The sequence below is a fragment of the Pantoea sp. ACRSC genome, assembly GCF_022346785.1.
GTDB classification, from domain to species: domain Bacteria; phylum Pseudomonadota; class Gammaproteobacteria; order Enterobacterales; family Enterobacteriaceae; genus Pantoea; species Pantoea alvi.
In genome coordinates this window covers 1-94,838 of record NZ_JAKRNN010000017.1, presented here as the reverse complement: position 1 = coordinate 94,838, position 94,838 = coordinate 1, and the positions used below count along the sequence as shown (strand labels likewise).

Annotated in this window: 84 protein-coding genes and 3 pseudogenes; 48 read left to right on the top strand and 39 right to left on the bottom strand. The window is 58.1% G+C overall.

The genetic code is table 11. The features are described 5' to 3' along the window. The coding region (locus MHZ97_RS16350; protein ID WP_239313698.1) for a hypothetical protein at nt 1-88 on the bottom strand (88 nt) is incomplete at its 3' end. A gap of 218 nt (nt 89-306) precedes the next feature. Then, entirely contained in the window at nt 307-1,155 is an 849-nt protein-coding gene (locus MHZ97_RS16345) for a LysR family transcriptional regulator (protein WP_239315046.1), read from the bottom strand. 118 nt (nt 1,156-1,273) lie between these two features. On the opposite strand from MHZ97_RS16345, the gene MHZ97_RS16340 reads away from it, so the two are divergent. The 7 genes from MHZ97_RS16340 to MHZ97_RS16310 all read left to right on the top strand — a co-directional run bounded on the left by MHZ97_RS16340 (nt 1,274) and on the right by MHZ97_RS16310 (nt 8,713). Then, nucleotides 1,274-2,020, top strand: a complete 747-nt coding sequence (locus MHZ97_RS16340) for an SDR family NAD(P)-dependent oxidoreductase (protein WP_239315045.1) — start codon at nt 1,274-1,276, stop codon at nt 2,018-2,020. A gap of 89 nt (nt 2,021-2,109) precedes the next feature. Next, a complete protein-coding gene (locus MHZ97_RS16335; protein ID WP_239315044.1) occupies nt 2,110-3,567 on the top strand; it encodes an MFS transporter in 1,458 nt (485 codons plus the stop codon). Between the two features lie 438 nt (nt 3,568-4,005). Then, a complete protein-coding gene (locus MHZ97_RS16330) occupies nt 4,006-4,545 on the top strand; it encodes a GNAT family N-acetyltransferase (protein ID WP_239315043.1) in 540 nt (179 codons plus the stop codon). Between the two features lie 269 nt (nt 4,546-4,814). Beyond that, complete coding sequence (locus tag MHZ97_RS16325; RefSeq protein ID WP_103796650.1) at nt 4,815-5,387, top strand: DUF4142 domain-containing protein; 573 nt, start codon at nt 4,815-4,817, stop codon at nt 5,385-5,387. A 346-nt stretch (nt 5,388-5,733) separates the two neighbouring features. Beyond that, entirely contained in the window at nt 5,734-7,062 is a 1,329-nt protein-coding gene (locus tag MHZ97_RS16320; protein ID WP_239315054.1) for a glycoside hydrolase family 10 protein, read from the top strand. Nucleotides 7,063-7,169: 107 nt separating this feature from the next. Then, nucleotides 7,170-7,406 (top strand): type II toxin-antitoxin system antitoxin HipB, encoded by a 237-nt coding sequence (gene hipB / locus MHZ97_RS16315; protein ID WP_239315042.1) that lies wholly within the window; start codon nt 7,170-7,172, stop codon nt 7,404-7,406. Beyond that, nucleotides 7,406-8,713: a type II toxin-antitoxin system HipA family toxin gene (locus MHZ97_RS16310; RefSeq protein ID WP_239315041.1), complete on the top strand. Its 1,308-nt coding sequence runs from the start codon at nt 7,406-7,408 to the stop codon at nt 8,711-8,713. The genes hipB and MHZ97_RS16310 overlap by 1 nt, the downstream gene beginning before the upstream one ends. Before the next feature lie 9 nt (nt 8,714-8,722). Here MHZ97_RS16310 and MHZ97_RS16305 read toward each other — a convergent pair whose 3' ends face one another. Continuing rightward, a complete protein-coding gene (locus MHZ97_RS16305) occupies nt 8,723-9,499 on the bottom strand; it encodes an ABC transporter ATP-binding protein (protein ID WP_103796654.1) in 777 nt (258 codons plus the stop codon). 191 nt (nt 9,500-9,690) lie between these two features. Here MHZ97_RS16305 and MHZ97_RS16300 point away from each other — a divergent pair, with 191 nt between their 5' ends. Genes MHZ97_RS16300 through MHZ97_RS16290 form a run of 3 tightly spaced genes read left to right on the top strand, consistent with a single transcriptional unit; the run spans nt 9,691 to nt 12,825 of the window. Further along, the gene (locus tag MHZ97_RS16300; protein ID WP_239315040.1) at nt 9,691-10,740 is read left to right on the top strand and encodes an ABC transporter substrate-binding protein; all 1,050 of its coding nucleotides are present in this window, start codon (nt 9,691-9,693) and stop codon (nt 10,738-10,740) included. Between the two features lie 10 nt (nt 10,741-10,750). Beyond that, nucleotides 10,751-11,755 carry an ABC transporter permease gene (locus MHZ97_RS16295; protein WP_103796656.1) on the top strand — a complete coding sequence of 335 codons (1,005 nt, stop codon included), beginning with the start codon at nt 10,751-10,753 and terminating at the stop codon, nt 11,753-11,755. A gap of 23 nt (nt 11,756-11,778) precedes the next feature. Then, nucleotides 11,779-12,825 (top strand): PLP-dependent cysteine synthase family protein, encoded by a 1,047-nt coding sequence (locus MHZ97_RS16290; RefSeq protein WP_239315039.1) that lies wholly within the window; start codon nt 11,779-11,781, stop codon nt 12,823-12,825. A gap of 52 nt (nt 12,826-12,877) precedes the next feature. On the opposite strand, the gene MHZ97_RS16285 is transcribed toward MHZ97_RS16290, so the two are convergent. Next, nucleotides 12,878-13,939 carry an ABC transporter substrate-binding protein gene (locus MHZ97_RS16285; protein ID WP_103796658.1) on the bottom strand — a complete coding sequence of 354 codons (1,062 nt, stop codon included), beginning with the start codon at nt 13,937-13,939 and terminating at the stop codon, nt 12,878-12,880. A gap of 201 nt (nt 13,940-14,140) precedes the next feature. On the opposite strand from MHZ97_RS16285, the gene MHZ97_RS16280 reads away from it, so the two are divergent. After that, nucleotides 14,141-15,286 carry an acyl-CoA dehydrogenase family protein gene (locus MHZ97_RS16280; protein ID WP_239315038.1) on the top strand — a complete coding sequence of 382 codons (1,146 nt, stop codon included), beginning with the start codon at nt 14,141-14,143 and terminating at the stop codon, nt 15,284-15,286. Then, entirely contained in the window at nt 15,286-16,371 is a 1,086-nt protein-coding gene (locus MHZ97_RS16275) for an LLM class flavin-dependent oxidoreductase (protein ID WP_239315037.1), read from the top strand. Before MHZ97_RS16280 ends, MHZ97_RS16275 begins: the two co-directional genes overlap by 1 nt. A 192-nt stretch (nt 16,372-16,563) precedes the next feature. Here the strand turns inward: MHZ97_RS16275 and fhuE are convergent, their stop codons facing one another. Continuing rightward, complete coding sequence (gene fhuE, locus MHZ97_RS16270) at nt 16,564-18,696, bottom strand: ferric-rhodotorulic acid/ferric-coprogen receptor FhuE (RefSeq protein WP_375337771.1); 2,133 nt, start codon at nt 18,694-18,696, stop codon at nt 16,564-16,566. A gap of 1,151 nt (nt 18,697-19,847) precedes the next feature. On the opposite strand from fhuE, the gene MHZ97_RS16265 reads away from it, so the two are divergent. Next, nucleotides 19,848-20,249 carry an H-NS family nucleoid-associated regulatory protein gene (locus tag MHZ97_RS16265; RefSeq protein WP_103796662.1) on the top strand — a complete coding sequence of 134 codons (402 nt, stop codon included), beginning with the start codon at nt 19,848-19,850 and terminating at the stop codon, nt 20,247-20,249. A gap of 75 nt (nt 20,250-20,324) precedes the next feature. On the opposite strand, the gene MHZ97_RS16260 is transcribed toward MHZ97_RS16265, so the two are convergent. Then, entirely contained in the window at nt 20,325-21,626 is a 1,302-nt protein-coding gene (locus tag MHZ97_RS16260) for an LLM class flavin-dependent oxidoreductase (protein WP_239315036.1), read from the bottom strand. Between the two features lie 39 nt (nt 21,627-21,665). Further along, nucleotides 21,666-22,739 (bottom strand): iron-containing alcohol dehydrogenase family protein, encoded by a 1,074-nt coding sequence (locus MHZ97_RS16255; protein ID WP_103796664.1) that lies wholly within the window; start codon nt 22,737-22,739, stop codon nt 21,666-21,668. 268 nt (nt 22,740-23,007) lie between these two features. On the opposite strand from MHZ97_RS16255, the gene MHZ97_RS16250 reads away from it, so the two are divergent. Beyond that, on the top strand, nt 23,008-24,309 hold the full coding sequence (locus tag MHZ97_RS16250; RefSeq protein WP_239315035.1) for an MmgE/PrpD family protein: 1,302 nt from the start codon (nt 23,008-23,010) through the stop codon (nt 24,307-24,309). 10 nt (nt 24,310-24,319) lie between these two features. Here MHZ97_RS16250 and MHZ97_RS16245 read toward each other — a convergent pair whose 3' ends face one another. The 4 genes from MHZ97_RS16245 to MHZ97_RS16230 are packed head-to-tail and all read right to left on the bottom strand — an operon-like array spanning nt 24,320 to nt 29,179. After that, nucleotides 24,320-26,602, bottom strand: coding sequence for a molybdopterin-dependent oxidoreductase (locus MHZ97_RS16245; protein ID WP_239315034.1), 2,283 nt, complete (start codon nt 26,600-26,602; stop codon nt 24,320-24,322). 24 nt (nt 26,603-26,626) lie between these two features. Then, a complete protein-coding gene (locus MHZ97_RS16240; RefSeq protein ID WP_239315033.1) occupies nt 26,627-27,388 on the bottom strand; it encodes an amino acid ABC transporter ATP-binding protein in 762 nt (253 codons plus the stop codon). Continuing rightward, a complete protein-coding gene (locus MHZ97_RS16235; RefSeq protein ID WP_239315032.1) occupies nt 27,381-28,295 on the bottom strand; it encodes an amino acid ABC transporter permease in 915 nt (304 codons plus the stop codon). Before MHZ97_RS16235 ends, MHZ97_RS16240 begins: the two co-directional genes overlap by 8 nt. Continuing rightward, nucleotides 28,292-29,179, bottom strand: coding sequence for an ABC transporter substrate-binding protein (locus tag MHZ97_RS16230; RefSeq protein WP_239315052.1), 888 nt, complete (start codon nt 29,177-29,179; stop codon nt 28,292-28,294). Before MHZ97_RS16230 ends, MHZ97_RS16235 begins: the two co-directional genes overlap by 4 nt. A gap of 381 nt (nt 29,180-29,560) precedes the next feature. Between MHZ97_RS16230 and MHZ97_RS16225 the strand changes: the two genes are divergently transcribed. From MHZ97_RS16225 to MHZ97_RS16205, 5 genes are all read left to right on the top strand, one after another. Continuing rightward, entirely contained in the window at nt 29,561-31,705 is a 2,145-nt protein-coding gene (locus MHZ97_RS16225; RefSeq protein WP_293649502.1) for a TonB-dependent siderophore receptor, read from the top strand. A gap of 241 nt (nt 31,706-31,946) precedes the next feature. Then, nucleotides 31,947-32,150: a hypothetical protein gene (locus MHZ97_RS16220; RefSeq protein ID WP_033748479.1), complete on the top strand. Its 204-nt coding sequence runs from the start codon at nt 31,947-31,949 to the stop codon at nt 32,148-32,150. 186 nt (nt 32,151-32,336) lie between these two features. Then, the gene (locus tag MHZ97_RS16215; protein ID WP_103796671.1) at nt 32,337-33,593 is read left to right on the top strand and encodes a mechanosensitive ion channel family protein; all 1,257 of its coding nucleotides are present in this window, start codon (nt 32,337-32,339) and stop codon (nt 33,591-33,593) included. A gap of 202 nt (nt 33,594-33,795) precedes the next feature. Continuing rightward, nucleotides 33,796-33,981: a general stress protein gene (locus tag MHZ97_RS16210; protein WP_071997410.1), complete on the top strand. Its 186-nt coding sequence runs from the start codon at nt 33,796-33,798 to the stop codon at nt 33,979-33,981. Nucleotides 33,982-34,325: 344 nt separating this feature from the next. Continuing rightward, a complete protein-coding gene (locus MHZ97_RS16205; protein ID WP_239315031.1) occupies nt 34,326-34,583 on the top strand; it encodes a hypothetical protein in 258 nt (85 codons plus the stop codon). 16 nt (nt 34,584-34,599) lie between these two features. Here MHZ97_RS16205 and MHZ97_RS16200 read toward each other — a convergent pair whose 3' ends face one another. Further along, nucleotides 34,600-35,289 carry a B3/4 domain-containing protein gene (locus MHZ97_RS16200; protein WP_239315050.1) on the bottom strand — a complete coding sequence of 230 codons (690 nt, stop codon included), beginning with the start codon at nt 35,287-35,289 and terminating at the stop codon, nt 34,600-34,602. Between the two features lie 43 nt (nt 35,290-35,332). On the opposite strand from MHZ97_RS16200, the gene MHZ97_RS16195 reads away from it, so the two are divergent. The 4 genes from MHZ97_RS16195 to MHZ97_RS16180 all read left to right on the top strand — a co-directional run bounded on the left by MHZ97_RS16195 (nt 35,333) and on the right by MHZ97_RS16180 (nt 37,791). Next, on the top strand, nt 35,333-35,935 hold the full coding sequence (locus MHZ97_RS16195; protein ID WP_239315030.1) for a helix-turn-helix domain-containing protein: 603 nt from the start codon (nt 35,333-35,335) through the stop codon (nt 35,933-35,935). A 26-nt stretch (nt 35,936-35,961) separates the two neighbouring features. Next, complete coding sequence (locus tag MHZ97_RS16190) at nt 35,962-36,855, top strand: dihydrodipicolinate synthase family protein (protein ID WP_239315029.1); 894 nt, start codon at nt 35,962-35,964, stop codon at nt 36,853-36,855. 137 nt (nt 36,856-36,992) lie between these two features. Further along, complete coding sequence (locus tag MHZ97_RS16185) at nt 36,993-37,454, top strand: YlaC family protein (protein ID WP_103796676.1); 462 nt, start codon at nt 36,993-36,995, stop codon at nt 37,452-37,454. 79 nt (nt 37,455-37,533) lie between these two features. Further along, nucleotides 37,534-37,791, top strand: a complete 258-nt coding sequence (locus MHZ97_RS16180; protein ID WP_103796677.1) for a hypothetical protein — start codon at nt 37,534-37,536, stop codon at nt 37,789-37,791. Nucleotides 37,792-38,035: 244 nt separating this feature from the next. Here MHZ97_RS16180 and MHZ97_RS16175 read toward each other — a convergent pair whose 3' ends face one another. From MHZ97_RS16175 to MHZ97_RS16165, 3 genes are all read right to left on the bottom strand, one after another. Then, complete coding sequence (locus MHZ97_RS16175; protein WP_103796678.1) at nt 38,036-38,311, bottom strand: biofilm development regulator YmgB/AriR family protein; 276 nt, start codon at nt 38,309-38,311, stop codon at nt 38,036-38,038. A gap of 108 nt (nt 38,312-38,419) precedes the next feature. Next, nucleotides 38,420-38,647, bottom strand: a complete 228-nt coding sequence (ycgZ, locus tag MHZ97_RS16170; RefSeq protein WP_103796679.1) for a regulatory protein YcgZ — start codon at nt 38,645-38,647, stop codon at nt 38,420-38,422. Nucleotides 38,648-38,935: 288 nt separating this feature from the next. Further along, nucleotides 38,936-39,244, bottom strand: coding sequence for a hypothetical protein (locus MHZ97_RS16165; RefSeq protein WP_103796680.1), 309 nt, complete (start codon nt 39,242-39,244; stop codon nt 38,936-38,938). 419 nt (nt 39,245-39,663) lie between these two features. Here MHZ97_RS16165 and MHZ97_RS16160 point away from each other — a divergent pair, with 419 nt between their 5' ends. Continuing rightward, nucleotides 39,664-40,836, top strand: coding sequence for a diguanylate phosphodiesterase (locus tag MHZ97_RS16160; RefSeq protein ID WP_103796681.1), 1,173 nt, complete (start codon nt 39,664-39,666; stop codon nt 40,834-40,836). A gap of 356 nt (nt 40,837-41,192) precedes the next feature. On the opposite strand, the gene MHZ97_RS16155 is transcribed toward MHZ97_RS16160, so the two are convergent. Continuing rightward, entirely contained in the window at nt 41,193-42,686 is a 1,494-nt protein-coding gene (locus MHZ97_RS16155; RefSeq protein WP_239315028.1) for a carboxylesterase, read from the bottom strand. Nucleotides 42,687-43,113: 427 nt separating this feature from the next. On the opposite strand from MHZ97_RS16155, the gene MHZ97_RS16150 reads away from it, so the two are divergent. Continuing rightward, nucleotides 43,114-43,470, top strand: a complete 357-nt coding sequence (locus MHZ97_RS16150; RefSeq protein WP_239315027.1) for a hypothetical protein — start codon at nt 43,114-43,116, stop codon at nt 43,468-43,470. Between the two features lie 50 nt (nt 43,471-43,520). On the opposite strand, the gene MHZ97_RS16145 is transcribed toward MHZ97_RS16150, so the two are convergent. Beyond that, nucleotides 43,521-43,829 (bottom strand): hypothetical protein, encoded by a 309-nt coding sequence (locus MHZ97_RS16145; RefSeq protein ID WP_103796685.1) that lies wholly within the window; start codon nt 43,827-43,829, stop codon nt 43,521-43,523. 111 nt (nt 43,830-43,940) lie between these two features. On the opposite strand from MHZ97_RS16145, the gene MHZ97_RS16140 reads away from it, so the two are divergent. Then, nucleotides 43,941-44,222 (top strand): VF530 family DNA-binding protein, encoded by a 282-nt coding sequence (locus tag MHZ97_RS16140; RefSeq protein ID WP_103796686.1) that lies wholly within the window; start codon nt 43,941-43,943, stop codon nt 44,220-44,222. 39 nt (nt 44,223-44,261) lie between these two features. On the opposite strand, the gene MHZ97_RS16135 is transcribed toward MHZ97_RS16140, so the two are convergent. Next, entirely contained in the window at nt 44,262-44,579 is a 318-nt protein-coding gene (locus MHZ97_RS16135) for a YciI family protein (protein ID WP_239315026.1), read from the bottom strand. Nucleotides 44,580-44,779: 200 nt separating this feature from the next. Beyond that, nucleotides 44,780-46,231, bottom strand: coding sequence for a flagellin (locus MHZ97_RS16130; RefSeq protein ID WP_103796687.1), 1,452 nt, complete (start codon nt 46,229-46,231; stop codon nt 44,780-44,782). Nucleotides 46,232-46,421: 190 nt separating this feature from the next. Between MHZ97_RS16130 and MHZ97_RS22315 the strand changes: the two genes are divergently transcribed. Further along, nucleotides 46,422-46,658 carry an FCD domain-containing protein gene (locus MHZ97_RS22315; RefSeq protein WP_255729608.1) on the top strand — a complete coding sequence of 79 codons (237 nt, stop codon included), beginning with the start codon at nt 46,422-46,424 and terminating at the stop codon, nt 46,656-46,658. An 83-nt stretch (nt 46,659-46,741) separates the two neighbouring features. On the opposite strand, the gene MHZ97_RS16120 is transcribed toward MHZ97_RS22315, so the two are convergent. The 5 genes from MHZ97_RS16120 to MHZ97_RS16100 are packed head-to-tail and all read right to left on the bottom strand — an operon-like array spanning nt 46,742 to nt 52,896. Continuing rightward, entirely contained in the window at nt 46,742-47,749 is a 1,008-nt protein-coding gene (locus tag MHZ97_RS16120; RefSeq protein WP_239315024.1) for a substrate-binding domain-containing protein, read from the bottom strand. A gap of 36 nt (nt 47,750-47,785) precedes the next feature. Beyond that, complete coding sequence (locus tag MHZ97_RS16115) at nt 47,786-48,805, bottom strand: ABC transporter permease (protein WP_374044253.1); 1,020 nt, start codon at nt 48,803-48,805, stop codon at nt 47,786-47,788. A gap of 33 nt (nt 48,806-48,838) precedes the next feature. Beyond that, nucleotides 48,839-50,344 carry a sugar ABC transporter ATP-binding protein gene (locus tag MHZ97_RS16110; RefSeq protein ID WP_239315022.1) on the bottom strand — a complete coding sequence of 502 codons (1,506 nt, stop codon included), beginning with the start codon at nt 50,342-50,344 and terminating at the stop codon, nt 48,839-48,841. After that, a complete protein-coding gene (xylB, locus tag MHZ97_RS16105) occupies nt 50,341-51,858 on the bottom strand; it encodes a xylulokinase (protein ID WP_239315021.1) in 1,518 nt (505 codons plus the stop codon). Before xylB ends, MHZ97_RS16110 begins: the two co-directional genes overlap by 4 nt. Nucleotides 51,859-51,861: 3 nt before the next feature. Further along, entirely contained in the window at nt 51,862-52,896 is a 1,035-nt protein-coding gene (locus MHZ97_RS16100; RefSeq protein WP_239315020.1) for an NAD(P)-dependent alcohol dehydrogenase, read from the bottom strand. Between the two features lie 221 nt (nt 52,897-53,117). Here MHZ97_RS16100 and MHZ97_RS16095 point away from each other — a divergent pair, with 221 nt between their 5' ends. Further along, nucleotides 53,118-53,660 carry a D-lyxose/D-mannose family sugar isomerase gene (locus MHZ97_RS16095; protein ID WP_239315019.1) on the top strand — a complete coding sequence of 181 codons (543 nt, stop codon included), beginning with the start codon at nt 53,118-53,120 and terminating at the stop codon, nt 53,658-53,660. A gap of 83 nt (nt 53,661-53,743) precedes the next feature. Continuing rightward, nucleotides 53,744-54,745, top strand: a complete 1,002-nt coding sequence (locus MHZ97_RS16090) for a LacI family DNA-binding transcriptional regulator (protein WP_103796694.1) — start codon at nt 53,744-53,746, stop codon at nt 54,743-54,745. 134 nt (nt 54,746-54,879) lie between these two features. Here the strand turns inward: MHZ97_RS16090 and MHZ97_RS16085 are convergent, their stop codons facing one another. Further along, nucleotides 54,880-56,367 (bottom strand): PLP-dependent aminotransferase family protein, encoded by a 1,488-nt coding sequence (locus MHZ97_RS16085; protein WP_239315018.1) that lies wholly within the window; start codon nt 56,365-56,367, stop codon nt 54,880-54,882. Between the two features lie 411 nt (nt 56,368-56,778). Here MHZ97_RS16085 and gabP point away from each other — a divergent pair, with 411 nt between their 5' ends. Next, complete coding sequence (gene gabP / locus MHZ97_RS16080) at nt 56,779-58,194, top strand: GABA permease (RefSeq protein ID WP_239315017.1); 1,416 nt, start codon at nt 56,779-56,781, stop codon at nt 58,192-58,194. 105 nt (nt 58,195-58,299) lie between these two features. Here the strand turns inward: gabP and MHZ97_RS16075 are convergent, their stop codons facing one another. Both MHZ97_RS16075 and MHZ97_RS16070 read right to left on the bottom strand, forming a co-directional pair. Next, entirely contained in the window at nt 58,300-59,184 is an 885-nt protein-coding gene (locus tag MHZ97_RS16075) for a siderophore-interacting protein (RefSeq protein ID WP_239315016.1), read from the bottom strand. A gap of 15 nt (nt 59,185-59,199) precedes the next feature. After that, the gene (locus MHZ97_RS16070) at nt 59,200-60,378 is read right to left on the bottom strand and encodes an MFS transporter (RefSeq protein WP_239315015.1); all 1,179 of its coding nucleotides are present in this window, start codon (nt 60,376-60,378) and stop codon (nt 59,200-59,202) included. Between the two features lie 164 nt (nt 60,379-60,542). Between MHZ97_RS16070 and MHZ97_RS16065 the strand changes: the two genes are divergently transcribed. From MHZ97_RS16065 to MHZ97_RS16015, 10 genes and pseudogenes are all read left to right on the top strand, one after another. Next, entirely contained in the window at nt 60,543-62,285 is a 1,743-nt protein-coding gene (locus MHZ97_RS16065; protein WP_239315014.1) for an IucA/IucC family siderophore biosynthesis protein, read from the top strand. Then, nucleotides 62,285-63,232: a GNAT family N-acetyltransferase gene (locus MHZ97_RS16060; RefSeq protein ID WP_103796700.1), complete on the top strand. Its 948-nt coding sequence runs from the start codon at nt 62,285-62,287 to the stop codon at nt 63,230-63,232. Before MHZ97_RS16065 ends, MHZ97_RS16060 begins: the two co-directional genes overlap by 1 nt. After that, nucleotides 63,229-64,956, top strand: a complete 1,728-nt coding sequence (gene iucC, locus MHZ97_RS16055; protein ID WP_239315013.1) for an IucA/IucC family siderophore biosynthesis protein — start codon at nt 63,229-63,231, stop codon at nt 64,954-64,956. Before MHZ97_RS16060 ends, iucC begins: the two co-directional genes overlap by 4 nt. Further along, nucleotides 64,953-66,278 (top strand): lysine N(6)-hydroxylase/L-ornithine N(5)-oxygenase family protein, encoded by a 1,326-nt coding sequence (locus MHZ97_RS16050; RefSeq protein ID WP_239315012.1) that lies wholly within the window; start codon nt 64,953-64,955, stop codon nt 66,276-66,278. Before iucC ends, MHZ97_RS16050 begins: the two co-directional genes overlap by 4 nt. Before the next feature lie 24 nt (nt 66,279-66,302). Then, a complete protein-coding gene (locus MHZ97_RS16045; protein ID WP_239315011.1) occupies nt 66,303-68,492 on the top strand; it encodes a TonB-dependent siderophore receptor in 2,190 nt (729 codons plus the stop codon). A 176-nt stretch (nt 68,493-68,668) separates the two neighbouring features. After that, complete coding sequence (locus tag MHZ97_RS16040; RefSeq protein WP_103796704.1) at nt 68,669-68,965, top strand: hypothetical protein; 297 nt, start codon at nt 68,669-68,671, stop codon at nt 68,963-68,965. A 44-nt stretch (nt 68,966-69,009) separates the two neighbouring features. Next, nucleotides 69,010-69,288, top strand: coding sequence for a hypothetical protein (locus MHZ97_RS16035; RefSeq protein WP_239315010.1), 279 nt, complete (start codon nt 69,010-69,012; stop codon nt 69,286-69,288). A 458-nt stretch (nt 69,289-69,746) separates the two neighbouring features. Further along, the gene (locus tag MHZ97_RS16030) at nt 69,747-70,811 is read left to right on the top strand and encodes an acyltransferase (RefSeq protein ID WP_239315009.1); all 1,065 of its coding nucleotides are present in this window, start codon (nt 69,747-69,749) and stop codon (nt 70,809-70,811) included. 673 nt (nt 70,812-71,484) lie between these two features. After that, nucleotides 71,485-72,519, top strand: coding sequence for an alpha/beta hydrolase fold domain-containing protein (locus MHZ97_RS16020; RefSeq protein WP_374044265.1), 1,035 nt, complete (start codon nt 71,485-71,487; stop codon nt 72,517-72,519). A gap of 48 nt (nt 72,520-72,567) precedes the next feature. Next, nucleotides 72,568-72,753 (top strand): annotated as a pseudogene (locus tag MHZ97_RS16015) (chromate transporter); the annotation flags it as partial. Nucleotides 72,754-72,840: 87 nt separating this feature from the next. Here MHZ97_RS16015 and MHZ97_RS16010 read toward each other — a convergent pair. After that, complete coding sequence (locus tag MHZ97_RS16010) at nt 72,841-73,335, bottom strand: anti-virulence regulator CigR family protein (RefSeq protein WP_239315008.1); 495 nt, start codon at nt 73,333-73,335, stop codon at nt 72,841-72,843. Nucleotides 73,336-73,544: 209 nt separating this feature from the next. Beyond that, nucleotides 73,545-73,979, bottom strand: a complete 435-nt coding sequence (locus MHZ97_RS16005) for a rhodanese-like domain-containing protein (protein WP_103796707.1) — start codon at nt 73,977-73,979, stop codon at nt 73,545-73,547. A gap of 95 nt (nt 73,980-74,074) precedes the next feature. On the opposite strand from MHZ97_RS16005, the gene ftrA reads away from it, so the two are divergent. From ftrA to MHZ97_RS15985, 4 genes are all read left to right on the top strand, one after another. Then, nucleotides 74,075-75,073 (top strand): transcriptional regulator FtrA, encoded by a 999-nt coding sequence (gene ftrA / locus MHZ97_RS16000; RefSeq protein ID WP_239315007.1) that lies wholly within the window; start codon nt 74,075-74,077, stop codon nt 75,071-75,073. Between the two features lie 127 nt (nt 75,074-75,200). Beyond that, nucleotides 75,201-75,719, top strand: coding sequence for a DUF2569 family protein (locus MHZ97_RS15995; protein ID WP_239315006.1), 519 nt, complete (start codon nt 75,201-75,203; stop codon nt 75,717-75,719). A 34-nt stretch (nt 75,720-75,753) separates the two neighbouring features. Next, nucleotides 75,754-76,110 carry an MmcQ/YjbR family DNA-binding protein gene (locus MHZ97_RS15990; RefSeq protein WP_239315005.1) on the top strand — a complete coding sequence of 119 codons (357 nt, stop codon included), beginning with the start codon at nt 75,754-75,756 and terminating at the stop codon, nt 76,108-76,110. Nucleotides 76,111-76,468: 358 nt separating this feature from the next. Then, on the top strand, nt 76,469-77,584 hold the full coding sequence (locus MHZ97_RS15985; RefSeq protein ID WP_103796710.1) for a mechanosensitive ion channel family protein: 1,116 nt from the start codon (nt 76,469-76,471) through the stop codon (nt 77,582-77,584). A gap of 128 nt (nt 77,585-77,712) precedes the next feature. Here the strand turns inward: MHZ97_RS15985 and MHZ97_RS15980 are convergent, their stop codons facing one another. Next, nucleotides 77,713-78,441: an SDR family NAD(P)-dependent oxidoreductase gene (locus MHZ97_RS15980; protein ID WP_239315004.1), complete on the bottom strand. Its 729-nt coding sequence runs from the start codon at nt 78,439-78,441 to the stop codon at nt 77,713-77,715. 98 nt (nt 78,442-78,539) lie between these two features. Between MHZ97_RS15980 and MHZ97_RS15975 the strand changes: the two genes are divergently transcribed. Beyond that, the gene (locus tag MHZ97_RS15975) at nt 78,540-78,923 is read left to right on the top strand and encodes a helix-turn-helix domain-containing protein (RefSeq protein WP_224481392.1); all 384 of its coding nucleotides are present in this window, start codon (nt 78,540-78,542) and stop codon (nt 78,921-78,923) included. Nucleotides 78,924-79,160: 237 nt separating this feature from the next. Here the strand turns inward: MHZ97_RS15975 and MHZ97_RS15970 are convergent. Both MHZ97_RS15970 and MHZ97_RS15965 read right to left on the bottom strand, forming a co-directional pair. Continuing rightward, nucleotides 79,161-79,307, bottom strand: a pseudogene (locus tag MHZ97_RS15970) (surface-adhesin E family protein); the annotation flags it as partial. Nucleotides 79,308-79,413: 106 nt separating this feature from the next. Then, nucleotides 79,414-80,622, bottom strand: coding sequence for a transposase (locus MHZ97_RS15965; RefSeq protein WP_239315003.1), 1,209 nt, complete (start codon nt 80,620-80,622; stop codon nt 79,414-79,416). A gap of 69 nt (nt 80,623-80,691) precedes the next feature. On the opposite strand from MHZ97_RS15965, the gene tnpA reads away from it, so the two are divergent. Beyond that, nucleotides 80,692-81,060 (top strand): IS200/IS605 family transposase, encoded by a 369-nt coding sequence (gene tnpA, locus MHZ97_RS15960; protein ID WP_239315048.1) that lies wholly within the window; start codon nt 80,692-80,694, stop codon nt 81,058-81,060. A 200-nt stretch (nt 81,061-81,260) separates the two neighbouring features. Here the strand turns inward: tnpA and MHZ97_RS15955 are convergent, their stop codons facing one another. Next, on the bottom strand, nt 81,261-81,881 hold the full coding sequence (locus MHZ97_RS15955) for a hypothetical protein (protein ID WP_239315002.1): 621 nt from the start codon (nt 81,879-81,881) through the stop codon (nt 81,261-81,263). A 271-nt stretch (nt 81,882-82,152) separates the two neighbouring features. Between MHZ97_RS15955 and MHZ97_RS15950 the strand changes: the two genes are divergently transcribed. Beyond that, nucleotides 82,153-82,791, top strand: coding sequence for a LysE family translocator (locus MHZ97_RS15950; RefSeq protein WP_103796714.1), 639 nt, complete (start codon nt 82,153-82,155; stop codon nt 82,789-82,791). Here MHZ97_RS15950 and MHZ97_RS15945 read toward each other — a convergent pair. Both MHZ97_RS15945 and puuE read right to left on the bottom strand, forming a co-directional pair. Then, entirely contained in the window at nt 82,762-83,583 is an 822-nt protein-coding gene (locus MHZ97_RS15945; RefSeq protein WP_239315001.1) for an AraC family transcriptional regulator, read from the bottom strand. The two genes, MHZ97_RS15950 and MHZ97_RS15945, sit on opposite strands and share 30 nt — an antisense overlap. A 326-nt stretch (nt 83,584-83,909) precedes the next feature. Next, complete coding sequence (puuE, locus tag MHZ97_RS15940) at nt 83,910-85,175, bottom strand: 4-aminobutyrate transaminase (RefSeq protein ID WP_239315000.1); 1,266 nt, start codon at nt 85,173-85,175, stop codon at nt 83,910-83,912. A 101-nt stretch (nt 85,176-85,276) separates the two neighbouring features. On the opposite strand from puuE, the gene MHZ97_RS15935 reads away from it, so the two are divergent. Then, entirely contained in the window at nt 85,277-86,749 is a 1,473-nt protein-coding gene (locus MHZ97_RS15935) for a PLP-dependent aminotransferase family protein (protein WP_239314999.1), read from the top strand. A 139-nt stretch (nt 86,750-86,888) separates the two neighbouring features. Here MHZ97_RS15935 and MHZ97_RS15930 read toward each other — a convergent pair whose 3' ends face one another. The 4 genes and pseudogenes from MHZ97_RS15930 to MHZ97_RS15915 all read right to left on the bottom strand — a co-directional run. Beyond that, the gene (locus tag MHZ97_RS15930) at nt 86,889-88,661 is read right to left on the bottom strand and encodes a GGDEF and EAL domain-containing protein (RefSeq protein WP_239314998.1); all 1,773 of its coding nucleotides are present in this window, start codon (nt 88,659-88,661) and stop codon (nt 86,889-86,891) included. A gap of 62 nt (nt 88,662-88,723) precedes the next feature. Further along, on the bottom strand, nt 88,724-90,823 hold the full coding sequence (locus tag MHZ97_RS15925; RefSeq protein WP_239315047.1) for a bifunctional diguanylate cyclase/phosphodiesterase: 2,100 nt from the start codon (nt 90,821-90,823) through the stop codon (nt 88,724-88,726). Nucleotides 90,824-91,418: 595 nt separating this feature from the next. Beyond that, nucleotides 91,419-93,683: a catalase HPII gene (gene katE, locus MHZ97_RS15920; protein ID WP_239314997.1), complete on the bottom strand. Its 2,265-nt coding sequence runs from the start codon at nt 93,681-93,683 to the stop codon at nt 91,419-91,421. 218 nt (nt 93,684-93,901) lie between these two features. Further along, nucleotides 93,902-94,717, bottom strand: a pseudogene (locus tag MHZ97_RS15915) (methyl-accepting chemotaxis protein); the annotation flags it as partial. Nucleotides 94,718-94,838 lie beyond the last annotated feature (121 nt).

The following is a 94,838-nucleotide window of genomic DNA, read 5'->3' as shown; positions in this document are numbered from 1 at the left end:
TGTAGGTGGGCCAGTTGGTGATTTTGAATTTTTGCTTTGCCACGGAACGGTCTGTGTTGTCGGGAGGATGCGTGATCTGATCCTTCAACTCAGCAAAAGTTCGATTTATTCAACAAAGCCCTCAACAGGCTGAAAGCCATTGCGCAAAGTGCGGATTTCGACCCTGATTTTATGGAAGGCATTATGCGTTATATTATTGACGAGGTGGTCCGCCGGCACGGGGAATTAAAAGCGTAATATTTGTCAGGCCACCTTATCCGTGCAGCCTGCCTTGCCGCTTGCCCTGATGAAATCCGCTACGCTTCTTTAAGCCAGCATCGCATCAGCAATATCCAGCAGGGCGCGGAGACGATCCATATGCCGCAGGTCCTGATGGTAGCCGACCCAGATATCTCTTGAGGGAGGTAAATCAGGGGTCGCAATGCGCTGCAGCCCAGGGGTGGCATCGCCCAGGGGCTGTGGCAGCACGGCGACGCCCATGCCGCGCCGACACATTTGCGCCTGAACCGCCCGGCTGGTGCTTTTAAAGGCAAGTCTTGAGTGCGGAAACCGCTCAAGATGCCAGGAGACGTCAGGGAAGTGCGATTGCTCGGTGTTCATCAGGATCAGCCCCACCGATGAGGGATCGCGTAGTATTGCCTGTGCATTTTCAGGCGTGCCGTAAAGGGCATAGGGCATGCTCATCAGTCGGCGCTGAACAATATCGGGATCGGTAAAAGGCACGATGCGAAACGCTATGTCCGCATCGCGGCGCGACAGATCGAGCAGGCGAAAACTTGCGATGATTTCCGGCACAATCGCCGGATGGCGGCGCGTCAGTTCGCCCAGTACAGGTGCCAGAACGTAGTTAGCAAACCACTCTGCTGAGGATATTCGCAATATCCCTTCAAGGCGGTCGTGATTTCCTGCCAGGCGCCTTTCCATCGCCAGCGCGGAGTTTTCCATCGCCTCGGCCAGCTTCATCACCCCGTCACCCGCGTCCGTCAGCACCAGCCCCTCGCTTGTGCGGCGAAAGAGCGCCTGCTGCGCCTCATCCTCCAGCGCCTTTATGCGGCGTCCCACCGTGGGATGGCTTACGCCAAGGCTCTGGGCCGCCTTGCCGAAAGAGCCGTTTCGCATGACAGCAAGAAATATCTGCACGTCACTCCACTCCATGCCCTGGCCTCCCCGTTCAAAAATGAACATCCAATATACAAAAGTGTCAGTTCTCAAACAACTGTGTAAGTAGCACTCTAGCTTCCATTATCCACCCCCCCTGTCAGGAAGCTGAAAGATGAACAAATTAAGCGACAAAGTTGCCCTTGTAACCGGCGGATCCAAAGGGATCGGTGCCGGCATTGCCCGTCAGCTGGCGGCCGACGGCGCCAGGGTCGTCGTCAGTTACGCCTCAAGCCGAAGCGGTGCCGAAAAGGTGGTCGCCGATATTGAAGCCGCCGGCGGGCAGGCTGTGGCGGTCGCGGCGGATGTCACCCGCCAGCCAGAGGTCGAGGCGCTGGTCAACGCCGCCATCGACACCTTCGGGCGGCTGGACATTGTGGTAAACAACGCCGGTATTTATCAGTTCGCCAGCATTGAAGAGAGCACCGAAGCGCTCTACCGCCGGCAGTTCGACATCAATGTGCTTGGCCCGCTGTTAGTGACCGCCGCCGCCGCACCGCACCTGAGCAGCGGCGGCAGCATCATTAACATAAGTTCGTTTGTCACCCGCGTCTTTATTGCCGAGAGCGCCATCTACAGCGGTGCCAAAGGCGCGATTGACGCCATCACCGGCGTACTTTCAAAAGAGCTTGGCCCCAGGGGGATTCGCGTCAACGCGGTTAATCCCGGCCTGATAGAAACCGAAGGCAGCCACAGCGTCGGTGCAATGAACTCCGACTTCCAGCGCTGGAATGAAGAGCAGACGCCGCTCGGCCGCATCGGTCAGGTGGAGGACGTTGCGCCAGTCGTCTCTTTTCTCGCCTCAGACGAGGCGCGATGGATCAGCGGTGAGGTGATTCTGGCCTCCGGCGGTATGCGCTAAGCCCCGCGTCCTTCTGACGGCGTAACACCCTGTTTTGCTATTACCAGACGTCCCTTAAGGGGGACGCTACCCTCTATAAGGAGCCTTCTATGTCGGCACAGAGCATCACGCAAGCCGAGCCGCGTCGCTGGGCAATGTTCGTTATTCTGCTGGTCGGCGCCTTTTTGCCGCCGCTCGATTTTTTTATCGTTAACGTGGCGCTGCCCGCGATTCAGAGTGACCTGAGCACCTCTTCCTCGGCTGAGCAGCTGGTCATCTCCTCCTATGCTGCCGTCTATGCGGTGACCTTAATTACCGGTGGCCGGCTGGGGGATATTTACGGTCGCGGGAGAATGTTTTTCCTGGGGCTTATCGGATTTGCCGCCGCATCGCTGCTGTGCGGTTTAGCCTGGTCGCCCTGGGTGCTGATTACCGGGCGGATGTTACAGGGGGTCACGGCCGCCGTTATGGCGCCCCAGGCGCTGGCGTCGGTGCAGGCCATTTTTCCCGACGCGGAGAAGCCGTTAGCGATGAGTATCTACGGCGCGGTGTTTGGTCTCGCCTCTGTTATCGGGCAGATACTGGGCGGCATCCTGATTTCAGCGGATCTGTTTCACCTGGGATGGCGGGCTATTTTTCTCGTTAACCTGCCGGTGGCGCTGCTGGTTATTCTCTTTGGCCTGCCGCTGCTGAAAGAGACGCGAGCGCAATCGGCACAGCGACTCGATCCTGTCGGCATGCTGCTGGCCACCCTTACGCTGACCGCGCTGATTGTGCCGTTGATTGAAGGCCGCGAAGCGGGATGGCCCTGGTGGACGTGGCTGCTACTGGTTGCCGTCCCGCTGCTGGCCTCGTGGCTCTGGCGTTATGAACATCGTCTCAGCCGGAATGGCGGTTCGCCGCTGCTTGATCCGACCGTATTGCGCGCGCCCGGACTGGGCCAGGGACTGACGATTGTTTTGCTGTTTTACTCCATCGGCACGTTTTTTCTTTTGTTTTCCATCTATCTGCAGGGCGCGCTGCATTTAAACGCCCTGCGCGCGGGCACGCTTTTTCTGCCTTTTGGCATCGGCTTTTTGATTGGGCCGCTGCTGACGCCCGCTTTGCGGCGTTTTGTGGGAAATTACCTTAGCGCTATCGGCATGGGATTCGAGACCACAGGATTAGCGGGTCTGGCATGGCTGATCGCACATACGCACACCGGCACGCCTCCCGTTATGCTGCCGCTCGCGCTGCTCCTTTTTGCCACCGGTCTTGGCCAGGGGCTGGCGATGCCAACGCTGGTGCGGATGGTAACCGGCCAGGTTGCCCCCGCCTTTTCCGGTATGATTGCCGGCGTAACCAGCTCGACATTGCAGATCAGTACGGCGCTGAGCGTTGCTATTATCGGCGGCATTTTTTACAGCATCCTGGGCAACGGTCACAGCGCAGCCGCTATCACCCACGCCTTTATCGCCGCGCTTCTGGCGATGGCGCTATGCCTCGCGGCTGGCGCGGGGCTGAGCATCCGGCTTATCCGGCGCGCCTCCGGCCCCGCTGCCGCCCCGGCCCGCTATTCTCTTAAGTAATCTGAAAAGGTCAGCTGGCTGTGCGAATGCCCGCCTGATTCGCCAGCCAGCTAAGCCCCTCTTTTCCGCTTCGGCTCCCCTCTCGGGCCGTCAGCCGGGTTCGCCCTGATGCCGCCGCAACCCTCTCCTTGCTGAACTCATCTTGCCGGACAATGTGCAGGAACGGGGTATCACGCTCGAACAGGATGGAAGCGAAGGTCACGATGAATGGTTTACAGGGAAGCGATGGTATTATGGTCAGGTTTTATAAGAGAAAGGCGTAAATTATCTGTCTCAGTCTCAGCTTTGCGCCCAGAGTATCTGTCAGCCATCCCCTCCCCGGCTTCCTGCTAACGGAAAACGGACATCAACGCGTAAAGCGTTTATCGTGGTCATTCTCAGGCTTTGCCTGGCTGGCTAAACCTTTCAATTAATAAGCTGCAGAAAATGGAGTGATTCATGTACTGGGAGTCAGAAAGGCTGCTTTACCGACCGGTAATCATGTCCGATCTGGAAGCGCTGTTTCGCATTTACGGCGACGTCAGAACACACCGGTTTAACCCGGCAGGACCACACCGGGACATTGAGCATAGCCGTAATGTTATTCTGCTGCGTACCGCAGACCGTGAACGTTATGGTTTTGACGACTGGGCCATCTGTGAAAAGAGCGAGCCTGAAAGGGTAATTGGTTTTGGCGGCATCTTCGTCAGTGCGTTCAATGGTCGACAAACTAACAACCTCGGCTATCGGTTTGAACCTGAAGCCTGGGGTAAAGGTTATGCCACTGAACTCTCTCGCCGCGCATTGATATATGGATTTGACGAGCTGAAACTTCCCGAAATTGTCGGCGTAACGCGCGAAACTCATTTAGCTTCGCGCCGCGTGCTTGAAAAAGCCGGTTTGTTATTGATGCAAAGAGTCGATGATCCAGATGATCCGCCAGCTAACCTGGTATTTACGCTGACTCTCGAGCAATGGGAAAGGTTAAAAAGGAGATAAGCATAAACCTGCCGCCCCGCTATATTGCGCTTATGGCATCACGCCACTTTGGTTAAGCCCAGAGTGGCAGCGGCTCTGACTGCTTCCCGACATCATTATCAGCGCATGTTATTTTCATTAATATCCCTGTACCGCTTTTTAGTTTGCCCTTTTCGCCGTCTTACAGGGTTGTCCCACTATACTGACTAGTGCACCTGTAATCTCTATACGAAGCTGCGCGCGCTTAATAACCTGACGCCAGCCTTCCCTACGCTTATCTGGAGAATAAAATGCCCAATAATAAAACCCTGAAAGGTCTGCTGGCCCTGTCGGCCGTTGTCGCGATGTTCAGTGCTGTCGGCCTGCATGCCCAGACGCCAGCCAGCGCGGCACAAACCAGTGCCGCAGGAGAGTCGAGCGCCAGACTCAGCGCCGGCGACGAAAAAGCGCTGAAGGATATGGCGCAGGCCAATATCAATGAAGTCGCCGCCGCCAAAATTGCGCTGAGCAAGGCTGAAAGCAGCGACGTCAAAGCCTTTGCTCAGAAAATGGTTGATGACCATAGCGCCGCTCTGACCAAAGTACAGACGGTCGCCGAACAAAAAGGGGTGTCGCTGCCTACGGAACCGGACGCTAAACACAAAACGATGGCCGCTAAACTGGACAAGCAGAGCGGCGCCGCCTTTGACAAAATGTATATGCAAAACGCCGGCACGAAAGATCACAAGATGGTGCTGTCGACGCTGCAAAGTGACGCCAAAAAGATCAAGGATCCCGCAGTGAAGGCGCTGGCCGATGCGCATACGCCGGTTGTAGAGCAGCATCTGAAGGCCGCCCAGCAGATGCCGCAGGCCGGTATGTAAACCCTTACCGCCTCCTGTGACCCGGATTTAAAGAGTTGCAGGCGTTCACGTCGTGAGTGTCAGCCCTGCTGAACAGGCGCGGCCCCTGGATGTTAAGGTGCCGGCCGATGTTCGCCTGTATGCCGTCGCAGGCTGACGCTCACCCCAGATATCGATCGTCAGAAGCGATCCGCCGCGGCCGTTCGGCAGGCGTTATCGCTAAACCTGCGTTCCCTCACCCGCGCCTCTCTGGACAACGGCTCATCCTTTTCCTCAAGGTACACATTCCGATAAGCGGTTGACTTACGCCGTGATAACCAGAGAATGATGCTCTCCGGATAGTGAGCAATATGAAAGGGAGTTTACCATTAGCCATTCCACCTTCTCCTTCTGCGCGGCGCGCAAAAAGCTGCTGCTCGCCGCCGCGCTGCTGCTGGCCGGCTGCGCCTCTGAACCGCCTAAGTCACTGGTGACGCCCTTTCCCAGCGCTAAGCCGCAGCCGCAGCCGCAAACCAGCACGCCGGCAGCCACGCAGCAGCCGGTGCGCGGCGTCTGGCTGGCAACCGTCTCCCGCCTCGACTGGCCGCCGGTCAACTCGGTTAATCTCAGCAGCGCCGCGCAGCGCATCCAGCTACAGCAGCAGGCGCTGACCGCCAAACTCGACAGGTTGAAAAGCCTGGGCATCAACACGGTGTTCTTTCAGGTTAAGCCAGACGGCACTGCGCTCTGGCGCTCCGATATTCTGCCCTGGTCCGATATGCTGACCGGCACTCTTGGCGCCGATCCCGGCTACGATCCGCTGATGTTTATGCTGGATGAGGCGCACAAGCGCGGCATGAAAGTCCACGCGTGGTTCAATCCCTATCGCGTTGCCGTGAATACCCGCCCGTCAACTCTTGCCGAGCTAAACCGCACCCTGTCGCTGCACCCAGCCAGCGTCTATGTGCTGCATCGCGACTGGATCCGCACCGCGGGCGATCGGCTGGTGCTGGATCCCGGCATCCCGGACGCGCGCGACTGGATCACCAGCATCGTGGCGGAAGTGGTAAGACGCTACCCGGTCGACGGCGTGCAGTTCGACGATTACTTTTATGCAGAAACGGCAGAGTCGCCGCTAAACGATGCGCAGACCTGGCGCGCCTGGGGCCAGGGATTCGCCTCTAAAGCGGACTGGCGGCGACACAATACGCAACTGCTGATAGAGCAGGTATCGCGCACCATCAGGCAGATCAAACCGCAGGTCGAGTTTGGCGTCAGTCCGGCGGGCGTCTGGCGTAATCTGTCGCACGATGCGGCTGGCTCTGACACGCGCGGCGCGGCGGCCTATGACGAAGCCTTCGCCGACACCCGCCGCTGGGTGCAGCAGGGGCTGCTCGACTATATCGCACCGCAGCTCTACTGGCCTTTTGCACGCCAGGCGGCGCGCTACGACGTGCTGGCCCACTGGTGGGCGCAGGTGGTGAAGCCGACCCATACGCGCCTCTATATCGGCGTCGCGCTCTATAAAATCGGCGAACCGTCGCGTACCGAGCCGGACTGGACGGTAGAGAACGGCGTGCCGGAGCTGAAGAAGCAGCTCGACCTGAACGAAAGCACGCCGGGTATCGACGGCACTATTCTGTTCCGGGAAAACTATCTTAATCAGCCACAGACGCAGCCGGCGGTTCGCTATCTGCAGCGCCGCTGGGGCGGCTGATTTATCCCTGAGAGAGGATAAACTTTACTTTATCCTCTGGTGGGTATAACTTCTGACTTATCCCCAGGCGGGGATAGCTGCTTCCCCGCCTCTATTCAGGAGCGGCGATGATATACAGTCCCAAACAGCTGGCCCACTTAATCCGGCTTGAGCGGCAGAAGCGCGGCTGGTCGCAGAGCGATCTGGCGCGCCGTGTCGGTATCAAGCAGGCCACGGTCTCTAATTTTGAAAACAATCCTGACAAGACCACGCTGACCACCCTGTTTAAAATCCTGCAGTCGCTGGAGCAGGAGCTGGTGATTCAGGGCCAATCGGCGCAAAACGGCAAGGAGCTTGACTGGTAATGGATCGGCTTAGCGCCTGGATGAACGGCGAGCGCGTCGGCACCCTGACGCGTCAGAAAAATGGCGCGCATCTTTTTCAGTATGCGCCGGGCTGGCTGAGCAATCCGCTGGCGAGGCCGCTGTCACTCTCGCTGCCGCTGCAATATCCCGCTATCGCCTCGGTCAGCGTCATCAATTTTTTCGACAACCTGCTGCCGGACAATCCCCGCGTCAGAGAGCGCATCCTCAACCGCTATCGGGCAAAGTCGATGCAGCCGTTCGATCTGCTGCGTGAAGTGGGCCGCGACAGCGTCGGCGCGGTGATGCTGCTGCCAGAAGAGGCCGCCGCGCCCGATCTCACCATCAGCTATGAATCGCTGGATACGGCGCGGCTGGAAAAGATCCTCTCGGCCTACCAGAGCGATATTCCGCTGGGCATGATCCCGGAAGAGCGTGACTTCCGCATTTCCGTAGCGGGCGCGCAGGAGAAGACCGCGCTGCTGCTCACCCCGGAAGGCTGGGCGATCCCCCACGGCCCGACGCCGACATCACATATTATCAAGCTACCGATCGGCGAAATTAAGCAGCCCTTCGCCACCCTTGATATGCGCAACAGCGTAGAGAATGAATATGTCTGTCTGGCGCTGGCGCGCGAGCTGGGCTTTCGCGTGCCCGACGCCAGCATTATCACGGCGGGCAGGCTGCGCGCGCTGGCGGTCACGCGGTTCGACCGCCGCTGGAGCGCCGACGGCGCCCGGCTGCTGCGTCTGCCGCAGGAGGATATCTGTCAGAGTCTCGGCCTCGCCTGCGCGACGAAATATGAGTCCGACGGCGGCCCGGGCATCGCGGCGATCATGTCGCTGCTGATGGGCTCCAGCAATGCCCTGGAGGATCGCGACGATTTTATGAAGTTTCAGGTATTCCAGTGGCTGATCGGCGCGACGGACGGACATGCGAAAAACTTTTCGCTCTATATTGAGCGCGGCGGCAGCTACCGGCTGACCCCCTTTTACGACATCCTTTCCGCTTATCCGGTGCTGGGCGGCGCTGGCCTCAATATCCGCGAGCTGAAGCTGGCAATGGGGCTGGCCGCGTCGAAAGGCAAAAAAAGTGAAATCGATAAGATCTTTCCGCGCCATTTCCTCGCCACGGCAGAAAGCGTCCGCTTCTCCACGGAACGGATGGCGCAGATCCTCGCCTTCTTCGCCGAGGCGCTGCCCGCCGCCGTGGCGCGCGTCAGGCAAGGACTGCCTGCCGTTATTCCGCCGGCGATCGCCGACGCTATCTTCGACAACGCGCTGAAAATGGCATCGCGCCTGAATAAATAGCGGGGCATTTCAGGCCGCGGCCTGTTCTGCTCCCAGCAGCGCCAGCACCCGGCTGCGCAGCGCCACCAGCGCCGGATCGTCGCGGCGGCGCGGGTAGGCCTGCTCAACCTCGATCACATCCAGCACCCGCGCCGGACGCGAGCTAAACACCACTACACGATTCGCCATAACCAGCGCCTCTTCAACGTCGTGCGTTACCATCAGCGTCGTAAAGTTCTGCTCCTGCCAGAGATCGACAATCTCCTGCTGCATGCGCAGGCGCGTCAGCGAGTCGAGCTTGCCGAGCGGCTCATCGAGGATCAGCAGGCGCGGATGATTTACCAGCGCACGCGCCAGCGCGGCGCGCTGCGCCATGCCGCCAGAAAGCTGATGCGGCCAGGCGCGCGCGAACTCTTTCAGCCCGACGCGCTGCAGCATAGCGTCGATGCGGGCCTGCGCCGCCTGTTTACTCTCGCCGCGAATCTGTAGCCCCAGCCCAACATTGTCGTATATGGTGCGCCACGGATAGAGCGTCGGATCCTGAAACACCACCACGCGTGACGGATGCGGTGCGGTAATGGCGCGCCCCTCTTCCGCCAGCAGCCCGCTGGTGGGTTGCTCCAGACCGGCCAGCAGGCGCAGCAGCGTCGATTTGCCGCAGCCGGACGGTCCGAGCAGCGCGACAAATTCTCCTGGCCGCACCCGCAGGCTGATATTCTCCAGCACCGGCAAATCACTGCCCTCCAGCGTAAAGTGGTGGCTGACATTCTCAATTTCGATATTTACCCCTGCTGCTTGCATCGCCATCGAATACTCTCCTCAGTCCGCTTAATAGCTCCATAAATAGCACGCGCCTCACGAATGAAATATGCCGATAGCGATAATCGTTTTACCCGATCTTCATAATGAAATATCGCATGAGGTCATGCGGGATTGTTATTTGGCGGCCTCGAGCCCATGCGTTAATTTCCCGGTAATTCACTACAAGGAATAGCGTTATGGCAATAGATTCATCGTCGATAAGCCGCCGCGCGCTGCTGCGCGGCCTCGCCACGCTGGGCGCAGGCATCGGGTTAAGTCCGCTGTTTACCGGCTCCGCTCTGGCGGAGGAGAGACCGTTAAAAACTATCAAACTGGCCTGGGGACAAACCGCGGTTTGCCAGTCGCCGATCTCCGTGGCGCTGAAGCAGGGATTCTTTAAAAAGTATGGCCTTAACGTCGAGCCGGTGAACTTCAGCGGCCCGACCGATGCGCTGCTGCAGGCTATCGCCACCGGTCAGGCGGACGGCGGCATCGGCATGGCGCTGCGCTGGCTTAAGCCGCTGGAGCAGGGTTTCGACGTCGATCTGACCGTTGGCACGCACGGCGGCTGTATGCGTCTGCTGACGCCAGAAAACAGCAATATCCGCAGTGTGAAAGACCTGGTGGGCAAATCGGTGGCGGTAACCGACCAGGCAAGTCCGATCCGCAACTTCTTCGCGATTCAGCTGGCGAAACAGGACATCGACCCGGATAAAGCGGTGAACTGGCTGCAGTATCCCGCCGATCTGTTCGGCGAAGCGCTGCGCAAAGGGGAAGTACAGGCGCTGGCCACCGACGATCCACAAGGCTGGCTGCTGAAGCAGCAGCACAATCTGGTCGAGGTCGACAACAATCTGAACGGTGAATATGCCCACCTCACCTGCTGCGTGCTGGGACTGCGCGGCTCGCTGGTGCGCGACGATGCGAAAACCGCCCAGGCGATTACCCAGGCGATCGTTGACGCACAGCAGTGGACTGCCGACCACCCGGAGGAAACGGCGAAGATCTTCCAGCCGTTCGTGCCTGGATCGGTGCCGGTCGAGTCCATCGCTGCGATGCTGAAAGAGCATACCCATAGCCACCACTCCACCGGCGCGCAGCTGCGCGGCGAAGTCGCGACCTACGTTAACGAGCTGAAAAAGATCAACGTGATCCGCCCGGACACCGACGCGCAGCAGTTTGCCGCTCACTATGTGCCCGACCTGCTGCCCGATAACGGCCAGCATCACCATATGAAGATGAGTTAGGGAGAGCCGCATGGCCACAAATATTCTGACGTTGCGCCGCCGCGCCGAGTCGCGCCGCCTTGAACCGGCGCTGTGGGGCGCGCTGCTGGCCTGGTGGGCGCTGGTGGCGCTGATGGTGGCGCTGCCGGATAAACCGCAGGGCTTCGCCGCACCGCGCTTCGTCAACGAGACGCACGAGCTGTTTATCGCGCTGGCGACGCTGCTATCGGCGCTGGTGCTCACCGCCAGCGCCACGCCTGCGCTAAAGGCCTGGCAGCCGCTGAAGCGCAGCGGGCGCTGGCTGATTGCGCTGGCGCTATTGACTGGCGTGTGGGAATACGTCACCGCCAAGCTGGCACTGCTGCCCGCGCCCTTCTTCGCGCCGCCGCGCGCGCTGATTGAAGCCTACGCCACCGACTGGCCGCGCCTGCTCGACAGCGTGCTGAATTCGCTGCGCCTGCTGGCGTTCGGCTTTCTCTATGGCAGCGTCGTCGGCTTCGTCACCGGCGTCGCTATCGGCTGGTCGCGCGGGCTGGGCTACTGGGTACATCCCGTTTTGCGCTTTCTCGGCCCGGTTCCCTCTACCGCGCTGCTGCCCTTGTCGCTCTACTTTTTCCCCTCAAGCTTCGCCGCCGCCGTGTTTCTGATTGCGCTGGCGACCTGGTTCCCGGTTACGGTGCTTACCTGGTCGGGCGTCGCCAGCGTCGACAGCCGCTATTACGACGTGGCCCGCACCCTGGGCGCAAAGCCGCTGTTCCTGGTGCTGCGCGTCGCGGTTCCCGCCTCGCTGCCGCATCTGTTTGTGGGGCTGTTTATGGGCCTGGGCGCCTCTTTTTCGGTGCTGGTGGCGGCGGAGATGATGGGCGTCAAATCGGGGCTGGGCTGGTATTTGCAGTGGGCGCAGGGCTGGGCAGCCTACGCCAATATGTATGCCGCGCTTATCGTGATGGCGGTGCTGTTCTCGTCGCTGATCACCCTGCTGTTTATCGTTCGTGACCGCACGCTCGCCTGGCAGCGCAACGCGGTGAAATGGTAATACTTTCTCAAGAGGAGTCGCCTGTGGCTGCATCTGTCTATAACTCTGTAACCGAACTGATTGGACAAACGCCGCTGCTACGCCTGTCGCGATTCAGCGAGCGTCACGGCGTGCGCGCCGAACTGCTCGGCAAGCTGGAACTCTTTAACCCTAACCACAGCGTTAAGGATCGCATCGCGCTGGCGATGATTGAACAAGCGGAGCGCGACGGCTTGATTAAGCCAGGTGACACTCTCGCCGAAACCACCAGCGGCAATACCGGCATCGGCGTCGCCTCCATCGCCGCGGCCAAAGGCTACCGCTTTCGCGTCTATATCAACGATTTCGTCAGCATCGAGCGCAGCAAGATTATTCAGGCCTACGGCGCCGAGGTGGTGCCTTTCAGCACCGTGCCGGGCTTCGCCGACTTTTATGAGGCCAGCGAGGGTGACTTTGTCGCCGCCACGCGCTGGCTGGTAGCGCAGGTGAGCGAAGCCGAGCCGGGCGTGCATTTTCTGCAGCAGCTTCAGAATCCGGCCAACCCGCGCGCACACGAGCTAACCACCGGCCCGGAAATCTGGCGCGATACCCAGGGCAAGCTGGATATTTTTGTCGCCTCGGTGGGCACCGGCGGCACGCTTTCCGGCATCGGGCGCTATCTGAAGGCGCAGGATCCCACCATTCAGGTGATCGCTGTCGAGCCGGGCATCGGCTCGCAGCCAGGCCCGCAGCGTCCGGAACCGCTGGAGATCACCGGCGTTCACGCCTTCAGCGGCCAGCCGCCGGAGCGCATTCCGCCTAACCTTGATCCGCAGGTTTATGACGACGCGATTGCAGTGGAAACCTGGCAGGCGTATCAGGCCGCGCGTCAGTTCGCGCTGGCGGAGGGCATTCTGGTGGGGGATTCATCAGGCGCGGTGCTGTTTGCCGCCCAGCAGCTGGCGGCGCGGCCGGAGAATCAGGGCAAGCGTATCGTTCTGCTGCTGGCCGACGGCGGTGCCAACTATCTCAGCACGCGGCTGTTTAATCACGATCAGCCGGTAGAAAGCCTGAAAGAGGCAACGGCGGTGCAGACGTCGCAGCAGCTGTAAGGCGGGTGGTCAGAGACGAAGAGGTAAAACGGCAGCCTGGGGCTGCCGTTTTTTATGATGCCAGTACGTCAGAGGTAATGCCTTTCGCAAACAGCAGCGAATCCGTTTCCGGACGCAGCACATTAATTGCCTTCAGATCGCGTGCGTAAATATCAATCTCTTTCACAAAAGCGTCGCCCACCGAATAGTGGCCGTGGGTATGGGTTTTCAGTACGCTGGCAATCTCCTCGGGACGGGTATTCAGCGCCTTGCTGTTAAAGGCCTGGGCGATAACCTCAGGATGCTGTGCGGCGTAGGCGTGGGCCTGCAAAATCGCATGAGTCATCGCCGCCGCCACGTCAGGCCGATCGCGGATGAGGCTACCGCGTGTGCCGATGACGCAGCAGCTCAGCCTGGCATAGGCATCGCTGAGATTGGTGGCGACCTCCCGGTAGCCCGGCTGCTGCGTCAGACGCCACATCACCGGATCCGAGCCGCTCGCCGCCTGGATCTCCCCTTTTTGCAGCACCATCGGCAGTAAATCCTGCGGAAAGACGCGCCAGTCAACCTCGGTATTGGGATCGACGCCGTGACGCTTGAGCAGCAGCGAGAAGAAGTTCTTATCCGCACCCGCCATATCGGTAACGCCGATAGTCTTGCCTTTCAGCGCCTGCAGCGAGGTCGGCCCGTCGTCGCGCGTCAGCAGCCGCATACAGCCGCCGTGCGTACCCGCCGTCAGCTTAACGTCGAAGCCCTGCTCCAGCGCCTTAAGCCAGCGCAGCGCCATACCCACCGCCGCTTCCGCCTTGCCAGTGGCTATCGACTCCAGCAGCAGCTCGGTTGAGTTGCCGAAGTTGACGAACTCAACCTCCAGGTTGTGCGCTTTAAAGAACTGATGCTGATCCGCCACGACCACCGGCGCCAGGCAGATGGCGTTGAGGTTGACCGCCAGACGGACCGGCGTCGGCTGCGCCAGCGCCCATTTGCCCGCGCCGCCCTGCAGCAGATCGGGCGACATAGCCATACCGGGCATGGCGTCATGCGCCCAGAGCGGTGGCGAAAAGGCGCTGGCGGCAAGCGCCGCGGCGGAATAATGCAAAAATTGCCGACGTGATAAAACGCTATTTACTGGCATAGCTGTACCCCCGAATAAAATAATCTTTCCCGGAAATGAAATAACAAATAAACAGAGCAACGAAGGCAGAGTAATGGGAAACAGGCGGGGCAACCAGCCTGTAAATTATGCCGATTCCGCATGTGGTTATCCGCTTTAATGCTTTTACATCGCCGGGAGAAAAATAAAGAATCGAAACTCTCTCTAAATAACTGAGGCAAGATGATGGCGCTTAGCGAATATCTCGACGAGCTGCTGCCGGTGATTAGCCAGACGCTGGCAAGCAGCGCGGCAGAGGTGGACAGACAAGGCGCGTTTCCCACGGCAAATTTCGCCCTGCTGCGCCAGCACGGCCTGCTGAGTTTCGCACTGCCGGCGTCGGCGGGCGGCGGTGGCGCGAGCCTGGCGCAGTGCCGCGCGGTGATTGCGGCAGTGGCGCAGGGGGAACCCTCTACCGCGCTGATTTTGATTATGCAGTACCTCAACGCACGTCGGCTAGGCGACGACTCCAGCTGGCCCGCCAGCGTGCGCCTCCAGGTGGCGCAGAGCATCGTGCAGCAAGGGGCGTTAATCAACGCACTACGCGTCGAGCCGGAGCTTGGCACCCCGGCGCGCGGCGGCCTGCCCGCCACCACGGCGCGACGCGGCGCGGACGGCTGGCGCATCAGCGGCGAGAAAATCTACTCTACCGGCAGCGTCGGGCTGAGCTGGTTTCTGGTCTGGAGCCGCAGTGACGACGCAGATCCGCTGGCAGGTGCCTGGCTGGTGCCCGCTTCCGCGCCCGGCATCCGCATTGAAGAGGAGTGGGATCACCTGGGCATGCGCGCCACCTGCAGCCACCGCGTGGTGCTGGAGGAGGTCTGGGTGCCGCTGGAAGATGCGGTTAACGTCAGCCGCTGGAGCGCGCCGCGCCCCGGCCTCAGCGACGAAGAGAGCCTGTGGATGGCGGTGCTGCTGGGCAGCCTGTATGACGCGATCGCGCGCGCGGCGCAGCGTGAATTTATCCGCTTTCTACAGCAGCGCGTTCCTGCCAACCTGGGCCAGCCGCTGGCGAGCCTGCCGCGCTTCCAGGAGCTGACGGGACGCATCGAAACCCTGCTCTTTACCAGCCGTACCCTGCTCGACAGCGCGGCGGCGGGAGCGATCGCCACATCCGACGCGGCGAAAGTGAAACAGGTCACTATCGACAACGCCATTCGCAGCGTGCAGCTGATGGTCGAGCATATCGGCAATCACGCGCTCACGCGTACCAGCCCGCTCGAACGTCACCTGCGCAACGTGCTGTGCGGCCGGATTCATACGCCGCAGGACGATGCTGTTTTCACCGCCGCCGGCAAAGCGGCCCTTTTATTCGACAGGAGTAGATGATGACGCTGGAGTTTATTGGCCTGGTCGGCGCGCACGAAGCAAGCGAGTCCGATGCTGGCAACGGTCAGGTGGTGGATCTCCCCTTTATCAAAGCCTTTGCCCAGACGCAGGAGTATGCGGGTTTTGACAAAGTGCTGCTGGCGGTCAACACCCGCGCGCCGGATTCGATGATTATCGCCAGCTACGTGGCGGCGCTCACCGACAAGCTCGGCCTGCTGGTGGCACATCGGCCCGGTTTTCAGGCCCCGACCTTTGCGGCGCGCCAGTTCGCCACTCTGGATCGGCTCAGCCAGGGGCGCGCGGCGATTAATGTTATCACCGGCGGCGACAGCGGCGATCTGCAGCGCGACGGCGACTTTCTCGATAAGGAGAGCCGCTATGCGCGCAGCGGCGAATATCTGGAGATTATGAAGCGGGTCTGGGCGTCACCACAGCCGTTCAGCTTTGAAGGGGATTTTTACCAGGTACGGGATAACTTTACCGAGGTGAAGCCATATCTTAAACCGCGCGTGCCGATCTATTTTTCCGGCGCGTCGCAGGCGGCGGTAAAGATTGCCGCGCAACATGCCGACGTCTATATGATGTGGGGCGAGCCGCTTGAGCAGGTCAAAGAGCGTATCGCCGAGGTGCGGGCCGCGGCGAAGCAGTATGGTCGCGAAGATCGTATCCGCTTCAGCCTGTCGCTGCGTCCGGTGCTGGGCGCGACCGACGAAGAGGCCTGGCAGCGCGCCGATCGGCTGCTTGCGCAGGCGCAGGCAACCCTCGGCGGAAAGGCGATTCAGCCCGACAGCAATACCGGCTCGCAGCGGCTGTATCAGCTGGCGACGGCGCGCAAGGTCTATGACAGCTGTCTGTGGACCGGCATCGCTGCCCTTTCCGGCGCGGCGGGCAACTCCACCTCGCTGGTGGGCGCGCCGGAAACGGTGGCGGAGGCGGCGCTGGAATATTACAAGCTCGGCATCACCACCTTTCTGTTCCGCGGTTTCGACCAGCTGCGCGACGCGGCGGATTACGGGCGTCTGCTGCTGCCGAAGATCCGCGAACGCGTAGCGGCCTATGACGCGGCGCAGACGACAGCGGCGTAGCGCCTTGCGGGGGCCGCTTTAAGCGGCCCTTTTTATCTCCGCCCAGTTGTCACTCATATTTAAACCGCTATATTAAACGCCACGACTCATTCGCCTCTCGGCTCAAACGCTGTGGCGATGGCGCGTCTTATAAGCAAACACGGCGGGTACAGCCCAAAGCTGACCCGCCGATGTTTTATTCACACCATCCCACTAGAAACGATAGGTCGCCGATACCGAGAAGTTGCGCGGCGCACCATAGACGTTATAAGCGCCAACCCAGGTGTCGTACTCTTTATCAAACAGGTTATTCAGGTTGGCCTGCAGTGACAGATTTTTATTCACCTCATAGCGGGCGAAGAGATCCACCAGCGCATAGCTGCCCTGCGTCGCATGCCAGGTGCCGTTGCCTTCCGGCGCGCCGACATCCTGCCAGGTGTGGGTCTGCCACTTCACGCCGCCGCCCAGCGTCAGCTGATCGAGCATCGGCAGGCGATAGCTGGTGAACAGATTGAAGCTGGTGCGCGGCAGCTGCGAGTTATAGGCGTTGCCGTCGCGATCCTGCGCCAGATAGGTGGTACCGCCGAAGGTCATCTGCCAGTTGTCGGTCAGCGCCCCGTTTACCTCGAACTCCACGCCGCGGCTGACGACGCCATCTTTTGCCGCGTAGGCGGTCGACTGCGATCCCGGAATAATCTGCCCGGTGTCTTCGCCGACGTTATCCAGCTCGGTGCGGAACAGCGACAGGGTGGTAGTGAGACGGCTGTTCAGCCAGTCAGACTTTACGCCCACTTCGTAGTTTTTCCCGATCACCGGCGACAGGAAGGCGCCGCTGCTGTCGCGGTAGTCCTGCGGCTGGAACACCGAGGTATAGCTGGCGTAGGCGGACCAGTTCTCCGCGAAGTCATAAATCAGCCCGCCGTAAGGCGTGGTGTTGTTTTTCTCCAGCTCCTCACCGGTGGTCAGCGTCTGGCGATTCCAGTTGGTGTAGCGCGCGCCCAGGATCAGATGCAGCGGATCGGCCAGCGAAATGCGCGTGGCGAGATAGACCGATTTCTGGCGAACCGTGGTGCTGTCAGCCGTCAGCTCGCGCGGACCCCAGTCAGTTTCGGGGAAGTCGCCGTTGAAGTTGTTGTAGTTACCCAGCTCGTCAGCCGAAATATTGGCCCAGGCGCTGTAATATTTATTCTGCTGGCGGCTGTAGTTAACGCCGACCATCAGCTCATGCTGACGACCCAGCAGTTCGTAGGGGCCGCTGGCGAAGGCATCGACCGCATCGACCTTACGCTTGCCGGTGTTGTAGCCGGTTCCGCCCACCACCGGATAGTCGGCATACTGCGAGACGCCGAGGCCGCTGGTTTTATCGAAGTAGCCGTCGAGATAGAGCTGCTTGCTGTCCAGGAACATCTCGTTGTGGGTGCCGTTAAGCGTGATGTTCCAGCCGTTGTCGAAGTCCTGCTTCAGGTTAACGAAGACCTTCTTGTTCTCTTTATCGTTGTAGGCCCACTCCGGCGCGGTATTGTAGCCGCGACGGGAATGGATCTGCGTGCCGTCGGTGTACCAGCGCGGCGTGCCGCTCCACATCGTCGAGTCGGTATTGACTTGAGAAAACTCGTAGCCGACGGAAAGCGTGGTGGAATCAGTCAGATCGGCGTCCACCACGCCGTAGACGAACTGCTTCGTGGCGCCGTAGCGTTCGATAAAGCTGTTCTTATCGTCATAGCCCGCTACCAGGCGGCCGCGCACGCTGCCGTCGCTGTTGAGCGGCGTAGAGAGATCGGCGACGTAGCGCTGTTTGCCCCAGCTGCCGTAGGTGGCGGAGACGCTGCCGGTAAAATCTTTGCTGTCGGCGTGTTTGCGTACCATATTGATGGCCGCTGAGGGATTGCCGGGGCCGGTCAGCAGACCGGTGGCACCGCGCACCACTTCCACGCGCTCATAAAGCGCCATATCCGACTGCGCATCGCCGAGGTTCCAGCGCGAGGCAAAGGTGGTCGGAATGCCATCAACCATATAGTTGTCAATCTCGAAACCGCGCGCATAGTAGCTGGTGCGATCCATATCGCTGCTGACGCCGGTGATCCCCATTGTGTTGTGCAGCACGTCATTCAACGACTGAAGCTGCTGATCTTCCATGCGCTGCTTGCTGACGATGGTGACCGACTGGGGGATATCGCGCGCGATCAGCGCCATTTTGGTACCGGCGCGGGTAACAGGCACGCTGTAATCGCGCGGATCCTGTTGCCCGGTGCTGCTGGCGCTGGCGTCAACGGTAAGCGTCTGTTCGCTGGCGGCGGCCGCATCGGCGGCGTGGGCGCTCTGCGCAACGCTGGCGGCAATCAGCACGGCCAGCAGCGAGCGCTACAGCGGGTGTTTTATGGCGCTGGCGCTGTTGGCCGCACGGTATTCCCTGACGCGCTGAACATCAAAAGACATCACTCTTCCTCTATTTCATTATTGGTTATGGCTGCCGCTGGTTGCCGGTTCGACCCGCCTGCCCGGCCGCAGGACGCTGTTCTGACGTGATGCTGTAATAAAGCAAATGAGAAATATACGCATTGCCATTATCATTGCAAGCAATTGTTAATAAATGCTGCAAAACAACACGGACAAGCGAGGGGTCGAAACACCCTGATTAATAAGAGGTTTAAGCAGAACGCTGGCGAAAGTAAGCCATAACTACTGGAATTTACAGGAAAGCACGGGTGCCCACGCTGAATGCGGGCGTCAGGTCGCCCTGCCTCCAGCATCCGACTGCGGGGCGGGTACAGCCCCTGGCCGCCAGGCCTGAAATGCGAAAGGATGGGGAAACAACGCGATGTTCAGCGAGCGCCTGCGCCTGCCTGCTATCGACTGCAGATTTAAACGGCGTCGACAGGGCAAATGGCTGGCGTCTTTTAATTCGCTGATTAACGGCGGATTAATATAACAACCGGCCCGGCTCCACTGGAGAAAATTTATTCCAGATCACAGTACAGTGAAACAACGTGAGCTATTTGAGCGCGGACAATAGTTTCGCACGTCACTATCCTGGCGCGTGTTATAAAGACGCTGGCGCTTTCATTTAGTAAATATTGCTATCGTTAATGATAACGCTGCGCAAAGAGTGCGCTGTTTTTGAAGATTTATAACCTGCTCTCTTTTAACGCGTTGCCGTCATGGCAGAGACGAGCTGTAAAGCCGCGCGCCGCATATAATGATGCGATCGCGCTAATGCGTCTACTATCAGCAAGATAGCGCAGGTCACGATTAAAAATAAGCGCGGCGTTGCGCCATTATTGCCGTAAGGGCAACCGCACGAAAACTATTCATCTCCGATCCACTCTTAGACTGGTTTATATTGGTTCTTGTTATTTTATGCTAAAAAATTAACCCGATTGCGGTAACAAATTACTATGCTCAAAATGACATTATCTGTGCTTTAGCTTATTTCCTTTATCTATTTTTTACCGTAAACTGCGCGCTTTACATATTTTGATTAGTTAAGGGTTATATCCATGAGTGATGCGCTGAAAGCATTGAATAATCTTCGTACGCTGCGCGTTCAGGCACGAGAAATTGAGCTAGACGTGTTAAACGAGATGCTCGAAAAGTTCTCTGTCGTTGTCGCAGAACGTCGTGAAGAAGTGAATGCTGAACAAGCCGCACAGAAAGAAAAAGCGGAGAAGCTGGCATTGTATAAAGAGATGCTGATGAAAGACGGCATCGATATTTCCGATCTGGCCGATCTGGCGCAGAACGAAAGCAAACCAAAAGCGAAACGCGCGCCGCGTCCGGCAAAATATAAGTTCACCGATGAAAACGGCGAAACCAAATTCTGGACCGGCCAGGGCCGCACTCCTTCGCCGATTAAAAAAGCGCTGGATGCAGGCGGCTCGCTGGACGAGTTCCTGATCTAATAATAAAGGCGCTGATAGTCAGCGCCTTTTTTATCTCCGCTTTTCAGCCTTTCCGCATTCGCGGCCGCGATTTATTCAGATCGCCGGCAAGCCGAGGTTTTCACGCAGCGTGGCGTAAGCGTAGTCCGTCGGGAACAGACCGCGACGACGCAGCTCCGGGATCACCAGCTCGACAAAGCGATCCAGCTGGTCGGGCATAATAGCCGGCATAATATTAAAGCCGTCCGCACCGCCCTGCTCCAGCCAGAGCTGGAAGTCGTCGGCGATATCCTCTGCCGTGCCGACGATCACCCGATGACCGCGCGAACCTGCGGCGATAGCCGCCAGCTCGCGCAGCGTCAGGTTCTCGCGCTTCGCCATATCGGTCATCAGCTTCACGCGGCTCTGGTTGCCTTCGCCCAGCGGCACCTCCGGCACCGGGCCGTCCAGCGGATAAGTTGAAAGATCGAGACCAAAGCGCAGCGAAAGCTGTTTAAGCCCGTTGTCGATATCCACCAGCGTATTCAGCTCTTTCCACAGCGCCTTCGCCTCTTCGCGGGTGCGGCCGACTATCGGCATCACGCCCGGCATAATCACCACGTGATCCGGGTTGCGGCCTGCGGCGTTAACCTGCGCCTTCTGCGACTGATAAAAGGCCTGCGCCTCTTCCAGGCTGGCGGCGGCGGTAAAGACCACTTCGGCCGTTTCGGCGGCGAGCTGCTGACCGTCGGCAGAGGACCCCGCCTCGATGATCACCGGACGCCCCTGCGGCGAGCGGGTAATATTCAGCGGCCCCTGCACCTGGAAGTGCTCGCCGACGTGGTTAATCGGCTTAATCTTGTCGTTAACGAAGTACTGGCCCGAGGCGGGATCTGGCTGGACAGCGCCCTCTTCCCAGCCTTCCCACAGTTTACTGGTCACCTGCAGGAATTCGCGCGCGCGCGCATAGCGTTCGGCGTGGTTCGGCATATCGTCGCGACTGAAGTTTTTCGCCACGTCGGCGGAGAAAGAGGTCACTACGTTCCAGGCGGCGCGGCCGCGGCTGATATGGTCGAGCGAGGAGAAGGTGCGCGCCATAGTAAAGGGATCGCTGAAGGTAGTGGACGCGGTGGCGGCCAGGCCGATTCGGCGGGTGTTGACCGCTACCGCCGAGAGCATGGTCAGAGGTTCAAGGCGCGCCATGGTAGAGGGCAGACGATACATGCTGGTCGCCAGCGCGTCGCCGACGAAAAAGAGGTCAAAACGCCCCGCTTCCGCTTTTTGCGCCAGGCGGATCAGCCAGTCGATATCGGTCGGTGCGCCCAGCTCTTCGGTCAGGCGCCAGCCGCTTACGTGATGCCCTACCGGCTGAACGAAAAGACCAAGACGCAGACGTGTTTTTGCAGATGAACTGTCCATATTATTTCCCTGATTGCGATAAAAGCCGTCTCTGAGCGGCTATAGAAAATGATCGGTGGCGATCAGCGCCTGTTCCAGCGCCGTCGGCGAAATTTCAAACGGCAGACGCGCCGCGCTGGCCGCCGGAAAACGAACCTCCGCGGCGAGACGATGCAGCGCCGCCGCGCGATCGCCCGCCAGCGCAGGCAGCTTCAGCGGCGCGTCGAAGCGCCGCAGCAGCGCCACCAGCGCCGCGTCCGGCTCGCCGTTTCCCTGCTCCATAAAAGACTGAACCAGCAGGCTGTAGCCAACCTTCTCGCCGTGCAGCCAGTGGTGCAGCTCCGGCAGCCAGGTCAGGCGGTTATGGATGGCGTGGGCGAAGCCGGGCGTCGGTAGCGTATCGCGCATGCTGTTGGCCAGTCCAGCCAGCACGATGCTGGCGTCGATGATGCGCTCCAGCGCGAAGGTCACCTCGCGTTGCCGGTTCGCCTCGATAGCGTCGTCGCCCCACTGCAGAAAAGCGTCGACCGCACGCTGCGCCGCCATCACCTTCAGATCGAGCGCCAGGCTGTCGGGATTATGGCGCTGATAGGGGCGAAACTCGTACCACTTGGCCAGCGCGTCGACGATGCCCGCTTTCAGATAGCGCACATCGCTGCGGGCGATAATTTCGCTGTCTACCAGCACCAGCGCCGGCATTTTACGCAGCGGCTGACTGCGCAGATGTCCGCCCTGCGCGTTATAGACGATGGCCACCGGCGACCAGGCGGCGCAGGTGGCGGCCAGGGTAGCAAAGTTGATCACCGCGACATTATCCAGCCCGTCGCCCGCTGCTTTCGCGCAGTCCAGCACGCGTCCGCCGCCGACGGCCAGAATCGCCTCCGCCCCCTGCTGCGCCGTACTGGCCTGTAGCTGGCTTATCGCCTCGTCGCTGCATTCACCGTCGAGCAGCTCCAGCTGCCAGCGAATGCCCTGACTCTCCAGGCTCTGGGTCAGTTCAGGATTGACCGCCTGCCAGGCGCGCGGCGAGCTGAGAATGCGAAGATGGGTGGCGATGGGACGAATATGTTCTCCGGCCCGCGCGCGGATTCCGGCCTGCTGTAGATAGGCTTGCGGCGATTTAATGGCTAACACGGCTTATCCTGCTGTGGATCTGCTACCCGTTAAAACCGTCGGGTAAACAGAGAGTTAATAAGGTTGCCCTTGCGCGCGGCGTCTGCAGGGCATAGTACGACAAACGCTAATTTAAGCAACGCTTTAAGGGGTTTCACCTCTTCACAAATTCGCATTAGCTTAGCAATATTTCAGATATAGCCACTGGCGGCTTTGTTGCTACCCTTTGGCATCTGCTTTTTATTCCGGAGATGTCGATGCGCTTTTCCCCTTTTCCGGCGGCGACGCTGTGAGCCTCACCGCGCAGCTGAGCCAGCTGATTATCCGCTCCCAGCCTGACCACGCTGCGCGCCAGCAAGCGCGCGAAGGGGTGCAGGATTTTCTCGCCGTAAGCTGGCCGGTGCTTAACCGGCAGGTGCCGGACAGCGGTTTGCCGCTGCTGAAAACCCTCTACCGCGACGGCGGCCCGGCGTCGCGCGCGCTGCTGCTTGGCTACGCCGCGCATGCCCTCGACTACGACGACTTTCACGCCGACTTTCGCGGCCATCCCAGCGTGGTGATATTGCCTGCGCTGCTGGCGTGGGCGGCAGAGAAGCGCGCCTTCGACGCGGCGCGCTTTCTGGATGCCTTTATTATCGGCGTGGAGATGGCCGGTCGGCTCGGCCTGGCGATAACGCAAAGCCACTATACGCTCGGCTACCACAACACCGCGTCGCTCGGCACCCTGGCCGCCGCCGCCGCGCTGGCGCGCTTTAGCGGCGCGGACGTGCATCAGACCGCGGTGCTGCTCGGCATTGCCGCCACCGAGGCGAGCGGCCTGCGCGCCCAGTTTGGCTCAGCGGTCAAGCCGCTGCATGCCGGTTTCGCCGCCGAACGCGCGGTGCGCGCCGCGCAGCTGGCGCTGGCGGGGTTCGACGGGCAGCCAACGGGCGTGCTTGAGTCCTTTCTCTCACTGGGCAGCGCGGAGCGGGCGCAGCCTGAAGCGCTGCTCGACTTCTGGGGCGCGCCCTGGCGCATCGTTACGCCGGGGCTGGAGTTCAAGCCCTTCGCCACCTGCGCCGGCACGCACAGCGCGGCAGAAGCGACGCGCGAAATCCGCCAGCGCTGGGCCGGTTCGCCGGAGGAGCTGCTGAGCGCCATCGATCGTATTAGCGTGGCCTTCCCGCCCGGCGGCGATATTGCCGCCTCGGTGCGCCAGCCCAAAAACGGCATTGAGGCGCGCTTCAGCCTGGAGTATGTCATCGCCGCGATGCTGATTTACGGCGACCTGCGCATGGCGGACTTTGCCGAAGGCGAGGTCAATCCGCAGATTATGGCGCTGGCGGCGAAGGTGACGCGCCAGCCCGACGAGGGCGCGCCGCCGGACGCCATCAACCCTGCGCTGCGCTTCCATGAGGTGACGCTGGTGCTGCGCGATGGCACGGCGCTGCGTCAGCGGCGCACCCGTCAGCAGTCGCTGGCGACGCCGGTGGATGTTGCGGGCAAGCTGCGCGCGGCGCTGACCGACGAGCAGGCGCTGCTGGCGTGCAGCGCGCTACGGGACAATGAGGATCTGCGTCGCCTGGCGCAGGCGCTCACCGCCGCGCTGTAGCGCACCCTGGCTAGCCTTGCGGCGGCGTAAAGGCGGCAACCGCCGGCGCGTCGCCAGTATATTTTCTGACGTTAACCACGGCGATCTGGCCGGTGCAGCCCTGCGCCAGCGCCGAGGTGCCGATATCCTGCGTCAGCACATTGGGGTTGCCGTGACGGCAGAGCGGACGCGCGGCGGCGGGATCGACCGGATCGTACCAGGCGCCGGTGGGCAGGCGCACCACGCCGGGCCTGATCGTCTCGGTCAGCGCGGCGCTGGCCAGCACATGCCCGCGCGCGTTGTACAGCTCAATAAGGTCGTTCTCGGCAATGCCCAGCCGCTGCGCATCCAGCGGATGCAGGCTGCAAACCTCGCGCCCGTTGCGCTTGCCGCTGCGGCTGTAGTCGCCGAAATCGAGTTGGCTGTGCAGGCGCGTCGCCGGCTGGTTAGCGATCAGCCAGAAAGGATACGTTGCGCAGGGCTGCTCGCGCGGCGCGCGCCATACCGGATGGCCGGGACAATCCTCATAGCCGAAACCGGCGATGGTGTCGGAAGCGATCTGAATCTTCCCGGTAGGGGTCGGCAGCGGATGGGCCGAGGGATCGGCGCGAAACGCATTGATCATGCGGCCGCCGTCCTGCAGCTGCGGCAGCGCCACGACGCCTTCCCGCCAGAAGGCGGCAAAATCGGGCAGCCTCACCTGATGCGCCGCCAGCTTTTCCTGAAGCTGCGCATAGAGATGTTCAAGCCAGCCGCGCGCGTCGCGGCCTTCGGTAAACGCCGCCTCTCTTCCCAGCCGACGCGCCAGCTCGCTGAAAATCTGATAGTCGTCACGCGCCTCACCGTACGGGGCCGCCACCGGCTGCATAGCGATGAGATGGCGGTCGGTCGGCGCGCCGCCGATATCTTCGCGCTCCAGCGTCATGGTGGCAGGCAGCACGATATCCGCGTGGCGCGCGGTAGCGGTCCAGGCGCTCTCGTGCACGATCAGCGTATCAAGGCGGCAAAAGGCCTGACGCAGCCGCGCCAGATCCTGATGATGGTGGAACGGATTGCCGCCCGCCCAGTAGGCCAGCCGGATAGTGGGATAGGTCAGATGGCGGCCGTTATAGTGAAATTTTTCGCCGGGATGCAGCAGCATATCGGCGATGCGCGCCACCGGAATAAAGCGGTCGATGCCGTTTTTGCCCTGCGGCAGCGCCGGAAAGCTCGCCAGATTATGATGTTTGCCGTAGTGCCCCAGCGCGCCGAGCGCGTAGGTAAAGCCGCCGCCGGGCAGGCCGGGCTGCCCCAGCGCGGACGCCAGCGCCAGCCCCAGCCAGACCGGCTGCTCGCCATGCTGGGCGCGCTGCAGGGCGTGCGCCACGGTGATCAGCACGCGCCTGCCGTGCAGGTCGCGCGCCAGTGTGCGGATCTGCGCCGCAGGGACGCCGCAGCGTTCGGCGGCCCAGTCGGCGTCGCGCGCGACGCCATCCTCCTCGCCCAGCAGATAAGCGCTGAGCGCCGGCCAGCCGTGGGTGTAGCGCGCCAGAAAGTCGTCGTCGGTCAGACCCTGGGTGGTCAGCTCATGCAGCAGCGCGAGCATCAGGGCCGCATCCGTGCCGGGAATTATCGACAGCCACTCGCCGTCCGCTTCGTCGGGCAGATCGCTCTTCAGCGGGCTGACGGAGATAAAGCGCGTGCCGCGTCGGGCGGCGCGCTGCATAAAGCCGCGCTCGGTATGCTCGCTCAGGCCGCCGCTCGCCACCTGCGAATTTTTTAGCGCCAGCCCGCCGAACGCCAGCACCACCTCGCTGTGCTCAGCAATTGTCTCCCAGCTGACGCCGCGCCGCGCGATCTCATTCATATCGCCGACAATATGCGGCAGCAGCACCGAGGCCGCGCCGGAGCTGTAGCTGTTGACCGAGCGCACATAGCCGCCCAGCACGGTATTCAGAAAGCGGTGTACCTGGCTTTGCGCATGGTGAAAGCGTCCGGCACTTGACCAGCCGTAGGAGCCGCCGAAAATACCGGCCGGTCCGTAACGCTCCCCGACGCGCCGCAGTTCCTGCGCCACCAGCGCGTAAGCCTCTTCCCAGCTCACCGCCACGTAGCTGTCCTGACCGCGACGCGGGTCGGCACCCGGCCCGTTCTCCAGCCAGCCGCGCCGCACCATCGGGCGCGACACCCGCGCCGAATGCGCGAGCGCGTTGTGGAGATTGCCCAGCAGCGGGCTGGGATCGGGATCGCCGCTAAATGGGGTAATCGCCAGTCTGTCACCGTCGCGGCGCGCGCGAAAGGCGCCCCAGTGGGCGCTGTGCATACTCTCGGTCATGGTGGTCCTGCGGAGAAAGGGTGCTCAGAGCACCGTTGCGATAAAGTTGCGCACGCGCCCGTTGCTGGGATCCTCCAGCACCTGCTGCGTCGGCCCGGCGGCGACGATCCTGCCACTTTCCATAAACACCAGCGTATCGGCGATTTCACGCGCGAAGCCGATCTCATGGGTGACGATCACCATGGTGATGCCGGAGTGCGCCAGCTGCTTAATCACCTGCAGCACTTCGCCCACCAGCTCGGGATCGAGCGCCGAGGTCGGCTCGTCAAACAGCAGCACGCCGGGATCCATCGCCAGTGCGCGGGCGATGGCGACGCGCTGCTGCTGCCCGCCTGACAAATTTTGCGGCCACTCCTCTTCGCGCCCCGCCAGCCCAACCTGCTGCAGCAGCGCGCGCGCCTTTGCCAGCGCCTGCTGACGCGGCGCTTTTTTTACGCGAATCGGTGCGTCGGCGATGTTTTGCAGCACCGTGCGGTGAGGAAAGAGATTGAACTGCTGAAACACCATGCCGATATCGCGGCGCTGGCGCGCCACCTCGCCGCTGTTCAGCTCGTTCAGCGCCTGCCCTTTCTGCCGGTACCCCACCAGCTCGCCGCCGATGCGGATAGTGCCGCCGTCCAGCTTCTCCAGATGGTTAATGCAGCGCAGCAAGGTCGACTTACCCGAGCCGGACGGCCCAAGGATCACCGTTACCGAGCCGGCCGGAATATCCAGGTCAACCTCATCGAGCACGGTGACGCCGGAAAAGCGTTTGGTCACGTTACGCAGGGCAATTGCCTCAGCCATTACTGATACTCCTTTCGCTGCGGGTCGACGTCACGCCATTTAACAGGGTGCGCGACTGACCGCGCGACACACCGCGCGAAAAGTAGCGTTCAATATAGAACTGCCCGACCGACAGCACCGAGGTCATCAGCAGATACCAGAGCGTCGCCACCAGCAGCAGCGGGATCACCTCATAGGTGCGCTGATAGATAATCTGCGCGGAGAAAAGCACATCCTGCAGCGAGATAACCGACACCACCGCCGTGGTTTTTAGCTGGCCGATTACCTCATTGCCCGCCGGCGGCAGAATGGCGCGCATCGCCTGCGGCAGAATGGTAAAGCGGAAAATCTGCGCCGGACGATAGCCGAGCGCCCGCGCCGCCTCAAGCTGCCCGTTACCGACGCTCTGAATACCGGCGCGCACGATCTCCGCCGCGTAGGCAGACTGGTGCATCACCAGCGCGATAACGGCGGCGCTAAACGGGCTGATCAGCGCATTGGACTGGGCGCTCCACAGCTCGCCTGTACCCGGCAACGACAGGGAAAGCGTGGGATAGAGCGCGGCGATGTTGTACCAGAGAAACAGCTGCACCAGCATCGGCACGCCGCGAAAGAACCAGGTATAGGCCCAGCTTACCGCGACCAGCACCGGATTCGAGGAGAGGCGCATCAGCGCCAGCACCGTGCCAAAAGCGAACCCCAGCACCACCGAGATCGCGGTCAGCTGCAGGGTCATCACGACGCCCTGCAGGATTGACGCCTCGGTAAAGTTATCGGCAATAACGCCCCACTCAAAGCGCGGGTTATTAATCATCGAGTGGGCCATCGCCGCCACGCACAGCAGCACCAGCAGCGCGCTCAGCCAGCGGCCGTAGTAGCGTTTGCCGACGATGCGCAGCTCGTCAGCTCGGTCGGGTGCCGGATTCACTGAAAGATCTCCTGATTACGTTTCGCCTCTTTTACCGCGCCGAAGCCGATGCCCCAGCGATCGAGGATCTTCTGGTAGCTGCCATCTTTGATCAGCGAATTGAGCGCGGCCTGCACCGCAGGCTCCAGCGGCGAATCTTTCGGGAAGGCCACAGAGACCGGTGCGTCATTGACGCTGATCTCACCGCTCATGGTCAGCGGCTTGATCAGGTTTACCTGCCAGCTCAGTCCCTCATACGGCCCGAAGAACATCGGCACGCGGCCGCTGACCACCGCCTGCACGCCCGCCGGTCGATCGGGGAAAACAGCGATTTTAATCGGCGGCTTGCCGGCGCTTTCACAGGCTTTGCTCGCCTCTTCCAGCCGGGTGATCTGGGTGGTGCCCGCGCCCGCGCCGACCTCTTTGCCGCACACGGCGTCGAAAGTGGTGAACGGCGCGAGAGTGGCGCTTTTCAGGGAGATAATGCCGAGGCGGCTGGCGTTGTAGTAGCCGACAAAATCGACCTGCTTCAGGCGCGCCTGGGTGGCGTTGATGTTGGAGAGCGCCACATCGTAGCGCCCGGTTTTCAGGCCGGGAATAATATTGTCGAAGCCGCCGGTGTCGCGCCACTGCACCGCGACGCCCAGCCGCTCGCCGACGGCGTTCATCACGTCGATTTCGCGCCCCGCCAGGGTTTTGTTGTCCTCTTTATAAAAGGTGGTGGGCGGCGTATTGGGGTTTGTTCCGGCGACAATATAGCCGCGCTTCAGGATAGCGGCAGGTACCAGGCTTTTCAGCGCGGGATCGGCTTGCACATGCAGCGAACTGTCGGTCGGCACCGAGGTGTCGGCAGCCATCGCGCCCTTGGCGGCCAGCGCGAGAACGATAAGGGTAACGCTTTGCATGAGTTTCACTGGGACCTTTCTCCTGATCAAATAAAATCCCTTGCGGGAAAATGCGCAGCCGGGGTAACGCTTCGCAAGCTTAAACAGATGTTGTCTCTCTCCGGGAATGAATATCCATACGGCTGGACGGCTTTATTCTCAGTGAGAGCAGGCAGGGTTAACAAATGCAAAAAAACGCTAAGCATTGCCGGATCAGGCATTAGCGCGGCGCGTCGTCCGTTTCCTAACCTACTGTGTAGAAATGTAAATATGCTGACGCAATCTATACAATGAGAATCATTATCACTATCATACGCATTTGCTTACACTCATTAACGCAACAGGGAGAATGTTTAAGTGAATGTAACGGTAGATTTCAGAAAGCGCCCCTGCGCCCTGCTAATGGTCGGTATGCTGAGCGCCACCGGCGTCAGCGCGGCGGAAGAGACAGAAAAGCTGGCCGATGACGAAACGATGCTTGTCACCGCCGAGCAGATACTCAAGCAGCAGCCCGGCGTCTCCACCATTACCGCTAAAGATATTGAAAAAAGCCCGCCGGTGAACGACCTCTCCGACATTATTCGAAAGATGCCCGGCGTAAACCTTACCGGTAACGGCGCCAGCGGCAGTCGCGGCAACAACCGCCAGATCGATATTCGCGGCATGGGGCCGGAAAACACGCTGATTATGATAGATGGCGTGCCGGTTTCCTCGCGCAACGCGGTGCGCTACAGCTGGCGCGGCGAACGCGATACGCGCGGCGACACCAACTGGGTGCCGCCTGAGATGGTGGAGCGCATTGAAGTGATCCGCGGCCCGGCGGCGGCGCGCTACGGTTCCGGCGCGGCGGGCGGCGTGGTGAATATCATTACCAAACGGCCAACCAACGACTGGCACGGCTCCCTTTCGCTGTTTACCAACCAGCCAGAAGACAGCAAAGAGGGGGCGACGAAACGCGCCAACTTCAGCCTGAGCGGGCCGCTGGCAGGCGACGCGCTGACGATGCGCCTCTATGGCAACATCAATAAAACCGACGGCGACGCCTGGGACATTAATACCGCCGAGAACGGCTCCTATGCGGCGGGACGCGAAGGGGTGCGCAATAAAGATATCAACGGCGTGCTCTCCTGGAAGATAACCCCAGAGCAGATCCTTGATTTCTCGTACGGCTACAGCCGCCAGGGCAATATCTACGCCGGCGACACGCAAAACAGCAACGGCAATAACAGCGCTAACGGCCTGGTCGAATCGCTGGTCGGCAGCGAAACCAACCGTATGTATCGTCAGTCTTATGGCCTGGCGCACAACGGTATCTGGGACAGGGGCCTGTCGAAGCTGACGTTCAATTACGAAAAAACCAATAACACGCGCCTGCAGGAAGGCTCCGGCGGCAGCGTGGAAGGAATGATCAACAGCGATAAATTCGCCACCAGCCAGCTGGAGAGCTACCGCGGCAACGCGGAGATTAACTTCCCGCTCGACTGGCTGCGCGAGCAGACGGTGACGCTGGGCGCGGAGTGGAATCATGACAGGCTGAACGATCCCGCCTCGATGCAGGCCGCCAACCAGGCGGGCGTCAATATCGGCGGCGTCAGCGGCAACGCGGCGGATCGCAGCAGCAAGAACAGCGCGACCCTCAGCTCGCTCTATTTTGAGGATAATATTGCCGCGACCGACTCGACCGAAATTATTCCCGGCATCCGCTTCGACTACCACAACAGCTTTGGCGCCAACTGGAGCCCGAGCCTGAACCTGTCGCAGGGGCTGGGAGATGATTTTACGCTGAAGGCGGGTATCGCCCGCGCCTTTAAAGCGCCGAATCTCTATCAGTCTACCGAAGGCTATCTGCTCTCTACGCGCGGCAACGGTTGTCCGAAGGATATTACCTCAGGCAGCTGTTATCTGCTGGGCAGCGACGACCTTGAGCCGGAAGTGAGCGTCAATAAAGAGCTGGGCATTGAGTACGCCCATGAGGGTTATGTGGCGGGCATCACCTGGTTCCGCAACGACTACAAAAACAAGATTGTCTCTGGGCGCGAGCGCGTGGGTATCGCCTCTAACGGCTATAACATTCTGCGCTGGGAAAATGGCGGCAAGGCGGTGGTGGAAGGACTGGAAGGCAATCTGACGGTGCCGCTGATCGCCGATACGCTGGAATGGCGCAGCAACGCCACCTATATGCTGAAGTCGGAAGATAAAGAGACCGGTAATCCGCTGTCGATTATTCCAGAGTACACCATCAACTCGCAGCTGGAGTGGCAGATAACAAGCGACCTTTCTGGCGATATCAACTGGACGATGTATGGCCGCCAGAAGCCGCGCGAGTTTTCCGAATCGCGTCTGGAAGTGAACAATCTGTCGCAGCGCGAAATCGGAGCCTACTCGGTGGTGGGCCTGAACCTCAACTACGACCTGACAAAAAATCTGCGTGCCAACGCGGGCGTCAGCAATCTGCTGGATAAACGCATCTATCGCGAGAACGATGGGGCGTCCACCTACAACGAGCCGGGCCGCGCCTGGTACGCCGGGGTGACCTACAGCTTCTGATCGGCCTGCCCGCCGCCGTTGCGCGATGCCTCTGCGCAACTTTCGCTTTCAACCCGGCGGGCGAAAGATTGCTGATTTAACCTGATGTAAAGCGAAGCGCCTGGGGTTATGATGCAGGCGCTGCGGGTCATGCGTCGTCACTATCCGCCGCGCCTTGCGGGAAAAAGCAGACAGATGCACAGGCGCGGGTTTCGACGCCAGGCTACGCTGAATAAACCCGTAATTCAGGAGAGTAAAGCCCGTGAAATTTGAAAATCAGGATGCGTTTAAACTGGCGGTGGCTTATATGGAGCGAAAAGAGAATGTCACCGGCATTACCGTCTACTTTAAATCCTTTATCGAGACCTACCAGAAATTCGATCGCTGGCTGAGCGCGGCCGATCCGGTGCAGGCTGTCGAAGAGGAGAAGAAAGCGGCTAAAGCCAATCCCGATTCTCTGCTCTGACGCGCCGCGCGGCGGGATAAGAGGGTCGGCTTGCGATCGCTCTTAACCCGTCGGCACAGCATCCCTCGCCCGGCGCTGTCTGGGCGTTGTCCTTTTGCCGCCGCGCCCTGTGGCGCATTCGTCGCTTATCATCCGTCTCTGTTTTATGCTTAACTCTCGCTCTACCCTTTTCAGTACGTGGTAAAAATGCACTATTTTAATGATTTAATGGGCTTTATTGAGGGGAACGTCGCGCTTTCCGCCACCTTCAATATTATTCTGCTTATCTTCGCCGGCATGATTGCGCACCTTGTCTGCAAATTCTTCGTGGTCAAAGTGGTGCGGAAGGTCTTTTTCAGCGCCCATAAAAGCGATGTCCCGCTGGATAAGGATGTCAGGATCTCGGAGAAGCTCTCCAACTTTATTCCGGTTATTACCGTCTATTATCTGCTGCAGTTTATGCCGGAGCTGCCTGAGCATCTGCAAATCGCCATCAGGACGCTGTGCGGCATTCTCTTCTTCGTCTATTTGTCGCTCTTTTTTAACGAAGTGCTGGAGATCGTTAATAACTCCTACTCGAAAAAGTCGAAGCGTAAAAATCATTCGATTAAAGGCTATATCCAGATCGGCAAAATCCTGGTGCATATTTTGTCGGCGATTATGATCCTGGCAATTATGTCGAATAAGTCGCCGGTGATTATTATCTCCAGCCTGGGCGCGGCCGCGGCGGTTTTAATGCTGGTCTTTCAGCATACCCTGCTGTCGCTGGTGGCCAATATTCAGGTTTCGTCAAACGATGTGCTGCAGCTTGGCGACTGGATTGAGATGCCAGATAAAAATCTCAGCGGTGAGGTAACGGATATCGCTCTGCATACCATTACCATCCGCAACTGGGATAACACCATCTCCCGCATTCCCACCAAAAATTTCCTGACGGAAACCTATACCAACTGGCAGGCGATGTTTTCCTCGGGCGCGCGGCGCATTATGCGCAGTTTCTATCTCGATCTCGACTCCGTGACCTTTGTGAATCAGGAGATGCTGCAGTCAATGACGCAGCTGCGCGGCGTCAGCGAACCGCTTTCCGTGCTGCTTGACGGTCGCGACATTAGCGCCGTGGGCGATCGCTGGTTTATTGAAAACGGCTTAACCAATCTTACGGTGTTTCGCCACTACCTGACCGCCTGGCTGGCGCAGCGCGACGATATCCGCAAGGATATGTATATCGTGGTGCGCGCACTGAAGCCCTCGCCGGACGGTCTGCCGATTGAGGTCTACTGCTTTACCTCCTCGACGCTGTGGGCCGACTATGAAAACTCACAGTCGGCGATTTTCGAGTATATCTTTGCGGTGGCGACGCTTTTTTCGCTGCGCATCTATCAGCACCCTTCCGGCTCTGATTTCTGGCGTCTTTCGCGCGATCGCGCGCAGGCGGCAGAGGAAAATCGTTCGCCTTTCGCCTGAAAAGGCTCGCGTTTTCCCGCAAACCTACCCCGCTTTTTTATGCCGCCGCGCGCGGCGGCATACTCAACAATCCTTATTAACTTACAGAAAAATCAGCATCTTTTGCTGCGGCATTCGCTTGCTTAAGGGTTACGCCGGGCTACGCTTAAAGGGTGACTAGCTAGTCCTTTTATCTAATGGAACAGTGATAGGAGTTCTACCTATGACACAACAGAAGTACAGAGGTGGCGCCGGTAATTTTGCCAACGATCCGGATCGTGCCAAAGAAGCAGGCAGCGCAGGAGGCAAAGCCAGCGGAGGCAATTTCAGGAATAATCCTGACAGAGCCAGGGAAGCAGGTCGGAAAGGCGGTCAGAAAAGCCGACGTCCGCCAGGTAATTCTGAGTAAGGTACCTTGAGGATTGTTGTTCGCCACGGAATGGCGGTTCTCTTTCTCCGCACTGCCGCGCAAAAAAAGGCCGCCTGAAGGCGACCTGTAAGAATACGCGTGCCCCACCCGGCGCTTATCTCCGGCACTCGCAATGGCTTAGCTCTTGAAGGGGCGTAAGAATAGTCTCATAAAATCCGCCGCGCCCTTTAACCTTTCTTGCCAGGGAGACTATTAGTCTGCTAACAAATAGACCTGAGCGGCTCTCTTCAGCTTCTGGGCGCGACTCCTCTCTTTTATAACTACACTAAAGTCATCAGCGGCGCTTTCTGCCGCGCCGCTCGCTCCTTAATGAGGTCACGCTTATGCCGTCCGGACAGTTCTATATACTCGATAAGCCTGAACTTTCTTTTAGCTGCAACTATCATCTCGATACCGTTGCCGAACGCGCATTTGAGTCGCGCATGCTGCTGGAGATCCAGAAAGAAAACCAGCCTGTTGAGGCGTTTTCTTCGCTCAGCATCGGTCAGGAGGTGGTTTTTGTTTCGCCCAGCGGCGAGGCGAAAAATCTCTATTTAATTAGCGAAACCGACTCCCACTTTATTTTTGCCTCTCGCGCCTGAGTGCGCAGCCCGGCGTTTATAACGGCCCCAACAGCGTTAGCTCGCACTCTGCGCCGGGCATGATGGTATCCACGCCCTCAGTCAGCATCTGCCCAGCCGCGTAGAGCGCCTCAAGCGGCATTTGCGGCAGGCTTTCCAGAACGAACCACATGTTCCGATCCGTTACGCTCAGGCGGGTGCGTACTCCCTGGCGCCAGTTCCAGCGGCGACAGGTCACCCCCTGCTCGTCACGCCAGATCACCTCGCCTGCCTCTGGCGTTTCAACGGCGGGCTGCCCTTCTTTGAAGGTATCAAATCTTTCCGTGCCGTCAGCGATCGCCAGCTCTGGCGTGCCGACATAGGCGGCGAGGTTCTCTCCGCCGACCGGAATGGCGTAGCGCAGGCTGACCGCGTTATAGAGATCGACGATCGGATCGAGCGAGGCCATACCGCCGTCGCGAATGACGCGTTTACGTAACGCCTCTGCTGAGCATGGCGTGCGTTTAGGTTTCGCGCCGAACGCCCGAAAAACCTCGCTCCAGGCGTTGAGATGAGCATCAGCCCACTCTGGTTCGCCGGTAAGCACCGCTGCGCACGCTTCGCGCAGCGCCAGGGCGCCGAACTGCGGAGACCGCACAGCGGCCGCCTTTACCTCAATGCTTAATGCACGGAAGCCCGGCGCAATATGTCGGATATCTGAACTGATTGACGGCAACATCGAAGCGATCTCATACTTTATTAATGACTAATTTATTGCATAATATCGACCAATGACCAAAAAAGTCAACATATCGACCGGGCCGGGCGCCGACGCAGCGGCGGTGAACGAGGCTATTTCTGCACGGATTAAGCTTTATCGCGGGCAGAAAAAATTATCGCTGGATGAGCTGTCGCGTCGGGCAGGCGTCAGCAAAGGGATGCTGGTGGAGATTGAAGCCTGTAAAGCTAACCCCAGCATTGCGCTGCTCTGTCGGCTTGCGGCAGCGATGGGCGTCTCTGTGGCCGATATCGTCGACGTCGCTAGCGAGCCCAAAGTGCACGTTCTTCAGCCTGAACAGATCCCACTGCTGTGGCAGGGTGAGCATGGCGGAAGCGCCAGGCTGCTGGCAGGCACCAGCGGACCCAATATGGTTGAACTCTGGCGCTGGGAGCTGTATCCCGGCGACATCTTTACCTCGCCAGGACATCCGCCAGAAACCACCGAGCTGCTGCACGTTACGGCCGGGACGCTGCTGTTAACGGTAAATGACGAAGCCTTTACGCTTGAGGCAGGCTACTCAGCGGTCGCCACGACCGATATGGCACACAGCTACGCCTGCGCCAGCGATGAGCCGCTTATCTTTACCATGACGGTGTATGAAAAAGTGCGCTGACGCGCAGGAATAAACAGGAGCCAGCGATGTTTACCGGACTGAGCGCTTTTCCCCTGACGCCCGTAGCCGCGTCAGGTATTGATGAAAAGGGATTCGCCCGCATCCTTGCGCGTCTTACGGCGGCCAAGGTCGATGCTATCGGCGCGCTGGGATCGACAGGCAGCTACGCTTATCTGACGCGGCAGCAAAGAGCACGCGTCGCAGCACTGGCGGTTGAGCATGCCGAAAAGATTCCAGTGATGATCTGTATCGGTGCCGTCAGTACTTCTGAGGTACTGCATCTGGCCGATGATGCGCAGCGCGCAGGGGCCAGCGCGCTGCTTTTGCCGCCGGTAAGTTATCAACCGCTGAGTGAAGATGAAGTGTTTAGCCTGTTTGAAACGGTGTCGCAGCACGTTTCCGTGCCGATTTGTCTTTATGACAATCCCGCCACGACCCGTTTTGCCTTTTCTCCTGACCTTTACCGACGTATCGCCACCCTCCCTCACCTGGAGTCAGTAAAAATTCCCGGCGTACCGGACGAGGCGGAACAGGCGCGCAGACACATTAATCAGCTGCGCGCCCTGCTGCCGCAGCGAGTCAGGATTGGCGTTAGCGTGGACGCGCTTGCCGCGACGGGACTGAATGCGGGCTGCGATCTCTGGTACTCCGTCTGCGGCGGACTTTTCCCGCAGACGGCGAAGGCAATGACCGCTGCCGCCGCTCAGGGTGATAGCGATCGTGTCACCCGGCTCTCCGCGCGCCTGAACCCGCTGTGGGCGCTCTACCGCAAGCACGGCGGGAGCCTTCGCGTGATGGCCGCGGCGGCGGCCGTGCTGGGCCTGGCCGATCCTGATTGCCTCCCTCGCCCGCTGCTGCCGCTTTCGGCGGCGCACCGGGCCGACATCGCGGCGGTTATCGCAGCGCTGGAACTCTCCTGAGCCTTTTTGCCGATGCTGCGGGCTGCAGAAGCGTTCAGGAGATAATTAGCCGGGCTGGCATACCGCTTTATTAGCGGTGTCTAATCAAAGGCGATTCATCTATACTTTTGGGGTTATTTTTAGCCGAGAGTAGTTTCATGTATAGCGAATTAGAGAGCCTGTTGCAGCAAGAGCTGGACCAAATAAACCGCGCAGAAAATCGCAACGATCGCCCCTATTTTGACGTCTCCTTTATCAGGCAATATCCTGGACTGTACGGCCTGATGTGCTTCCTGTTTGTCATTACCATGGGCGTGCTGCTCTATTCCTCTTCATTCGGCACGATTGAATATATTGTTTGCTGCGTCATATTTGCCATCTGTAATTTCTTTTTCTTCTTCCATATCAATCCCGCTTATCGGGTAAAAGATATTGATCGGGGCGCGCTGAAGAATTGCTATACCGGCGACTGGTATATGGAAGTACACGTACGCGACGCTTTTATCCAGTCGCTGCTTGCCGGTAATCTGCTTAGCGCTGATGAAAAGGCTCGCTTAAAAAGCCAGTACGATAAAAAAGGCTATCTCTATTTTGCTGATATTTACCGCCTCAGACGCTAGCTAAAGCGCGCACGGGAGGCGCAGCAGCGAGCTATTCCTGTGCTAAACTTTTTTCAGGTTTCAGGGGAAAGGAGTCAATATGGAAAATAACTCAAATGAAAAGATGACCAGTATCGTTATTGGCGAGGCCGTCATGCAGCTGGCGATGGCGGGTGCCGATATTTCCTGGGGCACCGTAACGGAAATGCTGCAGCGCCAGCTTAAGATGGAACAGGACAGCGAGCGCCTGACGGCTATGCGTCAGGCGATTAATCAGGTGTATGACCAGTTACGTACCCAATATGGAACCTACGGCGCGCTGACGGGACTTCCGGCAGCAGAAAGATTTCTGCACTGACGCCACTATCCAGCGACGCTCTCTTGCGTCCCTGTCAGAAAATTCCTTTTCTTTTCAAAGTGACTTTCGCTCACGCGCCTGTATGCCAGGCTTAAGGAAGACAAAATCAGGAGAACAGGAGAGAGCGATGAAGATCTGGATTGCCGTTTCCCTTGCCGCCGCGCTGAGCTGCTCGGTGATGGCCTCGCAGGGCCAGTTTGAAACGGCTGCGCCGACGGCCACAGGCCAGACGACGCAACGCTGATTAAATGCCTTCGTCGTCCGGCGTGTGTCCTACCACGATTTCCAGGCAGTGGCGCAGCACATCAAGATGCACCACGTCGGTAGCGCTCTCAAGCTCGGCTATCAGGTAAATAATGATCGCTTTGCTGGTTACTTTTTTGCCGTGGATAACGATGTCGCGAATAACGGCGTCAAGCACGCGAGACTCCGCTTCCAGATGCTCACCTGCTTCGCGGAAGTAATGAAGAATGTCAGCTTCAGCAGAGGCGGCGCGCGGGGCATCCATATGTGTTTGCATGTGATGTTCTCATAGTATGGCCTGCGAGAGTCATGCGCAGCGCCGTCAAAGTGTATGTGAGTCAGGCTGAGCCACTAACCAGCCAGCCTGAAGGATTTCGCTGCAGATTTAGCGGCTAAACAACATGCCAATCAGCTGATGAAGCTGCTGCTCCTGTTCCGGGCCGGTCGCTTGTTCAAGACGACGAATAAGACGCGAGCAGAGCGCCTTGCGGTTCAGGCTCTGACCTGCGCGCAGGATCTCCGTCACAACCTGACCCAGAATTTCCTGCTGCGAGGGCAGCGCGGTGGTGCTGATATGGCGAACGGTGTCTGCAATTGCGACGTTCTGGCGCATGGTAAACCCTCTGCGTTAACAAGCGATTAAATTGTGATCATCAAAACCTGTGGTAAAGTTATACAACTCTTGCAAAGTTGTACAGGACTTGCAGCGCTGTACAGGTCCTATTTTTGTGCAAAAAGTGCTAAATACCTCGTTAAGCCTGTTATTACGGGGGCTTAGCCCGTTTTTAGCAGGAGAATAAAGTTGTACAAGTTTGCGCAGGGTGAACAAAAGAGGAGAGAAAAGTGTCGTCCCTGACAGACTTCTCCGGCCGGGACGCGCTGGACGCGCCCGATAATGAGGTTATCTGTCATCGTCGTTTTCCGGCCGGAGCCGGATGACGTCCTCGCTATGTCTTCCATCATCTTCCCGGCTGGCCACCGTTAGCCAGTGCAGCTCGGTTCGATCCCGGTTGTCATGATGCTGATAGCTCTTCAGCCAGCGTCTGGCCTCAGAGATAGCCGTTAGCCTTGCGGCGTGGGTTTCATTTTCAGCCATGCGACTCAGCTCAGCGATGAGTGTCTCAACGCTTATTTCTTTCTCACCGAGAGCCAGGCTGATAACCGCTTCGCCGATAATGGCGTGACCTTTCTCATCGTTGTGAAATAACACGTAGTCTCCTTTGTTTTCGAATTAAAAATAACCTCATCTGCCAGTTTAGTAACCGAAAACCTGTACAGCTTTTTATTTTTTGTAAAGAGCCCTCCCTTTGCCCGAAAACAAGATCCGCCTGCTTTCCAGTAAAAAACAGCGGAAAAATGTCACCTGATATTAAGCGAAGCGGAAGGCCAAATTTAATAAAACATCAGATTTATTTATTAATTTAAATACAATCACTTAGAAAAAACGAAGCCGCACACCTGTTTTTATCTGAATATCAATAAAGGGCTTGATTATTCTTATCATTTAGCCTATTCCGGATAGCCGCTACGGATAAATCCTGTAAACGCACAAATTCCTCACTCTTTATTGGCGTAAGCCTGCCTGTAACTGTTAATGTGGCCGCGACAATCACGATAAACGGAGCATTCATGCTTACAACAATAATTTATCGCAGCCATCTCGCCGACGAGGTTCCTGTAAAATCCCTTCCCGGCATGGTGGATAAAGCCAGCCAGCTGAATGCGTCCCATAACGTGACAGGCATTCTGCTGTTTAACGGCACCCACTTTTTCCAGATTCTGGAAGGGCCAGAGGCGGGCGTACTGGAGATTTACAGCCGGATATGCGCCGACAAACGCCACCACAACGTAGTGGAGCTGATGCGCGACTACTCGCCTTCTCGCCGGTTCGGTAATGCGGGTATGGAGCTGTTCGACCTGCGCCTGCACGATCGCACCACCGTTCTGCAGGCGGTGCTGGATAAGGGCACGTCGCGCTATCGTCTGACCTACGACGACCGTGGTTTGCAGTTCCTGCGCACCTTTGTCGAGTCGCGTGAAAAAGAGAACTATTTTGAAGTGCCGCCGGCTGATTACTGGGACTTTATTGCCGACCAGACCGGCGCTTCCGACAGCTGGCCCACCCATCACGGCGTCACCTTCAAGCCCGTTATCGATCCGCTGGGGCGTCAGGTAACGGCGATTGAGGCTATCGCCACGCTGGATGGGGACGTCGCGCTGGAAGGTTTGCCGAAATATCAGGCCAGCCTGAACGCCGCCAGACAGGCCTTCGCCCAGGCAGGCAGAGCCTGCCCGGAAGGCATGTCGCTCTACGTCAGCCTGCTGCCGATGACGCTGGTGGCGATCCCCGAAGCGGTGCGCATTATTGTAGAGGCGATACGCAATGCCGGACTGGTGCCAGAGCAGGTCATTATCGGCGTTAGCGAAACCGAAGTGATTTCTCAGCTGGATGCCTTCTCCACGGCGGTAAGACAGCTTAAAGAGGTGGGCATCAGCCTGTCGATCGACAACTTTGGCGACGGTTCGGCAGGATTATCTATGCTGACCCGCATCCAGCCCGATCGTATTCGCATCGACGCGGGCATTATTCGCGACGTACACCGCAGCGGCCCGAAGCAGGCGGTGGTGCAGGCGATTATTAAGTGCTGCTCCGCGCTGGAAATCACCGTTATCGCCGCCGGCATTGAACGTCCGGAAGAGTGGATGTGGCTGGAAGCGGCCGGGGTGATCAACTTCCAGGGACGCCTGTTCAGTGATACCGGCGCCGCTGTCGCCTGGCCCGAGCTGCGCGAAGCGATTTAACGGATGCCTGTCGAGCAGGGATGCTCACCTGTTATAACGCACAGGCTGTGCGCTTCTCACAATTACCCTTTTCTGCCCGTGAAACCCAGGTATCGCTGCGCAGGCCGAGCTCGCCGATAAAATCTTCTTTCACCTTCAAAGCCGAAACCCTGCGCCAGACGCAACAGGGTCACCTGTCTGACGTCCGCTTTTACCTGTCAGAGATATTGGCCGCCTCACACATAAAATCGCTGCCGCTGCGTTATGATTAGCGGGTAACACACAGCAACGTGTTGCCTACGAAATCAAGAATCTAAAGACACGCTCTCTGTTGCCCGCCCTGCGCGGGCTTTTTTTGCAGCCTCTTCCGCCCACGATTACCGGCCGATACAGGCAAGATAATCCGCCTCGCCGCTGCAGGCGATCCGCGCGTTAACACGCGCCATCATATCGCTAAAAAAGGGACTGGAAGTGGCGCGCATAAACGTCTCCGGGCCGACCGTCAGGCTGCTGGTTTCGCCGCGCAGCGAGAGCGTACCCAGCGAAATGCCGTAGCGGTTCTTCTCGCCAGGCTGTTCGCCATAGAGGTCGTCGCTCAGGGGAAAGGGCACGGCAATATGTGACAGCGAGAACATATCCCGTGGCCACGCCAGATCCAGCGGCTCGACCCGCTCCTCCACCTCGCCCGCCTTAATGGTACGCGCCTCGGTCTGATAAGTGACGGGCGAGCGGTTGGTGATCACGGTTGCCGCGTAGGCGCGCGGCGCGGCAGGCAGCAGGCGGCTAACCGCCGAGGGAAGCGGCGCGCGGAACAGCGCGCTCATATTCGCCGCCTGATTGATATCGAAAATCACCAGACTGCTGCCGTTGCGCGGCAGATAATGATAGAGCGCATCGACCACCGCGCGAGTGCTGACCGTAGCGTCCATCACCGACTGAAAGGTGAGCACAGGCGCCAGCGCGCTGATCTGCCCGCTGCGCGCCGCCTGTACAATCTGCGCCTGCAGCGCCTGCGTCAGCAGCCAGGACTGGCGCGCGGCATTGACGGGAAACGAATTATATTTAAAGGGGTTATATTCCGGCAGGACGTTGAGCCAGGCGGTTCTGGCGAAGGCGGGAAACAGCGCGGGCCAGCCCGCGACCCCGGCGAAGCGGGCATAGCCGGTAACGCCGATCATTGGCGACAACAAAACGATCTGCTGCGGCGCGCGCAGATGGCTGTCGCTCAGGCTCTCAAGCGCATATTTCATCGCCAGCGCGCCGCCGTTGGAATAGCCCACCAGATGCAGCGGCCGCTGCACGCCCGCCAGCCGGGTCGCCTCCCGCACCGCCAGCCGGGTGACCGCCATCCAGCTCTGCCAGTTAACCGCGGTAAGCGATCCCGGCGCCGTACCATGTCCCGGCAGACGCGGCACAACCGCGACAAAGCCGCGCTGCTGATAATCCTCCGCCAGATAGCGCATGCTGTAGGGCGAGTCGGTCAGGCCGTGCAGCAGCACAACCGCGCCTCGAATCTCCCCTTTAGGCATCAGGATAAATGAACGGTTCCAGTCGGTGTGGAAGCGCGCCGGGTAGACCGCACTGCCGGGATTAAAACGGTTCAGTGCGTTTTTATCCTTATCGCTCAGCGTATCGTTCAGCTCCGCTTTCATCTGCTGAAAGATGCGCGCCTCCCGTTGCTGATAGTCAGCGAAGCTGGCGCGATCTGTCTCATCAGCCGACAGCTCATCGGCAACCCAGCGGTGCCAGCTGTGCAGCGCCGCGCCCTGCTCCGACTGATAAATACGGCCAATAAAGAACACCAGCAGCAGAACAGCGAGGCCGATTAGCGCCCGTCTGGCCAGCGTTATGATTGTGTGATGACGCGCCATCTGATTATCCCTTAGTAAACTGCCGCAAATTGTGGATCAGAAGCTGCGTCACAACCAGAGCGGCACCTGTTTTTTACCGTTAATCGTAAAGCCCACCCTCTTTAAAAAAAGTAATAAGCACGCCCGGCATCTTTGGATTTTTTATCCTGCCCGCCCCGCTTAATATCCTCCGAAGGCGAAGAAAAAAGCGTATGACGGGCGCGTTCCGGCGTGACGCAAAAGTGTGCGCAGCAGCACAGCGGCATTTTTTAAATCCACCATAGTTACAGGTTAAATTAAAAAGAAATCCTCTCCTGAATAATAATCTCCGCATCTGGTAAATAATCCGCCATCTCATATACTCATTTTATGCGGCGGGCGGCGAAATTAACCCGCAGGCTAAGCAGTCCGACTCTGGCGTTATTTAGATCTGACGGGGAGTATTCCGATGCGTAATTTCAGGTTACCGCTGTTGATCGCCCTGGTTCTTCTAAGCGGCTGTCAGACCACGCCGCAGGAAGCGAGAATGAAATCCGCTGACTTTCATCAGGCTAGCGGCCGAAGCGCCAGTGAGTTAAGTGAATGCATTTATCGTGGCTGGTCATCCACCGAGGTAGTGCAAAAAGATAACAGCACTCACCTGGAGCATGAAAACCAGAGAGTCACGGTATATACCTGGGAGAACTCGATGTTTGCGGATGTATATAAACGCGGCGCCGGATCGGAGGTGCGTTTTTATAAAACCTTCAGCATGGGGCCGGAAGTGCTTGCCGACCGCAGCCGTATTGTGAAACGTTGCGCCTGAGCGTCATTATTTCGGCTGGCCGATCCCAGCCGAATACCCTTTAACTAGCGTCAGCGACGGCCTTTAATTACCGAGGCTTTCCAGCTGAAATCGCTGACCTCGCTCTCTTTCATCGCTTCCGGTTTCTTTCTGCGCGTCGGGCTCTTTTTGGCTTTCGCGGCCAGGGCTTTTTCTTTCGCCAGCTTTACGCTCATAATCTGCTGCCGGGCTTCGGCGGTAAACTCTTTCTCTTTTTTGACGTCGGGCTCTTTGCCGGTGCGCTGGCGATACTTTTCGATTAACCCTTTTAAAACGCCGTCTACCGCCAGCCGTTCATCCGGGGTGAACTGGTCGATGGAGATCATCTTTTTATCGTTCATAGCGTATCGTCCTGAGTAAATTCACAGCGAAGAGTGTACGCTGAATAGTGATTGATTGCTGCTGCTTCGGCTTTCTTGTACCCTTCCCGGTCCATATAAAGAGGACTTTTTATGACCGATCATCGCGCGAAAGACCCGCTGCACGGCGTCACCCTTGAAATGCAGGTAAATGCGTTAGTGGCGCGCTTTGGCTGGCCGGAACTGAGCAAGCGGATCAATATCAACTGTTTCAAGAACGATCCCAGCGTTAAGTCGAGTTTGAAATTTTTGCGTCGTACGCCCTGGGCGCGCGCCGAAGTTGAAGCCCTTTATCTCGACTCGCTAAATAAACCTGCTGCTAAAGCCAGCGCCGAGCCGGCATTTAATCCCTGGACGGCTGGCCGCGATAAGTAACCGGGGCGCTGCCATTGCCTGCGCAACAGGAGAGAGCACTCATGCGGCAGGCGATGGGGAAGAGGCTTCTGCCAGCATGTCACTAAATGCCAGGCTCCAGGAGTGGATCTCCACGGAAGCCCTTAATCCGTGAACCCAGAAAGGATCGTCTGCAAAAATGCTGAAGGCATCATCTTCTGTTGCGGCTTCAACCACCCACAAAGCGCCCACGGGTTGATCGCTGTGCTTTTCACGTAGCGATCCGGCGATCTTTATGACATCTCTTTTACGCTGCAGCCACGCAATATGCGCGTCGAAATAGCGTTCTCTGACGCTTAAATGAGCTGAACGATCGGTAAAACGAATAACGAATAGCATGGCTTGCCCTCTTGTCTGCACCTTGAACCCTATCCCGATAAGCGCTTCGTACAATAATATAAATTGACCTGCTAAAGGCGGTTTATCTTTGCTGGAGCCAGAGGAAGAGAGAGGAAGAGGGAGAAACCATCCCTGGTTATCTGGAAGAGAAAAAAGAGGGGCGTTAACCAGCGAGATGCCAGCTAAACAGCAGCAGAAACTTAGCTGCGCAGCAGCGCCAGCACCATGTCGGGCGTCTGGTTGGCGATTTTCATCACCGCATTTTGACCCTGTTGCAGGATCTGTGCCTGTGCCAGGCGGCTCGCCTCCTGCGCATAGTCTGCATCCTGAATGCGACTGCGCGCCGACTGCGTATCGACGCTCTGCTGCGCCAGCACCGTTCGGTTCGATTCGTAACGGTTAATTTTCGCGCCGTAGTAGGAACGGTAGGCGCTGACTTTCTCCAGTGCCGCATCCAGCGCTTTGGTGGTAACGGAAATATCGCTGCTGGTTAACAGCGTGGTATTCTTCAGCCCCAGCGTTTTCAGGTCAGCAGGCGTCGGCTTCAGGGTATCGGTCTGCATCTGCTGACCAAAATCGGCGCTGGTCACCACGTCAAAATGTTGACTCTTCAGGGGCGGCACCGCGGGTACGGAGACCGGCTCTGGCAGCTCTCCCCAGGTGAGCTGGCTGTTAAAGGAGCCGTTGCCTACCACCACCACGATCAGATCTTCGGTGACCTTATCCAGGCTGATGCGCTCCAGCGGGTTGCTCTTGATGGTGCCGTTGTTGTAGTCGCCGGTTGCGGTGTCCTCATAACGATCGCCATCGCCGCTGTAGCGGATGGTCATACCGTTGTAGCTCATTGAGGCGCTGCCGCCCAGCGCCCAGGTCGCTCCGCCCTGCAGCAGCTGGGAATCATCATAGGCGGCGCCGCTGGCGAAGCCGTTGGCGCTGGTCAGCAGCGACGCCGTTGCGGTAGCGTCATCGGTAATGCCTTTGCTGGTCCAGGTGAAATCGGGATCGCTGCCGTTGATCGGCGTGCCCACCAGATGCTTACCGTCGCGCGTGAAGAGCTGCAGGTCGTCATCCTGGGCCAGCGAGTCGATGCTAATAGTAATGTTAGTGGCGCCCGCCGGAATATAGGCCAGCGGCACCACCCCGGACGTAAAGCTGTAGCTCTGATTGGCGACGGGAAACCGGTTTTTAATCGGCTGTACGTTGCCCAGCAGCGCAGGCGGCAGCTCCGGGTCATCCGTTGCCAGCGGATACTGGCCAAAGATCTCCGTCTGCTCGGAAATGTCGGTGATGCTTGCCAGAATCTGCTGATATTCGTTATTGACGCTGGCACGGTCAGCGTCAGAGAGCGTGCCGTTGGCCGCCTGAACCGCCAGGCTTTTGGCGCGAATAAGCCGCTCGCTGACGGTACCCAGGCTGCTTTCAGCGGTTTGTGCCAGGCTGATCGCATCGTTCAGGCCGCGCGAGACCACGCTGTCCGCCTTAACGTTGGCCGTCATTCGGTTGGCAATCGCCTGCCCCGCCGCATCATCTTTGGCGCTGTTGATACGTGAGCCTGATGAGAGCCGTTCGATAACCTGCTCCAGCACTGACGAGCTGCTATTCATCGAATTACTCGTCAGCGCGGCAAATTTGTTATGGTTTATTGTTAACATAGCCGCTACATACCTCATGGAAACTGTATGATTTATCGGCATGGCGCAGGGTGGCTTTAGCGGCGAACCCAGCAAACAGGCCGCGTGGCGGCCTGTTTGCCTTTAAGTGGCTGATCGGGAATTGATTTAAATTGCAAAAAAAATTACAGTTTTTTTGCAGGATCGTAGCCTGCGGCTGACGGCGACCCTAATGCCGAGCGCCAGGCTGACACAGAGCGATACCCATAGCGTACTGCCGGTCTCTTTAAAGAGGGGTAATAGTTACGGGCGCGCAGCAGCTGGCAGTGATGCCGGCAAGGGTATCGATAAGATGATTGCCGAGCATAACGAAATTATCGCGGCGCTGGCGTCAGGAGACAGGCGGCGCGCCGCCGACGCGGCGCGCGCACATAGATTGTCGTTCAGGCGGGCCTTGCTCTCTGCGTGATGCGGTGAGAGGCGCGGCTTGTGAGCGGACGCTACGAAACTGCGTCCAGCGGGTTAATCATGCAGGCGCAGATGCAGCGCCTGTTATTTACGCGCATCCAGCAGCTGCTGCGCATTCTCCGGCGTTACCACCGTCCAGGGAATGTAATAGTGTTTGCTGGTGCCGCCGTTCCAGTTCAGCTCTTTCGCGTACTGTTTCCAGATGTCGGACTGGGGCTGATAGCTCTCGCCCTTCGCCGCGCGCATGGCGACGTCGATAGCGCCCTGCATCTGGCCTTTCGCATCCTGCAGAATCGAGACCATTTCGCCCGCCTGAACCGCATGGATGGCATCCGATACGCCGTCGACGCCGGCGATAGCGAAATCTTTCACGTTCAGGCCAGCGCCCTTGATCGCCTCGATGGCGCCCAGCGCCATTTCGTCATTCTGGCCGATAACGCCGTTGATTTTACCGCGATGTTTCTGCAGCCAGTTTTCCATCAGCGGTTGCGCTTCGGCGCGCGACCAGTTGGCGGTTTTACGTTCCAGTACGGTTACCTGGCCCGCGCCGCATTCGGCAATGGCTTTATCGTTGCCTTTGCCGCGCTGGATTTCGCCGCTGCCCCCTTTCGGCCCTTCGATAATCACCACGTTGACCTTCTTCGTTTTGCACTGCAGCTTGTCCAGCACCGCTTTGGCTTCCAGATAACCGCCCAGCTCATCGTTGGAGACCACTTCCGAGGTCATCTCTTCGGTATTTAGCCGGGCGTTAGTAACAACAACCGGAATTTTCGCCTCGTTGGCGTTGGTAACGATGTCGATATTGGCTTCAAAGTCCATGGGATTGACGATAATCGCGTCAGCGCGCGTCTGAATGGCGGTAGCCGCCTGATCATTTTGTACCGAGGCGTCGTAGCGTCCGTCATAGAAGGTCAACACCGCATCGCCGCTTTTTACTGCCGGATGCTCTTTACCGTAGCGTTCCATCAGCTGCACAAACTCCGCTTTGTTGCCGTACATCAGCACCGCGATTTTCACCGGCGCGGCCTGCGCCACCGCCATGTGGCCCATCATCATTGCCGAGGCGAGCAATGCAATTTTGGTCATTTTCATTCTTATCTCCTGGTCGGTTTTTTTATATATGCAGGGTTAATCGCGCTGTTGTTTACGCGACGGGTCGAGCAATACAGCCACTACAATCAAGGCGCCTTTAATGATCTGCTGGTAATAGGACTGCACGCCCAGCAGGTCGAGGCCGTTATTCATCACGCCGATTATGAGTACGCCGAAAAAGGTGCCAGGCAGCGTGCCGACGCCGCCGGCCATGCTGGTGCCGCCAATGACCACGGCGGCGATGGCGTCCAGTTCATACCCCGCGCCGGCGCTGGTCTGGGCGGATCCGGTGCGGGCGGTGAGGATCAGCCCGGCAACGCCCGCCAGAGCGGCGCACAGGGTATAAACCAGCACCTTGATGCGCACCACGTTAATGCCGGAGGTCCGGGCGCTTTTGGGGTTGCCGCCTACCGCATAGATATAGCGGCCGAAGATGGTTTTATTAAGCAGCAGCCAGGCGAGGCCAAACAGCACCATAAAGATAATCACCGGTACCGGAATGCCCGCCATATAGCCATTTCCCAGCCAGCGGAAATCGCGGTTCAGCTGCGAGACCGGGTTGCCGTCGGTGGTGAGCATCGCCAGCCCGCGCGCCGCTGACAGCATGCCCATGGTGACGATAAAGGGTTGCAGACGATAGCGCGCCAGAACCGTACCGTTAATCAGGCCGCAGACGATGCCGATGCCCAGCGCGATAATTAGCGGCATCATAACCGCATGGGCGGTATCGCTAATTGCCAGTCCGCTGTTGCTGGTGGCAAAGCGCGCGGCGACGATGCCGCTTAGCGCCAGTACCGACCCCACCGACAGATCGACCCCGGCGGTGATGATGACAAACGTCATACCGATGGCGAGAATGCCGTTGATAGAGACCTGGCGCAGAACGATCAGCATATTTTCATTGCTGAGAAAGTAGTTGCTGGTCCAGGCGCCTTTCGCCACCTGCACCTCGCCAATGGCGGCAACAATCAGGCAGAGCACGAAGAAGGCGATAATGATGCCGTACTTGTGCATACGGCGCTTGTTGCGCGTGAAAAACGAAACCCCGGGTGTCATAGAATGCGTACCGTTCATCTTGTTCTCTCTCTGTTATACCGCCAGCTTCATCAGCTCGGCCTGAGTGGCCTGCGCCGCGGTTAATTCACCGGCCAGCTGCCCGTCGCGGAAAACCAGAATGCGATCGCTCATGCCGATAATCTCCGACAGCTCGGAGGAGACCATAATTATCCCCTTGTTTTTCAGGGCAAATTCCGACATAAAGCGGTAGATCTCTTTTTTGGCACCCACGTCGATGCCGCGCGTAGGCTCATCCAGCAGCAGCACGTCGGGATCGAGCAGCGCCCAGCGTCCCAGCACCACTTTCTGCTGATTGCCGCCGCTCAGGTTGCCAACAATCTGATCGCCGTCCGGGGTTTTAACGTTAAAGCGCTTAATCATCTCGCTGGCGCGCGCCCGCTCCTGCTTTTCATTGATAAAGCCCGACCGGCTGATGGCGGCAAAAGAGGAGATATTGATGTTCTCGCTGACCGAGCGACAGAGCACCAGCCCCGTCTGCTTACGGTCTTCGGTGACGTAGGCGATACCGCATTTGATCGCCTCTTTGGGCGAGTGGCGACCAAGGGTTACGTCGCCCAGCTGAATAGTGCCGCTGTCGGCGTGATGGATGCCGAAGACCAGGTCGAGGAACTCGCTGCGTCCCGATCCCACCAGGCCATAGATCCCGAGGATTTCGCCGCGCTTCAAATGCAGGCTGATATCGTTGATCTTGTTGCGCCAGCGCAGATTTTTCACCTCCATCATCACCTCCTCGCCCGGCTGGTTGAACTTGGCGAACTCGCTGTCATACTCGCCGCCGATAATGTGTTCAATCAGCTGCTCGCGGGTGATGTCGGCGATAAATCCCTCATGGATATAGGCGCCGTCGCGAAAGATGGTGTAGCTATCGGCGATCTGGAAAATTTCCGACAGCCGGTGCGAGACATAAATGATCCCTTTCCCTTTTTGCGCCAGCCGGGTGATGGTCTGAAAAATCTTCTGCGCATCCTCTTCCCCAATCGCGGAAGTGGGCTCGTCCATAATGATAATGTCGGCGTTCGCATGGGAGAGCGCCTTGGCGATCTCCACCAGCTGCTGCTCGGCCACGCTCAAATTGCGCATTTTCTCCGTGGCGGAGATATGGAAGTCCAGCTCCTGCAGCAGATCGCGGGTGCGCTGGTTCAGGGTGGCGAAATCGACGAATCCGAGACGGCGCGGCTCGCGCCCCAGCCAGATATTCTCCGCCACGGTGAGATCGGGAATGGCGCTCAGTTCCTGCTGCACAATGGCGACGCCGGCGGCCAGCGCCTCTTTAGGATGATGAAACTCGCAGCGCTCGCCGTTAATGAAAATGCTGCCGCCGTCGGGCTGAATAAAACCCATCAGGATGCTCAGGAAGGTCGATTTTCCCGCGCCGTTGCCGCCGCACAGCGCGTGGATCGAACCACGCCGCAGGGCGAACTCAGCGTTTTTCAGCGCCACGACCGGACCAAAGGCTTTTTTTACGCCGGTCACTTCCAGCAGATAAGCCGGCTGCTGCGTTTGCGGATCGCGTGTCACAGTGAGACCTCCGGGTAAGCCTGTTGCAGGCGTTGCAGGTAGCGTTGGTAAAGCGCGTCGTACTGCAGCTGGCGTTCGGCGTCAGGCTCGGCGCGGGTAGACTCATCAGGCGAGACAAAACGCCGACAAAGATCGTTCAGCACGCTGTCGGCCTGCTGATGCGGCCCATCGGCCAGCGCGGTTGCCCACATCGCCTGAATCGCACCGCCCAGCGCCGCCGTCTCCTGCACCTTGAGGCAGACCACCGGGCAGCCCATTACGTCCGCCACAATCTGTCGCCAGCGCGGGCTGCGCGATCCGCCGCCGGTGAGACGGATTTCCTGCGCCGCGATGCCCTGACGTCGAAACAGATCCAGGCCGTAGCGCAGACCGTAGGTAGCGCTCTCCACCACCGCCCGGCAGAGGTTGGCGCGGGTAAAGTTATCGCTGTCGAGGTTATGCAGGCTGGCACGCGCATGGGGCAGCGGCGGCACGCGCTCGCCGTTGAAGAACGGCAGCATCTCTAATCCGCCTGCCCCTGGCGCGGCCTGCTCCAGTAGCCGGTTGAACCCCTCGATATCCTCTTCCAGCAGCGCCTGCACCGAGGAGGTCGCCGAGGTGACATTCATGGTGCAAATCAGCGGCAGCCAGCCGTTGGTGCTGGAACAGAAGCCGGCAATCGCCTCTGAATCGGCAACGACTGGCGTATCGGACCAGGCGAACAGCGTGCCGGAGGTGCCGAGACTCATGGTCACGGTGCCAGCCGCGATATTGCCGGAGCCGATCGCGGCCATCATATTGTCGCCGCCGCCGGTGGCGACGCGCGTGGCGCGCGAGAGGCCCAGCTTTTCCGCCGCTTCTGAACGCAGCGTGCCGATACAGCTTTCGGCGCTTTTCAGCGGCGGCAGCGCCTCCCACAGCCGTCCGCTGTCGTCGATAAGCGCCACCGTGTGGCGGTCCCATTCGCGGGTGCGCACGTTCAGCAATCCGGTGCCCGAAGCGTCGCCATACTCCGCAACCCGTTCCCCGGTGAGCCAGAAGTTGAGGTAGTCGTGCGGTAGCAGCACCGTGCGCAGCCGCGACCAGAGCTCAGGATGCTGCTGTTTAAACCAGATGATTTTCGAGGCGGTATAGCCGGTGGCGACCGTTAAGCCTAACTGCGCCAGCGATCCGCTTACGCCGCCCAGCTGCGCCAGCAGCGCGGCGTTTTCTTCAGCGGTTTCGGTGTCGCACCATAGCTTAACGCTGTGCAGCACCTCGCCCTGCTCATCCAGCGGCACAAAGCCGTGCTGCTGACCGGATACCCCCAGCGCCTCGATCCGGCGCGCATCGACGCCCGCTCGGGAAACCGCCTGATGGAAAGCCTCGATCAGCGCCTCGATCCACCACACCGCCTGCTGCTCGCGCCGGCCGTTAGAGTCGCTGATCAGGCGGTGCGCAGCGCTGCCCTCGCCGAGAATTGCGCCCTGCTCGCTGTCAACGATCACCACCTTGGTGCCCTGGGTTCCGCAATCAATGCCCGCATAGAGCGACATGGGCTACTCCATTTCCAGCATGATTTTGATATCAGAGGGGTTTCCGGCGGCAGCGCGCTCAAAAGCGGCGACGCTTTCGCTGAATTTGTAGGTCTGACTGATCAGCGGCTGAACGCGCAGCTTGCCGCTGCTCAGCAGACGCAGGGTGCGCGGATACATATTGGCGTAGCGGAAAATGGTCTTGAAGGTAATCTCTTTCGCCTGCGCGGCCACGATATCCATCGGCGCCGCGTCGATCGGCATGCCGACCAGCACGGCGGTCGCGCCCGGTGCGGCATGCTGCGCCAGCGTGGCGATGGCCGGTTTGGCGCCGCTGCATTCGAACACTACGTCAGCGCCGTTGCCGCTGGTCAGCGCGGCGACTCTGGCGGCCAAATCACCGCTTTTGATATTTACCGCGTGCAGCCCCTCGTAGTTGGCGGCAACCGCCAGCTTCTCATCGAACAGGTCGCAAATGATAACGTCTGAGCAGCCGCCTGCGAGCGCCGCCAGCGCCGTCACGACGCCAATCGGGCCAGCGCCGATCACCAGCGCGATATCGCCTGGCTTGATGCCCGCTTTTGTCGCGGCGTGCATACCTATCGCCAGCGGCTCTACCATCGCGCCTTCCGCGAAGCTGACATTATCGGGCAGTTTGAAGGTAAACGCACCGGGATGAATAACGGTTTCACGCAGGCAGCCGTGTACCGGCGGCGTCGCCCAAAAACGCACGGCGGGATCCAGGTTATAGATGCCGGCGCGCGACTGGGCAGAGTTGAGATCGGGAATGCCCGGCTCCATGCAGACGCGATCGCCGGGCTTTACGTGCGTGACATTTTTGCCGGTAGCCAGCACTACGCCAGACGCTTCATGACCCAGCACCATCGGCGCCTCAACCACAAAAGGACCAATGCGGCCGTGCTGATAGTAGTGGACGTCGCTGCCGCAGATGCCAACAGAGTGGATTTTGATTTCGACGTCGTTATCACCGAGCGTTTCGTCAAATTCGCGATCTTCAATGGTGATTTTGCCTGCTTCAGCCAGAACCAATGCTTTCATTTTATGCCCCCAGTAAGATCATTCTAATGGTATCGATATCATTTATCTGCGGCGATACTGTCGTAAATAAAGCGGTAAAACTGTGATGATTGTTAAAAAATCGCCATTAAGGCAAATCAGCAAACCCCATATCAATGAGTAACATTGACAGCGATCACAGATTATCTGCGGCTGGCCTGCAATAAATGTTATCGATACCATCATGATGAGTTGAGGAAGCGATGATCGAAACCCGTAAATATGTGCAGCAAACCCTGGATGCACTGCGCCAGGCCAGTATTACGCTGACGCAGGATGAGCAGCAGCGCATTGAGATCGCCACGTTTGGGCTGCCGGATTACCCGGCTTCCGGCCTGCAGTTGCTGACCTACGTCAACTCGCCGCGTTACTGCGCCAAAGAGCTGGTGCTGTTTCCCAGACAGACCTGCCCTGAGCATCTGCACCCGCCGTTCGAAGGGACGCCCGGCAAGCAGGAGACCTTTCGCTGCCGCGCGGGCGAGGTTTATCTCTTCGTGGACGACAGCAGCCTGACGCAGAATGACGCCGGCGGCGCGCCGGTTTGTCGCGTGCCGGAGGGAAGCGAAGAGTGGTACACCTGCACAGCCTACGTTTTGCTGCGCCCTGGCGAGCAGTACACCATTGCGCCCAATACGCGCCACTGGTTTCAGGCGGGGGATAACGGCGCGGTGGTCTCTGAGTTCTCTTCAGAGAGCCGCGATGAACTCGATATTTTTACCGATCCACGCGTCAACCGGCTGGCGTAACAATCAGCATTAGCTTCGCACCCCAGGATCTGTCATGATTTGTAAATGATACAAAATGATATGGTTTAATTAAGGAGCCGCAATTGGCAGCAGGTCGGGGACGAAAGGCGACGCTGGCAAGCGTCGCCGCGCAGGCGAACGTCAGTAAAATTACCGCTTCCCGGGCATTTTCTCAGCCAGAGAAAGTGCATCCGGAAACTCTGCAACGCATCCGCGAGACGGCAGAGCAGCTTGGCTACGTCGTCAATACCGCCGCGCGCAACCTGCGGGCGAAAGCCAGTAAAACTATCGGCATCGTCAATCCTGATATGGCTAACCCGTTCTTTGGCGGGCTAACGCGGCTGATGACGCTGGAAGCGCAAAAGCTGGGTTACGACACGCTGGTGTTTGACTCCTGTGAATCGCAGGAAGCGGAAGACCGCATTATCGACAAGCTGATCGGCTACAACGTCGATGCCATTATCCTCTCCGTGATATCCAACGACGTTAACTATCATCCCGCCTATATGAAGCGGCTGGAAATTCTCAATATTCCCGTTGTGCTGGTGGATCGTGAGCTGCAGGCGTCGCACTGCAGCGGCGTCTATATCGACAACCTGGACTGCGGTTTGCAGACGGGGCGCTGGCTGTTAGAGCAGCAGGCCAGCCGCGTCGTCGTGGTTTCGGGGCCGGAGAATTCCAACGTTGCGCGTGAAAGAGTGACCGGTTTGCAGGCGGCGCTGCAGGGCAAGGTGGCGTCGCTGGAGATTTTGCACGCCGATTTCTTTATGGACGCCGCCTGGCGGGAAACCAGCCGCTGGCTGAGCAGCCATGCTGCCCCGGACTACTTTGTCGGCTGTAATAACCAGATCTCGCTGGGCATTATCAAAGCCTGCATTGAGCACAAGCTCCGCCTGATGGAAGAGGTCAGCCTTTTCAGTATTGACCATCTCACCCACGCCGAGATTTACGGTTTCCATTTCCCCTGCGTCACCCACGATCTGCAGGAGATCGCCTGGCAGGCGCTGAATCTGGCGATCCGCCGCGTGCAGGACCCCGACAGCAAGCCAGGCAAGGTTATCGTGCGCGGCAGGATCGCGCCATAGCGCGTGAGCATTCGGCCTGTGGGCTGGCGATCCAGCCCAGGGCCTAAGCTGACTGATAAGCGCGGAAGCCGGTTTTACTGACAGCGCGATCGCCTGGCTGAAGCCAGAGACGATTTATCTGAGCGCGGGATAAGCTACTGGGCATTGATCTCGACGCCCGCGGCGATCAGACAGCCTTTCAAAACGCCAAACGCATCCTGACACTGCCGCTCATTGACGCAGGCGTAGCCAAGCAGCAAACCGCGCGTGCGCTGGGGATGCATATAGTACTGCGAGAGCGGCCGCACCTTTACGCCGCGCCTGAGCGCTTCGGCGGTGATGGCAACATCGTCACAGCCGTCTGGCAGCCGCAGCACCAGATGCAGTCCCGCCTCATGGTTGACCGGCGGTAAAAACGCCGGGCCCAGGTAGCGCTCAATCAGTTTGCATAAAAACTGACGCCGCTGGCCGTAGAGCAACCGCATACGGCGGATGTGATCCATATAGTGTCCCTGACGGATAAACTCGCCCAGCGCCCGCTGGATCAGCAGATGGCCGCCGCGGTAAAGCTCGGTCGCCGCGGTGCGCATCGGCTCGGCCAGCATCTTCGGCACGACCATGTAGCCAATGCGCAGCGCCGGGTAGAGCGTTTTGCTGAAGGTGCCCATATAGATTACCGGCGCATCCTCTTCCAGCCCCTGTAGCGACGGCCAGGGGGTGCCGGAAAAGCGAAACTCGCTGTCGTAATCATCCTCGATAATCCAGCTGCCGTGACGCCGCGCCAGCGCCAGCAGCGCTTTACGCCGCGCCAGACTCAGGTGTGCGCCCAGCGGGTATTGATGTGACGGCGTCACAAAGATCATGCGCGGCGGCGGGCCTGAGGCGGGCACAATTCCCTCGTCATCGACGGGGATGGCGCGGATTTTCAGGCCGTTTTTACGCAGCAGGTTACGCGTGCCCCAGTAGCCTGGCTCCTCCATCCAGACCAGATCGCCTGGATCCCCCAGCACACAGGAGACCAGATCGACCGCCTGGTGTATCCCTTCGGTAATCAGGATTTGATCGGCATCGGCTTTCACCGAACGCGCGACGCGCAGATACTCCACCAGCGCATGACGCAGATCGGGACAGCCGCCGCCGCTGCTGTAAATCAGCCGGTGAATATCGGGCTCGCGATTGAGCCGCGCCTGGATCTGGCTAAAGAGTTTATGCGGAAATTCAGTGACGTCGGGCGCGCCGGGAACAAAAGCTCCCCACTGGTAGGGTGATGCGGTGGCATGCCCTAACAGCGTTGCGCCCCGCTTTGACAGAGTGGCCGGCAGCGGCGCGGCGGTGGGCTGAAGCAGTTCGATGGCCTGGCTTTGCAGGCAGATCTCCGGCAGCGTATCCGCAATCCAGGTGCCGCTGCCGGTGCGGGCCGTGACGTAGCCCTGTGCCATCAAACTTTCATAAACATGCAGTACGGTGTTTCGCGATACGCCCAGCTCGCGCGCCATGTCGCGCGTCGGCGGCAGGCGTCCACCGCGCGGGAAAACCCCTTCAATAATAGCGGCCTGTATGCAGGCCAGCAGCCTCTGCTGCAGCGAGCCGCTCTGCAAAACCTGCAGTCGCTCTAATAAGTGATCGGCATATAACAGCTGCAATTGGCTCCATCCCACTCTCAGAAATTGGCTCTGGCAACTTACCTCTTCGCACGCATTAATAAAAGCGTTTGTCGAGAATTGTAAACGAAACGTATCAGCGAGGGTAATAAGATGAGCGATCAACAGAGTCTGATACAGCCGGGGAAAGCAGTCGCTTTGCCCTGTCGCACCGGGACGTTGTGCGCATGGCCTGGCGCACACCCGTTAACAAAATTTATCCATACCGCCTCCCCGGCGACGCCCAGTCACCGCCGCGCTGAGACAGCGTTGCGGGCAAAGGCGGCCGACAGTGGCCCCCTGATGGCGCAACGTGCGCCATAACCGCCCGATACTTTTCGGTTCGCTGCCGCGAGCCTTTCCCCCTGCTCGTTCCTGACACCCAACCCCGGGAACCGTTCTGGAGACGTTTTGATGACGAGAATGCAGAGTGCGAATGAAGATGCACTGGCACAAAATTTAAAGCCGCGCCATGTGCGCATGCTGTCCATTGCCGGCGTGATTGGCGCTGGCCTGTTTGTGGGATCGGGACACGCCATTGCCGAGGCGGGCCCGGCGGTGCTTATCGCCTACGCCGCCGCCGGTGCGCTGGTGGTGTTGATTATGCGTATGCTGGCCGAGATGGCGGTTGCGCTGCCCGATTCCGGCTCGTTCTCTACCTATGCCGATAAGGCGCTCGGCCGCTGGGCTGGATTCACCATCGGCTGGCTCTACTGGTGGTTTTGGGTGCTGGTTATTCCCCTTGAGGCTAACGCGGCCGGCACCATCCTGCACGCCTGGTTCCCGCAGATCGCCATCTGGCAGTTTACGCTCGCCATTACGCTGATTTTAACCCTGACCAATCTGCTGAGCGTCAAGAACTACGGCGAGTTTGAGTTCTGGTTCGCGCTGCTCAAGGTCGCGGCCATTATTGCATTCTTATGCGCCGCCGGCCTGGCCGTATTTGGCTATCTGCCCAACAGCGGTGCCAGCGGCCTTCAGCACCTTTATGATACGCAGGGGTTTATGCCCAACGGCTTCGGCAAGGTAATGGCGGCGATCCTGACCACCATGTTTTCATTTATGGGCACCGAAATTATCACTATCGCGGCCGCCGAATCGAAGAACCCAGGCAAGCAAATCACCCAGGCCACCAATTCAGTTATCTGGCGCATTGCGCTGTTCTATCTGCTGTCGATATTCTTCGTGGTCGCCCTGGTACCGTGGAATTCACCGTCGCTGGTTGAGCATGGCTCCTATCAGACCGTGCTGCAGGCGATGAATATTCCCCACGCCAAACTTATCGTCGATATCGTGGTGCTGATCGCGGTGTGCAGCTGCCTTAACTCGGCGCTCTATACCTCTTCACGCATGCTCTATTCGCTGTCGCGTCGTAAAGATGCGCCTGCGGCGGCATCCCGCACCACGCGCAGCGGAACGCCCTGGATTGCGGTGCTGCTCTCCACGGCGGCGGCGTTTGTGGCGGTGGTGGCTAACTACCTGGCACCCAGCGCGGTGTTTGAATTTCTGCTGGCCAGCTCCGGCGCCATCGCGCTGCTGGTATACCTGGTGATCGCCCTCTCTCATCTGGTGCTGCGCAAAAAGCGCGAGAAAGCGGGCGAGCAGCTGAGTTACCGCATGTGGCTGTTCCCCGGCCTCACCTGGGTGACCATTCTGTTTATCGCAACCGTGCTGGTGTGCATGCTGTTCAATAAGCAACATCAGACCGAACTGCTGGCGACCGGCGGCCTGGCGCTGGTGATTGTTATCGCCAGCCTGCTTATGCCGCGCAGAAAGCGTCAGCAGCAGCGTGCCCGCTTCTACGCGGTACGCTCTTCCGAAAACAGCTGATCGCGCCCGCCTCAACGCGCCGCGCGCTTAACTGGCGCGGCGCGCTCCAGCCTCGCCGCTTGCGGCACGCCGTAGCGGCAGCCATTTAGCGGGTCGAAACGGCCGCTAGCCCTTGCTCCAGTAGGCCATAAAGCTGACGCTCTCGCTGACCAGCTGGCGCTCGTTCACCAGATAGCGCCGGATATGTCTCACCGCAGAGGACTCGGCGGCGACCCAGCCATAGAAACGATTGGGCCTGCGCGCTGCGCCGTGCCACAGACGCGCCTGTTCAACCTCAAAAGAAGCCGGAGCGGCGCTGAGCGCATAGTCAGGCAGGGAGAGGTTCGCCTTAACCGCCTGCAACAGCGCCGCGCCGTGCGCCGTTCGGGTTCGGTCGCGGGGAAGCCAGAAGACCTGCGCAAAAGCGTATTGTCGCCAGTCGAGACTATCCTCTGCCCGCGGCACTTCCTGAAAAATCTGCAGGGCGGGCGGCGACGCCATATGCGCCACCTGCTCAAGGATACCTTTTACCGCAGGCAGCGCGGTTTCATCAGCGACCACCAGCGCGCGCGCTACCTCGGGATTGAGGTGCCATTCATATCCGCCGCTGTCGTCGACGTGCTGCCGGTTGGGCGCGACCATCTGCAGAGCATCGCCCGGCGCGGCGCGAATGACCCAGGCGGAAGCCGGCCCCGCTGTGCCGTGAACAACAAACTCGACCTCTGCCTGACATTCGGCGGCGTTGACGGCGCGAAGCGTGTAGGTGCGCGGCACGGGCCGCTGCTCCGGCGTCAGGGTTTTAAGCTGCTCGCGCCAGGGCGTGTGCCTGTTTAACGAGGCGGGAAACCCCTGCGGCGACGGAAAGAGGATCTTGATACGCTGATCGGGTCCGTCTCGCTTTATCATCTCCAGCTCTTCGCCCGTAAAGAGGCAGCTCACCAGAGAGGGCGAGAGCCATCTTTTGCGCAGCAGCGTGACATTGAATAAGCGGTAAGGGGGAATCGCGGCCATAAAATTTCCTGACGTTCAGCGCGCGCTTTCCGCGCTTGCCGTTGTTCGCAGCCGACAGGCCACGATAAAGAAGATTGCTGATGCTATCCATGCCCCCGCCAGCAGATGAGTCTGCCCCCATCGCCACGAGATAACGGGGATCAACAGGGCGCTCAGGCCGTAGCCCAGGGTGTGGCTGGTGGCGATCAGTCCCGCCCCTTTGCCGAGGGAGAGTTTTTGATTCAGCAGCAGCTGGTAGGCAGGCGTCGCCATCGCGGCGCCGAATGAGGTGACAACGATCCCCGCATAGAGCCAGGGCAGATTGCCGGCGACCATCATGCCCAGCCCTGCGCTCATCAATACCGCCGCGCTCAACAGCAGCGGCTGAATCTGCAGCCGCTGCGGCCTGACGATCAGAAACTGCGCCAGCAGGGTTGCGATGGCGGCCAGGCTCAGCAGCCAGGCGATATGACGGCTGACCGCAGCGGGCGCGGCCATGTAATCGCGCAGCGCGGGCGCCAGCCCGATCTGCATCAGACTGATGCAGAGCGCAAGCAGCGCCGCCAGCACAAGAAAGGGCAGCAGACCGCTATGCCAGCGCGCGGCCTGATGCGTCACCGCTTCCAGTGGCGGATCGCCATACTGGCGGCTGATAAAGATCAGGGCGAAAAGCGGCCCGGCGGCCATCAGCCACAGGGGCGCCATGGGATAAAGGCTGAGCGCAAATGCAGCCAGAGGCGGCCCCAGTAATCTTCCGCAGCTCAGGCCGGAACTGATGACCGCCAGCGCCGCCATGCGCTTCTCCGTGCCTGAGCGCTGCATCGCCCAGGTCTGCGCGGCGGGCACCATGCCCGAGACGGTCAGGCCGTAGATGGTACGCGACAGGATCAGCACCCCAACGCCAGCCGGTATGCCGAGCTGTTTTTCCGCCATCAGCCAAACTGCCAGCGCCAGGAGGGCGAAACTTGCCAGATAGCCGGACAGCGACGCTACCACGACAAATTTGCAGCCTTTCACCTCAGATACGCGCCCCCACCAGGGCGAGGCGGGCAGGAACAGCATCGAGCCAGACATTAATAAACCGGCCCAGGTGGAGAGCGTCAGACCGGTCATCTGCACCAGCTGCGGCAGCATAACCAGTAAGCCGTTCTGACCAATTCCCAATAAGCCAGCGCAAAAGGCCAGCGGCCAGACTGATTTTCCCGACGCCGTCATAGCGCGCCGTTATGTAATAAGTGACACATAAATGTAAAGACACCGTAAAAAACATGGATATACAGCTGAAGATATGTTTACGAATATTGCAAAATTGGTTGCCATTGTAAATTAAATAATTATCATAACGATAATCATTATCAGTTAAGAAGTGAGATTATCTTATGGATGGCTTCTCTCAACCGGCTGGCGTTGACGTGGCGGCGCAGTGCTTTCTCAATGCGCTTTTACGCGAAACGCGCGACTGGAACTACGTGGCAGGCGGCGCGCCCGAACGGACGCACTTTATTGACCTGCCCCTGTCATCATCGCAAGTTCTGCGCTTGCCGCTGCGCTACTTCTCCCCTACGCAGCACCATCACTATCAGTTCCCCGCGCTGCTCATCAGCCCGACGTCGCCCGAGGGTGAAGCCGTCTCCTTTGACACGCTGGTTTCGCTGATAGTGGCAAAGCCGGCCATTCGCGCGGAACTCAGCGGCGAGGTCATCGAACGTTTTCAGCAGCGCGTCGGCGAAAGCCATGCGAACTGCTGGCAGGCGATTAATCTGCGTCATCGCTGGCCTGCGCTGCGCAAAAAACCGCTCTCATTTTCCGAAGCCGAACAGGCGCTGCTGGTGGGTCACGCGTTCCACCCCGCGCCGAAATCGCACGAACCCTTTAATGAAGCCGAGGCGCGCCGCTATCTGCCTGAGTTCGCTTCCGACTTCCCGCTCCACTGGTTCTCCGTCGACAGCGACCATGTGGCGGGGGAAAGCCTCGGCCTGACGCTGCGCGCCCGTCTGCTGCGCTTTGCTGCCCAGAGCGCGCCCGCCCTGCTCAGCCAGTTTACCGACCAGCGCTGGCTGATCCCGATGCATCCCTGGCAGGCGCGTTATCTGCTGACGCAGGCGTGGTGCCAGCGGCTGATCGCCAGCGGCGCGCTGGCGGATTTAGGGGAAAGCGGCACCGCCTGGCTGCCCACCAGCTCGTCGCGTTCGCTCTACTCTCCTGCCAGCAACGATATGATCAAATTTTCACTGAGCGTGCGCCTGACCAATTCGGTGCGAACCCTGTCGGTGAAAGAGGTGAAGCGCGGCATGCGCCTGGCGCGTCTGGCTCAAACGCCGCGCTGGCAGCGGCTACAGATGGACTACCCCAGCCTGCGCGTGATGCAGGAGGATGGCTGGGCCGGGCTGCGCGCCGCGGATGGCGCGATCCAGGAAGAGAGCCTGATGGCGTTTCGCGTCAACAGCCTTTTCGACACCCCGGAAACCCAGACCAACGTGCTGGTAAGCCTGACGCAGGCCGCGCCAGACGGCGGCGACAGCCTGCTGGCGGCGGCAGTGAGAAGGCTGAGCCACCGGCTCGGGCTAACGCTCAGCCAGGGGGCGCAGTGCTGGGTAAACGCCTACTGCGATCGTGTGCTGCTGCCGCTGTTCGCCACGGAAGCCAATTACGGCCTGGTGTTGCTGGCGCACCAGCAAAACATCCTGGTGGAGATGCAGCAGGATCTCCCGGTCGGACTGCTCTACCGCGACTGCCAGGGCAGCGGCTTTACGGAAAACGCCGCCGACTGGCTGGCGCAGATTGACGAAACCGATGCGGAAAATTGCTTCAGCCGCGAACAGGTACTGCGCTACTTCCCCTATTACCTGCTGGTCAACTCCACGCTGGCGGTCACCGCCGCGCTGGGCGCCGCGGGCTTTGAGACAGAAGAGCGTTTGATGGCGCAAGTGCGCGACAGGCTGACGGCGCTGCGCAGCCAGGTCAGCGATACCCGCAGCCTCGATTACGTGCTCGACAGCCGACACTGGAACTGTAAAGGCAATTTCTACTGCTATCTCTATGACCACAACGAAAACACCATCGCCGATCCGGCGGTGATCTACTTCGATTTTCACAATCCGTTCTACAGGGAGAAGCCGTAATGCCAAACGCGCATATCGTTCATGGCGACGCAGGTTTCCGCTGTGCGCTGACCGGACAGGCGTTGCCGCTCATGCTCGGGCTGGACAACAGCGCCTCGCTGCCGTTGATGCCGACGATACCGGACGGCTGGCTTGCTGATGCGATCGATCAGCTGCTGGTGGCGGCACCACAGCTGAGCGGCGTTCATCTTCCCTGGGCGCAGTGGCATCACAATCCCCAGGCGCAGGCGCTGTTCGCGGCGGTGAACGGCGACTACTTTTCACGAGACACCTTCTGGCAGCTGCCGCTCTGGCTCCGGGGCGAGCAGCCGACGGCGAGCGGGAAAATGCAGTTTGATGAAGCGCGGCAGATTTTTTATCCCGTGCGTCCGCCCAGGCCGGATGGGGAAATCTATCGGCGCTACGATCCGCAAATCAAGCGAACGCTCAGTTTTCGCGTCGCCGACGTGGCGGAGGACGCCGTGCGCTTTACGCGCTGGATGAACGCTCCCCGCGTTAACGCCTTCTGGGAAATGGCGGCACCGCAGCCTGAGCAGGAAAGCTATCTGCGCAAGCAGCTCGACTCCGCCTATTGCTTCCCGGTGATCGGCTGCTTCGACGACCAGCCGTTTGGCTATTTCGAGATTTACTGGGCGGCGGAAGATCGTATTGGTCGGCACTACCGCTGGCAGCCTTACGATCGCGGTCTGCATATGCTGGTGGGCGAAGAAGCCTGGCGCGGCGCGCACTTTATTCGCAGCTGGCTGCGCGGGCTGACGCACTATCTGTTTCTCGACCAGCCCCGCACCCAGCGCATCGTCGCGGAACCGCGTTACGACAATCAGCGCCTGTTCCGCCATCTGCCGGTTGCAGGTTACCAGACCCTTAAGGAGTTCGACTTCCCCCACAAGCGCTCTCGCCTGGTGATAAGCGAGCGCAGCCGCTTCTTTACGGAGGTGGGCTTATGATGTGGGCGCGCGTCAACCGCGAGATGATCGCTAAAATTCTCGCCGAGCTGGAGTACGAACGGACGCTGCGCGCGGTGGAACGATCCGCAGGCCGCTGGGAAATCACCGTGGGCCAGGCGCGCTGGGAATTCGCCGCCAGCCGCGGCATCTGGGGTTGGCTGCATATCGACACTGACTCGCTCAGCGGCGGGCCGATGGAAGCGGACGCCCTGCTGCGCCAGCTGGCGGTGACGCTGGAGATGAGCGACGCCCAGACGGCGGAGCATCTGGAAGATCTCTACGCCACGCTGCGCGGCGATCTGCAGCTGCTGGAAGCGCGCCGGTCGCTGAGCGCAGACGATATGATCGCCCTGGACGCAGATGAGCTGCAGTGCCTGCTGAGCGGACATCCCAAATTTATCTTTAACAAAGGGCGGCGCGGCTGGGGAGTGGATGCGCTGCGCGCCTATGCGCCGGAGTATCGCAACCGCTTTCAGCTGCACTGGATTGCGGTGCGCCGGGAGAAGCTGGTCTGGAGCCACGAAGAGGCGTGCGATCTCTCTGCCCTGCTCGCCAGCGCCATGGATGAGGCGGAGCTGGCACGCTTTTATCAGCACTGGCAGTCAGCCGGACTCGATGAGAGCTGGATTGCCCTGCCTGTTCATCCCTGGCAGTGGCAGCAAAAAATTGCGCTTCATTTTCTGCCGCATCTGGCGCGTGGAGAGATGGTCGAGCTGGGCGTCTTCGGCGATCGCTATCTGGCGCAGCAGTCGCTGCGCACGCTGACCAACGCCAGCCGCCCTGCGCGCTTCGATATTAAACTGCCGCTGACTATCTATAACACCTCCTGCTATCGCGGCATTCCCGGCAGGTATATCGCCGCTGGGCCGCTCGCCTCCGGCTGGTTAAGGCAGCAGTTCGCGCAGGATCAGACGCTGCGCGCCACCGGCGCCCAAATCCTGGCGGAGCCGGCCGCAGGTTACCTGCCCCATGAGGGCTACGCCGCGCTGCCCGCCGCGCCCTATCGCTACCAGGAGATGCTTGGCGTTATCTGGCGCGAAAGCCCCGCCAGCTACCTGCAGCCGGGCGAACAGGCGGTGCTGATGGCCGCGCTGATGGAAACCGATAATGCCGGACGCCCGCTGATAGACGCCTGGATTAACGCCTCGGGACTGGATGCGGCCAGCTGGCTGAGCCGGATGTTCGAGGTGGTGGTGATCCCCTTCTACCACCTGATGTGCCGCTACGGCGTCGCGCTGATTGCGCATGGTCAGAACGTTACGCTGGTGATGAAAGATCATATTCCGCAGCGCATTCTGCTGAAGGATTTTCAGGGTGATATGCGCCTCGTCGATGCTGATTTCCCGGAGGCGGCGTCCCTGCCCGCTGCGGTGAAAGAGGTAACCGCGCGCCTGAGCGCCGACTACCTGATCCACGACCTGCAAACCGGCCACTTTGTTACCGTGCTGCGCTTTATCTCGCGGCTGACGCTGCGGTCAGGCATAGATGAACGCCAGTTTTACCGGCTTCTCGCCAGCGTGCTGCAGCGCTATATGGCGCAACACCCGGCGATGGCCGATCGCTTCGCCCTGTTCGATCTCTTTAAGCCGCGCATCATCCGCGTCGTGCTTAATCCGGTAAAGCTGACATTTTCAGAGCACGACGGCGGCAGCCGGATGTTGCCCAACTACCTTACCGATCTCGATAACCCGCTCTATCTGGTCACCCAGGAGTCTCCAAAATGAAGATCTATGATTTCATTGGCATAGGCGTCGGCCCCTTTAACCTGAGCGTCGCCGCGCTGGCTGAAGGACTGGAAGGTTTTAGCTCCCTGTTTCTCGAACGCAAGGCCCACTTTGCCTGGCACCCGGGCATGATGGTGCCGGACTGCGCGATGCAAACCAGCTTCCTCAAAGATCTGGTGAGCGCGGTTGAGCCGACCAGTCGCTATAGTTTTGTGAACTATCTGGTGCAGCAGAAGAAATTTTACCGTTTCCTCACTACCGAACAGCGCACCGTCTCCAGAGAGGAGTTTTCCGACTACCTGGGCTGGGTGGCGAAGCGCCTGAGCAATCTGGCGTTTAACCAGCCGGTCACCCGCGTGACGTTTAACGATGCGACGCGCCTGTTCACGGTTGAAACCGCGCAGGATCGCTTTCTGGCGCGCCATATCTGCCTCGGCATCGGGAAACAGGCCAGGCTGCCGGCGTGCGTTACGCAGCAGAGCGATCGCTGCTTCCACGCCAGCGAAATGATGCTGCGCCGGCCAGATCTGCATGGCAAGCGCGTCACCATCGTCGGCGGCGGCCAGAGCGGAGCCGATCTCTTTCTTAATATCTTCCGCGCCGAGTGGGGCCAGCCCGCGGCCCTGAACTGGGTGTCGCGCAGGAATAACTACAACGCGCTGGATGAAGCCGCCTTCGCCAACGAGTACTTCACGCCAGACTATCTGGAAAGCTTTTCGACGCTGGACGCCAGCGCGCGCCAGCTGATGCTGAATGAACAGAAGATGACCTCAGACGGCATTACCAGCGAGTCGCTCCTTGCCATCTACCGGGCGATGTATCACCGCTTTGAGGTGCTGCGCGAGCAGCCCTGGGCGCGACTGATGCCGTCGCGCTCGGTGATCTCGCTCGATCAGACGCAGGAGGCGCAGCAGCTGAGGCTGCGTCACCATCTCGATCATGGCGAAGAGCAGCTGACCACCGACGTGGTGATTTTTGCCACCGGCTATCGCTCCTCGCGCCCCGCGTTTCTGGCGCCCGTGGCGCATCGTCTCCAGCTCGACCGAGACGAAAATTTCCAGATCAACACCGACTTCACCCTTAACTGGGACGGCCCGGAAAGTAACGCCCTTTTCGCCGTCAATGCCGGGATGCAGCGCCTCGGCATTGCTGAACCCCAGCTCAGCCTGATGGCCTGGCGCGCCGCCCGCATTCTCAACCGCGCGCACCCGGACGAACCTTTTGAGCTGAGCACGACCCCCGGCGTGATCCAGTGGCGCACCCAGCAGCCGGAGAATCACGTTCGGGATCCTCAACACACCGTTAATACCGTTCAGTTTTAAACACTTCATCGGAAAAAAATAAAAATGAAACAGCCGTATCTGTGGGTTTTGAATCCTTGTTTACTTGCGATGCTCTCTTCCGGCGCCTGGGCCGAAGAGATAAAAGAGGATCAGATGGTGGTCTCTGCCAGCCGTACCCACCGCAGCGTGGCGGAAATGGCGCAAACCACCTGGATTATCGAGCAGCAAGAGATTGAGCAGCAGGTTCAGGGCGGTAAGGAGTTAAAAGAGGTGCTGGCGCAGCTGATTCCCGGCATGGACGTCAGCAGCCAGGGACGAACCAACTACGGCATGAATATGCGCGGTCGCTCAATGATGGTGATGGTGGACGGCGTCCGTCTTAACTCGTCACGCAGCGACAGCCGCCAGCTGGACGCGATCGATCCCTTCAATATTGAGCGTATTGAAGTGATTTCAGGCGCCACCTCGCTCTACGGCGGCGGCAGTACCGGCGGCCTGATCAATATCGTCACCAAAAAAGGGCAGCCGGGCACGCAGGCGGAGCTGCAAACCGGCGTGAAAAGCGGCTTCAACAGTCATAACGATCGCGATGAGAACCTGGCGGCGGCGGTAAGCGGCGGCGATGATAAGGCCTCGGGCCGCCTGTCGGTAGCGTATCAGCGCTATGGCGGCTGGTATGACGGCAAAGGCAATGAGACGATTATCGATAATACCCAGACCGGGCTGCAGTACTCCGATCGTCTGGACGTAATGGGCACGGGCACGCTCAATATCGATGAGAGCCAGCAGCTGCAGCTCACCACGCAATATTTCAAGAGCGAGTCGGACGGCAGGCATGGCCTCTATCTGGGGGAGAATTTCTCGGCGGTGACCGGCTCCGGCCGCGCCTATAACTCAGGCAACCTCGACTCCGATCGCCTGCCGGGCACCGAACGCCACCTGATTAACCTGCAGTATTCCAACACCGACTTTTTCGGCCAGGATCTGGTGGCGCAGGTTTACTATCGCGACGAGAGCCTGACTTTCTATCCCTTCCCTACCCTCAGCCGCAATCGCGTCTCCAGCATTGGCGCCTCGCAGCAGAAAACCGATTTCTATGGCGGCAAGCTCACCCTTAACAGCCAGCCTGTCGACGCGCTGACCCTGACCTACGGCGTCGACGCGGACCATGAAACCTTTGACGCCAACCAGCAGTTTTTTGATCTGAACAGCGCGGCGCAAAGCGGCGGCATGACGCTGAAAAATGCCTATAACGTCGGGCGCTATCCCGGCTACAGCATTACTAACCTCGCGCCGTTCCTGCAGTCGAGCTACGACATTGACGCCATCACGCTGAGCGGCGGCGTGCGCTACCAGTATACGAAAAACAAGGTGGACGATTTTGTTGGCTATGCGCAGCAGCAGGCAATCGCCAGCGGTCAGGCCAGCTCGGCGGATGCGGTGCCGGGCGGCTCCACTGACTACAATAATCTGCTCTTTAATGCCGGCATTCTGGGTCGCCTGACCGAGCGCCAGCAGCTGTGGTTTAACTTCTCGCAGGGCTTTGAGATCCCGGACCTGGCAAAATATTACGGTTCCGGCACCTATCGCTTAGCCAACGGGCATTACAACCTCACCAACAGCGTTAACGTCAATGATTCGAAGCTCGACGGCATTAAAGTTGATTCTTACGAGCTTGGCTGGCGCTTTACCGGCGACAGCCTGCGCACCCAGCTGGCGGCTTACTACTCGCTGTCCGATAAAACCATCAGCATTAATAAAAGCGATATGACGATTAACCTGGACGACGACAAGCGTCGCATTTATGGCGTAGAGGGCCAGGTTGATTACTTCTTTGATAACAGCGAGTGGAGCAGCGGCGCTAACTTCAACATTATCAAATCTGAGACGCGCGTAGAAGGTAAATGGGAAAAGCTCACCATCGACAGCGCCAGTCCATCCAAAGTCAGCGCCTGGCTGAACTGGGCGCCGGGCGACTGGGATCTGCGCGTCCAGAGCACGCAGACCTTTGACGTTTCCGATGCTGACGGCAAGAAAATCGATGGCTATAACACCGTGGATTTTCTGGGCAGCTATGCGCTGCCGGTCGGCAAACTCAGCTTCAGCGTAGAGAACCTGCTGGATAAGGATTACACCACGGTGTGGGGCCAGCGGGCACCGGGGCTCTACAGCCCCACCTACGGCGATGCAGCGCTTTATACCTATAAAGGCCGCGGCCGCACCTTTGGCCTGAACTACTCAGTGCTGTTCTGATTGCGCCCCGGCGTCTGCTGTGACGGATGCCGGGCAACGCGCTGACTCTGCGCGTAAGTCTCCTCCTGCTAAAGGGGGGCTTACGCTTTTTTTTTTAACCAGGCGGACAATAAACTGGCACAACCGCAAAATTAAAGTAAACTTAAATTAAAATCGAAAAATTGAGGACAGTTACCATGCCAGTATATGACATCTCAATTGAACTACGCGGGAAAGTGAACGCGGCTGAAGAGTACCGAAGACTTCGTAACGCCATGAATAACAATGGATTCCGCCACAGCATTTCTAACGGGAGCCAACAGAGTTACTGGCTGCCGAGAGATCTCTTTACCTATGAGGGCGATATATCGAAACAGGAACTGATGGACCGCGTTTATAACCTGCTCACTGAGTTTGTACCGGCGCCAGGTGTGATGGTAACAGAGTCTGTAGGGCGCTGCTGGCGCGGCCTCAGAGAGATCGAGGGCTTTTAAGCTGTGAAGGTACAGACCATCTTCCAGGTTTAAGCAAACTTAACTTGCAACGCTCTGTTAATCAAGCCAGCGAAGGTTATACGCCAGGCAAAAACCTGCCCGCCCTCGCTTCAGGGAGGGAGATAACAGTGAAGGGGCATAAAGCGCAGCGCATTCAAGCCGCTGACTTTGCCGCCGTCCTGAGCAGGACAAAAAGGTCACTGCCTTATAATAGCGGACGCGGTAAAAAGATGGCGGTGTCAGAACTGGCTGAGCACGCTGGCTCTTGCTCAGCAGGCTTTTCAGCGCAGCAATTAACTGATATATCACTATCAGGCATTTAAATATAAATAAACTTATAAGCCTGCTAAGTAATTTTGCCACTCTCAAAAAGACAGGTAGATATACGCGAAATGTCAATCAATTCCTCAGCGCTCTGCTGTACGGATAAGGGATTTATAATTTAGATAATGTTGACACAAGGAGGTTAGCAAAAAAGGTGCAGGAGAAGCAGAGTTACCCTTTATTGACAAAAAACGGTGGACTTAATTTGACATTTGAAAAAAGAGCATAGCTGAAAATCAGGCTGTCGCCCTTACCTGCTTTTCGACCATTGATACCTCATTGCTGCACTTTTATTACAACTCTGCCTGACTAAAGTATGGGCTTGTTTTTTACAGGCAGTGGCCAGTTCATTTTTATTTATCACTCAGGTTTCCAGGATAATTCTGCTTGAGTGTAAATCTGTGTCAATATTAATTTCACGCCACCTCTTTGCTTCATTTTATTAATAAGGGAATTTATGCGCCCACGTATTACACATCTCGATGGCATGCGCGGTTTAGCCATCCTGATGGTCATTGCCTATCATGCCTATGCACGATGGCCTGAACTCTTACCTTACGTGGCGACGACGCAGCAGATCCCGCTGCTGGCATTTGGCTGGGTGGGCGTGCAGCTCTTTTTTATGATCTCGGGTTTTGTCATTTTTATGACGCTGGACAAATCGCGCGGCTATATCCATTTTCTGAAAAAACGCTGGCTACGCCTGTTCCCGGCCATGCTGATTGCCAGCCTTCTACTCTATATCTCAGGCGGATTCTTTCCAGAATCGACGGTGATTACCGGAGAAAGCAAAAACCTTATCCCCGGTCTGATATTTGTTAACCCGGAAACCCTGTCGCAGCTTACCGGGATTGAATTCAGCTCTATGGCAGGCTCCTTCTGGTCGTTATATGTTGAAGCGCTGTTTTATCTGATTATTGGTGCGGTCTATTTCACCGCTGGCCGTAAATATTGCCTGCCGGCGCTGCTTGTGCCGATGTTATTACTTTCGGCTTCATCGGTACTGAAATCCCTTGGCCATCCCTTATTAATCGATGTGATTTCAAAATTCGGTTTTATTCATTACGCCTGGTTTATGGTGGGCTGTCTGGTTTATGAACGCCTGCACGGGCGCGATCAAGGCTATCACTATGTGCTGGTATTACTGGCCCTGCTAATCAATTTCAGCTATTACGTTAAGCACGACGGTGTTATTACTGTCGTCCCCTTAGTCGTGGTCATGCTCTTTTTTATAGCCAGCTTCTATTCAAAACAGATGGAGCGCTGGCTTTCCGTGCGCTTTTTCACCGCTATCGAGTTTGTCAGCTATGCGCTTTATCTGATTCATGAAAACCTGATGATCGCCATGATGATTAAGCTGAATGCCTGGATCAAGAGCGAAGCGGTGATGATAGCACTGCCGGTTGTGGTGGTCGCCGTGCTCTATTATATCGCCTGGCTTATCAGCAAATATGCTGAGCCGGCGCTGCGCAATGCGCTAAATCTTGTAGTGGATGGTCGGGTCAGGGCAAAAGAGAGCTGACGGCGTTTGCTACAGCAGTAAGCGTTTCCAGCCGGGCCGGAAACGCTTACTGTTACAGAAAGATATCTCCCCTGTAGCGCAATCTTCCTGAAACTAACCTCTCTCACAACCAGCACATCAGCCAGAGGTTGCGCTGCTGGCGTTGCGACCAGCAAACCTGTCCGCCCGAAACCGGGACGCTTACCGAAAGAGCGTCATCACAAGGCTCCTTTGATGGTCGAGCAGGGAGCCCCCCTGCCCCCTCCTGGCAACAGCGACTGGATAAACCTCCCTGGCAGGCCGACCCGACGGCCCGCGCAGTAATTACCGCCATCAATAACATGCTACCGGCCTGATGATCGCAGTGTCGCATAAGGCGTGACTGAGCCGCCGTCAGCAATAAACCGGCAGTTAGAAGGGCGCATACGCCGGCTAAATAGCGAGGAAGCAGGCCGATTATGATCGGTATCAAAAAGTTCTGTGCTACCGACAGGTAAAAAAGCTCAGTCTCAGTGGAACCGAAGCGGCAACGGAATAGCGTTTGTCTCACGCGTGTCGTTTCCAGGCAGAGTATCAAGGGAAGTAAAGTACTCAAAGCAGGCATTTTTTTGCTCAGAAAGGCGATGATTCCGCACTGATTTTTAACCTGAAAATCATAAAACATCATGGATAAAAAAAGAAAAGGATATAAAGTATGAAATACTTTTGTACCTTCCTGACAGGTGTATTTTTAATGATTTCAGCAGCAACCGTAGCGATAGCTTCTGATAACAATAACCTCCCCGGATACGTTCAGGGTGCAGATATCATTCAGGTTAATACCACCCAAAGTCAGACAGATAACATCGGTGATGTGGTCTATGCGCAGGTAAAAAGTGCACGCTCAGTACGACAGTTACATATGTCTGTTCTCGTTCCCCGAAACAGTGACCTGAAGCCAGCCATCATTTACTTCCCCGGCGGGGGGTTCACCACGGCTGATCGCGACAAGTTTATTGAGATGCGTATGGCTCTGGCTAACGCCGGCTTTGTCGTTGCAGCAGCAGAATACCGCACCATTCCTTACACCTTTCCGGCACCAGTTTTGGATGCCAAAGCTGCGGTAAGATATCTTCGCCAGCATGCGAATGACTATGGTATTGACCCGGCACGTATTGGCGTACTCGGCGATTCTGCCGGAGGATGGCTGGCTCAGATGTTGGGGACAACCAATGGCGATCACTCTTTTGATAAAGGTGATTTTCTCAGTCACTCTTCCGATGTTCAGGCCGTCGCCACAATTTATGGAATTTCTGACCTGCGCAACATAGGTGAGGGCTTCCCGGAAGAGATACAGAAAGTTCATCACTCTCCGGCCGCAACTGAAACGCTGTTGGTTAATGGCGTGGCCTTCAGAGATTTCGCTGGCGCATCCATCACATCCACACCGCAGAAAGCCCTTGCTGCAAGTCCCATCGGACATCTTAGCGGACCCAAGCCCCCCTTCCTGATTATGCACGGCAGTAAGGATACTCTGGTATCACCTGAGCAGAGTGCTCGACTTTATGACGCTCTCAGGAAAGCGGGAAATCAGGCAGACTATGTGCTGGTTGACGGCGCTGAACATGGCGATTATCAGTGGTATCAGCCGGTAATCATCAACAGAGTTGTTGACTGGTTCCTTAAAACGCTGGGCGCTCCGGTAAAACAGAACGGTAAATCAACAGCAGAGCCTGATGCAAATCTCTGACATCCGTATAATTTTCTAACAATAAGACAATCAGGCGCCAGACGCCCTTTTTTAGCAGGCGCTGTAGCCGCCTGCCTCGTGACATGGTTTACCTTTTTGCCCTCCTTCATCTTTATTCTCACAGGCGGCCCCTTTATTGAAACCACCCATAATAATGTCGGGTTTACGGCGCCCCTGACTGCCATTCCCGCCGCTGTGGTCGGCGTCATCCTTAATCTGGCACTCTTTATTGTCATTACGGGAATCGCTTTGCTGGTTATATTTTCAGCTGAGCAAAGGGAGTAAACGTTAGCCCCGCAACGCGGGGCTATCAAAATCATCTTAGTCAAATACGCCGTTGATAACGGCCGTAACGACAGCTGTGCTCAAAGCGATAAGGACTAAATCATCACCAACGGCTCGCCACTCGTAGCCGGGATAATAGGGCAGGTCATTAAGCATGGATGCCGGCAGCGTTTTTTTAGCGATACCCGGCGGCAAGGGTTTACCCCGCGCGACTTTTTTGGCTATTCCTGGGGGCAGTGAGCGATAGCCGACCAGGCCATAATTAACGGCAAGAGAACGTGCAAGAGAGAAGTTAATATCCGACTCGACGTTATCTGGTCGCCCATAGTTCTTGCGATTTCCATGTTTGTCCTTCGCCCCGGCATTTCCCTGCCCTTTGTTTCCGTGCGCACCATTATTACCGTGATTGCCGCTGTTACCGTGGTTGCCGTTGCCGTTGCCGTTGCCCGGGTTTGCATAAGCCGGCGCAGCAAAAACGGCAAAAGATATAATCACCGCAAAGAGAGCTTTAAGAGGGCGATGCTTAATCATGATTGTTTCCTTAGAATTATTTCATACCCGCCAAAAATATAAGTTGCAGCGACACGCTTAACAATCTCACGTTTTCTTAAATGAGATCCATCTTATAAGTAGAGTATAAACGCTTTCACCCGTAGCCTGACCTGCGCCACAACATTTTTGCCCCTCACGGCGGGAAGAGACCGCCCTTTCCGCTGGTGCCACGGAAAGCGCGGTCAGACTTAGCATTCGCAGGAGAAGCCGTCGACGGGCACCGCGCTCTCTGCCCGCTGCAGGGCGAGCCCTTCGTCAACCCAGCCGGTTATGCCGCCGAGCATCTCTTTGACAAAGAACCCCAGGCTCGCCAGGCGAACCGCTGCGCGATGCACGCCGTTGCAGTGCGGCCCAGCGCAATAGACAACAAACAGCGTGTCGCGCGCATAGGCGGCCATGCGCTCCTCAGTGATGGCGCGCGTCGGGATATTGATCGCGCCCGGCACGTGCGCCTGTAAAAAGGCGTCGTTGCTTCTTACATCGACCAGCACATAGTCGACACTGCCTGTTTTCTGGCTGTGATAAACATCGGAGCAGTCGGTCTCAAAGGCGAAACGACGGCTGAAATGGTGTAACGCTTCTGACGGTGACGCTGGCGCAACTTCGCTGATTAAACTGGTCATTTTCGCTCTCTCCTCTCTGAATGTGGGTTGATTGTATGAAGCGCCCTCAGCCTGTTAAAGTGGCGGTTCTGACAATAACCGGTATTTTTCCGCCAATGATCAATAACGCGGGTTTAGTGGCCGTTCTGGCCTATGACGGGCTGTGTACTTTTGAGTTCGGCATTGCGGTAGAGCTGTTTGGTCTTCCCCGACCCGAATTTGATTTTCCCTGGTACCAACACCGTATTGTCTCGGTTGACGCCTCGCCGGTGCAGGTTTCAGAGGGGATTCAGATCCTGTCCCGTTTTGGCGTGGAGTCGCTTAGCGAGGCGCAGACCATTATTATTCCCGGCTGGCGTAATCGCGATGAGAGGCCGCCGCAGGCGCTGCTGGACGCCCTGTGCGATGCCGTCCAGCGCGGCGCGCGCCTGTTGTCGATCTGTTCAGGCGTTTTTGTTATCGCAGCGGCTGGCTTGCTAAACGGCAGGCGCGCAACCACCCACTGGCGTTATACCGACGAGCTGGCAGCGCGATATCCTGACATTACCGTTGACCCGAACGTGCTTTACGTCGACAGCGGGCAAATCATTACCTCAGCGGGCAGTGCGGCGGGCATCGATGCCTGTTTGCATCTGATCAGTCGCGATTACGGCACCCATATCGCCAATATCGTCGCGAGACGTTTAGTGATGGCGCCCCAGCGTTCGGGTGGTCAGGCGCAGTTTATTCCCTCACCCGTTGCGCAAAAGCCGCGCGATGAGATCGCACCGGTGCTGGAGTGGGTACTTCAGCATTTAGACTGCCCGCTCTCAGTCAGCCAGATGGCGAAGCGCGCTCTGATGTCGGAGCGAACCTTCCTGAGACGATTCAGAGAGGCGCTGGGTATGACGCCCAAAGCCTGGCTGCTTCAGGCGAGAATGAATCTGGCACGGGAACTGCTGGAAAATAATCAGCTGCCAAACCAGCAGATTATGGCGCGCTGCGGATTCGGATCGATGGAGAGCTTCCGCGCCGCATTCCGTAAATCGGTGGGGATCTCGCTTTCAACCTATCGCAATACCTTTGGCGGCTTGAGCAGTGAAAGGCCCTGTCCTGTCAGCGTGTTTGAGCAGTAACGTAATCGACTATGGGCAGCTAAATGCTAAAGCTGCCCGGCGGCAGGCCGATAACAAGTGACAGGATCTCAAATTGCTCCGGTAAGATCTTTAACCGTTAACAACTGCATATTAACAAGGATGAATAATGACCGACGCGCCTTTTAAATGGACTTGTATAAAGTGCGATAACGAAATTTCCCAATATCAGGAGTATTGCGCTGAGTGTGAAGAGAAGCAGTATCGTAAAATTGGCGGCTTCTTATATCTGCCGCTGTTAAGCCTGTTTGCTCTCGGCTACAGCTATTTCTCTTCGCTGCAGATAACCTTACAGGCTGGGCTGATTACGGCGGGACACGCGCCGATAGCGCAATCAGGCTATTTTTTTATTGCCTCCGGCGTAAACTTTTTCGCGCTTCTTTATATCATCTACACCACCTCACTCTTCTTGCGCAAAAAGAAACAGTTACCCCTGGCCTATACAATCTTGCTGGCCGGCGGCGTGGCGTTGACGCTGCTCGATCTCGTTTGCACGGCCTGCCTCTTTCCGTCAGTTGCGCTGGGCTATGAGCAGATAATGCCGGTGGTCAGGCGTATTCTTCACGCCTGTATCTGGATCCCCTACTTCCGTTATTCGGTGCGCGCCAGAAAGACATTTATACGCTAGCCTCACCCCTGGGAACCTTAGCTCAGGAGTCAAGATGAAGCGTGAGACGCTGTTCAACTATGCCCGCGACCACTATCAGGCTGAACCAGAATATCTCTGGCGCAATCTGCCTGGCTATGCCGTGCTGCGGCATCCCAACGGGAAAAAGTGGTTTGGAATAGTGATGAACGTGCCCGGCACCAGACTGGGGCTGGAGAGCGCAGAGGAGGTTGACGTGCTGGAGGTCAAGATCCGGCCAGAATATATCGGCTCGCTGCGTCAAAAAGAGGGCATTCTGCCGGCTTACCATATTAATAAAACGCACTGGATAAGCGTTCTTCTCGCCGGGCCGCTGTCACCAAAGGAGATTTACGATCTTCTGGCCGAAAGTCACGCGCTGACTACCGGCTGACAGTCAGCACCGTCTGCGGGCGGGGCTGGTGCCCGCAGCGCCTGAGATGGCCCTGACGAAAGCTGTCGCAGACAGGGATTCACGCAGGCGATGTTATTCGCCGGGCGTTAACGGACAGCACGCCCTACCGCTCCTGCCGCTTCGCAAAATAACCGATAAACTTCATCCCGTTGCTCATAGTCTGGCCAGGGCTAATCTCGCTTTTCGATTTTTCACAGCCTAAACCAGGCAGTTAACTGACTTTCTCATAAACTAAGGGGGTTAATCTGGTAATCAGCAGATAACCGATATGACAACGGTTACTGCATTTTGCGACTTATCTGACAACCTGGTTGTCAGCTGAACATAAGGGAAAAGAATGCCTTTACTATCTGGTGAGTTATCTGACATGCCTAAATGGGTGCCTGCTGTATTGCTCGTCATCTTCTCGTTAACCGCAGGTTTTCTCTCTCGTTTTTTACTGCTGAAATTTATTTGCTACTGGCAGAGCCGCGACAGAAAGCTGTTCAAATCCCTTGAAAAACATCTTCGCGGCTCGATGTTTCTCTTTATCCCGTTACTCATGATCAATGTCGGCGTGAATTATATTGATATTCACCCGGAATCTTTCTCTTTTATTACAACCACCCTGAATATATTTATTATATTATCGCTGTGCTCGGTTTTAATTCGCCTGATCAACGTTGCGCAGGATATGCTGTTTATTCGCTATGATATCAATCTGTCTAACAATCTACGCGCCCGTAAAATCCGCACGCAGATAATGTATGTCAAGAAGGTGGCGATTGTATTACTCGTCTCAATCTGCCTCTCTCTTATTCTGCTCAGCTTTCCCGGCGTAAGAAAATTTGGCACGACCATCCTCGCCGGGGCCGGGGTGGCGGGGATCATTATCGGCTTTGCCCTGCAGAAGTCACTCGTCAACCTGTTTGCAGGCATTCAGATAGCCTTTACCCAGCCGATCAAAATAGATGACGCGGTGGTGGTTGAAAAGGAGTGGGGCTGGATTGAAGAAATCAACCTGACCTATGTGGTGGTTCGTCTCTGGGATCTGCGCAGACTGGTTCTGCCTATTACCTATTTCACCGAAAATCCCTTTCAGAACTGGACGCGTACTAATGCGCAAATTTTGGGTTCCGTCTTCCTTTATCTGGATTACTCCATGCCGCTGGAGCCTCTGCGTAAGCAATTTGAAAAGATCCTCAGCGAAACCAGGCTCTGGGACCGGGAGACTCAGGTGCTTCAGGTTACCGATGCCGATGACAAAACCATGACTATCCGGTTATTGATGACGGCGCAAAACTCACCAACGGCCTGGGATCTGCGCTGCCACGTTCGGGAAAAGATGATTGAGTTTATTCAACAAAATTATCCGCAGAGTCTTCCTCGCATGAGGGCTACGCTGACGGATCCTGCGCTGGATAGCCCGACAGGCCAGAAGTCCCCTTCTGACGATGCCGGGCTGGAGGGATAGAAGAGGGTGACGCGCGAGGTGGCGGGCTGCGACAGGCCCGCCTTGTCCTGAGTGAGACGGGCAGATACGCCATAACGCACGAAGGGAGAGAGCGGCTCGGAATCAGCCGCCTTCCTGATAAAGGGCGCTTACGCCGTCATGCCGCCATCAATAATCAGCTCCGCGCCGCTGACGTAAGCGCTCTCCTCTGAGGCGAGGAACAGGGCCGCAGCCGCCACTTCATCAGCATTTCCCAGCCGCCCGGCCGGGATCCGCGCGGTCAGTTTCTGTCGGACATCGTCGCTGGCCCGATCGAACATCGGCGTGTCGGTAGGCCCTGGACTCAGCGTGTTGACCCTGATGCCGCGCGGCGCCAGCTCCGTACTCCAGGTGCGGGCGTAGGATCGCACCGCGGCTTTACTGGCGGAATAGGCGCCGTAGCCTGGATTGGCAATGCCCCCGGCAATCGAGCCAATCAGCACGATGGTGCCACCCGCCCCCATAAATTGCACCGCATGCTGTACCGCAAACACCATGGCGCGCACGTTCAGGCTAAAGGCGCGATCGAAGTGCTCCTCAGTGGTATCGAACAGGCTGGCAGGCTCGGACACGCCGGATGAATTTACAAAGATGTCGAGCCGGACACCTCGGGCATGGAGGGTCTCAAACAGGCGGTCGCGGTCGCTGGCGCAGGTCAGATCGCCCGCTATCGCCTCTACCTTGCCGCCAATGCCCCTGACCGCCTCCGCCAGCTGCGCTTCGCGTCGACCGGTAATGAAAACATGGGCGCCCTCTTGTACAAAGCGGCGCGCTATCGCCAGGCCAATACCGCTGCCGCCGCCGGTCACCAGGGCGGTTTTTCCTTCGAGTTTCATCATGGCTGCTCCAGAAATAGGATGGAAACCAGATGATATATTTTGTATATTTAGTGTCAATTGCGCACCTAATCTATACCAGATATACAGAAGGAAACTTGATGGCGACCGATATCCCGGCGCTGCTGGCAGAGATCAACAGCACGCGCCCCATTCTGGAACAGGTAGCAAATAAATGGTCAGTGTTAATTCTCACCGTGCTCTGCTCCGAGCCGGCGCGCTTTAATGCCATTAAACGCAGGCTCGATCCCATTACGCACAAGGCTTTGACCGAGGCGCTGCGCCGACTTGAACGCAATGGCCTCGTCAGCCGTCGCGTCATCGCATCGTCACCTGTAGCGGTGGAATACGCGATCACCCCGCTGGGTCGGACGCTGCAGGCGCCTTTTGTGGCGCTGGTGGGCTGGGCCAGGGAATACGGTAGCGCGATCGAGCAGGCGCAAGGGGTTTATGATAAGCAGCGCGCTGCCGAGGCGCTGGAGTAAGCGCGGCATCGCGTGGTTTATTGCTGGCTGGCCGTAAGGCAGCTTCCGGACGGCGCGCCGCACGCCTTTACTGCTGGCAGATAGCCTGTAAGTCAGGCTATCTGCTGAGGCGGATTAATCCAGCAGCGGCTTGCGGGTCTCTTTTGGCGGCTCTGGCTTGAGTTTCTCTACCGGAATAGCGCACATGCTTTCAGCAACTATCCCCATCAGAGAGTCTTTTGGGTAGGTCTTCCACTGCCCTGGCTCCAGATCTGCATGAACAAGCTCTCCTTCCGCGAACGGTCTGGAAAACAGGCTGTGACCCAGGATGGCTCGCTGGTTTTTGTCGCAGTTAATCACATCAATCGCCCGCGAGCTGGAGACGTAGACGGGCGGTTCTTTGATAATCAGCGTCCGCTCTGCGTAGTTATTGATGAGAAGGAAGCGGCGCAGGTGGCTATTACCCTGTTGACATCCTCTCCGCCCTAAAGGACGGCGATTCCTACAGCGTTCAGACCGAAGCCTGACTCGCTTCGGTGGGTTCCTGCTTCAGCGGGAGGCCTGACTGCACCATCCCTCTACAGGCAAGCACGGCATGTCCTGCCGCTAATATGTTACGTGCGCCGTTGATATCGGCGTTCTCGGTGTAGCCGCATACCTGACACACGAATTTACTTTGCGTTTGACGGTTTTCTTTCGCCGTATGACCACAGCAGGCACACCGCTGACTTGTGTATGCCGGAGGTATCGCCAGTACCTGACCTCCACGCCAGAGTTGCTTGTACTCAAGCTGACGGCGCATTTCGTACCAGCCCTGATCCAGTATCGAACGGTTCAGGCCTGATTTGGCTCTGACGTTTCGTCCGTGTCGCTCTGCCGTGCCTTTTGCCGACTTCGACATGTTACTGACCTTCAGGTCCTCAAGGACGATCATCGCGTGGTTTTTGCTGATTTCACTGGTGACTTTATGAAGGTAGTCGCGCCGGATATTGGCAATGTGCGAGTGCAGACGCTGGATTTTTTTCTTCTGTTTCTGCCAGTTGGCACTGAATTTAACTTTGCGGCTTAACTGCCTCTGGAGCGTTGCCAGCCTGCGCTGGCTTGCTTTGAAGCTGTTGACTGGATGGTATACCGTGCCATCTGAAAGTGTGGCGAGTTTCGTGACTCCGGCATCCAGGCCGACCATCGACTCAGCGTTGTGAACCGGATCAGTCACTTCGTATTCCGTCTGGATACTGACGTACCATTTGCCGCATGTCTGGCTGACCGTGACGTTTTTAACTTCGCCGATGACTTCACGGCTATTGCGATAGCGTATCCAGCCCAGCTTAGGAAGCGATATACGATTGTTGGTCTGATCGAGCTTCACGCCTTGCGGGTAGCGAAATGCATCGTTTTGGCCGAGTTTCTTGAAACGAGGGAATGCTGCACGCTTCTGGAAGAAATTCCTGTAGCCGCGCTCCAGATCTTTGAGCGACTGTTGCAACGGCTGGGAAGGCGCATCTTTAAGCCACTGGGTATCAGGAGTAGATTTCCATTCAATAAGCCATGAAGTCATTTTGGTGTAGGGAATATATTTGTTCCCCGCTTCATGGTTTTCGTTTTGAAGCGCCAGCGCACGGTTAAAAACGAAGCGACAAGCTCCAGCGAAGCGCCGCATATCGCGCTCCTGCTGACCATTCGGTCTTAACTGGAATTTGAAGGCTTGAAGTCGTTTCATACCTGTCATTATACTTTGGTCTATGACAAAAAAACTGATATTCGCCGTGGAAGAGACTGTGTTTTCCTGATGTATGTTCACCTGGTATTCGTTGCCAAATATCGACGAAAGATATTTGATCTGGATGCCATCGAAAAACTACGCAGCTACTTTGCGAGCGTATGCGCTGACTTTGATGTTGAACTGGTTGAGATGGATGGCGAGATCGATCACGTGCATTTGCTGATCAATTATCCGCCAAAGCTCGCAGTATCGAGTCTGGTTAACAGTCTTAAAGGTGTTTCCAGCAGGCTGCTTCGCCGCGACCGCCCAGATATAGCCCAACGCTATTACTACAAAGGCGTTCTGTGGACACCGGGTTACTTTGCAAGCAGTTGCGGCGGTGCGCCAGTATCGATAATCAGACAATACATTGAGCAGCAGCAAACACCTGGTTAGTCGGAAAACCGCGCCTTATATCCCCGCCCTGAAGGACGGGGCTTTACGGCGCGCTGGGTAATCGATATAGGAAGTCAGCTGGTCATCTGCCAGAATTTTCACCAGTCCAGCCGGCGCTTTGGCAGGCGGCTGCGGCCTGGGTTGACTGGTCGCCGCGCAGCCTGTCAGCAGCATTAGTGATGCCAGCCATATCACCTTTTTCATTTCGCTGCCCCGCCGGTTAAGTCAGGACGGAGGGTCGCAAGCATATCGGGCGTGACGTTCCCCTGAAGAGAACAGAGCAATAATGTCCCTTCCTTGCCCTTTTCAATCATTAGCAGCTTCTCTGTGCTTTCTTTGGCTGGCGCAATGCCCGACACCGCCTGCCTGTTTTTTTCCCAGGCGCTACTGGCATCGGCTTTAATCATCGCCTGTGAGAAATAACCCTCGTCAGTTTTGCTCCAGCTTAAGCCATTAAGTCGCGACTTCACCTCGTCGGGCGTCTCTTTGAAAATTAATCCCCAGTAATAATAGTTACCGTAATTGATTTTATTCAGGTCGCTGGTTTGCAGAAAGTATCCCGTTAGCGTCAGGTTTAATTCGCGCAGAGGCTGAGCAAACCAGAGGCTGCCATTACCCTCAGCCGATGCTTTAAACCAGGCGTAGTGCCCATCGATCGTTAACGGCGCGACGCGGCTGAGCGTAGTGCGCTGATGATAGATTTCACTGAAAAACGTGGTGTCGCACTGCGTCAGGCTTTGCGTCAGCGTTTTGGCGTTAACAGGTGATGCCGCCCCTGCCATCCCCAGCATAAGACCAAAGGTGCAAATAATTTTACGCATGTAATATCCCTATCGTTAAAAATACGCCTTTTTATCGGCGCGCGGCGATGAAACTTTACGCCTCTGTTATTTACTCCGCCGACTGGCGCGTCGAAAAGCCGTATGGCTATATTCTGCCAGCGTGAATCTAGTCATCGCCCTGAGCAAACCCTGCGCGCGCCAGGGAAGGATAATGAGCGGCGCAATTCTTTCCAATACCGGTTACGCCTGAACGGATTTAATAGACAACTCGCTACGCTGGATACCACCAGCACATCAGAGGCTTTACGTTATGATCCCGTTCTCTAATGGTTTTTTTCTCAGTCTTTCGCTCTGTCTTGATATCGGCCTCGCCAATATCGCGATGATAACGCTGGCGATGCAGCGCGGTTATTTTCATGGTTTCTGTCTGGGCGTCGGCACCTGCGTGGGCGATTTAATCTACGCGCTTCTGGCGATGGCGGGAATGGCGATACTGCTTCAGTATGAAGCCGTACGCTGGATCCTGTGGCTTGGGGGTGGCGCGATGCTTATCTGGTTTGCGGTCAAAATGTTTATTGCCGCGTTCCAGAACAGGAGCGCGCTGAAGGAGAGTAAAACCCATCACTACCGTTCGCTGCTGCGCGAATTCGGGCGCGGGATCCTGCTCGCGCTCTCCTCTCCGACCGCTATTTTGTGGTTCGCCACCGTGGGCGGCGCGCTAATTTCCCGCATGGGGCAGCACAGCCTGACGGCCTCAGCCTCTTTTTTAGGCGGTTTTTTTATTGCGGGCCTGTTCTGGACCTGCATGGTATGTCTGGTTGGCAGCGTCGGCGGCAAACTGCCTGGCCATCGACTGCTTAAATATTCTTACATCGCCTCGGCGGGGATATTTACCTGCTTCGCTCTTTACGTGATCGTATCAGGATATCGGGAATTTATACTGACCTGAGCCGACCTGCGAAGCATAGTGATGGGGCGTGGTTCCCATCACCTTTCGGAAAGCGTTAATAAAATGACTCTGGTCGTAAAACCCGAGCATAATAGCCGCATCAATGGGATGAACATCTCTGCGCAATAGCTCCCGGGCCTGGTTCAGACGCAGCTGCATATGATATTGCAAAGGCGGCAAGCCCGTATGGTGGGTGAAACAGCGAACAAGATGATATTTACTCAGCCCTGCTATTTGCGCCAGCTTCTCCAGCTGTGGCTTGACGCTGAGATGCTCGCGTAAATAGTCAATAACCACGCCAACCCGCTGCGCATCGCTTCCCTGCGGGCTGTCGGGCGTTTCCAGCAGCTCACCACACAGCAATATCAGCTCCTGCTCCTGATTAGCGCTGCTTTGACCCAGCTGAGCCGAGGAGGCAAAGCGACACAGCGCATCAAACAGCGAGGCATTATTGATTATCCCCTCACGCAACAGAGGAGCCGACTGCCCGCTCTGGGCATTTTCCTCATCTGAGACCATTTTCATGACGGCCTGCGGCATATGCACGCTGATAAACTCGACGCACTGGGTGTCAAAGCGCGACGCCTGAATAGTGCCTGGATTATATAAAGTTATCTGGCCACTTTTAACGTATGACTTTTTTCCTGACAGCCAGATCTCCTCAACGCCCGACAGGTTGGCGCTGATAACATATTCTTCATGAAGATGTCTGGGAAAGCCGGACTCGCTGGCTTTAACACGAGAGCACTCAATCCCGTTGCGGCTAAACCATTCTGCGGAGCGTAGTGACAAGGCAGCTGACCTTATGCAGGAAACATCAATATTTATTAATGCGTTATAAAATCACCTACCGGACATCAATTCAACCACCCGTACGGGTTTTCCGCTTTTGACGAACAGCGTAAGAGAATCGACCAATAGTGGCGGCCCAGGATGCAGCGCGCAATAAAAAAGCCGTAGGCTGTAAAGCTACGGCTTGATCGCTGTGGCCGGGGCGCGTGAAGGCAACGCGCGGCGGCGCGAAGTTTATAGCGCAATGAAAACAGAGTGACGCTGGAGATAGTTATCCATGCTGGTGCGCCACCTCAACCGGATGAGTCAGCTTCATCATTCGCCTGTTACTGTTTCGTCGCGGCTTCGATAATTCTCAGCGCCGAGTCGAACTGAGCGTCTGGAATGGTCAGGGGATAGAGGAAGCGGATTACGTTGCCATACTGGCCGCAGGTCAGCAGCAGCAGTCCCTGCTCAAGCGCCCGCTTTTGAATTTTTTGCGCCGCGGCGGCGGACGGCTCGCCGGTCTGCGCGTCGCAAAACTCCGCCGCGATCATCGACCCTAAGCCACGTACCTCCGCCAGCTCGGGGCACCATGCCTGGCAATCCCTTAACACCACGCGCAGGCGCTCGCCCAGCGCATCGGCGCGCTGACAAAGCTGTTCGTCATTAATGATATCCAGCACCGCGTGCGCGCAGGCCACAGCCATAGGATTACCCGCATAGGTGCCGCCCAGACCGCCCGGCGCCGGTGCGTCCATGATCTCTGCTTTGCCCACCACGCCGGAGAGCGGCATACCGCCCGCCAGGCTTTTCGCCATGGTCATCAGATCGGGCTGATGTTGATAGTGATCCATCGCAAACAGCTTGCCGGTGCGGGCAAAGCCGCTCTGCACCTCATCCGCAATCATAACAATGCCGTGCTTATCACAGATGCTGCGGATAGCGGCAATCAGCTCTGGCGGCGCCACATTAAACCCGCCCTCGCCCTGCACCGGCTCAAAGATAATCGCCGCCACCTGCGTCGGCTCAATATCACACTTAAACAGGCGCTCAATGGCGTTGACCGCATCGGCGGTTGTCACCTTATGCAGCCCGGCAGGATAAGGCACATGGAAAACTGAACCGGGGAAAGGGCCGAAACCGATTTTATAGGGCGCGACTTTGCCCGTCAGCGCCATCGTCATATAGGTGCGCCCGTGGAAGCCGCCGCCGAAGGCGATAACGCCTGGACGTCTGGTATGGGCGCGCGCGATTTTTATCGCGTTCTCCACCGCCTCAGCGCCGGTGGAGAAGAAAGCGGTTTTCAGCTCGCCCTTAATCGGCGCGGCGGCGTTAATTTTTTCTGCCAGAGAGATGTAACTCTCGTAAGGCACAATCTGATAGGCGGTATGGGTAAAGGCTTTCAGCTGCTGCTCCATCGCCTGCACAAGCCGGGGATGACGATGGCCGGTATTGAGCACGGCGATGCCCGCGGCAAAATCGATATATTGATTCCCCTCGACATCCGTCAGCGTACTGTTTTCCGCTGAGCTGGCGTAAAAATTACACATTACGCCCACGCCGCGCGGCGTGGCATTCAGTCGACGCTGCTGAAGATCGTTATTACCCATAGTAAGCCCCTTCCGTTCACAATTTATTTAAATATGAGAGACAATCTGTCAGCATTTGGTACCTTATTCGAGAGCCAAATCATTTTATTTGCAGGATCCAAATGCACTCACTTGCCGGGGATGTGATCAGACAGGCATTTTTTAGCGGCACCGAAGAAAAGCTGCATAAGCGTCTCTATACCGCCATCTGTAACGCCATTCTTTCGGGCAACCTGCCCCCCGCCTCGCGTATGCCGCCCACGCGCGATCTGGCCAGTGAGCTGGCGCTGTCGCGCAATACGGTCCTGCGGGTCTATGAGCAGTTACAGGCAGAGGGCTATATTTCGTCACGGACGGGCAGCGGCACCCTGGTGACGCACAGCGTGCTGGATAATCTTGACTGCCGACCGGCGGTCAAAAAAGAGGCGGCGCCAGTCGAGGACGCCTCCCTGCTGTCGGATCGCGGCCTGCAGTTACTGGCGCACGCCAGCGCAAGCCCCAGGCAGTGGGGGGCGTTTTTACCCGGCGTTCCCGATGTTGCGAACTTTCCTCATCGCGTGCTGAAGAAATTCTACGATCGCCAGGCGCGCCAGCTTTCGCCGGCGCTTTTGACCTATGACACCACGGGCGGCTCAGAGGTGCTAAAGGTCGCGCTGACCGACTATCTGCGCACGGCGCGCGGCGTGCAGTGCTCGCCGGATCAGATCCTGATTACCGAGGGGATTCATCAGGCGCTCGATCTGGTGACGCGTTCGCTCTGCAATCCTTGCGACAAAGCCTGGGCCGAGGAGCCGGGGTACTGGGGAATTAAAAATATTCTCCGTATGAACGGCGTAGCAATCGTCCCCATGCCGGTGGATGACCAGGGACTGATCCCCGACGCCGAGGTCGACATCCCGCCAAAGCTGATCTTTGTGACGCCCTCTCACCAGTATCCTCTCGGTTCGGTAATGAGCCTGAGCCGCAGGCAGCAGCTGCTGGCGCAGGCGCGCAAAAGCCATAGCTGGATCGTTGAAGATGATTATGACAGCGAGTTTCGCTTCGCCGGCCAGCCTATTCCTGCCCTACAGGGATTAGAGGCCGACAGCCCGGTAATTTATGTCGGCACCTTCAGTAAAACCCTCTACCCCGCACTTCGCCTCGGCTATATGGTGCTACCCGAGCAGCTCAAAACGCCGCTGAAAAGAATGCATAGCGAGCTTTATCGCGGAGGACATCAGCTGATGCAGGCCGCGCTGGCTGACTTTATCAGGGAGGGATATTACGCGGCCCATATACGCAAAATGCGTCAGTTATATAGCCGACGCAGGCAGGTGCTGGTTAATTTGATCAATGACCTGTCAGGCAGCGCCTGTTTGGGTCAGTACAACAGCAATGCCGGACTGCATCTGATTATGCAGCTGCCCGCAGAGGTTGATGATGTGGCACTGGCGCAGCGCGCTAATCGACAGGGCATTCTGGTGCGCCCCCTGTCGAGTTATTACGCGGGCGAAAAACGCCTCTCGGGTTTACTGCTGGGCTTTGCGAGCATGGAAGAGACGGAAATCCGCACCCAGTTTCACCGTCTCGCCTCGCTGATTAACGAGCCAGGGTAAGCCCTCCATAGTCAGATAACCTGTTGTAAAAGGTGATACTGCCGGTAAAGATTTTCACCCTCAGGCCCAGGCCGCTTGTGGCTGTCCGCGCGTGCATCGCCCGATGTCGCATCTCCGCCGTCACAGGCGGCCTTCAGCGTCAGGGCGCGTCCTGTTTCTGCAGCAGCCACGCATCCAGCGTCTTATCGTCCATTGGTCGCGCATAAAAATAGCCCTGCGCCTGATCGCTGCCATACTCGCTGAGAAGCCGTCCGGTTTCCTCGTCCTCTACCCCTTCGGCCAGCACGACGTAATCCAGCGCTTTCAGCATGCTGATAATGCTGTGCGCGATGGTGCGCGAAGCAATATCCGTTGCAAGGTTGCTTATCAGAGAGCGATCGAGCTTGATAACATCCAGCGGTATGCGCCGCAGATAGCTGATATTGCTGTAGCCGGAGCCGAAGTCATCGAGAGAAAGGGTGAAGCCACGCTGCCTGAGCCGCTCCAGCCCGCGCATCGCCAGCGAACTCTCCATGATACGTTCGGTTTCCAGACACTCAATGCCCAGCAGCGAAGGCGACAGGCGATGCCGGTTTATTTTTCTCTCAAGATCCTCAGCAAATCCTTCATCCGCAAAATCATTAAGGCTGACATTAACGGTAATCGGCAGCTGGATGTCGCTATCGCGCAGACGCGCCAGGCGTATAATGGCGCGATCGATAACCCACGTCGTCATCGTCGGCAGCTGTCCCGTTTTCTCCGCCAGCGGAACAAACGCGCCTGGCAACAGCTCGCCGTGTTCGGGATGGCACCAGCGGATCAGCGCCTCCAGCCCGACGGGCGCACCGGTTCGCAGGCAAATTTTAGGCTGATAGACCAGATAGAGGCCCCCTTCTTTGCGCAGCGCCGCGGCGAACTCATGCATCAGCTTAAAATCACGGGTGTGCTGCACATCCGTCGATGCGTTATAGGCCCTGGCGGGCACGCCGCTTCCGTTCGCCTCATGCAGCGCGCTGGCGGCGCGGCGCAGAATTTCCTGCGCGCTAAAGTGGCCCGCGATAAAGTCACTCTCTCCGGTATGGGCAGTCAGCGTCAGCGACAGGCCTGCGCCTAAATCGGCGCTAATCTCCCGCAGCCGCTCCTCTATCCGCGCCGCGCTCAGTGGGCTATCCCCGGGCGTCAGCAGCGCAAAGCGCCCGGCACCGAGAGCATAAAGCCGCTCGTCAGGAGCGGGCCGCAGCCGCTGCGGCAGCAGCGCGGCGATATCTTTTAGCAAAGCCTCGACCGGCCCCACGCCCATGGTGCGAGCCAGTTCACAGGCGCGCGGCATATCGATGGCGTCGATTAACACCAGACGACGCGGCGAGAGATCGCCGGAGGCGGCGAGATAGTGGAGATCGCGCATCAGCCGCTGCTGGTTCGGCATGCCGGTGACCGGGTCGGTAAATCCCGCCGCATGCCAGGCCTCCAGAAAGGAGATCACCAGATTAGCCAGCATCTTAAGCGTCAGCAGCTGTTCAGCGCTAAAAGCACGAGGTTCGCCATCCGTTACGCAGAGCGTGCCGAGTATCTGCCCCTCGCGATCCTTCAGCGGCACGCCGGCATAAAAGCGGATAAACGGCACATCGGTGACATAGCGATGCGTCATAAAGCGCGTATCGAGCAGGGTGTCCGGTATCACCATCTCGGCGTCATTATCCACGACGTAGCGGCAGAGGGCGTCTTCGCGCGCGGTCTGTTTCAGCGCGAAATTATGCCCGGCCCGGATATATTGATCGCTGTCGTCCAGCACTGAGACAAAACTGCCTAGAATGCCCAGTACCTGGCTGGCCAGCTGGACAAACTGACCCAGTACATCGTCACGGCACGCATCAGGTTCGCGCAGCGCCTGCAGCACGCCGTGGCGGGGGCGCTGATTAGCAAGTTCGTGCATCAGATATCCTCCGCTTCACGCTGCGTCCCGGAGCGAAATTAACAATGGAGTTGGCACCTTGATTACTCATGCGGGCGAATCGCTCTTTCGGGTAACAGCGCCTGAAACGCTTCAGGCGTGAGAGGCTCGCCCAGCGCGTTGCCCTGAACCGTGTCGCACTGCGCCTGCGTGGCAAAATCACGCTGCACGCCGTTTTCCACCCCTTCAGCCAGCACCGTCATGCTCAGGCTTTTCCCCAGCGCCGCCAGCGCACGGAACATCATGCGAATGCGCCCGCTGTCAGCCAGTTGCGCGGTCAGCGACTTGTCTATTTTGAGACCGGTAACGAATTCATATTGCAGTAAGTTAATCGCCCCCAGCGTGCGGCCATAGTGGTCGATTATAAAGCTGGCACCGGTTTGCCTGATGGCACTGAAGCGCGACGGCACCTCCTGCACCAGCGAGGTCAGCATCGACTCGTCGACCTCCAGACTGACGAAACTGGCGTCGTTCGCCGTCAGCTCGCCTAGCAGCCTGTCGAGTCGGATATCATCCAGCTGGCGCGGGAAAAGATTGATGCTGACGCGCAGCGTGGGCAGCCGCTGCCGCCACTCGCCGACCTGGCGCAGCGCGCTGCGTAAGATCCACTCTCCCAGCGTGAGAGAAAGCGAGCTTTTCATCAGGATATTGATAAAGGCGCCAGGCAGCAGCAGTCCGCGCGCGGGATGCTGCCAGCGCAGCAGCGCCTCGCAGCCGGTAAGTTTACCGCTGACGGCGTCAAACTGAGGCTGGTAAAACAGCACAAACTGCTGCTGGCGCACAGCCATTTCGAGTTCGTGCTCAAAACGGCGGCGCTGCTGGTCAGCCTCCAGAAAGCCCGGCAGAAACAGCACGCTGCAGCCTTTGCCCGCCGCCTTGGCGCGATAGAGCGCAAGATCCGCCGCAGACATCACCGCCGAGGCGTCCCGGCCATGTTCTGGACAGCAGGCGATGCCCATGCTGGCCCCGACGATGACCGGGGAGCCCTGATAGCTAAAGGGGGTTTGCACCGCCAGTATCAGCGCTTCCGCAACCTGCTGCGCCTCATGGCCACTTTCCGCCAGCAGGATCACAAACTCATCGCCGCCGAGTCGCGCCGCCATAATGCACTGTGCGCAGACGAGGCGGATCTGCTCTGCCACATGACACAGCAAGGCGTCGCCCGCCGCGTGCCCAAGCGAATCATTCACCTCTTTAAAACCGTCCAGATCGGCCATCATCAGCGTAAAAGGCACGCCGGCCGCGGTCAGGTGCTCAACCTGATCCATAAAGGCGCTGCGGCTCGCCAGCCGGGTCAGCATATCGAGCGAGGCGAGCTCGCACAGGCGCGCCTCGCTTTCATGGCGTTCCGTGACATCGCGAATGATCATCCCCACCAGCCGCTCACAATCCTCATGCCAGCCTGAAAAAGAGACTTCAGCCGGGAACTCCTGCCCGTTGCGGCGCCTGCCCCAGATCTGAATCCGCCGCGGTTGTGAAACAGACGACCGATCGGCCATCATGCGCGCCAGCTCCTGACGGTAGTCCGTCTGGGAGCGCTCTGACACCAGCCCGGCCACATATTCGCCGGTCATCTCCTGCGCGCTATAGCCGAACAGGCTGGTCGCCGCCGGATTCCAGAAAATGACGCCCTGTTTGAGATCGGTACAGATAATGGCATCGGAAGAGGTAGAGGATATCGCTTCCAGCCGCTGCTGGCTGCTGTGCCTCAGTACTTCCAGGCGATGCACCTCCATGCGGTCCATCACCAGCGAGGCGATGGCCGCCAGATGACGGCGGTCGGTTGCATTAAGTGGCGGCCGCGGCTGGGTATCCACCAGGCAAACCGTGCCAATACGGTGTCCCTCCGGCGTCACCAGCGGAATACCGGCGTAGAAACGGATATGCGGATAGCCGAGCACCAGCGGGTTATGCTGGAAGCGACTGTCCAGATGGGTATCGGGCACGCAGAGGATATCGTCCTGTTCCAGGGTGTGATGACAAAAGGCGACGCTGCGCGACGTCTCGCAAATATTCAGTCCATGACGCGCCCTGAAATACTGCTTTTCGCTGTCGATGAGCGAAATAAAGGATACCGGCACCCGAAACAGGCTGGCCGCCAGCAGGGTGAGCCGATCAAGCGCATCGGAGTAGGGCCTGTTCATCAGCCGATACTGTTCAAGGACGTTAAGACGTGCCGCTTCCGTATGGATAGTTGATTTCAACTCTATCCCCTCCTGAAAAAAATGCTGGGGCCGTCAAAAACAGTAACCTGAGACAGGCTGCGTCAGACGGATCTATCCTGTCGCCACAAGAAAGGCCCGGAAAAGATGCTCAAATACGTTTTCACACTATCGACCAGCGAAGCGATAACTTCAGCCGAATTTAATGACAACGGTAAGTTACTGTTTCCGCCATCATCCCGACGCGACCTCCCTTCTCGCTGCTGGCACAGGAGTGCTTTAACCGCATCAGCGGCCCCCCTCTGCAGCGGGCGCTTTTTACTGTTTTTAAAACAACAGGCTCTCTGCTGCTGGAACCGTCTCTGCAGGCAGTAATTTCTCGGCGCGGGCCGGATATAAAACAGACAGGCCTTTGAATCTGCGGAATAAATGCAGTGCAAAGCGCGTGCGTCTGAGGCAAATGAGTGAAGATTGAGATAAAAAAAGGGCGACATAATAACCATGTCGCCCTGTTTGCATCAGCTATACCAGCCCTGAAGCGGAGGATGCTCCGCATAAAGATCGCTGGCCGCTATCGTTACGCCGCGATGGTCTGCGCCTTCTGGCTGCGCGACCAGACGCGGTGCGCTTTCATCCCCTGGATGAACTCAGACATCAGCGCGCTTTCCGCTTTATCGCCCTCTACAATGCCCTCTTCCCGATCCGCATCCCCCAGGCCGAACTGCGCCTTGAAGCGGCGTGCGCCGCCTGACAGACCGATTACCTTCAGGTGCTTGTAGGCTTCCAGCAGGAAGTAGCGCGCATCGCCGCTCTGCAGCAGAGCATCGATATTGCCATCCGGCACGATAACCGCGTCAAAGGTCAGTGAAGGCAGACCGGCGAAGGTGGCGTCGACCGGCAGCACGGAGCCGTCATCTGCGCTCACCTGGCCCATATGCGGCGCCAGCAGTTTGGCGTGAACCCCTGCGGCTTTCAGCGCCTGCAGGATATTCAGCACATCGTCCGCTTTCACACCGTCGTTAAGCAACAGCGCAACCTGACGTCCTTTGATCTCGCCATCTGGAATGGCATAGAGGCTCAGGCTGTCATCTTTGGTAAGGCCGTTGACCGGCGCGGGCGGCTGGATATTCAGCTGTTCGTCGGTCAGGGCGATACCGAGGTTATCCGCAACCCCTTTCGCCAGCGCGATGTCGATACGTGCCAGATGATCCACCACGCGCTCGCGGATATAGGCGCGTCCGACTTTACTCAGCTCGAACGAGTAGGCGCCGATAATGTGCTGCTGCTCAACCTCGGTCTGGCTGAGCCAGAAGAGACGCGGCTGGGCATAGTATTCGCCGAATGACGGGCTACGCTCACGCACCTTGTGGCCCTCAACGCGCTCCTGATAGCTTTCAAAGCCGCCGCCTTTAGGCGCCGGCGGCGTTTCGCGCGGCCAGTTGTCGTTGATTGAGTTCGGCTCATAGTTGGCCGGGTTGGTATCGATATCCTGACGGTGCATGCCCTGACGCTGGAAGTTATGGTAAGGACAGGTCGGGCGGTTGATCGGGATTTCATGGAAGTTTGGCCCGCCCAGACGGCTGATCTGCGTGTCGGTATAGGAGAACAGACGGCCCTGCAGCAGCGGATCGTTGGTGAAATCCAGTCCCGGCACGATATGGCCAGGGTGGAACGCAACCTGCTCGGTTTCAGCAAAGAAGTTGTCCGGGTTACGGTTAAGCACCATCTTGCCGACAATCTCCACCGGCACCAGCGATTCCGGGATCAGCTTGGTCGCATCGAGAATATCGAAGTCGAACTTGAACTCATCCTCTTCCGGGATCAGCTGCAGCCCCAGTTCATATTCCGGGTAGTCGCCCGCTTCAATCGCTTCCCACAGGTCGCGGCGATGGAAATCGGGATCGCGGCCGGTCAGCTTCTGGGACTCATCCCACAGCAGCGAGGCTTTGCCCGCTACCGGTTTCCAGTGGAAGCGCACAAAGGTCGCTTTGCCTTCAGCGTTAATCAGGCGGAAGGTGTGAATGCCGAAACCTTCCATGGTGCGATAGCTGCGCGGAATGCCGCGATCGGACATCGCCCAGATAACGTTGTGCATGGTTTCCGGCTGCAGAGAGACGTAATCCCAGAAGGTGTCGTGGGCGCTCTGGCCCTGTGGGATTTCGTTGTGTGGTTCCGGCTTCACGGCATGCACGAAGTCAGGGAACTTATGCGCATCCTGAATAAAGAAGACCGGCGTATTGTTCCCCACCAGGTCAAACACGCCCTCTTCGGTGTAGAACTTGGTGGCGAAGCCGCGAATATCGCGCACGGTGTCGGCGGAGCCAGCGCCGCCCTGCACCGTGGAGAAACGCACGAAAACCGGCGTCGTCTGGTCTGGATCGCTGAGGAACTGCGCTTTAGTCAGATCGCTCAGTGAGCGGTAAGGCTGAAAATAGCCGTGTGCCGCAGAGCCACGAGCGTGCACGATACGCTCTGGAATACGCTCATGGTCAAAGTGCGTGATCTTCTCACGCATGATGAAGTCTTCCAGCAGCGTGGGACCGCGAGAACCGGCGCGCAGCGAGTTTTGATCGTTAGCGATGCGCGTGCCCTGGTTGGTCGTCAGAGGGCGATCGGTGCCGTTTTTGCGGTGGGCTTCAAGCTGGTCAAGTTTGGCGTTATGGGTCTGCGGCGCTTTCAGGCTGCCTGGGGCGGTGGGCTGTTTGCCAGGCGGCGTCGGTTCAGGCTGCGGCTGATGCGAACCATCTTTCGGTGCCAGCGAACCCAGACCGGCTTCTGAGGATTCTGGCCCGGTGGTGGGCGCGCGGTGGCTGAGTGATTTCTTTCCTTTTTCTTCCGACATTAACCCTTACTCCAGCGGTTGGTTTATTTTCGATGCCATTAAAGATAGAACAACCTGAGCGATAGTGCGGATTAAATGCCCATTTTGCACCGGTCGGCGCAGTTTATGCGCAGCGACGCCTGGTTTTCAGACGGCAGCACTCCATCGGAGACAGCGGACAGAAAAAAAGCGCCGTCTCGGCGCTTTTAATCAGGCAGGTGACGTTTACGGGTACTGCCTTAAAAACTTTCCCAGTTAACCTCAGCGCCCTGCGCAGGCCGCGGGGCCAGGCTTCTGGCTGGTGCTGCCGCTCTGCTGAACGCCGGGGCGGCGGGCGCCTCGCGATAGCCGCGGCTCTCCGTCAGGGTAAAGGTGGCCACCAGTTTTGACAGGGTTTCCGCCTGCTCCTGCAGCGATTTAGAGGCGGAGGAGGCTTCTTCAACCAGTGAGGCGTTTTGCTGGGTTACCTCATCCATCTGTCCGATTGCCTGATGAACCTGCTCAATGCCCTTGCTCTGTTCAGAGGTGGCGGCGGCGATTTCGTTAACCAAATCGGCAACCTGCTGAATGGGGGTGCTGACGTTTTCCGTATTGCCACCCACCTGCATCGCCTGGTTAACCCCCTGCTCAACCTGAGAAACAGAGACAGAAATCAGATCCTTGATCTCACGGGCGGCGGAAGAGGATCGCTGCGCCAGGTTACGCACCTCAGAGGCCACCACGGCGAACCCTTTGCCATGCTCCCCTGCGCGCGCCGCCTCTACCGCAGCGTTAAGCGCCAGGATATTGGTCTGGAAGGCGATCCCCTCAATCAAACCTGTAATGTCGGAAATTTTTGCCGAACTCCCGCGGATCTCCGACATGGTTTCCAGCATCTGGCTCACTGCGCTGCCGTTTTGTCGCGATAAAGTGTTCGCATTGTTCGCCAGCTCGCTGGCCTGAACCGCGCCGTCAGCATTCTGCCGTACGGTATCACTCAGGGTGGCCATACTCGCCGAGGTCTGCTCCAGCGACGCGGCCTGCTGCTCAGTGCGCGACGACAGATCTTCGTTACCTTGAAGTGGTCAACAAAAACTGGCCACCGAGTTAGAGTTTTTCCAGTATCGGTTTTCCGATTCGTTTGGGGGTAACCCACCGTTATACCCATGCGGCCTTAGCGAGCTGTAATACCCGACG

Excerpts from the sequence above, each read along its gene's own strand:
- MHZ97_RS15975 (WP_224481392.1), top strand. The coding sequence starts at position 78,540 with ATGGCGACCGATATCCCGGCGCTGCTGGCAGAGATCAACAGCACGCGC.
- MHZ97_RS15990 (WP_239315005.1), top strand. The coding sequence starts at position 75,754 with ATGAAGCGTGAGACGCTGTTCAACTATGCCCGCGACCACTATCAGGCT.
- MHZ97_RS16185 (WP_103796676.1), top strand. The coding sequence starts at position 36,993 with ATGTATAGCGAATTAGAGAGCCTGTTGCAGCAAGAGCTGGACCAAATA.
- MHZ97_RS16040 (WP_103796704.1), top strand. The coding sequence starts at position 68,669 with ATGCCAGTATATGACATCTCAATTGAACTACGCGGGAAAGTGAACGCG.
- MHZ97_RS16240 (WP_239315033.1), bottom strand. The coding sequence starts at position 27,388 with ATGGCTGAGGCAATTGCCCTGCGTAACGTGACCAAACGCTTTTCCGGC.
- MHZ97_RS16030 (WP_239315009.1), top strand. The coding sequence starts at position 69,747 with ATGCGCCCACGTATTACACATCTCGATGGCATGCGCGGTTTAGCCATC.
- MHZ97_RS16020 (WP_374044265.1), top strand. The coding sequence starts at position 71,485 with ATGAAATACTTTTGTACCTTCCTGACAGGTGTATTTTTAATGATTTCA.
- MHZ97_RS15995 (WP_239315006.1), top strand. The coding sequence starts at position 75,201 with ATGACCGACGCGCCTTTTAAATGGACTTGTATAAAGTGCGATAACGAA.
- MHZ97_RS15925 (WP_239315047.1), bottom strand. The coding sequence starts at position 90,823 with ATGAACAGGCCCTACTCCGATGCGCTTGATCGGCTCACCCTGCTGGCG.
- MHZ97_RS16050 (WP_239315012.1), top strand. The coding sequence starts at position 64,953 with ATGAAGATCTATGATTTCATTGGCATAGGCGTCGGCCCCTTTAACCTG.
- katE (WP_239314997.1), bottom strand. The coding sequence starts at position 93,683 with ATGTCGGAAGAAAAAGGAAAGAAATCACTCAGCCACCGCGCGCCCACC.
- MHZ97_RS16100 (WP_239315020.1), bottom strand. The coding sequence starts at position 52,896 with ATGAAAGCATTGGTTCTGGCTGAAGCAGGCAAAATCACCATTGAAGAT.
- MHZ97_RS16340 (WP_239315045.1), top strand. The coding sequence starts at position 1,274 with ATGAACAAATTAAGCGACAAAGTTGCCCTTGTAACCGGCGGATCCAAA.
- MHZ97_RS16065 (WP_239315014.1), top strand. The coding sequence starts at position 60,543 with ATGGATGGCTTCTCTCAACCGGCTGGCGTTGACGTGGCGGCGCAGTGC.
- MHZ97_RS16260 (WP_239315036.1), bottom strand. The coding sequence starts at position 21,626 with ATGGACAGTTCATCTGCAAAAACACGTCTGCGTCTTGGTCTTTTCGTT.
- MHZ97_RS16135 (WP_239315026.1), bottom strand. The coding sequence starts at position 44,579 with ATGCTATTCGTTATTCGTTTTACCGATCGTTCAGCTCATTTAAGCGTC.
- MHZ97_RS16160 (WP_103796681.1), top strand. The coding sequence starts at position 39,664 with ATGCTTACAACAATAATTTATCGCAGCCATCTCGCCGACGAGGTTCCT.
- hipB (WP_239315042.1), top strand. The coding sequence starts at position 7,170 with ATGATATACAGTCCCAAACAGCTGGCCCACTTAATCCGGCTTGAGCGG.
- MHZ97_RS16305 (WP_103796654.1), bottom strand. The coding sequence starts at position 9,499 with ATGGCGATGCAAGCAGCAGGGGTAAATATCGAAATTGAGAATGTCAGC.
- MHZ97_RS16115 (WP_374044253.1), bottom strand. The coding sequence starts at position 48,805 with ATGACACCCGGGGTTTCGTTTTTCACGCGCAACAAGCGCCGTATGCAC.
- gabP (WP_239315017.1), top strand. The coding sequence starts at position 56,779 with ATGACGAGAATGCAGAGTGCGAATGAAGATGCACTGGCACAAAATTTA.
- MHZ97_RS15935 (WP_239314999.1), top strand. The coding sequence starts at position 85,277 with ATGCACTCACTTGCCGGGGATGTGATCAGACAGGCATTTTTTAGCGGC.
- MHZ97_RS16245 (WP_239315034.1), bottom strand. The coding sequence starts at position 26,602 with ATGACCGAGAGTATGCACAGCGCCCACTGGGGCGCCTTTCGCGCGCGC.
- MHZ97_RS16210 (WP_071997410.1), top strand. The coding sequence starts at position 33,796 with ATGACACAACAGAAGTACAGAGGTGGCGCCGGTAATTTTGCCAACGAT.
- MHZ97_RS15950 (WP_103796714.1), top strand. The coding sequence starts at position 82,153 with ATGATCCCGTTCTCTAATGGTTTTTTTCTCAGTCTTTCGCTCTGTCTT.
- MHZ97_RS16275 (WP_239315037.1), top strand. The coding sequence starts at position 15,286 with ATGACGCTGGAGTTTATTGGCCTGGTCGGCGCGCACGAAGCAAGCGAG.
- iucC (WP_239315013.1), top strand. The coding sequence starts at position 63,229 with ATGATGTGGGCGCGCGTCAACCGCGAGATGATCGCTAAAATTCTCGCC.
- MHZ97_RS16175 (WP_103796678.1), bottom strand. The coding sequence starts at position 38,311 with ATGCAAACACATATGGATGCCCCGCGCGCCGCCTCTGCTGAAGCTGAC.
- MHZ97_RS16285 (WP_103796658.1), bottom strand. The coding sequence starts at position 13,939 with ATGCCAGTAAATAGCGTTTTATCACGTCGGCAATTTTTGCATTATTCC.
- MHZ97_RS16330 (WP_239315043.1), top strand. The coding sequence starts at position 4,006 with ATGTACTGGGAGTCAGAAAGGCTGCTTTACCGACCGGTAATCATGTCC.
- MHZ97_RS16325 (WP_103796650.1), top strand. The coding sequence starts at position 4,815 with ATGCCCAATAATAAAACCCTGAAAGGTCTGCTGGCCCTGTCGGCCGTT.
- MHZ97_RS16010 (WP_239315008.1), bottom strand. The coding sequence starts at position 73,335 with ATGATTAAGCATCGCCCTCTTAAAGCTCTCTTTGCGGTGATTATATCT.
- MHZ97_RS16345 (WP_239315046.1), bottom strand. The coding sequence starts at position 1,155 with ATGGAGTGGAGTGACGTGCAGATATTTCTTGCTGTCATGCGAAACGGC.
- MHZ97_RS16180 (WP_103796677.1), top strand. The coding sequence starts at position 37,534 with ATGGAAAATAACTCAAATGAAAAGATGACCAGTATCGTTATTGGCGAG.
- MHZ97_RS16205 (WP_239315031.1), top strand. The coding sequence starts at position 34,326 with ATGCCGTCCGGACAGTTCTATATACTCGATAAGCCTGAACTTTCTTTT.
- MHZ97_RS16005 (WP_103796707.1), bottom strand. The coding sequence starts at position 73,979 with ATGACCAGTTTAATCAGCGAAGTTGCGCCAGCGTCACCGTCAGAAGCG.
- MHZ97_RS16045 (WP_239315011.1), top strand. The coding sequence starts at position 66,303 with ATGAAACAGCCGTATCTGTGGGTTTTGAATCCTTGTTTACTTGCGATG.
- MHZ97_RS16155 (WP_239315028.1), bottom strand. The coding sequence starts at position 42,686 with ATGGCGCGTCATCACACAATCATAACGCTGGCCAGACGGGCGCTAATC.
- MHZ97_RS16145 (WP_103796685.1), bottom strand. The coding sequence starts at position 43,829 with ATGAACGATAAAAAGATGATCTCCATCGACCAGTTCACCCCGGATGAA.
- puuE (WP_239315000.1), bottom strand. The coding sequence starts at position 85,175 with ATGGGTAATAACGATCTTCAGCAGCGTCGACTGAATGCCACGCCGCGC.
- MHZ97_RS16130 (WP_103796687.1), bottom strand. The coding sequence starts at position 46,231 with ATGTTAACAATAAACCATAACAAATTTGCCGCGCTGACGAGTAATTCG.
- MHZ97_RS15985 (WP_103796710.1), top strand. The coding sequence starts at position 76,469 with ATGCCTTTACTATCTGGTGAGTTATCTGACATGCCTAAATGGGTGCCT.
- ycgZ (WP_103796679.1), bottom strand. The coding sequence starts at position 38,647 with ATGCGCCAGAACGTCGCAATTGCAGACACCGTTCGCCATATCAGCACC.
- MHZ97_RS16120 (WP_239315024.1), bottom strand. The coding sequence starts at position 47,749 with ATGAAAATGACCAAAATTGCATTGCTCGCCTCGGCAATGATGATGGGC.
- tnpA (WP_239315048.1), top strand. The coding sequence starts at position 80,692 with ATGTATGTTCACCTGGTATTCGTTGCCAAATATCGACGAAAGATATTT.
- MHZ97_RS16335 (WP_239315044.1), top strand. The coding sequence starts at position 2,110 with ATGTCGGCACAGAGCATCACGCAAGCCGAGCCGCGTCGCTGGGCAATG.
- MHZ97_RS22315 (WP_255729608.1), top strand. The coding sequence starts at position 46,422 with ATGCCGAGCGCCAGGCTGACACAGAGCGATACCCATAGCGTACTGCCG.
- xylB (WP_239315021.1), bottom strand. The coding sequence starts at position 51,858 with ATGTCGCTCTATGCGGGCATTGATTGCGGAACCCAGGGCACCAAGGTG.
- MHZ97_RS16295 (WP_103796656.1), top strand. The coding sequence starts at position 10,751 with ATGGCCACAAATATTCTGACGTTGCGCCGCCGCGCCGAGTCGCGCCGC.
- ftrA (WP_239315007.1), top strand. The coding sequence starts at position 74,075 with ATGATCAATAACGCGGGTTTAGTGGCCGTTCTGGCCTATGACGGGCTG.
- MHZ97_RS16230 (WP_239315052.1), bottom strand. The coding sequence starts at position 29,179 with ATGCAAAGCGTTACCCTTATCGTTCTCGCGCTGGCCGCCAAGGGCGCG.
- MHZ97_RS16070 (WP_239315015.1), bottom strand. The coding sequence starts at position 60,378 with ATGACGGCGTCGGGAAAATCAGTCTGGCCGCTGGCCTTTTGCGCTGGC.
- MHZ97_RS15955 (WP_239315002.1), bottom strand. The coding sequence starts at position 81,881 with ATGCGTAAAATTATTTGCACCTTTGGTCTTATGCTGGGGATGGCAGGG.
- MHZ97_RS16215 (WP_103796671.1), top strand. The coding sequence starts at position 32,337 with ATGCACTATTTTAATGATTTAATGGGCTTTATTGAGGGGAACGTCGCG.
- MHZ97_RS16060 (WP_103796700.1), top strand. The coding sequence starts at position 62,285 with ATGCCAAACGCGCATATCGTTCATGGCGACGCAGGTTTCCGCTGTGCG.
- MHZ97_RS16190 (WP_239315029.1), top strand. The coding sequence starts at position 35,962 with ATGTTTACCGGACTGAGCGCTTTTCCCCTGACGCCCGTAGCCGCGTCA.
- MHZ97_RS16280 (WP_239315038.1), top strand. The coding sequence starts at position 14,141 with ATGATGGCGCTTAGCGAATATCTCGACGAGCTGCTGCCGGTGATTAGC.
- MHZ97_RS16195 (WP_239315030.1), top strand. The coding sequence starts at position 35,333 with ATGACCAAAAAAGTCAACATATCGACCGGGCCGGGCGCCGACGCAGCG.
- MHZ97_RS16140 (WP_103796686.1), top strand. The coding sequence starts at position 43,941 with ATGACCGATCATCGCGCGAAAGACCCGCTGCACGGCGTCACCCTTGAA.
- MHZ97_RS16225 (WP_293649502.1), top strand. The coding sequence starts at position 29,561 with ATGGTCGGTATGCTGAGCGCCACCGGCGTCAGCGCGGCGGAAGAGACA.
- MHZ97_RS16150 (WP_239315027.1), top strand. The coding sequence starts at position 43,114 with ATGCGTAATTTCAGGTTACCGCTGTTGATCGCCCTGGTTCTTCTAAGC.
- MHZ97_RS16075 (WP_239315016.1), bottom strand. The coding sequence starts at position 59,184 with ATGGCCGCGATTCCCCCTTACCGCTTATTCAATGTCACGCTGCTGCGC.
- MHZ97_RS16095 (WP_239315019.1), top strand. The coding sequence starts at position 53,118 with ATGATCGAAACCCGTAAATATGTGCAGCAAACCCTGGATGCACTGCGC.
- MHZ97_RS15980 (WP_239315004.1), bottom strand. The coding sequence starts at position 78,441 with ATGATGAAACTCGAAGGAAAAACCGCCCTGGTGACCGGCGGCGGCAGC.
- MHZ97_RS15965 (WP_239315003.1), bottom strand. The coding sequence starts at position 80,622 with ATGAAACGACTTCAAGCCTTCAAATTCCAGTTAAGACCGAATGGTCAG.
- MHZ97_RS16310 (WP_239315041.1), top strand. The coding sequence starts at position 7,406 with ATGGATCGGCTTAGCGCCTGGATGAACGGCGAGCGCGTCGGCACCCTG.
- MHZ97_RS16300 (WP_239315040.1), top strand. The coding sequence starts at position 9,691 with ATGGCAATAGATTCATCGTCGATAAGCCGCCGCGCGCTGCTGCGCGGC.
- MHZ97_RS16265 (WP_103796662.1), top strand. The coding sequence starts at position 19,848 with ATGAGTGATGCGCTGAAAGCATTGAATAATCTTCGTACGCTGCGCGTT.
- MHZ97_RS15930 (WP_239314998.1), bottom strand. The coding sequence starts at position 88,661 with ATGCACGAACTTGCTAATCAGCGCCCCCGCCACGGCGTGCTGCAGGCG.